Below are 115,343 nucleotides of genomic sequence, written 5' to 3' on the forward strand. Positions count from 1 at the left end.
GTGACAGGCGCAACCGGAACAGGAACAACTGGAGCCACAGGTGCAACGGGGCCTACTGGTGTAACTGGTGTGACAGGTGCAACGGGAACAGGAACGACTGGAGCTACCGGAGCAACAGGACTTACGGGTGAAACAGGTGCGACAGGAGCCACGGGAACGGGAACAACGGGAACAACCGGCGCCACAGGATTTACTGGTGTAACCGGAGTGACAGGTGCAACGGGAACAGGTATAACCGGATCCACTGGCGCGACAGGATCTACTGGGGTAACAGGTGTGACGGGCGCAACCGGAACCGGAGCCACTGGCGCGACGGGTTCAACGGGTGTAACGAGTGCAACTGGTGCGACAGGAGCAACGGGAACGGGAACAACAGGCGCAACTGGGGCTACCGGGGCTACTGGAGTTACTGGATCCACGGGAGCCACAGGGGCTACGGGTGCATCAGGGCCCAATCTAGCTGCACAAGGATTTTCTGCATTTTTGGCTAACCTATCAACAACAACCAGTGCACAGTTAACCAACTGGAGTACAGCAAGTCCTTACTATGGTAATGCAAATTTTAATGCAACTACAGGCAATTACACGGCGCCGAATACGGGGACCTACTCGATTGTGGCAACAATCAATTTTTCTACAACTGCCGCAATCGCCATCTCATTGGGTGCTGGGGTCAATCCAGCGTTTCTGGTGCAAAGAACCTCCCCCACTACGACTACATTGGTCAATGGACTATTGCCAATCCTGAATATCAGCGTAACGCTACTTACGTTGCGGGCAGTTCTTGGTAGTGGAGCCGTAACGCTAGCGGCGCAGGTTACGCTGAATGCAGGCGATGTGATTGGGTTGTTTTACGCAGCGAATGGATTAACGATTACTCTGAACTTGGGGATTGGAGCAACGAACGGTATTGTATGGTCAGTACACGAATTGACATGAGGTATTAATTCTTCAGCACCCCACCTATTTAAAAATAAGACAACACGAAAACAGATCCGGGTTGAATCTATCGTTAATATCCAACCTGATCTGTTTTTTTACATACAGGACGAAGTCGTTAAAATTTGGTTTCGTTATGGTTAACAAGCATGTTAGATATTTTTAGGTCTGATGACAAGAAATCTGTCGTGATATTCAAAAAAATGACCCTAACTCATATAATAATCCTAATGAAAATGATGTAAGGGATTGAGACGGAATCGACGTCCTTATCCATATGGTAAAGGAATTAGGCTGCTTTGAACTTACAGAATATCCATCCACAAAACAAATTATTACACAAACATAACATTAAACGAGCGGTTCGTAGCAGCATACGAGTGGACGTTGAAAGGGTTGATGAATGATGAGCCTTGAAACATTAAACCAACGAGTACAAGATGATCTGGCTTATCTCGCATATGGAGGTGCGGATTGGATTCGCCCACGCGAACATGACGAAGGCCATATCTATGATGTCGTTATTGTAGGTGGTGGGCAGAGCGGTTTGGGGGCTGCTTTTGGATTCCTGCGTGAGCGGATATCCAACATCCTGGTCATTGATGAAAATGCCGCAGGGTTGGAGGGACCTTGGGAAACTTACGCGCGTATGGTCACGTTACGTACACCAAAACACCTGACTTCCATTGATCTCGGTATTCCTTCGCTGACGTTTCGAGCATGGTGGGAGGCTCAATCAGGCTCCTCCGGATGGGATGCGGTTGATAAAATTCCGCGCAGCGAATGGATGAACTATCTGCGCTGGTACAGGCAAGTGCTTAATCTGCCTGTCATGAATGAAGTAAAACTGAGACTGATTGAACCTGCAGATGGAGGCTTACACCGGCTGCACATTACGGGTGCAGGGGCTCCAAGTAATATGTTGCTGGCACGAAAGGTTGTCTTGGCTACGGGCATCCAGGGTGGTGGAGAGTGGCATGTACCACCGATGATCGCTGAGAAAGTACCTAGGCATCTTTACGCTCATACGTCGGAGCTGATTGATTTTGAACGGTTACGAGGAAAAAGGATTGCCATACTTGGCGGCGGAGCTTCAGCCTTTGATAATGCCAACTTTGCACTAGCCACAGGTGTGGCTGAGGCCCACGTATTTGTGCGGCGGGAACAATTGCCGAGCATTAACCCGATACGTCAGATGGAACAATCCGGTATGATCGAACGGTTTCACGTTTTGTCGGACGAGGATAAGTATGCGACCATTTCCCATTTTTTCAAATACAATCAGCCACCAACCAACGATACCTTCAACCGAGCCGCTGCATGGCCAGGCTTCCAATTACATCTTCAAGCACCTTGGCTGGATATACAGATGAAGGATGGGAAAGCGGTAGTGACTACGCCACAGGGACAGCACTCCTTTGATTTTCTGGTCATAAGTACGGGGATGGTGAGTAATCCGTCACTGCGTCCCGAGCTCAGAATGGTGGAGGCACATATTGCACGCTGGGCAGACCGTTTTCAAGCTCCGACGGTACAGAGGAATGCACTGCTTGACGCACATCCCTACCTTAGTCCCGGGTTTGCAATGACCGGCAGAGACGAGGAGGGGCAGGATAAGCTGCGTGGGTTGTTTGTCTTTAACTACTCTGCACTTGCAAGTTGCGGCCTGTCCGCCTCAGCAATATCGGGGACAAAGAATGCTGTGCCAAAGTTGGTTTCAGCTGTAGCCGACCAGCTTTTCCTAGATGACCGGGAACAGATCTTGGAGCAATTTTTTAAGTATAACGAACAGGAATTTACTGCGAGTTGGGTGAAGAGTGAAGTTGGAATCTGAGTATTCAAAATAACCGTACAGCGGGGTAAGATGCTGTACGGTTTTCCTTTTTCTAAAGTTACATTTACGGGTGCTTATATAATGCTGTAAAATATCGAATTATACAGCGTTAAGGCAGGCGATAGATTATTGTGAGAATCATGGATTATGAGGGGTTCAGAACCCATTTGAAGAAAGCGTCACGCAAACGAAATGAACCCTTGATCAAAATTGTAGCTTTTCAGGAAAAGTATATGAAGATTGAAGAGATCCAATATTATGATGTAGAGCAGAACTATATGAGTGTTCAGGCGTGTAATACGCTGTGGATGAACTTGAAAGATAAATCGTTCCGCAATCTGGTGTCCCATGATCTGAAGTATTTCCAAACCATGGATAACCTCGGCCGTCATTCATTGGAGAATCTAATTAAAGAACTGTACGACATGGCTGTTCCAATCCTGCTGGATTATGATCCAAGTGATTTTTATAGTTTGCAGCAGTTGTCTGAAATTCTGGTACTGGATGAGATGAAGCTAGTAGAGAAATTGGAGATGGGGCGTTTCAAGGGTGCATTTATTAATGAAGAAGGAAATTGGGTAAAACCCAAACCTGACAGGGCTGAGCTATTTCTATAATTGAAAAAAGAGACTCGTGTCAATTCCATAATGACCGAATATCCATTCTGCAATGGTACGCCGAATACGGCACATTGCAGTTTTTTTCATTAACGAACTGTCTACGAAGAAGTCTCAGCCGTTTCGTTTCACGACAAAAGAGTCTCCGCTTGGTCCCGGTGTTCCTGGAATGGAAACAACCTGTTTTTGCTGAATCATGATGCCTTTCTCTTTGACGATGAAGCCGGGGCAGCGACCGTTCAGGCGACAACACTTGAAGGTGACAGGCGTGATTTTTGCCATCCGGGAGATGGTGTTTCCCAATGATGGAGCTTCTACAATCCATTCCGCGGATGATTGCTGGCCTGCATATTGCTGAACGGTGCGGAAAGTCCAATTTTGGGTCAGGTTATGAAGTGTGATACACCAGCGAGTTCGATTGATTCTGTAAATGGCCGCTCTCATCCGATCTCCCGGTGATACAGGAAAAGGGATGATCGTTTCAACGTCCGGAAGAATTTCCCACCAGGCATAATAACTAGCTTGGCCGTTAACCCAATCATGGCCTGTTCCAGTCTGAATGAGATTGGAATTCTCGTATCCATCAATTCCGATCCAGGCTGAGGAGTATGAGGACTTGGACGATGGTAAAACAAAGGGCACGTTCCATTCAGCCGAGATACGTCTGAATTCAGCTTTGTCACCCGCTCGGGCATAACCACTCCAGTTGGAGGAAATCCACCCGAAGCGTAGTGAAGAATTTGTTTTGCCTGTATGAGGTATACAGGGTTTTCGGCGTTTGTTTCGATTATTCGCCATACGGCCACCTCCCATGTGAAAATAGAGACGAAATCATTCGTTCGATATTATCAAATGCATGGAAGACGAAAGAGGACATGGACAATCTGAGAAAGAAATAAGGTTTGAATGATTTTGAACGATATTTAGGGTTGAATGCGATGTTTGATGTCTATAAAATGTCGAATGTTGATGGTTTTTGAATGTTTTTAAATTAATTTGAATGAAAATGATTGTTTTTTGAGGATTTTATGTTACTATAAAAGCAGTTGGAGGAATGAAAATGCTAACTGAAGAACGATATGCTGCAATTATAGAGCGCTTACACGAAAGAGGCATTGTGAAACTACAAGAGCTCGTCGATGTGCTGGGTGCTTCTGAGTCAACGATACGGCGCGATTTGATTGATCTGGAGAGTCGTCAGATGCTGAAACGCATACATGGTGGTGCTGCTCTAGTGAATGAAAAGACGCCGGAACCCGGTATGGAAGAAAAAACGTTCAAAAACATTCAACAGAAAACGGCGATTGCTCGTTTAGCTGCGCAGGAAATCAACAATGGTGAATGTATCTATCTGGATGCAGGGACGACGACATTAGCCATGATTGCCTATATTGAGGCCAAGGACGTTACGGTAGTGACGAACGGACTTTCTCATGTAGAAGCGCTGGTAAGTAAACGAATACGCAGCTATCTGCTTGGCGGAATGATGAAAATCCACACCAAAGCCGTGATTGGCAGTATCGCATTACAGAACATGGACAACTTCCGTTTTGATAAATGTTTTATCGGAACCAACGGAGTGGATGCCGAAATGGGGTATACAACTCCCGATCCGGAGGAAGCCTTGATTAAAAGACGTGCACATCAATTGTCCGGGAAATCTTACGTGCTGGCTGATTCCAGCAAAATTGGGGAAATTACTTTTGCCAAACTGTTTGACCTTGAGGAGGCAGACTTGATCACAGAACGTATGCCGGAACACTGGCGCTCTGTAATCGCCCAGAAAACTAAAATAATTGAGGGATAGCCATGATATATACCGTAACACTTAATCCTTCCATTGATTACATCGTGGAAGTGGATGATCTGAAGCTTGGTGATTTGAATCGTATGAATCGGGACCTGAAACTTCCTGGAGGCAAAGGCATTAACGTATCGCGAGTGCTTAATCAACTGGGAGCCAAAAACACTGCACTCGGATTTCTGGGCGGGTTCACAGGCCGTTTCATTAATGACAAATTGCAGGAAGACAAGATTCTGACGGACTTCGTTACCATCGCAGATGATACCCGAATTAACATCAAGCTGAAGCATGGGGAAGAGACAGAGATTAACGGACTGGGACCAGCCATTCGACCAGAGGAAGCAGCGGGGTTGCTTAACAAGTTATCCGCATTGCAAAAAGGAGATATCGTCATTCTTTCGGGAAGTGTACCACCTTCACTGGGAGCTGAGTTCTACGATCGTCTGATCAACGTGTGCAAACAAACGAGTGCCGAATTTGTAATCGACACGACAGGACCCGCTTTAATGGATGCTTTGGTACATGAACCGCTGCTGGTGAAGCCGAACCATTACGAACTAGCTGAACTTTTCGGAGTAACCATCGACACTCAAGAGGAACTGGTGACCTATGGTCGCAAGCTTTTGGAAGCAGGTGCCAAACATGTGTTGATCTCCATGGCAGGAGAAGGAGCGCTGTTGATTACCAAAACAGATGTCTACCATGCGAGTGTTCCAAAAGGTGTCGTGAAAAACTCGGTTGGTGCTGGAGATTCCATGATCGGTGGATTCGTAGGTACATTTGGATTAAACGAAGACCTGCTTGAAGCGTTCCGAACGGGTGTGGCTTCGGGTAGTGCAACGGCTTTCTCAGATGATCTGGCGACACGTGAACTCATCGAAGAGCTGCGTACTCAAGTCACCATAACCAAAATATAGTCCGTACAAAATGAATGGAATACAGGCCCCTTTTTAGAATAGGGGATTCAGTTAATAGCAGATAACAGCGTAAGAAGTACAATTATAAGTCGGTCTGTATCACGCAGGCTGACTGAATTTAAGGGAGTGTACCAAATGAGAATAACAGACCTGATGATCCAGGAAACGATGATCATGGACCTGCAAGCCACGACGAAAGAAGAGGCTATTGATGAACTCATTGCAAGTATAAACCGTAGCGGACGTATTAATGATCCGGTTCTGTTTAAGGAAATGATTTATAAACGCGAAGCGGAATCCAGCACGGGGATTGGTGGCGGTATTGCCATGCCTCATGCCAAAACAACAGCAGTAAATGAACCAACAGTTGTATTTGCCAAGAGTCGGAAAGGACTTGATTTTGAAGCGCTTGATGATGAACCGGCTCATATATTCTTCATGATTGCAGCTCCAGAGGGGGCGGCCAATACACATCTTCGTACACTTGCGGCTCTTTCCAGGCTGTTGATTGATAGCGATTTCATCTCGCAGCTAATGAGCACGGACACTCCTGAAGAAGTGACTGCATTATTCGATGCCAAACAGGCGGAAGAAGCGGAGAAAAAAGCTGCCAAAGAAAAAGCCGAAGCGGAGAAAGCAGCAAATGCTGCAAATGGAACAAACGCTGTATCTGGCGCGGGCAATGCGAATGGACAGGAGCAGAATACATCAGGCCTTATTGTTGGTGATGCGGCATCTGAAGATTTTGTCGTTGCAGTAACCGCTTGCCCAACAGGTATTGCTCACACGTTCATGGCTGAAGACGCTCTCAAAAAGAAAGCACAGGAAATGGGCATTAATATCCGAGTAGAGACCAACGGTTCCGAAGGAGCACAGAACGTACTGACAGCTGATGAAATCGCTCGTGCCAAAGGGGTTATCATTGCGGCAGATAAAAATGTGGAAATGGCCCGCTTTGATGGCAAACCGGTATTACAAAGACCCGTAAGCGATGGCATTCGCAAATCCGAAGAACTGATTCGCAAAGCAGTTAACGGGGACGCTCCGATCTACCGAAGCCAAGGCGGCAACGGTGGGAAGGGTGAAGGAGAAAGCCAAGGCAAATTGAGCATGGGCAGCAAGATTTATAAAGATTTGATGAATGGGATCTCGCATATGCTTCCATTTGTTGTAGGTGGCGGGATTTTGCTCGCCATATCCTTCTTGTTTGAACAAATTGCGAGTCCGGACAATCCTATTGTGCAATTGTTGCAGACCATTGGTGGCGGGACCGGTGCGTTCCACTTCCTGATTCCTGTCCTTGCCGGATTTATTGCGATGAGTATTGGTGATCGTCCGGCCCTGATGCCTGGTATGGTCGGTGGATTGATGGCTGTGAATTCGAACGCTGGTTTCCTTGGTGGTCTGGCTGCCGGTTTCCTGGCAGGTTACGTTGTAATTGGTCTGCGCAAACTGTTTAAAGGACTGCCTAAAGCAATTGACGGATTGAAACCAATCCTGCTGTATCCTGTGTTCGGATTGCTTATCGTTGGTGCAATAAGTTTCTATGTCTTTGATCCAATCTTCGGTTCTCTTAACACATGGCTTGTAGATGCACTTGGAAACCTGGGTACTGGAAATGCTGTATTGCTTGGCTTGCTGCTTGGCGGCATGATGTCCATCGATATGGGTGGACCGTTTAACAAAGCGGCTTATACATTTGCTATCGGTGTATTCACATCCAGCGGAAATACAGATGGTGCTTGGATGGCAGCTGTTATGGCAGGCGGTATGGTACCGCCGCTGGCGATTGCACTCGCTACAACGTTCTTCAAATCCAAATTTACGGAGCAAGAACGCAAATCAGGTTTGACGAATTACGTGCTCGGATTTTCCTTCATCACGGAAGGCGCCATTCCATTTGCTGCGGCTGACCCGCTGCGTGTTCTGACTTCCTGTATTCTCGGTTCTGCTGTTGCAGGTGGACTGACTCAACTGTGGAGCATTAACGTACCTGCTCCGCATGGCGGAATCTTCGTTGCGGCACTGGCGAATCACGCATTACTCTTCCTGCTTGCTGTAGCAATCGGTGCAGTAATCTCCGGTCTGATTCTCGGACTGTGGAAAAAATCGCCGACCGTTGTGAAATAAGTCAAAGGGTAAAGTTTCCCTAAAAGTTATAAACAATCTCTATCTCATAGATTATTTAAAATAAGATGGCATCTCCTCAGTGAAATTCACTGGGGAGATGCTTTTTTATTTCGCTGCAGGTCATTCTGTGATAAGATAAATATTATCTAATTAATGAAACAACGTTTCATCTAATGAAACTATAAGGAGGGAACAGCATGTCTAATGATCAGATTAAAGGACAGGTACGCAAACAATTTGCGAAAAATGCGGAGAAATATGTGACTAGTGCCGGTCATGCCAAAGGGGATGATCTGGCATTGCTTGTGGCTTCATCTCAAGCAAGCTTGGATATGAAGGTGCTGGATATTGCCACTGGCGGAGGACATGTTGCCAATGCATTAGCTCCGCTTGTGGAGCAGGTTATCGCATTGGATTTAACGGATGAGATGTTACAAGTGGCTGAACATTTTATCCGGGGAAATGGGCACCAGAATGTGGATTTTGTTGCAGGAGATGCTGAACACGTCCCTTTCGATGATGATTTCTTTGACCTTGTGACCTGTCGCATTGCTGCACACCATTTTCCAGACGTACCTTCCTTTGTATCAGAGGCGCTTCGAGTAATGAAACCTGGTGGCAGACTGTTATTAATTGATAATGTGGCACCTGAACATGATGAGAATGACCAATTTTACAATGAAATCGAGAAGTGGCGTGATGGAAGTCATGTTCGGGCATGGCGTAAGACGGAATGGATACGGATGTTGGAGCTTGCCGGATTTCGAATGGAAACGATGGTTTCCTTTGAGAAACACTTTATATTTGAAGACTGGTGCAACAGGGCTGGACTTCCGGAGCCGGAAAGTAGAGAGCTTGAAGCAAGCATGCTGAGCGCGCCATCTGTAATTAAGAAGTATTTCAATTTTGAAGTGGCACAGCCTGGCAGACTCGTCAGCTTCAAAGGAGAGAGTGTATATATTCAGGCGGTAAAAGGAAAATAAGGTTTCGCCATCATTAATTAATTCGTTTAAGTGGGCAAAAGCAAAATCAAAAAAGGCAGAGGGCCCGCATAAGGGACATCTGCCTTTTTAGATCGTCGTCACATAATCAAGGTTTCAGTATAACTTTGGTACACTCGTCTTCGTGTTCGTAGAAAATCCGGTAAGCTTCCTTCGCATTCTCCAGCGCAATGCGGTGAGAGATGATCTCGGTAGGGTCGAATTCGCCAGCCGTGATTTTGCGGAAAAGCTCCGGCATATAGTGAATAACAGGGGCTTGTCCCATTCTCAGGTTGATGTTTCGTTCAAACAGATTGCCTAGGGGGAACATGTTATAGGTCGAGCCATAAACACCCGTCAGTTGCATCGTCCCGAATTTGCGCACAGCCTTGATACCGATCTCAATTGCACTTAATGTACCGCCTTGAATTTTCAGCTTCTGTCCAATTTCCTCCAAAGTGGATTTCTTGCCATCCATGCCTACACAGTCGATGACAACATCCGCTCCGCCTTGGGTTATTTCGCGAATATGTTCACCCATATCATCGTAATCTTCAAAATTAAATACTTCGGAATTATTCATTCGTTTGGCTTTGTCCAGTCGATACGGAAGACGATCCACAGCAATGACTCGCTTGGCACCTTTCATCCAGGCGAATTTTTGTGCCATCAGGCCAATCGGCCCGCTGCCAAGCACAGTTACAGTGTCTCCCGGCTTCACGCCGGCGTTCTCAACACTCCAGTACGCAGTAGGGAGCACATCGGACAAGAATAACAGGGCTTCATCCTCGAGCTCACATGATTCGGGAATCACAAAGGGCATGAAATTCCCATAAGGAACACGCAAAAATTCAGCCTGACCGCCCGGATAATTTCCGTATCGTTCCGTGAAGCCAAAATAACCTCCGGTATGAACCTCCGGATTGCGGTTTGAGTTATCGCACTGGCTCTCCATGTCGTGATTGCAATAAAAGCATTCGCCGCAGGAGATGTTAAAAGGCAACACCACACGATCTCCTTTTTTTACTCGCGTCACTTCAGGTCCTACTTCCTCAACAATGCCCATCGGCTCATGGCCGATGACATAATCCTTCTGGGCTGGCAGAGCTCCCTGATAAATATGAAGATCTGATCCACATATGGCTGTAGAAGTAATACGCACGATGATGTCATCCTTTTGCTGCAATCGTGGATCTTCCACCTCTTTGACTTGAATATCCTTGGTTCCTTGAAAAGTAACAGCTTTCATCTTCATATTCCTCCTAGATGTATTCCTATTAAACAACAGGCCACTTTTCTTTACGCAACGAATGGAGCAGTTCGGGGGAAGCGTTCAGGTTGTCATGCACTAGCTCTTCCGGGGTTAATGCCATCCATTGATTCAGGGAGATATCCTCAAAGCGGTCACTTCTAAACATCTCCAAAAACCATAACGTATCGGTGCCCGTATTCTGAATATAATGCCCCATGGCTACAGGAACGTATCCAACATCTCCAGCCCGATAGTCGAATGTGCGTGCAATGCCATTCCCTCCAAAAACCGTCATTCTTCCTTGCCCGGTCAAATAGTATTGCCATTCATCCGCATTGGGATGCCAGTGAAGTTCGCGCATACCTCCAGGCTTGATTTCCACGAGTGCTGCGGCAACGGTTGTTGAGATCGGAAAGTTAGTGGAGTCCACAATGCGCACACTGCCTCCCGGTGTAACGATCGGTTTCTGAGCTAATAGCCGATGTTTGAAGGAGAGCGGAACCGTGCCATAGGGGGACTGCACTTCCTGGCTTGAGAGGGAACCAGGGACCTGATCCTGAAAAATGTAAACCTGTTCTGTTGGCATGGATTGGAACGCGGATTCGGGTATGCCAAAATTGACGGACAACACTTCCGGTGGCGTATGCGCAAACCAATCAGAGATGGATAATGTATTCAGATCGGAGAAGGACCCATCATCAAATACAAGCAAAAACTCACATCCATCGGCCAAGCCCTGAATGGAATGGGGCAGACCTTTTGGGAAAAACCACAGATCTCCCGGCCCCACATCTGCAATAAAATTACGACCTTGCTGATCCACGGACGTAATTCGTGCCGTACCCCAGATCATATACGCCCATTCCGATTGCTGATGCCAGTGTAACTCCCGTACACCTCCAGGTGTAAGGCTCATATTCACACCAGCTAGTGTCGTAGCGATGGGCAGATCCCGTACCGTAATTTCGCGGGACCAGCCGCCATGGTTCAACTGCATATGTGTATCGGAAAAAGACATTCTCAGGTTGGGTAATAAGCCGTTGTCGGTTACCGGAGGTATCAGCATATCCGGATTTTGTAGATCTCTCATCACATCCCGAGGCCCCAGATCCGGACCTCCGGCACCGTCTTTTCGTATCGGCTGCGGTATAATTAATGGCTTGCCATTGTTGTTGTTTTCATTTTTCATATGCAGATTCCTCCAGTTCATCACTTCGTCCCATGACAGATGTCGGTATAGTGAAGATTATGAACCAGAGCCTGGCAATTATGAGGGACGGGAATAATCTGCGTTGGCGAAGTGGAAAATAACGTGAAAATTCACGATAGGTGGTGAGAGGAATGCGTAAACGTTTCAGGTTATTGCTTTACATCTGTTTCATTGTTGGGACTGTCGCTTCTTCAATCGCTGCGAGGCCACTGGAGGTTCTGGCCAGTCCGGATGACATAAGGAAAGACAATGTAGCTTCTTCACAGGAACAGTTGGCTTATTCGCTTGGGGTTCAGGCTTACATATACGGCTATCCGCTGGTAGTTATGGAACAAACGAGACAGATGGCTCTGAAAACAAGAGCCCCACTCAATCAGTTTTATTACTCCGGCATGCTGGCTTCTCCGCAATATCACGATATTGTAACTCCTAATAGCAATACACTTTATTTTAGTGCCTGGCTGGATCTCTCCAAAGGCCCGGTGATACTGAACGTTCCGGCTAACACGGATGACCGTTATTACACCGTTCAAATGCTCGATGCGTATACCAATACGTTCAGGAATGTGTCCAATCGTACGACAGAAAACAAGGCATGGCAGTTCACCATCGTTGGACCCGGTAGAAGCAGTGATATCAACAAAGCGTCCATCCATGCCCCAACGCCAATCGTTTGGCTGCTCGGACGTGTGCAAGTGAATGGTAAAGAGGATCTGAATCGTGCAGTTGCTTTCGAGAAACAATTCACCCTGTCAACGCCAACCAGTAATCCTTCCAGTGGTATAACAGACGGTTCGTCTTCGAATCAGATGTCTTCCATGAAGAACGATCCGTTCGTTTTCTATAAAATCATGACGGAACAGATTCGGCAAAATCCTCCGCCCGCCTGTGATGCAGTTCTGCTGGATCAGTTCAAGCTAATCGGCATTGATCCTGCCAAGGGATTTGAACCAGCTGATCTGAATGCTGCCACGAAAGCCGGACTGTTGCGTGCCGCAAAGGATGCGCAACGTATTATTGCAAATTCAGTCAAGTCGATTCCGACCACCAATGGATGGTATATCGGCCATGATATTGGAACCTATGGTACCCAATTTCTGCTGCGAGCTGTCGTTGCGTATTCCGGTTTGGGCGCCAATGTCCCGGAGGAAGAGCTATATGCACGTGCATTTGTAGATCAAAATGGGGAAAAGCTACATGGCAAGCAACGTTATGTGTTGCATTTTAACAAGAATGATCTTCCGCAGGTGACCGGATTTTGGTCTCTCACCCTGTATGGTTCGAATTTTTATCTGGTCGATAATGCCATTGGCAGATATTCGATTGGGGATTTGACGAAAGGTTTGCTGTACAATCCTGATGGTTCACTGGACCTTTATATTCAGCAGTCTGCTCCTGAAGGGAAGGAATCGAATTGGCTTCCTGCACCACCAGGAGACTTCAATTTGGTGCTAAGGATGTTTGCTCCGAAACCATCCATGCTGGAAGGGGAATATGAAGTACCTCCGGTCGCTCGGATACAATAAGAAGCCTGGATACCATACATGTAAGGAGTAAAATGAATCCAAAGGAACAACAAAAAGACGTGACCGATACGCTCGGTCCCGTCTTTTTGAAGAAAGCTCAGACACTTTTTTTGCTTACGGGATCGGTCTTGGAGTCAAGCTGCAAAAATTCATGCTCATAAATTTCATGTACTCTGTTCAAAATTGCCGAGCCTTGATCCGTAAAACGAAGATGGGCGGGTTTGTTTTTCATCAGGAACGTACCGGATGTAAGTTTGGTTTGCGCAATGGCAGCATTATAAAGCAGAGAAGCTCCGTGACTTGGATGTGGGAAGAACAGCTTCATGATTGGTTTGATATAAAAGGGCAGTCCAGATGTTTTATTACCTCTAAGTGTATTGTTGCCCCCGGGGTCCACACTGAGTAACCGAATTCCTTTAGCCGCAGGGGTAGAAGCAGCTTCGCGTGTCCATAAAGACAGTGCGAGCTTTGAAGTCGCATAAGGACCGAACAGTTTTTTGAACTCGGCTGGATGTTCCAGGATGTCCAGGTTAAACTGTTTAACCATATTGAACGCACTGGTGGATGTATTAATAACGGTTTTCAAGGTGCTTTTGTGAAGAAGATCCTGTAGTTCCATGTAAATGATGTACGGCACCACGGTCTGTAATTCAAAGTGCATTTCATGTCCCTGATCGGACAAACGAAGATCGTAACCGCTGCCCCCGGCATTATTGAACAACACATCGATGGTATCCGTTTCGGATTTAATTTGATTCAGTGCTTTTCTCAGATTATCGTACTGAGTAAGATTAGCTTGAACCCAACGGAGCTGACCGGAGCGCAATCCGTCCTGAATGTCACTGTCTTCCTTCGGAAAAGCGGAACGGTTAAGGCCGATAACTTGCCAGCCTTCCGCTAACAAGGTGCCGGTCAGTTCAAGACCGATTCCCGAAGTTGATCCTGTAATTAGGGCTGTACGACGTGTATGGTTTGAATTCATATAAATACCTCCTGAGTGAATGGTGTGACAGGGCCAATCTGTCTAATGCGCTCATTCTACAATTTGGAGTCGACTCCAAGTCAAGCGTGCTGTTGGTTTATATTTTAATTTTTTGGATGCGGTATCTATAAACGCATAACAACCTTGACTTGGAGCTGACTCCAAGTTGTAAGATAGAGATCAATGAAGGCGGAGGAGGTCGACGATGATGAATGATACTGAAGTGTTCTCCATTAAAGAGACGTCAGAACAGGCCGGGCTATCGGAAGACACCATTCGTTATTATGAGAAGATTGGACTTCTTCCCCGGGCTGAACGCAAGGCCAATCGCCATCGGGTATACCGTCCGGAGGACATCCAGACAATGAAGCTTATTACTTGTTTGAAAAAAACAGGCATGTCTCTGGAGGAGATGAAGCCTTATCTACAGATGTCGATGGATTCGGACCTTGAAGATTTCCCGGATGAGCGTGAAATGCTGCTGAACCATCGGAAAAAGATTGAAGCCCAGATTGCATCCTTGCAGCAGATCGTTGATTTTATCGATGAGAAGATGGAGAAGCGTAGCATGTTTCCGGATGAGTGCCCGATTACCGGGGAGAATCAGATGTCTGTATTTGAAAAGAAGAACATCTTCTCCTGAGCGCTGCTAGCCAGCGGAACAAAAAAACCACGTCATTATGACGTGGTTTTTTGGCTTATATTTAGCAGTCGATATGGAGTGTATGGCGAAGGCGCTTGATATCACTTTTGGGAGGAAGACCATACATGCGAGCGTACTCCCGACTGAATTGGGAAGGACTCTCGTACCCAACCTGGAATGCAGCATCGGCTGCATCGGTTGAACCTGCAAGCAGCATTCGCCGTGCCTCCTGCAATCGAATCTGTTTTTGATATTGCAGTGGGCTCATGGCGGTAATGGCTTTGAAATGATAATGCAATGAGGACGTACTCATGTTAATCGTGGAAGCCAATTGTTCGATTCGCAGTGGATGGGCGTATTCTGATTGGATCAAATCAATGACTTGAGCGATGTGCTGTGCATGACTGTTCTGAACTGAAAACTGCCTGATGGAGTGTCCATGTTCATCCTGAATCAGTCGATATAGAACCTCGCGGATCATAAGCGGTGCAAGTACGGGAATGTCTTCAGGTGTATCCAGCAGTCGAACCAATCGGATTACGGCTTCCAGAAGCGGAAGTTTGGTTGAACTTACAAACAATCCACGACGTGTTGAATTGTCGGGTTTGGTTTGTGTAGAGGGAGAATCCTGAATAAAATCAAAAATCTGACCTGAATCAAAATCAAGTCGCAGACAGAGATAGGGATGTTCTGTCGTAGCCTGTACAACTTGCCCTGAAATAGGCAAGTTTATGGAAGCAACCAAATACTGTGAAGAGTCATAGGTGTAGCTCTCTTGTCCGAGAATAACCAGTTTGGACCCTTGGGCCACAATGCACAGGGCGGGTTCGTGTACGGCATGAATGGGTTCTGAAACCTGGGAAGCACGGATCAAAGCAAGCGAAGAAATTGTTGTTAGATGAATCCCGTCTTCGTGGGTGAAACGGCCGATTAAGCGAGCCAATTCCTGCTGCTGCTGAATAATAGCTGTATCCTGTTCCATTTTTGAAAGCATGGATTGCTGGCCCTCCTTTCCTCGTACTCGTTTAACTATTTTAGAATGTGCTGGAGGAATAGGCAAGAATACTGTGGGATTCTTCTATCGCACATAGACTGATCCCTTACATAATGAAGGCAAACAATTGAATCTGTTGGCAATAGAAAGGAGTGTCGTGGAAATATGGTAGGCAATAGATCAGGAGATAGACAAGAAGTGAAGCACCCATATGTTGGGATGTGGGTGACGAAGGATGGGTACATCAGGCATGAGCTTCTCCCTGACGGTCGCTATGATGAAGCACGGGGAAATAGGCAAAGTGCATATCAAGGACGATATGTAGTCGATGGAGACCATATTGAATATGTCGATGATACTGGCTTTACCGCAGATGGAGACTTTAAGGACGGCGTGCTTTATCATGCGGGCATGATTTTGTACAGAGAAAATGCACAATAAATTATCTAATAGGGAGAGAAATCAACATGTCTAATGTAAAAGGGAAAGTCGTTGTGATCACTGGTGCAAGCAGCGGAATTGGGGAGGCAACGGCGTATGCGGGAGTCATGCCGCTATCACCCCTTGAAGCACTAAAAGTGGACGAGTGGAATCGTATGATTGATGTTAACATTCGCGGTGTTCTACACGGCATTGCAGTTGGGCTGCCTGTTATGAAAGAACAGGGTTCCGGCCAGTTTATTAATATCGCCTCCATCGGAGCTTATGCCGTGACACCAACAGCCGCGGTATATTGTGCAACCAAATACGCAGTCCGTGCGATCTCGGAGGGTCTGCGCCAGGAGGTAGGCGCAGATGTCCGCGTGACCCTTGTATCGCCAGGTGTGACTGAATCCGAACTTGCCGAATCCATCTCTGATGATGAAGCACGCGAGCTTATGAAAGATTATCGGCGCATATCCATTCCGGCCACGGCTATTGCTCAGAGTATTCTGTACGCGATCAACCAGCCGGCTGTGGTGGATGTGAATGAAATCGTGGTGAGACCCACAGCAAGCATGGCTTAAATCTCGCAGTAAGACACTAAAGATGTCCACAACCATATGTACGGGTTGGGGGCGTCTTTTTATACCCTGAAAGAGAGCTCGTCTGGGTTGCAATATGGTATAGTATGATCAAGTAACGCACCAGAGAGAGGGGAATAATACATTGACGCTGCAACAGCTAAAATATGTGATTGAAGTCGCCACGCGTGGCTCGATGAATGAAGCCGCCAAGCGGCTGTTTATTTCCCAGCCCAGCCTGTCGAATGCCATCCGGGATCTGGAGCAGGAGCTGCGAATTACCATTTTTGAACGCACGAATAAAGGGATAACCTTGTCCAAAGAAGGCGTGGAATTTCTAAGTTATGCACGCCAGGTAGTGGAGCAGGCGGAATTACTGGAGAATCGTTATTTGAACGCGAAGCCGTCTCCGCAACATTTTTCCGTCTCCACACAGCACTATGCGTTTGCAGTAAATGCCTTCGTGAAGCTGGTGCAGCAGTATGGACAGGATGAATATGAACTGGCTCTGCGGGAAACGAAAACGTATGAGATTATCCAGGATGTAAAAAGCCTGCGCAGCGAAATTGGCATACTATATCTGAATGAATTCAATTCCAAGGTAATTAACAAATTGCTTAAGGATGCGGGGCTGGTGTTCAACAGTCTGTTTGTTGCCAAGCCGCATATTTTTATCAGTGTGCAAAATCCGCTGGCGAAGCAGGAATCGGTTGCGATTGAACAGCTTCAGGATTATCCTTACCTGTCCTTTGACCAGGGGGAGTATAACTCCTTCCATTTTTCAGAGGAGATCCTGAGCACGCTTTCTCATCCCAAAAGCATACAGGTTAACGACCGAGCCACGCTGTTTAATCTGCTGATCGGTTTGAACGGATACACCATCTCAACAGGTGTGCTTAGTGCCGACCTGAATGGGAATGAGATTATCCCCGTCCCGCTGGAGTGTGAAGAGACCATTAATGTTGGCTGGATCAGCCATAAGAATGCTTCGCTTTCCAATCTGGGCGTGGAGTATGTCCAGGCTCTGCATGAGGCGATTCAATCCTAAATGGTCATGGGAAAACCGTTTCCGTTCCAGCGGAGTCGGTTTTTTTTTAGAAACACACTTATACTTATAATCATTGCGTAAAAGTACGAAGGGAGAACGGTCAGTGCGAGTTTTATACCGAAATAAGAGTGAACAGCATGAGTTGACGATATATGATACATCCAAGCTTTATGGAGATAAGGGCCGATTTCGTGTGCTAGAATTCTCCAATGCAGCAGTTCAGGGGGCAATGGATCTGGACGAGCCATCCCGAATGGTGCTGGAGTATCCAAGGGCGATGGTTCACCTGATTGAACGAAATAATCCCGATTATGAATCGGTTTTTATAATTGGACACGGCATCGGAACCCTATCAAGCTACTTGTCTAACCGTCAACTAAAAGTCGCTGAACTCGATGCGGAAGTCATTGAGCTCAGCAGAACTTTCTTTGGATATCGTGGAGATCATGTGTTGGTTGGTGACGGTCGTGAACTATTGGAGCAGGAGGCATCAGGCTCATACCATTATATTATTGTAGATGCTTTTACGGCTGCGGGAACACCTGCACAGTTTACTTCAAGCTCATTTTTCACGATGCTAAAAGACAAATTGCATTCTGGTGGTATCGTATTGCTGAATGTATTTGGGCGTGCGGGGTATGACAGACTGGTGAATGCGATTCATACCACGTTACAGGAACACTTCGCTTATACGCGCTCATTTGCATTGCCAGCTGAAACAACGGATGAAGTCCAAAATCGTATTTTGGTCGGTTGTGACGGACCGATTTCATTTCAAACGCGTCATATGGCTGGGTTTGTAGAACAGCAGCCTGGCGAGGGATATGTTATTGTGGATTCAAATGAATCTTAATCTCAAATACAGTTACAGATGATTTCGAAGAAAAGTGTCATATCATGTTATCAATTGTCATTAAATCGTCAATCTTACTATGTAATTATTCGAACTTCACAAACTATTTATTTCTTCTTAACAACTTTCATATAAGATAGAAGGAATATGCCTTTTCATGAAAAACCGGGGGAAGCAATAATGATCGCAAAGAATAAAACATCCAGATTAAGAAGAAAAGTAAGGGAGATCAAAAAAATCAGCCTTACCGCTCTGTTGAGTGGATTGGTCACCATTGCCGTTTTGATGACATTGACCATTATGTTTATTTCGTCTTATACATCCCAGAAGCAATCGCTGATTGATAATACGCTCTCACTTAATTATTCGAGTGCCGTGCAGATGAGCCAAACACTGGACTCGTTGTTTCAATCCATGCAGGGCAGTTTGAAGTATTCAGCCAACTATTTTCCGGATATAGACTATGCAGACGCCAAAAAACTAGATCCCACACTGGATTTGATTCGAAACAGCAGTAATTATTTCAATTCGGTTTCTCTGATAGATGAATCGGGAATAATCCGGGGTTCATCTCCTTATTTGGAAAAAAGCCTCGGACAGCCTATAACTTCTAATGCAGCGAAAAATGCGTTTAAATCGAGGTCTTCCTATATATCCGAAGCGTATCGTGCACCTTATTCGGAACGCAGAGTCGTTTTTGTGAGTGAACCGATCTTCAGTCCATCAGGTGAATTCAAAGGTTTAATTAGTGGGAGCATCTATCTACAGGAAAATAACATTTTGAATCTGTCATTTGGCAGCCAACTGAGGACCAGTAATGGCTCTTATTTTTATATTGTGGATGCCAACGGAACGTTGTTGTTTCACCCGGATACGGAAAGAATCGGTGAAAATCTAAGCAAAAATCAAGTGGTGCAGAAATTGCTTAACGACCAGACGGGCAAAGAACAATATAAGAATCTGGCGGGTGTAGATTCACTCGCAGGTTATTATAAGGTCCCGACAACAGATTGGGGAGTTGTCGTTGTATCTCCAACCCAGATGGTATACGATCAGCTGAATCAACATATTCGCATGTTGCTGCTGTACACTTCAATTCCGTTTATCATTCTGACACTTATCGTTATTCGTGTAGCGCGCAAGCTGGCCAGTCCATTTGTTTATCTTGCAGACCTGGTTAACCAGGTGGATCAGGGTAAAGTAGATCTGCCTGTAATGAAGCCGCATTGGAACAGGGAAGCGGATTTGTTAACACGAACCGTGCTGACTGCATTGGCGAATTTTCGCAAGCAGAAGGATCAACTTACTTATGATGCCAGAACGGATGTATTAACCGGAATGACCAATCGTAGAACATTTGAAGAAGTCATTCAGCAGTGGATTGATGAAGAAGTTCCGTTCTCCATTGTGGTACTGGATATTGATCGCTTCAAATCCATAAACGATACGTATGGGCATCATGCGGGGGATCAGGTTCTGAAGCATATCGCGAATATCATTAAACTGTCAGTTCGGACGCAGGATATATGTTCCCGGTTTGGCGGGGAGGAGTTTGTTGTGTTATTGCGACATACGGATTCCAAAACAGCGTATCAGATTGCCGAGCATATCCGTGTATCGGTGGAACAAAGTATATTACCCATTGATCGTTCTGTGACCATTTCGGCAGGCATTGCCGAATATCCACTGCATTCCACAACGGCGACAGAGTTGTTCCATTTGGCGGATAATGCGTTATATCAAGCCAAGGAAGAGGGACGTAATCGGACCATTACCATTCAAACGGTCATAAAATAAGGTTTACTCATCTTTCATTTCGAAATCAAAAGAAGCTAATCCCATCTAAGAGAGGGATAGCTTCTTTTGTCTTTTGTTTAGACATCTTGTGATCTGGCCTGGACTTCATTTGTATACTGTTCTCCCCAGTCTCGCATGCTGTAAATAATCGGCTGGAGCGTTTCTCCAAACGGTGTAAGCGAATATTCCACTTTGGGTGGAACCTGAGGATAGATTTCCCTGTGAACAATTCCGCTGCTTTCCAGCTCTCTTAATTGGAGAGTTAACATCCGCTGAGTAATATCAGGGAATAACTTTCTAATCTCGTTGAATCTTAACGAGCCGGAGAATAGGTGATATAGAATCGCACCTTTCCATTTGCCTCCAATGACGCTCAGCGTGACTTCGACGGAACAGCCATAAGGCGAGGGGCACCCATCGGCCGGGTTTTTTCTCATTATAATTGCACCTCCAGTTCGTGGTGGTTATTTATAGTATCAATTTTAGTACTACAGCACATAAATGTACATATCACTCATCTATGAGCATATCACTTCTCCCTTGGATTATAAACCCCATCCCATACATCTGCATGAAGATAAAACAACAAAGAACCCCGGTTTCCTATCACGAAACACCGAGGTTCTCAGGAATGAAAGGCTTGATTAGAATAAAGTGTCCAGGGAGTAAGCTCCTGCACCCGCAAGTGCAACACCGATCAGTGATCCGAGCATAACCAGATTGTACTCGAATCCTCCGTTCAGATTCCAAAGTCCTTTACCTGCATGAACTTTTGCTATGGCAACAACCATAGGGATGATGAGCAAAATGACAGCAAAACCAGTCCACAGACCTGCTCCAAACAGGAATCCGCCGATCAACTCAATAAGGCCTCCACAGACAGCCATAACTCTTGCGGGCCTCAGACCAATCGCCCCGAAAAATTCGGCTGTTCCTGATATGCCTTCTCCACCAAACCAGCCAAACAGTTTCTTGCATGCATGACCCATCATAATGAAACCAATAACAAGTCGAATGATAAGTAATCCGGCGTCTAACATGTGCTTCTTTCCTCTTCTCTAGTTGTATAAAATGATTGGTCTTATATCGTATGAATGTCAGATCAACGACGCCAGAATGGTATCACATAACGCCATGGTTTCAATATTATCCTTACCACTGGAATGTGGATCAGATTTGTTCTGACAGCATTCCATAAAATGAGCCATCTCCCCTACAAATCCTCGTAAGTAGAGGTCGCGATAAGCGCCTGACATAGGAGAGCCGGAGGGAGTGAAAACAGTATCCTGCTCCTCAAGGGATTTCCAGGGAAGGTTATCCCCTGTACGAGATTGATGAACCGTAAGTGTATTAATCTCATCTGCTAACGCAAATCCGTAGTCAAAGGTGACTAGTACACTTTCGCTTTCGCGTGACCATGCACTCATGCCAACAAAGTAGGCACTGCCTACCACACCATGATCAAATTTCAGGGAAATGCTCTGGTTAATATGTTCTCCGTCCTTAACCGTTATGCCTGTTACCTGTATGGCTTCCCCGAACAGAAAACGCATCAGATCGACCATATGAATGGCAGCGAGCTTTATGAATTGTTCCTCATCCTTGCAGAATGGTGTGCTGTCTACAGCGAATTTCATTTGGAAAGAACGTGCTCTGCCCAATGATCCACCATCAATCAGTTCCTTGAGTTTCATGTAGACCGGAGCATATCGTTTCATAAATCCAACCATGACAACCACACCTGCCTTTTGGGCAGCTTCAGCCACAGCAGCAGCTTCGACAGCATTCCATCCGAGGGGTTTATCCACGTATACATTTTTGCCAGCCCGGATGCATTCAAGGGCAAGTGCTGTCTGATCCTCTGGTTGCGCCACAACAACGACGCCGTCACAGTCTTCATTCTGCAGCATCAGCTGAGTATTGTCATAGGCTTTCCCGCTGCTCCCAAAACGAAGGAGAGCCGCCTCGGACCGTTCAATACTGCGAGTGGCGATGGCCTGAATGTCTGCTCCTGCTTCAATAGCAGAAGGATATATATTCGTGGATGCATGGAATCCTGCACCGATAAAACAAAGTTTCGCTTTTTTCATGTGAACCTCTCCTTTAAATGCAGATCACCAATCACACTGATTAGATTTTGTAGCTTAAATGCTTCAGCATCTGTCCGGCAATGGTGTTGTTAACGCTATGAGGAACCGGCTGTGGTCCGAGGGTGAGATGCTGGCGTTGCTGTACAAGATATAGGAGGGAGGCGGCTTGTAGGGACAAGCCTAGATCCATCGTTTCGGCAGGGTTGCCGCTGCCACCAGCCAGGTTCAGCATCTCGCCTTGAGTAAGTAGCATGAGTCGGCGTCCGTTGGTTAATGTAAATTGTTCGATATCCGCTGTCAGTTGTTCCGTATGCTCCGCCTCCTGACGGAGACTTTCCAGATCCATCTCCCAAGAAAAATGTCCGGCATTGGCGAGGATCGTTCCATCATTCATTTGATTAAAATGTTCCTTCAAAATGGCGTTAGGACGGCCAGTGACAGTAATGTACACTTGGGCAAATGCAAATGTATCCTCCAATCGTGCCACTCTGAACCCATCCAGCGCCGCTTCCAGTCCAGCAATCGGATCGGTTTCAACAACGACGACCTGACTGCCCAGATTCCGCAAATATCTGGCGATGCCTCGTCCACAGGTTCCATAACCTACGATGACGAAACGACGTGTAGGCAGAATCAGGTTTGTAGTACGCATGAAACCTTCAATAATGGTCTGTCCAACACCATGTTCATTTTCCATGATTCTTTTGAGTGGACTATCATTAATAACAATGATGGGGAAAGGAATGTTCTCACCCGTCTCTTCACGCAGCAGATTGGCCCCGGTCGTTGTCTCCTCCGTACCACCAATAAGAGAGTTAGTATCATACTGTTGAATGAAGGTACGCGCCAGATCAGCTCCATTATCCATGAGGAGATGGGGTTGGTGACCAAGTACACTTTGGATATTTTGCAGGTGCTCATTGCGCCTGTCCGCACGTTGACCATATACCGTGATGCCTTCTTCTTGCAGAGCTGCTGCGACGGCGTCTTTGGTTGTACCCGGGCTGCCAGTCAATACAACGTTGGCTCCACCTGCTTGGAGTGTGCGGCATAATACAGCTGTTTTAGGTTCTACATGAATACATATACCGATGGTTAAACCAGCAAAAGGCAGCTCTTTGGCAAAATGGGATTTCAATTCCCCGAGCAGGGGCATATGCATTTCCGTCCAGTGAATGCTGCGTTTTCCTTCTTCAATACGTTCATGTGTTGTGTTCTTGATCGTCATGCAAAACTCCCCTTTTCTATGCAAGGTATAGCGTGTCCAACAGGACACTTGATCTGCTTAATGTCTACGATAGGGAGTTTGATGGGGTTAAAAAAGGACATATGTCCTATTCATTGCAGCTTGGAAAAAAGGTATTGCAAACTTATTTCAGAGCATGTATACTCTTAATTACGGTAAAACAAGAAATTGCTTGACCGGAGTACTTTTCATCCATGATGAGAAGATACATATTATGCGGTCGTGGCGGAATTGGCAGACGCGCACGGTTCAGGTCCGTGTGGGCTAACCCCCGTGGAGGTTCGAGTCCTCTCGACCGCATCGAAGAAAAAAGCTCGCAAAATTGCTCTAAAGGCAATTCGCGAGCTTTTTTTGTTTTTTTTATTTATTGAAAATGAATTGTTGCACACATAGGCCTGCAATCGCTCCAGTAATACCAAAGAGCGCAACACTTGCCATCACCTCATATGCCTGGAAGCGAAACAAAAAGGCGATGCCGCTGCCAAATGTCGTTCCTGCGAGAAATCCGAGAGAAATTCCTATTTCTTTGGTTAATTTCATAGGTTCACCTGCTTGGGAATGTGAGTTTGGGGTTTGCAAATTTTTAATACAGGAAGTAAAGTGTGATCAGGAAAATACTCACATTTTATTTCCTTTTTTCATTTTGTGGTTTTAACCATGTAATTATGCATGATATTTCTTAAGGGAGGTTAAAAACGGATGAATATGAACAAGCGAATTGCCGTATGGAACGAAGAAGCGCAAAATTGTACTTGTGGGCATGATCATCGGTTGGTGCAAATGCAGGTCTATCTGGAGCATGGAGCTATTCAGCGGTTACCTGGCTATTTGTCCGAGCAAGGGTACAGACATGTAACAGTGGTATATGATCGATTTACAGGTCCGGCAGCGGGACACGAGGTGGTAAAGAACATCCGAGAAGCGGGCGTTCATGTGGATGAGATATGCATGCCAGAGAACAAAGCAGGCGACGTGATCGCCGATGAGGGTGGGATTGTGCAGGTACTGCTCGGTGTGAAACAAGAAAGTCAGGCGATCATTGCTGCTGGTTCAGGGACCATTCATGATCTGGTGCGATTTGTTTGCTCCAAAATGAACAAGCCCTTTCTGTCAGTGCCTACAGCAGCTTCGGTTGACGGATTTACCTCAGCGGGTGCACCTCTTATTGTAAGCGGCGTCAAACAGACGTTCCAGGCGGTACCGCCTAAAGCTATTTTTGCGGACATCGATATTTTGGAGCAAGCCCCCCAAGAGATGAATGCAGCCGGATTCGGAGATATGCTTGGTAAATATACATCACTGGCGGACTGGGTGGTTTCCAGGGATCTGGGTGGAGAACCGTTCTGCCCCGTAGCTTATCGCATGACAGAAGAAGCACTAACTTCCTGTGTGGAGCATGTACAAGGGATCGCTGAAGGACGGGCCGATGGTGTGAGTGTATTGATGGATGCGCTGATTGCTTCCGGCATTTCCATGCTAATCATTGATCATTCTCGTCCGGCATCCGGTGGAGAACATCATCTGTCTCATCGGTGGGAGATGGATCTGATGGAGTCAGGGCACAAGCCTGTTTTGCATGGTGCCAAGGTGGGAGTGGCCTGTGCACTGCTTACCATAAAATACAAAGATCTTGCACAAAAATCCGACGAGCCGGTATTCCAGGTATACAATAATCTGCCGGATGCATCTCAGCTTATAGCTTGGCTTGAGCAAGTTGGGGGACCTACAACGACTGAACAACTAGGTGTATCCATGGAGATGGTGGAACATGCTTTCAACACAGCTCATTTGCTTCGTGATCGTTATACGGGACTGAAATATATCAACGAGATTCTAAACGTGGGTTCGAAATAAGGATGGGAAAAATAATATGAACAAGTGTTATCTTATGCATTTGGTTGTACGTACAAATTATGAGTGGATCCTGTAATGTACGAGACAAGGAAGTGTTGTTGTTTGCGCTAGAGGTGCTTGTGCTTAATTCGATAGCAACAAATCACATGAATTTTTGGGAAACACAGTCATACAGCGAATAAGGATAGATCGAACCAAACGTTATACGAGCTGAATTAGAGTTTGAATTAAGCCTACTCCCTTAAGGGACAGGCTTTTTTTATACTTTATATAAAGTGTTGGGTTAAATTGTTCGTACAAATATATTATGAAAATGAAGCTAACGACGAAGTTATATTTCTTTAAATGATCCATAATTTAATGGACTGGTTGGTTATCATCAATGAGGTACATATGGGTATAAGTCGTCACGCATTTCGACAATGGGATTTTCGCCTCGTTCAGAGAGCACGCTGTACCGGCCCAGGTTAAGGAGTGACTGGGAATGAAGGAATGATGCATCCAAAGCTGTTTGGAGGGCAGGAGGGCCGCTTATCGCCCCTGAGAGACGATGCTGAGTACACCCGACTGGAGAAATGGTAACCTAATAAAATTTGTACGATGAAAGTGGTATTTTAAAAAGGCTCTGTCTTTCCCAATGGGGAGAGGACAGAGCCTTTTGGTAGTTCGCTAATTTAGTTATTGTGGCGATCTTTCAAGATGACATCTGCGAACAAAATAGTTTTCGGGATGCGGAAAAATTGTTCCGCTTGTTCCTGAAACGCAGCAGAAGGCAGCGTTCCCTGATGCAGCCATTTGCGGAAAGTGCCGGGGTGAACCCCGATCCAGTGGCTGACATCTGTCACCGACAAATCATGGACCATACACAAGCCTGTTAGAATACGGTTGCTAACCGGAGAACGGGTCACCGTACGCTTCATGAAGCGGGAAGGCTCGGGCTGACAAATGACAGGGCTTTTGCGTACCACTTCTTCATTAAAAAGAATGTGGCGCGGGTAGCCGAGCAATTGGCATGCCTTGTCCAAATTGGTACTGCCGGGTATCCGTCCTTCATACACCCACGCGCTGACGCTGCGTGAAGAGATGGATAGATCTTCGGCGAGCTGAGACAACTTGATATCATTGGCCATCAGCACGGCAAGAAGAACACGGTTGCGGATTTGACAGCGTGTCGGTTTTCGGAATCGTTTAACACGGACGCCTTTTCCCAAATATTTACGGTTGATCAGAGACCACGCCTGGATGGAATGTTGTTCTGGTTGATTAGGCATATTTCCTCCGATTTTTTTAACCAAATACTACAATAAGTACGGGGGTACTTTCAAGTGCCGGGTGCACCTGTTTCAAAAGAGTGGATGCGCGAATCCGCTACAAAGGAGGAATTATGAACTAGACCAGACGCAATTCACATCCTAGTATATTCCTAGATTACAATGTTTCACTAAATTTAAGGGATCAAATAGATAATGAATAAAAATAAAATGAGTCTAATTACCTACTAGTGAGACTTTAGTACTTTTATCTATTTTTTGTTGATATGATGCGGTTTATTTCCCTGATTTACCCATAAATATTCGATTCCCGTTAAAGGAACCCATTTCCAATGTGCACAAATCTGAAATTAGAAATCCGCGTGACCAGCAAGGCATGTGGACTGTCAAAATCTCTTATTCTTACATATCTTGTATGGAGATCAAGTGAGAGGGAGAGGTGAGAAACGTGAGTCCATCCGTAAGTACCTTTGCTGCCATTTCAGGGGCGTTCATGACGTTTGCTTTTGGTGGATGGGATCAGCTGCTTAGCTTGCTGGCGGTTGCAATGGCTGTGGATTATATTACGGGTCTCGCTGCGGCAGTAAGAACGGGAAAAGGATTGAATAGTAATGTTGGATTCTGGGGACTCGCGCGCAAAGGTCTCATGCTGACGGTTATTCTGCTTGCCCACCGAATTGACATGCTCATGGGAACTGACATCATTAAAGGGGGAGCCATCTACTTTTATCTGGTGAATGAGCTGATATCCATTACCGAAAATTATGCCCGCATTGGGCTTCCATTGCCTGACAAGCTCAGACAGGCTATAGCGGTGCTGAAAAAACAGGAGGGATTGTCTGACAAGGAGTGGCCTCAACCACAGCCAAACGTGGAGAATAAGGAGACAAAAGAACAAGCAGCAGAAGTCGTACCGGAAAAACAGACAAACCAAAGTGAACAGACGGATAATATGTCTCAGGAGAAATCCAAGGCGAATGAAAGCAACCCCGATTAGATAGTCTTTGAAGAGAACGTTTCCAAGTATCCTTTCGTAATAGAGGACGTTATGATATATTTTGGATACAAGAAAATTCATTCATACCAATTATTATACTTAAATGAGGTGCTTGTCTGATGATTAAACATATTGTTCTGTTTAAAATGAAAGATCGTTCTCCTGAAAGTATCGAAGCGGCTGCGAATGTTCTTCGCAATCTGCAAGGGAAAATTGATGTTCTGATCTCGCTTGAAGTGGGTATTGACGTGCTTCGTTCGGACAGATCTTTTGACATCTCACTTACGGCAGAATTTGCATCACTGGAAGATCTTCAGGCATATCAGGTGCATCCGCTGCATCAGGAAGTCATCAAGTATATGAACGAGGTCAGAGAGCAGTCGATTGCAGTGGACTACGAAATCTAATCTGTTATTCATTCTATTTTGGATAAAGGGGACTCTGCATGAGCGATTTAAGAGACGTTATGGAATTTTTATATATTTTTGTCGTGTTTCTGATCGCTTGTCCTGTGATGTTATTTTGGCTGAAGCGAAGAGGAAAAAGGAACCGATAATTCACTGAACGGGAAGTGAACACATTGTATTACGTAAACAGAGAACAGATTGCCCGCCGGCTTGCTGCCGTACCGGAGGTGGCTGAAGGTCTTCGTCGCGCGTCACAAGCTTGGGATGGCAGTCTCATGCTGGGTCTGGTACAGGAACGCTGTCTTCATCTGGCGATTGAAATCGTTACGGATGTTGGGAGTTATCTCATTGATGGCTTCATCATGCGTGATGCGAGCAGTTATGACGATATTATTGAAATTAACCACGAAGAGAAAGTTTTTGATCATGCAACCTATGAGGTGCTTAGTCGCCTCGTATCGTTGCGCAAGCCGCTCGTTCAGGACTATTACAGCTGGGAGCGGTCTGAACTGCATCCGCTGAGCAGTGACTTGCCGGGCGTGCTTGAACATTTTTCCCATCAGGTCAATACCTATGTGGAAAAAGAACTCGGACCTTTCCAGACTGCACAGGCCGAGGGACAGAGCAAGGAATGAGGGGAAACAGCATGACGAACGAACGGAAAGAAGCTCGAGAAGTAAATAATGAAACGAATGACATACCTTCCGGGTTTCATCCGGTATATATGATTGAGCTGTTATTTCAGGAACGTCCCGTTATAGATCAGGGGCGTTTGCAGGATGCACTGAGCCGTCATACCGGACAAGTCCGGCTTGATGTGAAGCAGGGTAATGAGGAGCATAATCCTGAGATGCTGGTTTTCTACCACCTGGACCATAAGGTTTCTTTTCAGGAAGGTAATATTCCAGCACAGACTTGCATGCTCCCCATTACTGAAATTGTAGATCGTGCCCGCTTTGGAGGGGCTTTACAGCAAGCCTGGCATTGGCCAGAAGCAGGACAAACTATGGAAACGATCCAATATTCTATCCGACTTCATGATATGTTCACTGCTGCTATGCCGCGCAAACAACGACTCGAATTGTTCCAAAAGACGATTCAGGCTGTCATGGAAGTGTTGCCTTGTGAGGCGTTATACTGGTACGGCAGTGACAAATTAGTTGAACCAGAAGCTTATGTGCTGTCACAGGAGCGTGAGGAGCATCTCTACGCTGCGATGAATGTGCGCATGTATCAGGCTGGGGGCACGGAGGAACAGCGTCAGCTGGTTATGGACACGGTAGGTTTGTCGGCACTTGGTGTGCCTGATGTACAGTGTCATTTTATTGGACTCGATCCGGATACGGTAGCCCAGACATTACTGGGTGCCGCCTATTACATATTTGATCAGGGAGATGTTCTACAGGATGGACAGACGCTGGGATCTTCCGGCGGACGACGCTGGCGTTGTGAGCATCAGGCGGCGTTGATTGCACCAGGACGATATGTAATTGATCTGGACCCGGGTGATGAACATGCTGCTGCTCCGCTTGAGCCGGCGCGGCAGACCTGAGACATATCTCGATAACGTCAGAAGGTGCGAAGACGACATCCAGAATTTTTTTTGGTATCCGAGTGTCAGGTCAAGCCCTTGCTGCTTATACTGCATCAACAGAGTAGGCATTCGCCCGGATTGACGAGCAACAGGCCGTTGCTTAGTTATTCGGTACTTCATTTAAGGTAAAGGGAGAGATGAGACGTGAAGGATTCTAACAAAAGTTTGTTGTGGGGAGCATTAATCGGCTCGGTTGTAGGTTCAGTGACAGCTTTGCTGCTGGCGCCAAAATCCGGACGCGAACTTCGTCAAGATATTTCGGAAGGTGCACGTCAGGTGAGTGAGAAGGGTCAGGAACTGGCTAGCAAGGTAGGAGAACAAAGCGCACAGATCGTATCCAAAGTAAAAGAGACGGCAGATGTCGTTATCCAGGATATCCAATCGTGGCGCAATTGCGCTGAAGGTAAAGAAGTGCGCGTATCCGCCGTCATTACTGATTCCGATTCTTCCATCGATGCAGATGCAGCAAATGAGTCGGGCATTGAAGTCATTGCGAAGCTTCCTGCCGACGACTCCAAAGATAACATCTAAAGCTAAGCTTGAACGCGAGCAGGCTTTCCTCCATCTGGAGGGGAGCCTGCTTTGTTGTGCGTGGTCGTGTAGGAGTTGTACGATACGGCATTTTGTTTGAACCCTGCGATGAAATCGGGTAAGATGTAGGTACCTTTTTGCCTGAAAATTCATACGGTAGGAAGAAAGCTCTGGGAACCAATATGTTAACAGAACCAATTCAATGAAGAAGGAAGCGGTGTGTTCGTGCAGCAAGCAATCGCTATATTAGACTCCGGTGTAGGGGGATTGACGGTCGCCAAGGAAGTGATGCGTCAGCTCCCACGGGAAAAGATCATATATTTTGGAGATACTGCCCGGACACCGTACGGACCCCGTTCGTCCGAACAAGTTAAACAATTCACGGAACAAATCGTTGATTTCTTGATCCAGTTCGATCCGAAGGTTATCGTTATCGCCTGTAATACGGCTACGGCAGCAGCGCTCGACTATATTCGAGCCAAGGTGAATGTGCCTGTCATTGGTGTCATTCATCCTGGAGCACGAGCAGCCATCACAGCGACACGCACAGGACGCATCGGTGTCATTGGCACCGTGGGGACCATTGGAAGTGGTGCATATACGTCTGCACTCAAACAGTTGTCTCCCTATATTGATGTGGTCAGTCAGGCTTGTCCGGCACTTGTGCCACTGGTGGAGCAAGGCGAATTCCGTTCCAAGCAAACGACAAGTACGGTGGAGCAATCTCTAGGCCAGATTAAACAACAGCCGATTGATTGTCTTATTCTGGGTTGTACGCACTATCCTTTTCTCATGGATACCATTCAGGAGGTTATGGGGCAGGAAGTGAAGCTGATTAGTTCGGCAGATGAAACGGCAAGGGAAATCAGTACGATTTTGTATGATAAACGAAAGCTGGCCAGTGGGGATGAGACGCCGGTCCATCAGTTTTTTTGCACAGGGGACCCCCGCATGTTCCAGAATATTACCCGCCAATGGCTCGGAGAGCAGATCTCCAAAACGCCAGTTGTGTGGCAGGTTACCCAATTACCATAACTTTTTTTGATTTCAATGCTTATAAGAATCCCGGAACACTAAGTGTTCCGGGATTCTTTTGTTTATATCCGAAAGTATAAGAAGCTCAGATGTATCATCACGTTTTTCTTATGTTGGAGGGATTTACGCGATTCATGTCACATGACGGACAACCAGACCCGCATACATATTACATACAGTAAGGACACAGGCGAGAAAAGGACGGGAGATTACACAATTTCCTAAGGGAAAGGAGATCGACATGGAGCTGCAATGGATTATTGTTCAACAGGGAGATACCTTGTCGCGTATTGCGGCAGCGAACCATATGACGAAGGAGTTACTGGCTGCTCTCAACCCTGAAGCAGCGTCCCAGCCCTATTTGCTAACAGGACAGATGCTGCGCATTACGCCGGGAATGGGACGCAGGTATGCAGTGCAACCAGGGGAGAAAGTGGCTGTGATTGCATTACGTTTTGGAATGAATGAAGAAGAATTGCGCGAGGCCAACCCAGAAATAGCGAACATTCCGGACTGGTGCGGACGATGTATTCATATTCCAGATTCAAATGGAAAAACTATCGTCAAGTTGCAGGGAGAGTATGGTTATCGTGAAATGAGCCGTGATATCGGTTTGCTCGAAAAGAAGTATCCATTTATCGAGATTGGCTCCATTGGCAGCAGTGTCATGGGCAAGGATTTGCCTTATCTGCGTTTGGGTCAAGGCCCCAGACATATTCATGTCAACGCATCAGTTCATGCAAATGAGTGGCTGACAACGGCGGTTCTGATGCGGTTCATTGAAGAATATGCGAAGGCCTACAGTACACATACACCATGGCATCAATTCCAGACGGAACGCTGGATGCAGGAAACTACGCTGTGGGGTGTGCCCATGGTCAACCCGGATGGAGTTGAATTGGTGCAAGAGGGCGTGGTCAATGATCATCCCCATGCAGAAGAATTGTTGGCATGGAATGCTGGACGCTCCCATTTTACGCATTGGAAGTCTAATATCAGGGGAGTAGACCTTAACGATCAATTCCCGGCTTATTGGGAGGAAGAAGCAGCTAGAAGAGGGATAACGACACCAGGGCCCAGAGATTATGCAGGAACCGCTCCCTTATCGGAACCGGAGGCATGGGCACTTGCACAGTGGACCGAGCAGCATCATTTCGATGCTGTCGTTTCGCTGCACAGTCAGGGACAAGAAATTTATTGGAACTACCGAGATTTGGAGCCAAAGGAGAGTGCCCCGCTTTCACGCAGACTGGCAAGGGCTTCGGGATACAAGGCAGTTAAGCTGGGTGGAAGTGATGCAGGGTACAAAGACTGGTTCATTCAGAAGTTTCGAAAGCCCGGCTTCACGGTAGAAGTGGGACTTGGGGTCAACCCGCTGCCCATGGATCAGTTCGATGACATCTGCGTAGAGGTTGGCATGCTGTTGGCTGAATTATTAACAGATCGAGAGCACTAACAGGGAAGACCGGGAATCCATGAAATCTGACTTCACATAATCTGGATGGGAAGACATGAAACTTAAAGGTTCTCCACTCGTATAACAGGAACGGGCGCTGTGACCGGCGTTCGTTTTTTTAATCTGCATATTGCATCATTCGTTCCGGATCGCTCTGGAACGGGTAATGATGGGTGTGACTATAACGTGTTCTGTTTTATTTCAGTGCAATAATCATACGGAGGGGTTCATATGAAGTGGAGAAGACTGCTGTCATTCAAACGATGGACACAAGTATTCAAACGGCTGCCGCGTCTGTTGCGGGCTCCTCAGATCCCTTTGGGTGAGAAGCTGCTGTTCATCATCCCGGCGCTGCTCTACTGGGTGCTTCCTGACGTGATGCCGTTTATGCCTATAGATGATATCGGGGTTACGTTGTTGCTGATGAACTGGTTTGTAAGTCGTGCGGAGCGCAAATATCCGGTACTTACAGCGGGTGCGTCGTCTTAATCCGACACAAAATGGGTGGTTTTAACATCGATTTTGCATCAATGTTATTGCGAAGCGCAGTAATTTTCTTTACAATAGATGCTGGAGTTTAGAAATACTGAAAAATTGTTGGAACCAGCAATTACGATATAGGAGATGAATGAAATGAACTGCAAAATTACACGTAATGCCGCGAAAGTATTAAAACTTGAACTGGACAAGCCTGAGAACGAAGGTAAATTGCTGCGCGTTGTGATCACACATGCACATGGAGATCATGCCCACTACGGACTCGATATCGATACGCCAAAAGAAAATGATACGGTTGTATCTACTGATAAAGAGATCGACGTTATTCTTGAGAATGATCAGCCTTTGCTGGATGGCGTTAAAATTGATTACCTTTACTTCCCTGAAGAAGGCTTCGTTATTACGAATCCATCCCAAGGCAACCACGGCGACCACTAAGGGAGCGAAGAAGGGGAACTCATGGCTAACGATATCCGCGTATGCGAAAAATGTAATCATATCAGACTAAAATCGATTGTAGCCAAGTTGGAGAAAATGGCTCCGGATACGGAGATCAAAATTGGTTGCAAATCGTATTGCGGTCCCTGCGCGAAGCGTGCTTTTGTTTTCATCAACGGTAGGTACATCAGTGCTCCGTCAGAAGAAGAAGTGCTTGCAAAAGTAGCGAAATTCGTAAAGTAATTGTATGAATTTACATTGGGCAAACTTGTCCACGAAAGGAAAGAGAGGCCGCGGCCTCTCTTTTTTAGTTGTGATTAGGAACGGTACAGGGTTAGAACGTAAAGCCCTGCATCATTTCAAAAATCTTAAAGGTATCCTCTTGAATCTCAATGGCGATGATAGTATCGCTTTTTTTAAAATAATGAACATTCCCCATTCGCTCTTCTTCCACTTCAACCCATCCGGCTTCGGATAACTTCTCGAAATAATCGGAGGGTACATATAATCCCTGTTCTCCCCCGATATGTTTCAATTCATATTTAATGCCCGTTTTAATGTTTGGATTGTCTGAATATGTCGTTACGTTCAGCTGCTTTGCATTCACGGGGACCGGAATCTCGTTATTAATAGAGGAGCCTGTATATCCCGTTATTTCATACGTCGAAGGTGTACAGCCGCTGATGAGCAGCAATAAAGATAGCAGTATGAACATAATCCCAAAGTTCTTCAAACACACGCCTCCTTGTGAAAAGGTACTTATCAAATAAACGCAGTCAGACCGGAAAAGGTTATACACATCATGATATTTATCACTAATCGTTTAAGGGGAACAGTGAAGCGATCCGTCATTGTTTAGCAAAAGAAGAATAAGGAAGGCCGATGTCAACCATCCTAATGGGGTAACAGGAACATGATCCCAAGGAGGAATACTCATGCCGAAGCGTTATGATTCCAGTTTGCAAGCCGATACGACCGTATCCCAGGCGCAGAATGCAGTGAACAAACTTCATTATGCCGTTTCACAGGCAATGTCACATCCAACAGAACAGACCATTGAACAGGCAGAACGCCGTTTGGCGCATACCGAGCAGGCTATGCTTCAAGCTGAACGTTCGCTTGCAGGTCAGGGCGTTGAGCTGGCAGAAGAGATGTTCATTGAGGAGAAGAGAAGATTGAACTCGATCCAGAGTCAGAATGGGCAAGGGGATCTATAGGCGTTCCTGTCACACCAGAAACCCGCAGAGCAGCAGTGCTTTGCGGGTTATTCATGTCTCTTTTGAATGACCCCAAGAAGTGGATCTCAGTCAAACTGTGTGTAACGTGCCGCTTAAAATTTGGTGAGAAGGTTAATAGACCAAGAGCAGGCAAATTTCACACAGGAGGTACAGAATGACAAAACATATTACAGATTGTACGATTCTGAACAACGGAGTGACGATGCCATGGCTGGGATTTGGGACTTATCGAGCAAAAGGCAAGGAAGTACAGCAAGCAGTGGAGACTGCATTGGAAGTCGGATATCGGAGTATTGATACGGCGTCCGTTTATGGAAATGAAGAAGAAGTGGGACAAGCCATTGCGAGCAGCGGTATTACTCGGAATGAGCTGTTTGTGACAACCAAGCTGTGGAATGAGGATCAAGGGTTTGATTCGACCTTGAGAGCATTTGAGGCCAGCCAGAAGGCGCTTGGATTAAATGTCATTGATCTATACTTAATTCACTGGCCTGGTAGAGACCAGTATAAGGAGACGTGGAGAGCATTCGAACGTCTATATAGCGAAGGAAGTGTACGTGCCATTGGTGTAAGTAATTTCGAAGTACACCATTTGCGCGATATCATAGATGAAGGTGGAACGGTACCTGCGGTGAATCAGGTGGAACTGCATCCAGGTCTGATTCAACAGGAACTGCAGGATTTCTGCGGGGAGCAGGGCATTCAACTGGAGGCATGGAGCCCCATTATGAGAGGTAAACTGAACAAGGAATCGGCTTTAAAAAGTCTGGCCCAGAAATACGGAAAAACACCAGCGCAAGTTATTCTGCGTTGGGATATTCAGAACCAGATCGTGACGATTCCGAAGTCGGTTACCCCGGAGCGAATTCGCGAGAATGCGGACATCTTTGATTTTGAATTGACTCCTGATGAGCTGAAACTGATTGATGCGCTGGATTCGGATAAACGGACGGGACCACATCCGGATCAGCTGTTTTGGGATTGAGCGTGTAGCTCAATTCCAAAATGAGTGTTTAATGATCTGCTTGTGGATGTTCCGGTGACGGATCGTTCTTCGTGATATAAAATGAAAGCATAATCCTTTACAGTAGGCCACTACGTGTGCAGAACAATCTTTCGATCGCCGTTATCCCCGGATTTTTGGAATTCCCTATCTTCAAAGGGTAAAATCCAGTGATAAATGCGAAGTATATGCTTCCGTTGCAGCTTTCTTTCAGAAAGATTTTAGCGCCGCTTCTCCAGATTTGTTCTGCCCTCTCCGTTATAGTGTAAATTATGAGTTCATCTTAAGTGGATGGATTTAAAAGGGAAAAGTGAAAAAAGCAGCAGGTTCAGGGGATAACCCTTGATCCTGCTGCTTTTGTGTTATTTGGATTGGTCCGGTTGCGGAACCTCGCAGCCGTCTTCGGTGCATACTCCACTGCCATCTGCGTCAGTGGTGTTGGACTCTACCATGGTGAAGGGGGAACGCTCGTCCCATGCTTTCTGGATAGCGTCAAGGAACACCTCATCCGGTTGAGCGCCAGATACAGCGAACTTGCGATCAAATACGAAGAACGGCACACCCCGGATACCTAACTGTTCGCCTTCTGCCTGGTCGGCACGCACTTGGTCTGCGAATTGATTACTGGACAACACTTCTGCTGCTGTATTGCGATCCAGACCTACTTCTTCAGCCAACTCGATCAGTACATCGGAATTGCCGACATGTTTACCTTCAATGAAGATCGCTTGAAATAGTCGTTCGCTCAACTCAAGCATTTTTCCTTGTGTTTCTGCCCAATGCGTCAGACGGTGAGCAGAGAAGGAGTTGGTAGGGATCATCTCATCAATGTTGTATTCCAGTCCAGCCGTACGAGCATTGGCATTCATTTGGGCATTCATGCCGCGTGCCTGCTCCACACTCATATTGTATTTGGCAGCCAGATATTCTGCGTTGGTTTTGCCACTATTCAATTCAGCATTTGGATCGAGCTCAAAACTTTTGAACTGTAATTTCACATCATCGCGGTGGGGGAATTGTGCGAGTACATTCTCAAGACGACGTTTGCCAATATAACAGAAAGGACACATAAAGTCGGACCATATTTCAATATTCATTCATTAAAACCTCCATCATCTATAAATGAAACCAATACAGTTACAATTATATAGCGACTTTCCATCATTCGCAAGGTTGTGGTTATTACCAGCCTCGAAAAAAGAAGTGCCGAAGCATGCAACGGATTGCAGCCTCAACACTTATAATTTAACTTCTTACTTATCCCGGTATGCCTTGGTCCAATGATAAGGCTGAATTTCGTCCAACCTCTTGTAAATTAAAGCTCCATCCGGATCGTACACGGCAGCCTTCACGTCTTCTCCCCAGAAAAACAATCGTTCCTGGCACACACCACAAGGGGTGAGGACCTTGAATTCCGAGTGCTCATCGTCCCGTGCTACACAGATCGAGTGGGTGACCCGCTCGTTTAATTTGTGGGCTTCCAGATAGGCGCCTGTTTCCATACACAGATGCGTGGCGTCGTTAATCACTTCTGGAGCTACGCTGATTAACAGCGATCCAGCTTCGGTATAAACAGCAGCAGCGCCGCCCCACCCTTGAGGGTAGCGATGTTTGACAAAGTTTGCAGCTTCTTCGAACAGCTTTTGTTCGATATTGAATTGGTCAGGATGTGACGTCATGGTCATGCACTAGCTCCATTTCATTGTAGTATCGGGTTAACTTTAAACAAATGAATTATACAGTTCCGTCAGCTACCGTTCCATATCTGTTAGGATTCGGACGCAGGCGCTTGCTCCTCGCGAAAACGCGAGATCAGGTCAAACGTATTAACCGTATCTGACACATGCAGTCGCTTTGTTGCTTCATCATGACCAGATCGGCAAGCATTAATATCCGTTTTGGTACCAGTAGACAGATCGTAACAGGAGCCGCTGTCATAGATGTAATCATCCGAAGGGATATAGAACAAGGAGCCATCTGTAAATGCACCACTGCGCAATACCACCATACGGGAGGAACCGTCGTACACATCGTTGCCCATGTGGTAGTAGGATTGATCTGAAATACCGAGCAGATGCAGTACTGAAGGTGTAACATCCAGTTGTCCGGCAGGCTCGTCAATCGTTCCCGCTGCGGCTCCGTCAGGCAGATGCACCAGCAAAGGCACTTCGTTCATAATCTGCTCCATATCCAGATCAGTTAGTGAACGTCCGAGAAATTTCTCGTATTGTGGCTGCTCCTTAATGGAACTATCGTGATCCCCATAGAACATGAAGATCGTTTTGTCCCATAATCCCCGATTTTTCAGGTCTTCCACCATGTTACCGAGCGCAGAATCCACGTAATGAACGGATTGCAGATAGTTGCCAAACATCGTTCCTGTGAACTCACCCACATCCAGCTGCTGTTTATCTTGGGGTAACGCGTATGGATGATGACTGCTGAGTGTAATGAGGAATGAGTAGAAGGGCTCTGTAACCTCACTGCTCATTTTTTCAACCGATTGGCGGAAAAAGGACTCATCCGACAGCGACCAGCCAAGCGGGTCATCCTGTTCAAAATCATTTTTACTGTAAAACTTGTCATACTTCATATTCTGATACATCGTATAACGATTCCAAAATCCGCTCTCATAGGCATGAAATACATTCGTACTATAACCATGATCCTTCAAGATAGAAGGCAGAGAATCATAACTGTGGTCTGCGTAACGGACAAACGCGGATCCAACCGACAGTGGATGCAATGAAATATTGGCCCCAAAGTCAGCATCCGATGTTCGCCCCTGACCTGTCTGGTGATAAAAGTGACTGTAGTACTGGCTTTCCTTCATCAGCTCGTTAAAATGAGGCGTAATTTCCTGTCCGCCAATGCTCTGACCAATCATGAAATTCATGAAGGCTTCACCTTGGACAATGATCACATTGCTGTCTTTGTACTTGCCAAACATCTCATCCTTCAGTGGATCAGCCTGCTGTCTGCTGGCGAAATAAGCTTCCGCCTGTTCGAGATCGGCAGGATCGACCTCCGGTCCAGAGCCGAGCTGGTTTTTGGCATAGTTGTACAGATCATAGCCATGAAAAGCAAGAAGTCCGGTAACATTGTACATGGATACGTTCCACCAGTTGTTATCGAACAACCCTTTTGCCCAGGTTTTACTATAAAAATATATCGGACCAACCGCGAGCCCCAGACCCAATACCAGAGCAATGCTGCCTGCGGTGAGTCGACGACGCACACTTGATTTGCCTGAATTTGACGAGTAGGAGTTCAACCCGTTCGAATATGCGCTGGAACGTCCACGACGGTTACGTTTGCTGAACAACAGGATCGCTGCGTATGGGATAATCACAAGCCAATCGACGAAGAACCACAGATCACTGGCGTAAATAAGCGTAGCAATACTATCTCCCAAAGCGTCGACCTGTCTGGCTTGCATCAGCACAGGGATTGTTAGGAAATCCTGAAAATAGCGATAATAAACCATATCCGCATAGATCAGTGCAGTGAGCAGCAGATTGAGTATAACGAGTGATATAATCATACCCCGGCGAGGCAGCCACCAGGTCCAGAAGGATAGAAGCAGCAACGAACCGATGGCAATCACTTTGTCCAGAAGACCCATCGTAATGTTGTAAGCGTGCAGATTGTGGTGGAGCCACATTAATTTGAGCAGCATGAGTACAAGAAAAATAAGATATAACGTAAGTGGATGATTCAGAAGCCCACGCGGCGTAAGGCTGCGTGTTGGCTTAGTGACAAACATATATGTCTCCTCCCTGATGAATGGTTTTGTTAACGGAATGTAAAATAGGACTTTATCCATTATAGCGTGGTGTCATGGCTTTTCAACTATGCCCAGGGGAGAAAATCTTCATGCGGAAGCAATGTTAACAAGATCATCCATAAGTATCCCGAAATACATACAAAAAAACGCCCCAGCCGTGAACGGCAGGAGCGCTTGATCATTCCAATATTATTATTGTTGTGGTGTTTTATTACGTGGAGGCAGTGGGCCCAAATACTGATAATATTGGGTTTCAATGCGTCCGTTGAACAACTTACGGCGCTTGTCTGCCTTGTGTCCAAAGTCTTCCTCGAAAGATTTGGTCGACGTGATGGCAAAAAAGGACCATGTCGGTAAATCGAGGTAACTGCGCCCTAAAGAACGTAGCAGCTTCTGCACTTCTTTCTCTTCACTCAAACGTTCACCATATGGAGGGTTGGTAATAATGACACCATATTCGCCCTGTGGTCTTGCACGATGAGCGGGCAGGACGCTGACTTCAATATCTTTGGCGAAGCCGGCACTCTTGATTGCTGCCTGTGCTACTTCAATAGCTTCCGGATCGATGTCGCTGCCCGAAATTTGCAATGGAATATCGTCGCGAACCGCGTCAAATGCTTCTTCGCGCGCCTGTTCCCACAATTCTTCAGGAATGACAGCCCAGTTCTCGGAGTTGAAGGTTCGACGAAGTCCAGGTGCAATGTTCCAGCCGATCATGGCGGCTTCAATCAGCATGGTGCCTGAACCGCAACATGGATCATAGAATGGACGGGAAACATTCCAGCGGCTGAGCTGAATAAGTGCCGCAGCAAGCGTTTCTTTGAGTGGTGCTTCGGTTACGAGTTTACGATAACCCCGTTTATGCAGACCTGGTCCCGTCGTATCTAAAGTAAGCAGGGCGCGATCGTTCAGCAGAATGACCTCAATCACATAACGAGACCCATCCTCTGGGAACCACTCCGTGTCATAAGTCAGCTTCAGTTTCTCTACGATTGCTTTCTTCACGATCCCTTGTGATGCAGGCACACTGCTCAACTGAGATTTTTGGGAGCGACCTTCAACCGGAAATTCGCCATCGGCTGGAATCCATTCCTCCCAAGGTAATGCTTTGGTACCTTCAAATAATTCATCGAAAGTTGTCGCCGGGAATTCACCCATTTTGACCAACACCCGGTCGGAACTTCTCAGCCACAGATTACACCGGCAAATATCAATATAATCTCCAGTGAAGAAAACCCGGCCATTGTCGATCGTAACATCCTCATACCCCAGTTGCTTCAGTTCCCGGGCGACAACAGCCTCGAGTCCCATCGCCGAGGTCGCAATCAATTGCAATTGAGCCATGTGATTCATTTCAACTCCATTTCAAGCTGGGGAAGGAATATCCTTCTCTCAGCTGTATAGTGACGGTGCGGCCTTGCCGCTTTCCGTGAAAAAACTTACAATGAGAAATGCGGTGAGCTAATGCACTCATCTTTCGAGCCGATGCAGCAGTTCAACCGCCTGTGTTTGACAACAAACATTTATTATAGAACATTGGCATCCATATGGAAAGCAGTCCAAGTGTCCAAGGAGGATTTTAGCGGTGAATCTGACCCCTGACGAATATGTAAATCAATTATTTCAAGAGGATGATCTCTTGTTAAAGGTAAAAGAAGCCATCCGATCGAACGGCATGCCGGAAGTTTCGGTTGCAGCGGCTTATGGCCGTTTGCTCACTTTTCTCGCGAAGACATCGAAAGCGGAGGCTGTACTCGAAATTGGCGTGCTGGGCGGATACAGCGGAATTTGTCTTGCTCGCGGTTTAAGTGACGGGGGGACCCTGACTTCGCTTGAACTAAAAGAGCAATACGCAGCGATGGCTCGTGGTCATCTGGAGGAAGCAGGCTTTGGGGATAAAGTCGAATATCGAATTGGCCCCGCAGCTGACAGTCTGGAGCAGCTGGCACAGGAAGGACGTACCTTCGATTTCTTCTTCATTGATGCAGACAAGGAGAATTATCCCGTATACCTCGATTACGCCATTAAGCTCGCGCGGCCCGGGGCGGTCATTGTGGGAGATAACTGTTTCCTGCGCGGCCGTACGCTGAATTCAGACAAGCAGGGTCCGGCTGTCCTCGCGGTTCGACGCTTCAACGAGCAGATGGCCAGTGACCCGCGCCTCGTAACAACGATGCTGCCGGATTATGATGGTCTGGCTCTGGCCTGGGTGAAGTAAGAAAAGATGCAGATCCGTTAAAACGGATGGAATGCGCATTCAATTCGAAAAGAAAGAGACGATAACACTCCTGAATCTCAGAGTATTATCGTCTCTTTCTGCTTATTGGAGTGAAGTGATGAGAGCCTTATTAAACTTCCGGCGTTCCGTAAGTCTCGAACCATTTTTGGATCGTGTCAAAATCGTCGCTAAAGGACAGGCCGAGCATCAACAAAATGCGTGCTTGCTGAGGACTAAGGTTGTCACCGGCAATAACGCCTTTCCCACCGCCATATACACTGCCTGAACCTGTCCGAGTGGTCGTTACGAAGATTACTCCATCCTCGACCGCTTTGGTACGTGCTTGTCCCATCGCTCTGGAGATACCGCCAGCTCCGGTACCGGACGTTACGATCCCCTTGGCGCCGCCCTTCACAAATCCTTCAATAGCTTCGCCGCCAGCTTCCTGATAGGAAATCGCAATTTCCACCTTGGCGAGATCTGCCTTCGTGATTTTGCTCAGGTCGAATGCCGGTTTCAATGTACCTTCAGGCTTCAAGGCACGTGCAGGAGCACGGTAAATTCGAATGTTTTCTTCATCAATGTAACCTACTGCACCAAGCATCGGAGTTTCGAACGTGTCTGTTCGATAATCATTCGTTTTGGTCACGCCGCGTGCCAATTGAATGGTATCGTTCAACATTAGCACGGTCCCAAATGAAGTGGTGCGCCCGCTGCCTGCGAGCTTGATGGCGTTGTACAGATTGGCTTGTGCATCTGAGCCGATAACTGTCCAAGGGCGCATGGACCCTGTAATGATGACGGGTTTATCACTTTGTACGGTCATGTCAAGGAAGTAGGCGATTTCCTCCATGGTATCTGTACCGGTGGTAACTACAACGCTGTCATACTGAGCCAGAGCCTTGTCTACGGTTTGAGATAAGTCATAGAGATCAGCCATGGTATAAGAACCTGAACCTGAATTTCCGAATTGGAGTGTGCTAACATCTGCAATCTTCTGTTTGTCCGGTAAGGCGTCGACCATTTCTCCAATCGGGAGTGTGCCAGCTTTATAGTTCTGGAAGCTGGTTGCATCCTCGGATTGACCTGCAATCGTACCACCCGTTCCAATGACCAGAACATTAGGCAGAGCGGATTGTTTGAACGAATCTGATAGAGCAGGGATGGTCGTATTGCGAGCCGGAGTGGATGATGCGGCCTGAACCGCACTAGTTGTACCGCTCACTTCTACCGTAGCCGCCTGAGCCGCATAGGTCCCGATGGGGGACAGGGAAATGGTCAGAGCTGTCAAAGCGGCTGTGCTCCATACAGCCCAAGGACGAAGATTTGAAGTTTTTTTCATGAATAGCACTCTCCTTCAGGTTAGTTTCGTGTGATGTTTGTTGAGGTTGATATGTATATGAATTCAAATTGATTGTATTTCATGTTAAATAATATGACAATTGTAGATATAGATAGAGTAATCGGTTACATTGATAGAAATGTAGAGTATATAGCGTATTTATGAGGTTTTATGGATAAATATGAGAAGGTAAAAAAGAGAATGAGGAATATGAAATCATAATAAATAAACTTTTGTGTCATATTTTATTACATTTGAGTCTTTTGACCTGATAGATTTAGAAGGAAACTTTGGGGAAAGTGTTGCAGTATCGTCCATAGCTGAAGTGATCTTATCCAAAACGAATAGCGGGGGTATTAGTTAGCAAGTCTTGACGATTTTTGTAATACGTTCTAGGAAAAGAGGCTCAATTATTGCCAAATATTTGTATGCCCGCAGTGTTGAGTCTATAATATATGGTGATTTCAATATGTAAATAAATATATATTAATGATTGGAGGAGAAACGATGAACCGAGCACCCAGAAAGTATGCCAATTACATTCCGATCCGGGAGCTGGAGGCGGTGGAGCAGCAATTATTTCCCTTCCAGGTGTACGCTGAACTTCGTGACAATACTCCAGTCCGCTATGACAACCATCGAGAATGCTGGGATGTTTTCCGTTATGAAGATGTGCAATATGTGTTAAAAAATCCTAAACTGTTCTCTTCTGAACGTGATCGCGCAAACGCCAGCATGCTTACTACAGATCCGCCGAAGCACAAACAACTACGGGATCTGGTTAATCAGGCGTTCACACCTAGAGCGATCGAAGCGTTAGCTCCGCGTATTCAGGAAATCGCTGATGAATTATTGACTCCGCATTTTTCAGAAGGTCGTATGCGTCTTATCGATGATCTTGCTACTCCACTTCCAGTTATCGTGATCGCTGAATTGATTGGAGTCCCTGCAACGGATCGCCAGAAGTTCAAAGACTGGTCTGATGCACTCGTGAAGGGGGCGCGGGATGACAGTGACGAAGCTTTCCAGGAATTGATGGAAGAAAAGAAACGGAACCAGCAGGAGTTGGCGAGCTACTTCACGGCCATAATGGAAGAAAGACGTCAGCGACCAGAGGATGATCTGATCTCTATACTGCTTGCTGCAGAGATTGAAGGGGAGAAGCTAACGGCAGAGGAAGTGGTCGGATTTTGCATCTTGTTACTTGCTGCCGGTAATGAAACCACAACCAATCTGATTACCAATGCCGTTCGTATTCTGTTAGAGCAGCCTGAGCTTCAACAGCAGCTGCGAGAACATCCTGAACTTATCCCCACTGCGGTAGAGGAAACGTTGCGTTATTATCCGCCAATTGTGGCTATAGGGCGTATTGCCAAAGAAAACGTAGAATTGAACGGACAAACGATTCAGGCGGGGGAACAGGTGATATCCTGGGTAGGATCGGCCAACCGGGATAGCGCTCAATTCGATCAGGCAGAGAAGTTCGTGCCCGACCGCAAGCCGAACAGACATATGGGTTTTGGTTTTGGTATTCATTTCTGTCTCGGTGCGCCGCTTGCACGACTTGAGGCGAGGGTTGTACTTCAGACGATGCTTCGGCAAATGGAAGACATTCAGCTTGTGCCGGAAACCGTTCTGCAGCCGATTCAAAGTGCTTTTGTATTTGGAGTTAAAGAATACCCGATTCAATTCACAAGCCATCTGACTTAATGACTCAATGAATCAATTTTAAGGTTTGAACAAATGAATGCCAAAAGCCGCTTTCATGCCTAATAGGCGCTGAAAGCGGCTTTTTATAAGAACAAATAACATTGAATCCAAGCGTCAGGATTCTCTGATCAGAGGGGGCTTTTTGTACAGCTTGAGTCTTACCCACACCATGTTGAGCAGCAGCAGCCCACCAGAGACGATGAACAGTCCTTCGATGCCAATGAACCCGGCCATAAAGCCACCGATTACGGCTCCAAGCATGTTACCGAGCGCGAGTGTACTCGTATTAAAGCTGAAGGCCCGACTAATCATGCTATCTGGCGTATAGGAGCGAATGAGCGCGTTGACACTCGGAAGCAGGCCGCCCATGAACACACCCATCATGAAACGGACGATGATGAGCTGCCATACCGTCTGCACGAAAGCTTGAGGTATAAGCATGAGCCCTGTTCCTATGAGAGAGAAGGTAAGTACCTTGTGTGAACCTACCCTGTCACTGAGTTTCCCGAGTATCGGGGACATGGCCATGTTAGATAGTCCCGTGACTGCACCGACAAGCCCTGCCCAGAAGGCGACGTTGACATCCGAACCGTGTAACTTCTGTACATACAGCGGCAAGAGTGACATCGGGCTGATCATGGCAAATTGCAATAGGAATGTTACAGCGAATAGCGCAGGTAACTGGGGAGACTTGTTCAGTTCCTTCAGACCGGACAATACGGATTGTTCCGGCAGTTTGGCCGCTTCCTTGCGGTCAAACTTCTCTCTGACCAGGAACATGGCGAGCATGGAAGCCGCAAAGATCAGTCCGCCAGTAATATAGAAGATAGGGCGGAAGCCCACTGCATCAGCAAGCAAACCGCCGATCAGCGGACCTAGAATCGTACCGGCCACTTGGCCGGATTGGCTGATGCCCATGGCAAAACCCATGCGATCCTTCGGCGTTGTACCCGAGATCAATGCAACTGCTGCCGGGTTGAATCCGGAGATCGTACCGTTGAGCAGTCGTAATAAAAGGAGCTGCCATGGGTTCTGTGCAAAACCCATCAAGGCAATAACAATCGCCATCCCGAATCCGGAACGCAGCAACATAATTTTCCGTCCGTACTTGTCAGACAATTTGCCCCACAAGGGCTGGAACAAAAATGAGGTGAGGAAGTTGGCAGCAAATATAAATCCCGCCCATATGCCAATTTCATGCTCACCAACCACGCCAAGATCCCTGGCGAGATAAAGGGACAAAAACGGGGTAATCATGGTCATGCCCGAGTTGACCAGAAATTGTCCAAACCAAAGCACAATGAGGTTTACTTTCCACGTTTTCAAAGTGCTTTCACTTCCTTTCCGATCGTTTCTGCAACGTTTCAAAAAAACACGATTCTTTCATTATAACATAATTTGCATATAGATGAGGGGATGTAAGGAATGTCATAGTATTGTCATCGGAACAGATCGACACGTGGTTGTTACCGCTCTTTAAAAAGGGCATAATGTTATTTATGAGTCCAAAAACTATTGGAGGCTTCTTACATGAGTTATAATGATCGTCTGATTCAGGCCAGTTTCAAACAGCAGGTGGACCGTGTTCCCGTGTGGTACATGCGTCAGGCTGGGCGTTATGATCCCGAATATCGCAAGATTAAGGAAAAGTATTCTTTGCTCGAAATTTGCCGTCAACCTGAGCTAGCAGCTGAAGTTACACTCATGCCGGTACGTAAACTCGGTGTGGATGCGGCTATTTTGTATTCCGATATTATGAATCCGGTTGCTTCCCTCGGTATAGATTTTGATATTGTTAAAAATATTGGACCTGTTATAGACAATCCAATCCGCACGGCGGCAGATGTGGATCGTTTGCGTCCCATTGATGTTGAAGGAGATCTGTCTCATATTCTGGAGACGATTCGAATTCTGGACAAGGAACTGGATGTACCCCTGATTACGTTTGCCGGTGCACCGTTTACCATTGCCAGCTATTTGATTGAAGGCCGACCTTCCAAAGGGTACATACGGACCAAAACGATGATGTACAGTGAACCGGAAGTGTGGCATAAATTGATGCAAAAACTGGGCGATATGGTGATTACATATGTCCGTGCTCACATTGCGAACGGCGGCAAGGCATTCCAACTGTTCGACAGCTGGGTGGGCGCACTTTCGCCAAACGACTTTAGAACGTATGTGTTGCCGACGATTACTCGTATCTTTACCGAATTATCGGATTTGAATGTACCGAAAATTTATTTCCCGGGTGTGGCTTCTGGTGAATTGCTGCCAACCCTGCATGATCTGCAAGCTGATGTGATTGGGCTGGATTGGAGAGTATCGATCTCCGAGGGACGTAAACGACTGGGCGGAAAATTTGCTGTGCAAGGTAACTTGGACCCTTATGTGCTGACTGCACCGATGGATCTGATCAAGCAGCATGCCAAATTGATTATTGACGAAGGTATCAAGGAGCCAGGGTATATTTTCAATCTGGGGCACGGACTATTTCCTGAAGCGTCTTTGGATAAATTAAGAGAACTCACGGCGTATATTCATGAATATTCCGCTGAAGCATTGAAGACTGGGGTGACGGTTACTAATGACTAATACGGTAGGTGTACTGGTGATGTCGTATGGCACACCTGAGAATATGGAAAGTATCGAAGCGTACTACACACATATCCGGAGAGGACGTCCGCCTGAACCGGAACAACTGAAGGAATTAACCGACCGTTATGAAGCGATCGTTGGGGGTGTATTCCCTCTTCGAGAAAACACGGATAATCAGGTTAAGGCCCTCCAGGAGACGTTAAACAAGGATGACCGTTCCAATGAGGTTGAATTCCGTTGTTATCAAGGGTTGAAGCATGCGTATCCGTTCATTGAGGATGGCGTGGAACAGATGGCGAAGGACGGAATTCAGACTGCAATAGGCATCGTACTGGCACCACATTTCTCCACGATGAGTGTAGGGAGCTACATCAAGCGTGCTCGTGAGAAAGCGGAAGAACTCGGTATCCAGATGTCATTCATTGAGAGTTATCATCTGCATCCGAAATTGATTCAGGCTCTCTCCACACGTGTTAGCGCCAAATTGGATGCTTTTGAGGAAGCGGGGGCCAAGCGCGGGGATGTACGAGTGCTGTTCAGTGCACACAGTCTGCCTGCGCGAATTGTAGATATCGGTGATCCATATCCGCAGCAACTGCTGGAGACTTCGGAAGTCATTGCTTCCCGTTTAGGAATTACGAACTGGCAGTTCACGTGGCAAAGTGCGGGGCGGACGGCGGAGCCGTGGCTGGGCCCTGATATTCTGGACACACTTCAGGATCTTGCTCGTGAACAGGTGGAAGATGTGCTTGTAGCACCGATTGGATTCGTATCGGACCATCTGGAAGTGCTCTATGATCTTGATATTGAAGCTAAAGCGATTGCCAAAGAGATCGACATGCGCCTTATGCGTATCGATTCTCTCAATAGTGACCCACTTTACATGGAAACGTTAAGTGACGTCATTATTAGCAAGTGGCAGCAAGGAACGGATGAGTAATGGAAGACCATAAACGTCGTGTCGTTGTTGTCGGCGGAGGTCTGACCGGCCTAAGCGCGGCATTTTATATTCGGAAGCATTACCGGGAAGCAGGGGTTGAACCTGTCATCACCTTGGTTGAGAAGAGTTCTTCCATGGGTGGCATGATTGAAACGCTGCACCGGGATGGGTTCGTCATTGAGAAGGGACCAGATTCTTTCCTTGCCCGCAAAACGGCGATGATTGATTTGGCTAAAGAGCTGGAAATTGACCATGAACTGGTCAGCCAAAATCCGGAATCCAAAAAAACGTACATCATGCAGCGTGGCAAGCTGCATCCTATGCCGGCAGGACTCATTCTCGGTATTCCGACGGAGTTGAGACCTTTTCTGAGAAGTGGTCTTGTATCTCCGGCAGGCAAGCTGCGCGCATTAATGGATTTTGTCATCCCTCCCCGTCGTACAACAGAGGATGAATCGCTTGGTTATATGATTGAGCGCCGCCTTGGAGCGGAAGTGCTGGAAAACCTGACTGAACCGTTGCTCGCAGGCATCTATGCAGGTGATATGCGGCGATTGAGTCTTCAGGCAACCTTTCCGCAATTCGGTGAAGTGGAGCGGGATTATGGTAGTTTGATCCGAGGAATGATGACGGGCCGCAAACCGACAGAGACCCATACGGGAACGAAGAAAAGTGCTTTTCTGAACTTCCGTCAGGGCTTGCAGAGCCTGGTTCATGCGCTTGTACATGAGTTGCAGGACGTGGATCAACGGCTGAACACTTCCGTGAAATCTCTGGAGGTTCAGACTGGAGATGCGGCCAAGTATAGCATTCAACTGGATAACGGAGAACGTCTTGAAGCAGATGATGTAGTCATTACCGTGCCTACGTATGTTGCATCTGAACTGCTGCAACCACATGTGGATACAGCGGCTCTGGATGCAATCAATTACGTATCGGTAGCGAATGTGGTGCTGGCTTTTGAGAAAAAGGATATCGAACATGTATTTGATGGGTCTGGTTTCCTCGTTCCGCGTAAGGAAGGTCGAAATATTACAGCATGTACTTGGACATCAACCAAGTGGCTGCACACCAGCCCAGATGACAAAGTACTGCTTCGCTGTTATGTTGGCCGTTCCGGAGACGAACAGAATGTGGAGCTCCCGGATGATGCACTAACAGATCTGGTACTCAAGGACTTGCGTGAAACAATGGGCGTTGAGGCCGTTCCGATCTTCTCGGAAATTACTCGGCTCCGCAAATCCATGCCACAGTATCCGGTAGGTCATCTGCAGCAGATTGCAGCACTGCGCGAACAACTTGGCAGCAAATTGCCGGGGGTATACATTGCCGGCGCTGGTTATGAAGGGGTAGGCTTGCCTGACTGTATCAAACAGGCTAAGGAAATGTCAGTTCAAGCTACGCAATTGATTGCTGCAAAGTAATTAACGTATTTGGCTGTCTCGAACGTAGATTTTTTCTACAGGGAGACGGCCTTTTTTGCACCATAAAGCGAAAAGGGGAGAGGTCTGAACTCTATCAATATTTGCAGTTCCAAGGAATGATGGAAATCCAGAATATGCCTGATATAATATGATAAGGATTGCTGTGAAGAAGAGGAGCTGCCTATGTATCCCCCAAGATCAAAACGAAGTGTACAAAAGAAAAAAGTGAAACGTGCCCGAAAACGCCGGATTTGGATCATTAATCTGGTATTGATTGCTGCAATTGGACTCGTCGGCATCTATTACGCAGTAGGCATGCAGGAGCAGCAAATAGACCCGGCGGTGACAGAAACGGCTGTGAATCAGGAACCTGTGAATGAAGAAAGCCCTCAGGGCGGTGATCAGGTGAATTCACCTGACACGGATTCGGAGGCAAGTAATACCCCGGATGAAGAATCGGAGGATTCTGATAAACAGGTAACTGAAAATTCCGGCGCTACGTCGGGTGAGAAAAAGCCTGATGCTACAGGCTCCGAGGCAAATGGAAAGACGGATACAGGAACGGAAAAACCGACGGATACTCCCGCTTCTTCCGGCTCAAAGGGAAGCGAAGGTGCCGGAACTGGGGCGACACAGCCATCTCATTCGGCGAAGGATGTAACCATTAACTTTGTTGGGGATATTCAGTTTTCCGGCAAAGTGGCTGAATTGTTGGAGAAGAACGGTTATGACTATCCCTTTGCAAAGCTTGGCAACTTGTTCAAGGAAGATGATTTGACCATTGGAAACCTTGAAACTCCCGTAACCCTTGGTGGAACTGGTGCTGTAGACAAAACCTATGTATACAAGTCTTCGCCAAAAGCGCTCGAAGCAATGGCTTCAGCAGGATTTGATGCTGTGAATTTGGCCAACAATCATATTTTGGATCAAGGTGTAGAAGGTTTGGTCGATACGTTAACTTACCTTGAGCAATATGGTATAGCGCATACAGGAGCCGGTATGAACAGGGATGAGGCTTATGCACCTGCATATCTGGAACGCAAAGGCATGAAGATTGCACTGCTTGGATTCAGCCGGGTTGTACCTGAAACAAGCTGGAAAGCGGAAGGGAATCGGGCCGGTGTTGCCGAAGCTTACGATTCTACAGGTGCAGTAAAGGCGATTCAGGAAGCCCGTGAAAAAGCTGATCTGGTTATCGTTGTTGCACATTGGGGAGAGGAACGGGTCAGCACTCCAAATAATGATCAGACTCGACTGTCTCATGAATTTGTAGATGCCGGAGCGGATCTGGTCATAGGTGGGCATCCCCATGTCTTGCAAGGGGTAGAGTACTACAAAGGCAAATGGATTGCATATAGTACAGGCAACTTTATTTTCTCGAAATCAACGACAGAGGAAACGTGGAAAACAGCGGTTTTTCAGGCGAGCTGTAGTAAGGATGCCAAATGCAGCATGAAGGTTATCCCTTATGAAGCGGGGTTGGGTCAGGCCATTCCGATGGTGGATCAAGCCAACAAATTGTTACTGGAGCAGATGGCCCAGCTCTCGCCAGGTATTCGTTTTGATGCGAACGGATTCGCATCGCCAAATTAAGATGCATTTTTTTGAGGAGGGGATGGAATGAACAACCTTTGTGTAGCGCACCGTGGATTTTCGTCCATTGCACCAGAAAATACGATGGCTGCATTTCTGCTTGCCATGGAACAGCCAGAGGTTCAGTGGATGGAACTGGATGTACAGTTATCACGTGATGGTGTGCCGGTTGTTATTCATGATTTTACGTTAAATCGGACCACGAACGGTGAAGGCTTCGTACGAGAGACGGACTGGGCGGATATACAGCAGCTTGATGCGGGATCATGGAAAGGAAAAGCCTATAAAGGGGAACGTGTTCCTGCGCTTAGTGAAGTGCTGGACCGCACCTGTGGCAAAGTGAGATTGAATATCGAATTGAAAACGCAAGGTAATATGTATCCCGGTCTGCCGGCAGCGGTTATTCATGAGGTGAGGAAGAGACATATGCAGCATGATGTGGTCATCACTTCGTTTGAACCTGCGGCTCTGGTTGAAGTGAAGAAACTGGCCCCTGAGTTCAAAACAGGTTTGATTATTGATGCACGGCCAGGGGATCTGGCAGCAGTGCTGCGGCAGATGAATTGCAGTTTTCTTTCCATCGGGTACACCAATGTGGACAAATCGCTGATGCGTGAGATGCGTATGGAAGGCATTCAGGTAATGGCTTGGACAGTGGACGACAAAATCATCATGAAGCGGCTTGCGGCGATTGATCCGGAGCTGATGTTATGTACAAACCGGCCTGATGTGTGGGAACAGGCTTTTCAGGAAACGAGCAGCCGATTTTTCAGACCATAAACTCCAATTTTTTGAATAGCGAAAATATGATATGTACTTATATAATAAAAAGATGAACATGATCCATATACGCTAATGAATCCGATAAAGGTGGTCGTAAACCCATGCTGACAAACATTCGAAATGTATACTGTGTAGGACGAAATTATAAACTTCATGCAGAAGAATTGGGTAACGCGGTTCCGGATGAACCGATGATCTTTATGAAGCCTTCCCATGCGGTTGTGGCCTTGAATAGTGAAACGCTGCAATTGCCTGCGACAAAGGGCGAAGTTCATTATGAGGCTGAACTAGTAATCCAAATCGGGCGGAGTTATGAGCCGGGTATGGCAGTGGATGAATTGGTTGACTCGTATGCGTTTGGCATTGATTTTACATTACGTGACGTACAGACGGTTATTAAAAAAAAGGGCCATCCGTGGACAGCGGCCAAAGGGTTCAAGAACTCGGCTCCGGTTACTGCATTCCAGCCATTTCCGGGGGCCCAGGCTCTTCTTGAGAAAGACTTTACACTCACCAAGAACGGTGCCGAGGTCCAACGTGGCAATATTCGTAACATGATCTTCAGTCTACAGGACATTGTGGATTATGTAGGTCATCATTACGGCCTGGGACCTGGAGATGTCATCTTTACAGGTACACCAGAAGGGGTTGGACCAACGGCAGCAGGAGATGTGCTTGAACTGGCCTGGGACGGCGAATCCTTGGGTAAATGCACGATTGCAGCAGCAGTTCAGTAAGTATCATGCATCATCAATCTGCTTACTTAGAGTAAATATGAAACAGATAAAAGGGGCGCTTCGACGCTCCTTTTTGCCATGCCCTCATTCTCTGCCATAGCACATGGGAGACTTTTCATTTACGCCAAGTTGTAGGCTGTATTGGCACTCTCCGTGACCAACTCCTCCAGTTCACTGCTTTGCACTGCGTGTTGCTCCGCGCTAATACTTCCACTTGCAAGTCGTTGATCTAATTGCTCCTTGAGCTGCCTTATTTGCAATGCGACAACCTCGGTGAAATCAGCATCATTTTCATCTGCAATCATCCTCAGCGATTTACCCGCGCACAGATCCTGAACCAAGTCATCTTCCGACTGTTGATTCAGAGCACTCAGCAACTCATCTCCGCTCTCGTCTTTGGTATCGATGTTAACGATGGACCATTTCGTCAAAGGTATTGGGGATATCGCTGATCTGCCCCAGGCTGTTCCGGCGAAGGACATGGTAACAATCATTGTTCCGACAATGATTACGCGCTTCATATTCATATGTGTTATCCTCATTTCTATGGTTAAGTACGAACTGAATCGTAGCTGGTTTGATGTAACGCTCTGAGGATAGTGTAACCGGGAAAGCTGAAGTGAAACTTAAAACCGGATAAGTTATCTAAATATGAGGGACATCTGGCTACGAAAAAACAAATTTAAATTCATACTTGACAGGTTGGGTTAGTGGGTTATATGATGAACTCAATTATTTTAACACTAATTAAATGAACAGTGAAATAATTTGAACTGAAGCGAGCTGATTGGACCACCAAAGGCTCCCGGGACTACTCCACTATGGAATGTCCGCGGGAGCCTTTTTTCGTATTTGCTGTCGTTTCAGTTAGACAGGAGGATGAAATGAGCAATAACGACTGGGAAGCGTTGGAGAAGACAGATTGGTTGTTTCGTAAAATGGTCAGACGATTCGTGAAAGAACGAGATCGTATATCGGTAGAGGGGGTCAGTTTACCGGGCATGCTCATCCTGCACAAAATCATTCGTGAAGGGGAACAGCGGTTAGGGGATTTGGCTGAACAACTGGACTTCACTTCAGGTGCCATTACAGCTTTAACAGACAAGTTGGAGAAAAAGGGACTTACGATCCGCAGGCGCAAGGAAGATGACCGTCGGACGGTATTGCTCGATATTACTTCCAGTGGGCGGGAGATGTTTGCACGGAACAGCAATATCGGTGCCCGATGTATCACGCTTCTGTTTGAGGGCTTTACGACGGAGGAACTGGAGCAGCAAAGCCAATTTTATGAGCGGGTGATAGCGAATCTGGAGGGGTTCTCGGATACGCTGCTGGAATTGGCAGAGAACAACGGGAAGCAGGAACACGATCCGTCCATCAAAAGTGACCCTGAACAGAAGCAGAGGGAGAATACCGGAAAGAGCAATTATCTCAGTTATTAACGTTTGATCCGATGTGAAAACAAACAAACCAAGGGAGAGATGATCAATGGGGCATTCAACAATTTATCCAACCGGGGCAACCGTATATAACCCTGATAAGGCTTGGGGCGGTTATACCGTCTATCAGGCAGGCGAGGAAGGTGTTGTACTGATTGATATGAATGGTAAGGAGGTTCACCTGTGGAAGGGGCTGCTGGGCTTTCCGGCCAAAGTTTTCCCTGGTGGCTTCGTATTGGGCAGCACGGGGCGGAGAGATCCGAAGTTTGGTATCCAGGACAACGTCGATTTGGTTCAGGTGGATTGGGAAGGCAATATTGTATGGAAATACAACAGCTACGAACACATTGAAGATCCAGGATATGAACCATTGTGGTACGCACGTCAGCACCATGATTTCCAACGTGAAGGCAATCCTGTCGGATATTACGCCCCCGGGCTTGCACCAAAGACACAGAGCGGGAAGACTTTGATTCTTGCTCATAAAAATGTGAACAACCCGTCCATTTCGGATAAGCCTTTGCTCGATGATGCGATTATAGAAGTGGATTGGGAGGGCAATGTATTATGGGAATGGCTGCCGAACGAGCACTTTGAGGAACTTGGATTCGATGAGGCCGCCCGTAATGTTCTGTTCCGTGACCCGAACACACGCTCATTTGGACATCTCGGTGGTGGGGTGGGGGATTGGCTACATATTAATTCAGCTTCTTATGTTGGTCCAAACCATTTCTATGAACATGGAGACGAGCGGTTCCATCCCGACAATATTATCTGGGATGCCAGAGAAGCAAATATTATCGCAATAACCGACAGACAGAGTGGAAAGATCGTATGGAGACTAGGGCCGGATTACTCTTTGCCTGAAGTAAAGCATATTGGCACCATTATTGGACAGCACCATGCACATATCATCCCTAAAGGTTTGCCTGGGGAGGGGAATCTGCTGGTATTCGACAATGGCGGCTGGGCTGGTTATGGCCTGCCCAATCCGGCTTCTCCATACGGCTTGAAACACGCCGTTCGCGATCATTCACGCGTACTGGAGATCAATCCGGTGACGCTGGAGATCGTTTGGCAATATACATCCGCAGAAGCCGGATTTTCCGTTCCGACAGATTCCTATAAATTTTATAGTCCGTATATCAGCTCCGCTCAGCGCCTGCCTAATGGTAACACGCTAATTACGGAAGGCTCCAATGGCAGATTGTTCGAGGTTACATCCGAGTATGAGCTGGTTTGGGAATATATTTCCCCTTATAAGGATGGACGGAACACCAATATGGTCTATCGTTCGTATCGCGTGCCTTATCACTGGGTACCACAGCTGGAGAAGCCCCAAGAGGTTGCTATTGAAGCCATTGATGTTTCCGCCTACAGAGTGCCGGGAGCAGCGCCCAAAGGTTCTTCATCCGTTGTAAGTGTTGAAGTAACACTGCCGTTTGTTGAAGGTGCAGCCTGTGTGGCAACGTCAGGTGAAGGCAAGTAAGGTGGCGAAGAGCGATGAACAATGATTAGAACGAATGGGGTGCATATTGTGAGAAAACCATCCACCTTAACTGGTGCGTTATTAATGCTCTTATCCATGTTATTGATATTATCGGGATGTTCTGCAAACGAATCGGTATCCGAAGCAAAGGGTGCCTCCGGCACAGAGGCCCAAAAAGTGAAAGTCCGGATCGCAGATACAAGTACGAACCCAACATTCAGGGTAGCCATTGCCAAAGGTTTCTTTGCAAACCACGGCATTGATGCAGAGAGCATTACGTTTGGTTCGCCAGCGGAAGGTGTAAATGCACTGTTTATCAAGCAGGTGGATATTGCGTACGGAGCTGACTTTCCTGTATTGAATGCTTTGGCAAAAGGGGATTACTCTGTCATTGCTTCCGCAGGTCAGGCTACGAATGAAGCGGCAGCTGCGTGGAAGTTGTATGCCAAGAATGATATACAGAGTGGAGCCGATCTGAAAGGTAAAAAAGTAAGTTTCATCCGCGGTACGTTTATTCCTTATCTGTGGGATGAATATTTGAAGGACCAGGGACTGGAACTAACTGATGTAACCCAGGTGGGTCAGGGAGCATTTGACGAAGCCTACATTGCACTAAAGCAGGGCGATCTAGATGCAACCTGGGTCATTGGTTCCGCCTTGACTGATAAATTCGATGCGCTTGAAGGTGTGCATCAGCTCACCGATATGTCCCAAACCCCTGTACGTCTTGGGATGGGGCTCGTAGCAAGCAATGAATTCATCCAGGGGAGCCCTGAAACGGTGAGTGGTTTTCTAGCGGCGCTGAATGAAGCCTCCGTGTATGCCCAGGCACATCCTGAAGAGGTTGCAGACCTGATGTATAAGGAAACCAAGCAGCCTAAGGAGGCCACATTGAAGGATCTGCCAATCAATCCATGGGAAGTTGGATTTACCCAGGCAGCTTATGACAGTCTGGCAGGGCAGAAGCAATATATGGTGGATAACGGGATCATCGAACACGATTTCGATCTCGATAACAAACTGAACCTGGAGCTCCTGAAGCGGGCACTGCCAGATAAAGTGACTTATAGCAAATAACTCGCAAATTGCATTGGAGGTGTTCTCATGTCCTTACCTGCAGATCAGCATACGATTCGTATCGAGCAGCTTCGTAAAACATACAATGCCCCCACCCATGGGGATGTACACTATATTATCAAGGATGTCGATCTGGTCATCAAGGGAGGGGAATTCTTTGTCCTGCTCGGTCCCAGCGGATGTGGCAAGTCCACGCTTCTAAATATGATTGCAGGCTTTATCTCTAAGTCGGGCGGTCAGCTCAAGGTGGATAATAAGGAGATTGATAGGCCAGGCAAGGATCGGGCCATGGTATTCCAGCAGGCGGATTCTTCTCTTTTCCCGTGGCTTACCGTAAGGGAGAATGTGGAGTTTGGACTTCGGATGTCCAAGGTGCCAAAATCTCAGCGGCGTACGATATCAGACCGATACATCGAGCTTGTTGGACTGGGTAGTCATGAAGCCAAATTTCCGAAGGAGCTGTCAGGTGGCATGAAGCAGCGGGTGCAATTGGCCCGGGTGCTAGCCAACGATTCGGCCATCCTGTTGATGGATGAACCCTTTGGAGCATTGGATGCAATGACTCGGCGTACGATGCAGAAAGAGCTGGTCAATATTTGGCAGGAAACCCACAAGACCGTTATTTTTGTCACTCATGATATTCAGGAGGCGCTCTTGCTGGGTCAGCGGATAGGAATTATGTCAGTAGGGCCTTCTTCCAAGATAACGGATATTTACGACAATACTCTGTCTTATCCAAGGAACATTGCCTCATCTGAGTTCAACACGCTATATGATCAGATTCAAAGCCATTTTGAAGAATAATTGAGGTGATAGCAAGATGAGATGGTTGGAGAAGAAGTGGGTGTCTATCCCTCTATTGTGGGTGACGGTTATTCTGATTTGGCAGCTTGGAGCCATGCTCTATGGACCCGACGTGATTCCCGGTCCTTGGGATACGATTCTTGGTGCTCGCGAACTGATTGCTGACGGTACACTGATGCAGTATATCGGAATTAGCTTTACACGTGTGCTTGCGGGTTGGGTACTTGGCAGTGTGATAGCGATCCCGGTAGGGCTGATTATCGGCAAGGTTCATATGATCCGGCTGTTTGCCGAACCTTTCCTTAATTTTATCCGCTTTATTCCGCCGATTGCATTCATTACTCTATTCCTGGTCTGGTTCGGAATCGGGGAGCAATCGAAGATTGCACTCATCATGTATGCAACGTTCTTCATCGTTGTGTTAAACACGCTGACAGGTGTACTCTCCATTGAAGAAGACAAGGTCCGGTCAGCCCGCAGTATGGGAGCCAACGAATGGCAGATTTTGCTGCATGTCGTTGTTCCGGCGACGACTCCGTATATCTTCACGGGGGTACGACTGGCAATGGGCACTTCCTATATGGCTATTATCGGCGCAGAGATGATTGCTGCGAATGAAGGCGTGGGTTATCTGATCTGGAATTCCCGATTATTCTTTCGCACAGATTGGATCTTTGTCGGCCTGATTTCTCTGGGCTTTATGGGCTTCCTCACCGATCGGTTGTTCAATTGGTTTGGTCGCAGCGTGCTCTACCGTTATGGTGTAATTGGTGGGACGAAGCGGGTCTGAACTGGAACTTGAGGTGATGTAATCCTCGAATTCTTGGTCAAACGGAAGAAGGATCACTCATCTCAGTTTTATCGCAATATCATAGACCTGATTTGGTAGCTTTCAAAGCTGCTGAATCAGGTTTTTTGTATGCGGGGCTAGGGAGTTTCGGCATTGGGATCAAACCGTGGTATAATTGAATTTCAAAAATATAAAACGTCATGTGGGCCATGGATGCTGCCACATGCAGGAGAACTTATGGACTGGATTATTGGCGCCGTATGCGCTTTTATTGTGGCGGGTGCTGCCTACGCGAAGAAGTCGCTAACCCTGTCCGGCTGCCTCGCGGCTGTGATCATGGGTACGATATATTACGGAGCGGGCAACCTGTTCTGGTTTGGAACACTGCTGTTGTTTTTTATTACCTCAACGCTGTTCTCCAAATTTCGCAAGGATCGCAAGCAGGAGCTTGAGAAATCGTATGCCAAGACGGGTAATCGTGATGCTGGACAGGTTATGGCTAACGGTGGAATCGGCATGTTTCTTGTTCTGGGGAACTGGGTCCTCCCACACCCAGCCTGGATGTATGCTTTTATCGGTGTCATGGCTACCGTTACTTCAGATACATGGGCAACCGAGTGGGGAAGTCTCAGCCGTAAGCCACCACGCTCTGTCGTGACGTGGAAGGTGCTGACTCCAGGTACCTCTGGAGGTGTTTCATTACTTGGGACACTAGCTGCTGCCATAGGCGGAGCTCTAATTGGGGCAGGAGCGTTCTTCTTTTCCTCGATTGCCGGGATCGAAGGCTTGAGTCTGCTTAGCTGGACGTGTGTCGGCCTTATCGGCGGATTGGCTGGAGCTTTTGCCGATTCCTATCTGGGCGCAACGGTTCAGTATATGTATCGTTGTACTGTGTGCGGCCGTGAGGTCGAGGTAAGTGAGCATTGTGGACACAAAACCGTTCGATCGCGTGGCTGGTCTTGGATGAGTAATGATCTGGTAAACGTGCTCAGTTCATTGATCGGCGGATGTTTGGCGATCGGTTTGGGTATCATTTTGGCGTCGTAGGGAGGGAGTGCGTTTGAGCACTGTGCAAGGAGACAAATCGGAGGCTATTCTGGATGCAGCTTACGGTATTTTCGGTTCAAAAGGATTCTATGAGACGAAAATGTCCGATATTGCGGACGAAGCGGGCATCGCGAAAGGCACCATTTATTTATATTTTAAAAATAAGGAACAATTATTTGTTGCTGTATCCAAGCGTGACTGCGACAATTTTATCAGTCGCCTGGTTTATGCGTTAAACTCACATCAGAGTACGGGGGATAAGCTCGGTGCGATAGCCAAGACTCACCTGACGTATTATTATGAGCGTCGCAATCATACCAAGATGTTTTTCATGGCGCCCAATAATGATCCGGATCTGATGAAATTCATGAAGGCATTTATGAATGAATATATGAGCATGGTGCGTGAGGTGTTAGAGAATGCTGGCGTACCTGAGCCTGTGCTGCTTGCAGAAGCTTATATCGGGATTCTCGATCGGCTAAAGATGGATATTATGCTGAATCCAGAGTTTAACGAGGAACATCTGAACAAACGAATTGCCTTTGCAGCAGCTCTGTTTCTGGACGGATGTCGTTCCTTTTTGCAAGTATAGCGTGAGTGAGCGTAGTTGCATTGCATCTTAAGTGCAGCTTCATATTGAATTTATTTTACAGAGAAGTAGGTTACGACCAATGAACATAATGACGGTAGAGCAAGTTGCGAAAAGCTATGGCGAGAAAATATTGTTTAAAGACGCCTCATTCGGTATGGGCGATCAGGACAAGATTGGTGTCGTTGGTGTCAATGGAACCGGGAAGTCCACATTCTTGCGTGTCATTGCAGGTATGGAGCCAGCGGATGAGGGACAGATCTCGATTGGTAATGACGTGCGTATACAGTTCCTGGCACAGAATCCGCAGTTTAACCCGGATAATACGGTCTTGCAACAAGTATTCGAGGGCGACAGCCCGGAGATGAAAACGGTACGTGAGTATACAGAAACAATGGAGCTACTGGAACTTAATCCTTCCGATCCGGCGCTGCAAGAGCGTTTGCTGCGCTTGAACCAGGAGATGGAGCAGCTTCAGGTCTGGCAGATGGAAAGTGAAGCGAAGAGCATTCTGTCCAAACTGGGCATTCGTCAATTCGATGCGCTGATGGGTACGTTGTCTGGTGGACAGCGCAAACGGGTAGCGCTTGCCTCTGCACTGATTCATCCCTGCGAACTGCTCATTCTGGATGAGCCTACGAACCATATTGATAATGATTCCGTAGTTTGGCTGGAACAGTATTTGCAAAAACGGCGTGGCGCCCTGCTCATGATCACGCATGATCGGTATTTCCTGGATCGTGTAGCAAATGTGATGCTGGAGCTGGATCATGGACGTTTATTCCGATATGAGGCCAACTATACTCGCTACCTGGAACTGAAGGCTGAGCGTGAAGAGCGTGAATCCGCATCTGAACAAAAGCGGCAAAATCTGCTGCGTACGGAGCTCGCCTGGATTCGTCGCGGTGCAAAAGCACGGACCACGAAACAAAAAGCGAGAATTGATCGTTTCGAAGAGTTAAAGGATCAACAAGGACCAAATCGGTCAGGCTCTTTGGAGGTATCGGTGGGTTCCACTCGTTTGGGTAAAAAAATACTGGAGATCGAGCATCTGTGCAAATCGGCAGATGGCCGCAAATTGATTGAAGATCTCAGTTACATTGCGGTACCTGGTGACCGGGTAGGTATTGTCGGTCCGAATGGCAGTGGTAAATCAACCTTACTGCAAATGATCTCCGGCAAGCTTGAACCTGATGCCGGGGAGGTTGTTGTGGGCCCGACGGTTAATCTGGGCTACTTCACTCAGGAGCATCAGGAGATGAATGAATCTCTGCGGGTTATTGAGTACATCAAGGAAGTGGCTGAGAATGTGAAAACGGCCGATGGATCTCTCATTACTGCAGCTCAGATGCTGGAACGTTTCCTCTTCACCCCTGCGTCACAGTGGACACCAATCTCCCGTCTGTCTGGCGGAGAAAAGCGCCGTCTATACCTGCTGCGTGTACTGATGGCTGCACCGAATGTTCTGCTACTGGATGAGCCGACGAACGACCTGGACATTCAGACACTCGCTGTACTCGAAGATTACCTGGATGATTTCCCGGGTGTTGTATTTGTCGTATCCCATGACCGGTACTTCCTGGATCGGACGGTGGATAAAGTACTGTCTTTTGAAGGTGGCGGTGCTGTGCGTGTACATGTCGGGGACTATAGTGAATATGCAGAATGGATGCTGAAAAATGCCCCTGGATCTTCTCAGGAAAGTGCGACGGGAACAGCAGCTAAAGTGAAACCGGCTACGGTGGAAAGTAAACCTGCTGCCTCGGCGGCGAAACCTAAGCTGAAGTTCAGCTTCAAGGAACAGCGTGAATATGACCAGATTGATGAGAATATCGAGAAGGCTGAAGCCAATCTCGCCCGAATTAATAAAGAGATGGAAGAATCGTTCAGCAATTCAGCTCGTCTGCAGGAGTTAATGGCAGAGCAGGCGGAGGCGGAGCGTCATTTGGATGAACTGATGGAACGCTGGACAGTTCTGAATGAGCTTGCGGAACAGATTGAAAACAGCAAGTCTTAAAGTATATTTTATTGAATCGTCCTCTCTTCAAAAGCGACTTGCAGTTGTCTTTTGGGGGAGGGCGATTTTTTTTGAATTGATGTAAATGAATTTATATGAAACGTTAACCATATTCAAACCGTTTATTAAATAAAGAATTCCATAGAAGGGGGAGAACTCCACATCCATGTACAGAGAACTGAATGAACAATTGGCAGTGATCAAGGAAAAGGGAAGAATGTACGAGAAATGGAATGATCGGCTGGAGAAGCTGAATCAGGAGGAAGCGGAATGGAAAACGAAAGTACAGCAGCGTCTGGAGCACCTACAGAAGGAACAAAACGATGTTGATCGACTCAACAGCATGACTTTATCAGCATTCTTTTATCATTTAATCGGCAAAAAAGAGGATCGACTGGAGAAAGAAGAACTGGAGTTGATGGAAAGTAAGGCAGAGTACGATACAGCAAGCCAGATGTTAACGGATATCCAGGAGCAGCGTTCGCGTGTGCAACAGGAGCTGGACGGACAGCGGCAATATCAATTCTGGCAAAGTGATTACAAGGTGTTATGGGGCAAAAAGGAAAACGATCTGCTGGAGAAAGATGCAGAATTGCAGCAAATGGCTGAGGATCGGGAACATCTCTCAGGAGAGCTTCAGGAGCTGAATGAGGCGGATCGAGAGGGGCAGTATCTGCTCGATGCACTTGAACGCGCTGAAAAGGCTTTGTCCTCTGCGGGAAATTGGGGAGTATACGACATGATGGGTGGGGGTATGATCTCGACTCATATTAAGCGCAGTAGAATGGATGATGCTCAGGTTGCCATTATGGATGCCGGAAGACGTCTTCGCCGATTTCAGAAGGAGCTAGAGGATGTGAAGATGGCTGTAAACACGGAATTACACCTTGGAGGCCTGCTTTCATTCGCAGACTATTTCTTCGATAATCTCTTTGTAGACTGGATGGTTCAAGACAAAATTCGCAAAGCAGAAACACAGGTGAAGGATGGACTGAGTGCAGTGCGAAGCACGATGCGTGTACTGAAGAATCAGATTCGGGAGCACAAGGTGATGTTGGAACTTCTGGAACGTAGGTATTGCGAACATATTGAACGAGCGAATTAAGCCATCTCAAAGAAGAAGGACACTTCCAGCTTGCCTCTAAACGGAGAAGCTGAAGTGTCCTTTTTTATATGATATAGGTGAATTATAGATGATCCATGTCGGCATGCCCAACAAAATCGAGATCACAACTCTGATCATTTATTCAAATGCTGTATTGCCATTCTACTTGTCCATGTGTGTGTTCACAATTTATTTGGTTGTAATATATGCAGCCAGTAGTCTCGCTGTATTCAGGACAGCGTCTTTATGCGTACGTTCCATGGAGTGAGAAGCGTGAACGCCCGGCCCAATCAATGCGGCGCGAATGTTATTTCCTCCACGTAATGCTGCGCTGCCATCGGAGCCGTATTGTGGATAAATATCAACAACATAATCAAGGTTTGCTTGTTTGGCAAGTTCGATCAGTCGAGTGGTCATATCGTAGTCATATGGTCCGGACGAATCCTTGGCACAGATGGATACATCCGTCTCTTTGCAGCTAAGGTCGTCACCCATTGCGCCCATGTCTACAGCAATCAATTCGCTGATTTCGGCAGGAATATAAGATGCTCCGTGTCCAACTTCTTCGTAGTTCGAGATAAGTAGCGAAACGTTATGTATTGGTTTCCAGTTTTCTCGATGTGCAGATTCCAGGATACCGAACAAGGCAGCTACGCTGGCTTTATCATCAAGGTGACGCGATTTGATATATCCGCTGGGCGTAATGACCGCACGGGCATCGAAGGAAATAAAGTCCCCTACAGAGATACCCAATGCTAGAACATCTTCCTTGGAAGAGACCACTTCATCAATACGCACTTCCATATGGCTCTCGCTTCGCTCAAACGTGCGTGCATCTGGATAGACGTGTACAGATGGGTGCAGGGAGAGGATGGTGCCTGTATAGGTCTTTCCATCACGTGTGTGGATGGTGCAATACTCATTCTCGATACTGTTCATGGTAAACCCACCGACAGAAGTGAGCTTCAGTGTGCCGTAGGAAGTGATGGAACGCACCATGGCTCCCAATGTATCCACATGTGCGCTCAGTCCGATCGTTCTGGAAGAATCCTGCCCAGGCAATGTGAGCACAGCTCCGCCTTTGTTGTTCAATTCAAAAACGATATTAAGTGATTCAGCTTCCTTGCGGATCATCTCAATAATATCGTGGGTATAGCCACTAGGGCTGGGAGTATCGAGTAACTTTTTCAGAAAAGATAGGACATAGGATTCGTCAATGGTAAAACTCATATAGAAATTTCCTCCTCGTTAATAAATATGCAGAAAGTTGTTCTAAAAAGAGAATACAGCCTGTCTGGCAGAATGTACAATTCCATTCTCGATAGCCAGCAGGCTGCCTCTGATGTGTTACAGCGTACCCGAAGGATTTCCTTTTCGTTGACTCTGAATGGAATCGGACTCCACAGAAGCGTTGTCCGAATCGGTCGTTCCGAATGTATCCATCGATTTAAACGAATCCAGAGAGGAGGAAGAGCTGCTTGCTGCGGAGCTTTCCAATTCGGATACACGCAGCTTCAATTGCTTGTTCTCGCGTTGCAGTCGATATTGGCGGAAGATGCCATAAGACCCTACAATGATTCCACCGATTAGGGTGCATCCAAGAATGAGCAGAATCAGCGGGATTTGAACCGTGTTAAATAGCAGGTTGACTTGAACGGAATCCACATTAATGACCGCAAAAATTCCGGTAAGTAATGCAAAAACGAGACCTGCGATGAGTGCCCATTGCATTTTCATGGTGGTGCCTCCTTGTTGAACAATTCAGAACTATGTAAGCAATTACCCTAATTCATGGAGCTTGCATCTTGCTTGATTATAAAATCCCTTGCCCATTTGGGCAAGGGATCAGGTCACATGGACGAGAAAGCAACCTTATTTCGTTAGTTGTTCCATTTGCTCAATCAGTTCCTTGAACACACTCATAGCTTCGCGAATCGGCTCTGGCGTAGACATATCCACTCCTGCTTTTTTCAGGATGTTGATGGAATAGTCACTGCCACCGCTCTTGAGGAATCCAAGATAACGGTCCACGGCAGGTTGGCCTTCTTCCAGAATTTGCTTGGAGAAACTGGTCGCTGCTGAGAAGCCGGTCGCATATTTGTACACGTAGAAGCTGTTATAGAAGTGGGGAATTCGAGCCCATTCCATCTCAATATCTTTGTCCACAACCATGCTGTTTCCATGGTATTTGACGTTAAGGTCATAATAAATTTCCGAAAGCAACTGAGGTGTAAGAGCTTCACCCTGTTCAGCACGCTCGTGAATAATTTTTTCGAATTCTGCAAACATGGTTTGACGGAATACGGTGGTACGGAACTGATCTGCATAATACGTCAGCAAGTACAGCTTTTCCTTCGGATCCGTCGATTTATTGAGCAGATAATCCATCAACAAGGCTTCATTCGTTGTGGATGCAACCTCAGCCAGGAAAATGGTGTACTGTGCATCACGATACGGAAGTGTAGTGTCTGAATAGTGGGAATGCAGTGCGTGGCCCATTTCATGTGCCAATGTAAACATGCTATTCAGGTTATCTTTGTGATTCAACAAGACGTAAGGGTGGGTGCCGTAGGCTCCCCAACTGTATGCGCCTGAACGTTTATTCTCATTTTCGTATACATCAATCCAGCGATCATCATAGCCGGCCTGTAATGCGTCTGCATAATCCTTGCCAAGCGGCTTCAAGCCATCTTTAACCGTTTGTTTTGCTTCCTCGTAGGTAATGTCCATTTTGTATTCATCCACCAATGGGGCGAAAAGGTCATACATATGCAACTTATCTACGCCGAGCAATTTTTTGCGAAGGTCCATATAACGGTGTAACAGCGGAAGGCTCTCATGAATCGTATCCACAAGATTGGTATAGACATCCTTCGGAATGTTGTCGCCGTAAAGGGACATTTCCATGACGGAAGGGTATTTCCGAACATCGGCATAAAACATGTTTTTAGTTACGTTAGCGTTCAGAGCTGCAGCAATGGTGTTCTTTTGCTTAGCATAGGTTTCATACACCGCTTTGAAGGCACGTTCGCGAACTTCCCGATTCGGATTTTCCAAGAACTGAATATAGCTGCCATGAGTCAGTTCCACTTCGTTTCCATGCTCATCCTTGATTTTCGGGAACTTGAGATCTGCGTTGTTCAACATGCTAAAGATGGTCTGTGGTGCCTGGGACAGGTTACCCACCTGTGCGAGCAATGCTTCCTCGGCTTGGCTCAGTACATGAGCCTTTTCACGTTTCATCTCTTCCAATGTGAACTTATAGGCAGAGAGTTTCTCGTTGGAGATGAGGGCATCCAACTGATCATCCGGAAGGGACAAGATTTCGGGTGTAACATAAGATAGTGCTTCACCAACCTGCACGCTTAACTTTTGTGCTTTTTGGGACAGGTTTTGATATGTAGGGTTAGCTGTGTCTTCATCTTGATGCATCCGTGCATACACAAAGAGGCGTTCGGTTTTGAGACTGATCTCATCTTCGAGTTCAAAACAGCTTTTGAGTGTCTCAGGTTTGTTCAGTTTGCCCTTGAATTCGGAGGCTTTCTTGGTCAAAGACGATACTTCTTCATATTCCTGATCCCAAGCTTTCTGATCGGCAAATAGATCTTCCAGTTTCCATGTTTGTTCAGTAGGTACCTCGGAACGTTTCAATAGTTGACTCATGGGAATCCTCCTTTGATGAAGTGAAGAATATATAGACGAAGCTGCCTTCGTCCCACTCGCTTGTGCGGAGAGAGACGAAGGAATCAGACTAAGTACCAGCAGAATGAACAGCGATTTGCGGTATTTCAACGGCCTTCCTCCTCACTATACGAATAATCCCGTATAGTATGACCTGAGGGGCATTGAAATATTTGAAGAAGCTAGGCTCCCATATTGACCAAAAAGTAAACGATCAGGAAAAATGCGAAACAAATCAGCAGGGTGGCAATCAGAGCCATGCCCCGTCTTAAACGATCCGGGATGGAGTTGCGTCCCAGAATCAGCACGATTCCTAGGGAAAAAGCAAGAATAATAAAGATGACAACATTGCTTGAGTCAAGCTGCATGGGCTAGACCCCTTTGAAGGCAGCCATCAGTTGACGCCATTCGTCCTCGCGGTTCTCAAAATCTTCTTTTGGGAAGCGACGTTCAGCCCAGTGCATCAACGCAGGACGGCTGAGGAATGTATGGCATTCTTCTCCCCATTCTTCCGAGATTTCACGAAGCACCAGATATTTGCCTTGAACTTCTACGGTCATCATATTCCACTTGTCTGTTTTGTATATTTCATGTTTTTTTATCATAGGTAGTCTCCAAACTAACGGTTTTGGTAAAATGATACCGTACCCTTGGATTCAAAGCAAATTTTTTCGACTTTTATGGAAAAGATAAATTGCAATGTAGAAGGTCATACAGTATAATAAGGGTATTCGCCATAGATGGCGATATTTTTAGGAGGTTTTTCATTTGAAAGGTACAGTTAAATGGTTTAACGCAGAAAAAGGCTATGGCTTTATTTCAGTTGAAGGCGGCGAGGACGTATTCGTACATTTCTCCGCAATCCAAGGCGACGGCTTTAAAACATTGGAAGAAGGTCAAGCGGTAGAATTCGAAATTACTGATGGAAACCGTGGTCCTCAAGCAGCTAACGTAAACAAATTGTAAGAATATTTCCGGTTAAACGGATTTCTTATAAATGATTGGCTTCTAGCTGAATATATGAACCCAAGCGCAGTCCCCCCCATGGGAGGCTGTGCTTTTTTTGATATGTTTTGATATGTTGAGATCCATAAGGGAAATCCTTGTTGGATGCTTATGTGCGGCTAGTCATGCTTGACCAAAGCTTCATGGAAAATCCAACAAGTGCGGCCAGGGAAAACGCCATCGCAGTGAGATAGAAGGTGTTTCTGTTGGTATGCTCCAGCAGCAATCCTCCCAGTGTTCCGCTGAGCAGACCGGAAGCGCTGGACCACACAATGGTGAACAGGGCCATACCAGTGGCGCGATAGCCATCCGGAACAAGGCGGGTAATATAACGGACTGCAGTCACGTAGAAGATGCCAAAGGTCACGCTATGCATCGTCTGAATAGCAACGACTGCCGCGGGTGTATCTGAGATGGACATCAGAAATAAGCGAATCGTATACATCAGTGCAGCGATCGTGAGCAAAGGAAGTTCTTTGTAGCGTTTGCCGTATCTGCTTAGCAGCAAAAACACTGGAATCTCACTGACCGAAGAGATCAACAGGGACCAGCCGATCAGCCCTTCACTGGCACCTAGATCTTTCAGCGTAATGGTAAGAAAGGCTTCATTCATCCGGTGACCCAGAGCGAGCAGGAAAACGCAACCGAAAAAGGTGAGGACATCCCTTCGTTTCAAGATGGACCACAGACCCGAAAGATCCATTTTAGTGCTGCTGCCCGAAGGCTGCTCTTTTAATCGAAAACCGATCAGAAGAGTAGTCGCGGCCAGGGCGATACATACCCACATCGTCCATCCCGGTCCGAAAGATCCGAGAAAATATCCAATGCTTAACGCAAAGAACGCATATCCGATCGAGCCAAATACACGAATGGAAGTGAAATTACGTCCATACTTGCTCGCGGTTGTAATCGCCATCGTATCGGAAAGTGGATAAACCGGGTAGTAGAAAAAGTAAAACAGGGCCACCAGTACAAACACCTGACCAAAGGTTGTGGCATTGGCAAGCATGACACCTGTGATCAGTTGCCCGGCAAGCAAGATGATCATCACTTTGCGTACAGTTTTGTAGCGGTCACTGGCCATACTCCAGAACATGTTGGAGAATACGGAGACTAGAGGACCGATTCCGTAGAGGTAACCGATTTCGGCCCGACTGAATCCCAGATGACTGAAGTAAAGCTGGAAATACGATACCACCAGTACAGTGGAACCGAAGATGGTGAACATAAGTGCCCGCAGCCAGTTTTGATCTGGCCGGGCGGTATGACTTGATTTCATGATGAAAGCTCCATTCTTGATTACAGTTCAAATTTATTATCCCTTGAGGGAAGATGATTTTCCGGATGAGGGTACAGACATGGTAGGTTCCTTCTGTGTACGCCGGATGACAAGCCAGACAATGACAAGCTCGGCAAGCAGTCCGAGGGATTGAGCCACTGCACCGATCATGCCGTTCCACGCAGGGAATATACTGACCAGAATGAGCAGGACGATCACCGTACATATGGCATTGGCCGTCTGGGAGCGGAACATCGTTTTGGTCTGTCCGCGCAGCAGAATCAAACCATTGCTGAAGTCGAGAAAAGGTGAAATCAGCGGAAACAGTACAAACGCACGCAGCGTCCACAAACTTTGCTGTAGCAGATTGCCCTGAACGCTCATTACATTTTCCAATACCCACGGTCCAATCGGGGTGTAAGCAATCGATACGGTCATGGCAAAAGGAACAAATCCGGTGACCAGTGCGAACTTCTTCACCAGTTTGGCATCAACAAGATAGAAATTCAGCACGATTTGGTGAATGTATGTAAAAAAGCTTAGCATCAGCTGCATCAGGCTACTCGCAACGGCAAAGGAAGAGATGGCCAGAGCAATCCCGGTCGTTTTGCCAAGAACGATATTAATAACGGGTCCGATAAACAGGGCCACGAAACTGGATAATAATAGCGGCTTGTAAAAGCGAAAGACGTCTGCCTTGTTTTCAACGGGATGATCCTCCAACTTGGCTGGCATCTTGCGTTTGATGCTGTTACCTTCAAGAAAACTGACCAAAGCCTCAATCATCATACCCGCGGCAAAAATGATAGCGCCTACACGTCCACTGTCAATGCTGTCTGTATATATGAAATACAAGGACAGGCCATACATGCCGGCAAGACGGAATAACATGCCGATCGTCAGCCATTTTGTACGGTTATTCGTAATAATGATGCCCTGATAGATATTGCGGATGACCGAAAAGATGCTGACATACATGAGAATCTCGTAGACGTCGATCACTTTGGATAACAGATCCGGGCTTACGCCAAACAGATATTTGAATACACCTGTTCCAATGGGAGAATATACGATGAGAAATCCGATGAGAAGTACACAAGCGAGAAATATTTTGGTCACAAACGTGAGGGCCTGAAAGGAAAGGCGATCCCGAACCAGCGCCGAACAGGTTTGACGCAGCAGGGTTGAAGGGCGCTCGGTGAGAGTTAGCAGGCTACCGGCGATAGCGTAGCTGGCAATGACCGTCTCGGGATGAGCAGAACGTGCGAGTGTGCTGTTAATGATTACGTGCGAGATGGTAACGAGAGAGGCGGATATGCCCAGCGGCACAAAAAATGCAAATAACCGTCTCCACGAAAGTGGTTCACTTGACGTCATGTCAACGACTCCTTTGATGGATGAAATATGCCTAGTATATCACAAAGCCTTGGAAGCGGATGCGATTTTTTGTGCGGAATATGCGGGAGATCATTTGTACAATTAAGGGGATCATATTATAATAGGATTGGTTAAAAATCGCTCTAATACGTATTCAACCAAGTGGAGGCACATTTATTTTGAGCCAATCAAATCGAAATCGTCATCAATATCCGCGTGGACCGTTGGCATTGATGAGAGGGGTGTACAAATACACCATTCCGGAAACGCGGAAGGAATTGGATGGATGGCGTGCCCAGGCTGAGAAAATTCCGAATGAGGAATTGCGCAATCAGGCACTGTCCAGTCTCAGGGACAAGCAGTTCCACTGTGAAGGCGGGACCGTTTATGCTTTACCTGATTTGCCGAACAGGCACATTCTGATTCCACTGATCGTTTCATATCAGACTATTAGTGATTATTTGGACAATCTGTGTGATCGCAGTACATCGATGGACCCGAATGACTTTCGGCTTCTCCATCAATCAATGCTTGATGCGGTAGATCCCGAAGCAACCCCTGTCAATTATTACGCGCTCCGTGAGGAGCAGGATGATGGTGGATACCTAAGGAATCTGGTGACCTCATGTCAGGAGCTGACCCGTCAGCTGCCAGGCTATGCATCCGCCAAGCCTCAAATTCAGGATCTGGCAGGCCTATACACGGACCTGCAGGTATATAAGCACATCAAGCCGGAACTGAGAGAAACGGCATTGCTGGAATGGTGGTCGGAACATCGTCACCGCACACCTCAGTTCCGTTGGAACGAATTTGCCGCCGCTACCGGCTCTACGCTGGGCGTATTCATGCTGTTTCTGGCTGCGAGTGATGATCAGCTGACAGAAGAGCAGGCGGCTTCGATCCACACTGCCTATTTTCCTCATGTATGCGCATTGCACATTATGCTCGATTATTTAATCGATCAGGATGAAGATCGCATCGGAGGAGATCTCAACTTCTGCAATTATTATGAGAATGTGGAGACAATGCTGGACCGAATTGCTTTTATTGTGGAGATGGCCCGCAGTGATGTGCAGAAGATTCCGGGAAGTGCGTTTCACCGGATGATTATCGAAGGACTGCTTGCCATTTACCTGTCTGATCCCAAAGTCAGCGAACAACAGGAAGTTCGCGTCGTTTCCAAGCGTTTGATGAAGAATAGTCCGATGACAAGAGTATTTTTCTTTATCTTTAGCCGCTGGATTCGTAAGCATATGTAAGTCAGGCGTATTGTGGTGGGAGCCTGAAGTGAAACTAGAGGAGGAAGAAACATCATGACAGCAGTAAAGAAAATCGCAGTTTTAACGAGCGGTGGTGATTCACAAGGGATGAACGCGGCTGTTCGTGCGGTTGTTCGCAGCGGACTGTTTCACGGTCTCGAAGTGTACGGGGTTCAACGTGGATACCAGGGTCTTTTGAATAACGATATTTTCCCAATGGACTTGCGGAGTGTAGGGGATATCATCCAGCGTGGGGGAACGGTTCTGCAATCGGCACGCTGCAAGGAATTCTATACCGCTGAAGGTCAGCAAAAAGGTGCGGACATTCTGCGTGCACGCGGCATTGACGGGCTGGTTGTTATTGGTGGGGACGGTTCATACAACGGCGCCAACAAACTGAGCAAGCTGGGCATCAACACGATGGGTCTTCCGGGAACGATTGATAATGACGTTTCTTTCACCGATTACACGATCGGATTCGATACAGCAGTAAGCGTAGTAGTAGATGCAGTTAACAAATTGCGCGATACCATGTCTTCACACGAACGTTCTTCCATCGTTGAAGTAATGGGTCGTCACTGTGGCGATATCGCTTTACATGCAGGACTCGCATCGGGTGCAGAAACGATTCTTGTACCGGAAGTTCCGTTTGACATGGACGAAGTGGCAGATCGCATGAAAGCCAACTTTGCACATGGCAAACGCCACAGTATCATCATCGTTGCTGAAGGCGTGGGCAAAGGTGAGGATGTAGCAAAAGAACTGATGGAACGCTGCCCAACATATGAGCCACGTGTAACTGTTTTGGGTCACATTCAGCGTGGAGGTACGCCAACTCCGTTTGACCGTAACCTTGCCAGTCGTCTTGGAGATTTCGCTGTTCGCAGTCTGATTGCAGGTGAGACAGACAAAGGTTGCGGTATTATCAAGGGAGAACTGACCCTGACCGATATTGATAAAGTTGTTAATACGAAAAAAGACTTCGATATGGTGACTTACGAGCTTGCACAGCGTTTGTCCCAATAATCCAGTTATCATCAAAAGTTCAAAACAAAAAGAGCACAGTCCCGATTTACAGCGGGCTGTGCTCTTTTTGTTATATTTCCATTATTTATTTTCAGCCATACGAACCGAGGCTTGCTTCTGCACAAGGAACAATCTCCAGAGAAGCGCCGTTGCTCCAACGGCGAGGCCGGCAATGAGTCCAACCCAGTATCCAAAGGCACCGAGTGAAGTATACGTAGCCGTGATGTAGCCGACAGGTAGACCGATGATCCAGTACGCGACAAACGTTATGATCAATGCAGGATTCACGTCCTTGTAGCCCCGAAGTGCTCCCTGCGTTGGGGTGGCAATGGCATCAGAGATTTGAAAGAAGATGGCGTAAATCAGGAAATGCTGTGTCAAAGCAATAACCTCGTGATCATTCGAGTACACGCCTGCAATTTGTTCCCCGAATACCAGTAATACCACAGCTGTTAACAGAGAGAGCCCAATGGCACCTCCGATACCCAGGAGACTATATTGCTTTGCGTCTCTCACACGCCCTGCACCCGCCTCATAGCCCACAAGAATTGTAAGGGCCATACATATACTCACAGGCAGCATATACAGCGTAGAAGCGAAATTCAGGGCTGCCTGGTGGGCAGCAATCGTAATAGTGTCGAACCGGCTCATTAATAATGTGACTGCTGCAAAGATGGAAGTTTCAAAAAAAGTAGCGAAACCGATGGGAACGCCGATCTTGAGCAGCTCTTTCCATTTGGTCAATGAAATTTTGGGCATTTTCCGAAAGATACCATATTGGGCAAAGGGCTCAATCCGGTGTACGAAAAAGAGGCTGAGGAGAAAAATGAGCCAATATGTACTTGCTGTAGCCACACCTGCTCCAACACCTCCCAGTTGTGGGAAGCCCCAACGTCCGAAGATAAGTAAATAGTTCAGGAAGATGTTTACTGGCAGCGAAACCAGCGTAATCATCATGGTGATCCGTGTCTGTCCCAGTGCATCCATAAAACTCCGCAGCACAGTGTAGCCGAAAAGGGGGATAACCCCAAAAGCCAAAGCACACAGGAAATAGAAGGCGACTTGGGCAACTCGGGGCTCCAAAGGCATTCCGTTTAGAATCGGACTGAGCAGCAATGTGCCTGCTGCAAGAACGACGATTCCGACCGCCACACCGAGATATAAGGCTTGAATGACGCTATGACCAATCTTGTCATTACGCTTCGAACCGAGCAGGTGGGAGACGACAGGTGTAATGCCAATCAGAATACCACTTAGTCCTGTCTGCACCGGCAACCACAGACTTGTGCCAATGGCGACACCCGCGAGATCAGCAGGGGAGAACTTGCCTGACATATTGGTATCGAAAAACGACATGGCAGAGAGGGCGATTTGTGTGGTGAAGATGGGTAGAAATATAATCAGGAATTGCTTTACTTTTTGAGAAAAGCTGGTGGTGGTCATGTTCACTGGCAGTGCCTCACTTCTTAAGAGTTATCACTAAACTGTCATGTACGGACAGCTATTTATTGTAGTAGATTTTGCCCGATTTGAATAGGGAGGGGAACGTGGTTGTGTGGAAGGTAAGGTTGAGAGCATAGTAAAAAACCTCGTTCCAGAGAATATGGAACGAGGTTATTGGAGTAAAGTGAACAAAAAAGAGTGTATTATTTATAGTTTACATCTGGTGTATATCGATTGGAGGCATTCCAGAGCAGGTACTCATCCACATCCATGTCTTTCATCGCGCGAATTTGGTCCTCTACCTGTTTTTTGCCGTATTTGATGTAATGTCCACTGCCTAACCAGCTCGCTGTAAAGTCCTGAATCCATGGGCGGATAACGGGTTTCAGCTCCTTGGTTGGATCCAGTTTCTTATGTGTATCTTTCATGGAGCCTTTGATGGTTGTATAGGGATCTTTGTCAGGGTCCTTCACACCGTACCAGCCGGTGGAGTAGTGACTTGGGTAAACCATCGGCGAGATGACATCCACGTTTTCAGATATCTTCACAAAATCCTGTCCAATACCCTCGGCTGCTGGAACAGAGGCGGCGTAACCGAATATATCAACCGAGACTCGAACACCCAGCGGTGCGAGCTCCTTGCGTGCATACTGCACGAATTCGGCTACAATGTCGACCCGGGACTTTTCAGACTTGGTGTATTTCAATGCGTCTGCACGCGTTTCAAAACCTTCCGGAAAACGAACATAGTCGAACTGGATTTCCTTAAATCCCAATTTAGCAGCTTCCTTGGCAATCTCTATATTGTAATCCCATACTTCCTTGCTGTAGGGATTCACGAAGCTGTCGCCTTTACCATTGGCCCATACAGAACCGTCCTTATTGCGGAAAGAGAGCTCCGGATTTTTCTTGGCGAGAATCGTATCCTTAAATACTACCACTCGTGCGATCGGGTAAACATCATGTTTTTGCAGACGTTTCATCAAGGCATCAATATCACGGATAAAAGGCTGAGATTTGCCCATTTCCTGTAACGTCTTGTTCTCCGTAGGGTAAGTTATGTATCCGAGATCGTCCTTGATATCAATGACCATGGAATTGAGCTCTGTGTTATCCATTAGATCGAGTAATGATGTCATCCGTGCACCACCGGCGCTGTAAGCCGTCACATAGATGCCTTTGACAACGGGTGCATCGGGTTGTGGGTCAATTTTGGCAGGTGGTTTATCCGCATCAATAACGACTTGATCTTTTTGAGATTGAATGATGGCGGTGTTGAAACTGTTTGTTAATGATTGAAAGGGTTGATTCCCTTGATCAGCTGTAGCTGGTGTACCACTGAAGGTTCCCCAGGCCATAGCCAGTAAAGCCCAAAACATGTTCATTCATTTCCACTCCCCTATGTGCATTCCATGTTTGAATTATACAATAAAGCCTCTGGGCTTTTAACCATATTATTCAAGTGATGAAACACATGGGGAAAATGAAAACCGCTTCCTGTTGAGGGGTAACCCCCACAAGAAGCGGCGTGATCAATCTAAAAAAATTATTGAATGTAGATCTCATTTTGATGCTCACAAATACTGTACTGAATGATTTCCATTGCGTCTCCCTGTTCCAGGATGCCCAGCCCATCCCGGAGAACAATCAGTGAGTCGAGCTCATTCGGTTTTAAGAAAGGGAGCATTTCCGGGCACCATTTGTTGACGATTTCAAACAGTTTTACCGTTTCCATATCCACAATAATCACCCTTCCCTACTCGAATTCCAAAATGGTAAGTCATTCGGCGCGATTCGGAAAAGCACATGGTTCTGTGAAATTGAAGGGCACATTCTGCTATACAACATATTTAGGAGCCGTACAACGTTATTATACCACAATGTTTAGAATTGTTAACCGTACATCTGTCTCAACTTCGGCGGAAAGAGCCCATAACTCCAACCGTTTCCACAATATTAACAAAGGCGTTCGGATCCGTTTCCTTGATAATTCGTTTGATTTCAACGAGTTCGTAGCGAGTAGTCACTGTCATTAACATGTCCTTTTCGATGTCTGTATATGCTCCCTGGGTTTTGATTTTGGTGACCCCACGAGGGCGAACAAGCAATTTTTTCAACATCGCTTCGGTTTCATTGGTAATAATGTACAATGTGACTTTGACATGGCTGATATGAATCAGATCCAGCACTTTACCTGTGATATAAATCGATACCATGGAGGCAAGCGCGATGTTCCAGTCATCATTCAGATATCCTGCCAGCATAATAATGGCTCCGTTCATGCCAGCCATTACCGTACCAATCGGGAAATCACGATTACGGGTGAAAATGGAACCAACAATGTCCAGCCCGCCCGTCGAGCCGCCGACTCGGAAAGAAACTCCGGTACCTAGTCCCACTAACACGCCGCCAAATACACAGCTCAGAAGGGGGTCTGTTGCCACAGCAAAAACAGGCAGAAGCGCGATGAACCATGAAGTGGCTGCTACCGAAACAATACTTAATGTAATGAAGCGTCGTCCAAGAATAAACCAACCTGCAATGAGCAGAGGGATGTTCAGAACAAAATACATTATACTAAGATTCAAATTCGTAAAATAGCCGAGAAGCATGGAAATACCGGATACCCCGCCGCTAAGAAGCTGATGGGGAACCAAAAACCAGTTGAAGCCGCAGGCAATAGCTGCAGCACCCAATACGATCACTAAAAAGTGCCAAATCATTTTGGGCAATTTAATCACCTCATTTATATTTAAAGCCAGATTGCTGGTAATCTTGAATTGTTTTGTGATATAATAATTTGTGGATATTCTTGAGTAGGAAACTTTTCCTAAATGGAGCAATAAAATTTTGAAATGTTTCAAACACATGTATGTAGTTTTAGTCTTATGTTTGGGACCCATTCATGGAATTATATTCGTTCGTGAAAATAATTTGGCTTGATGGGATACCCTATAAATATTAACGCTACTTAAGAATACAGACAACAAAGTGGATTGTCCACCATGTCCACCATATAAAAGGAGCATGAATAATTTTGACAAATTTAAATTTCACAGATTTCAATCTTGAACCACTGGTGCTGCAAGCCATCACTGAGCTCGGGTTTGAAGAAGCAACACCGATCCAATCCAAAGCGATTCCTTTGGCACTCGAAGGCAGAGATTTGATTGGTCAAGCACAAACAGGTACGGGTAAAACAGCTGCATTCGGTATTCCGTTGATCAGCAAAATCACTAAAAGTGACGAGAAAATCCGCGCCCTCATTATGGCACCTACACGTGAACTTGCAATCCAAGTTGCTGAAGAAATCGAAAAACTCACTCGCTTCAAAGGTCTGCGCTCCCTGCCAATCTACGGCGGACAAGATATCGTTCGTCAGATTCGTGCATTGAAAAGAAAACCACAGATTATTATTGGTACACCTGGACGTCTCCTTGACCACATCAACCGCAAAACAATCAAACTTGATGATGTACAAACTGTTGTATTGGATGAAGCAGATGAAATGCTCGACATGGGTTTCATGGAGGATATTCAATCCATCCTGAAACAAGTTCCAGACGAGCGCCAAACAATGCTGTTCTCAGCAACAATGCCTCCTAACATTCAAAAATTGGCACAACAATTCTTGAACAATCCTGAGCACATTTCTGTGATCCCGAAACATGTTAGTGCACCATTGATTGACCAATCTTATATCGAAGTACCTGAGCGTCAAAAATTCGAAGCACTTAGCCGTTTGTTGGATATGGAATCTCCTGAGCTGGCGATCGTATTCGGACGTACAAAACGTCGTGTTGACGAATTGGCTGAAGCTTTGCAAAAACGTGGATATTCTGCAGACGGTCTTCATGGTGACTTGTCCCAGAATCAACGTGATGCGGTAATGCGTAAGTTCCGTGACGGCAGCATTGACGTTCTCGTTGCAACAGACGTGGCTGCACGTGGTCTCGATGTATCCGGCGTAACTCACGTTGTGAACTTTGACCTTCCGCAAGATCCGGAGAGCTATGTTCACCGTATCGGCCGTACAGGTCGTGCGGGTAAAGAGGGTGCTGCATGGTCTTTCGTTACTCCGCGTGAGATCGACCACCTGCACTTTATCGAGCGTGTAACACGTCACCGTATTCCGCGCAAACCACTGCCAACAATGGCTGAGGCTGTAGAAGGAAAACAACGTTTGACAGCTGAGCGTTTGCTCGAAATCGTACAATCTGGCGAACTGAACGAATACAAAGGTATCGCGATTCAAATGCTTGAGCAATATGATTCTGTTCAACTGTTGTCAGCTGCTCTGAAGCTCCTGACAGGTGACAAAAAAGATGCTCAAGTTGATCTGACTCCTGAAGATCCGATCCGTGCAAAACGTCGTAAACCGGATGTTCGCTCTGGCGGACGCAAACCATCTGGTTACAGCGGCAACCGCAGCAGCAGTGGTGGTGGCGGTAGTTACAACCGTGATCGCAACAGCAGTGGCGGCGGACGTGGTGGATACAACCGCGATCGTAACAGCAGTGGAACTGGAAGTGGAAGTGGAAGCAGAGAAGGTGGTTACAACCGTGACCGCAAACCGCGTCCAAGCAACAACGAAGGACGTCGTCCTGCCAAAGATTCTTCTTTCGAATAATATACAAGTGTGAACTGGAAAATGGGGCAGGGCGACTGCTCCATTTTTTTATGTGCAGATTATGCCAAACCAGTGAGCCGTCGATCTCTTTTCGGGAAGGGCTGGCTTTTCCTATCTATAATAAGGTATATTAATATTATTAGAATTAAGGCTAGACGCAAGGCTGCGGAGGAGGAGAATTGTTTGGAATTTAAAGGAGCTATGGGTGGGATCTACCGACTTACAGAGTGGATTACGAGACTTGCCGCAACCAATCTGTTGTGGGCTATTTGTTCGTCTCCGTTCTTGTTTTTCTTGTTTATGAAACTGCTCGTGATGCAGCAGAACCTGGCTAACGAATCACTACAAATGAACTGGGCTATAGCCATTGTGGCACCGCTTACACTATTTCCGGCAACGTCGGCGCTGTTTACGGTTGTTCGTAAATGGAATATGGGTGATACGGACGTGCCGATCTTCCGTACTTTCTTTGTAGGTTACAAAGAGAACTACAAGCAGAGTTTAATCGGAGGCATCTTCTATACATTGCTGTTTGCCATCATGTATCTGGATTACACAGTATACATGACACAATTCAAGAATATGCAGCTGGTTGGAATTATTATGCTCGTACTGTTGCTGCTGCTCTTTGTTTCTCTCTTTAACTTCTTCTCGATGGTTGTACATTACCACATGTCCATCGGATTGATTATCAAAAATGCGGTTCTATTGACGCTGATTAGACCATTCCGTGTATTTTCCACGTTGTTGGGAAGTGGATTGTTGTTCTATATCGGTTTTCGTTATCCGGTCTTGTTCATCTTCTTCATTATTAGTATTGTTGCCTGGTTTGCTTTCTTCAACTTCTACGCAACGTTTAATAAGATGCAGGAGCAGATGGAGAAGATGCAGCTGAAGAAAGAAGAAGAGGAAGCTGCACAAGCCGCTGAACAGGCAGGGGAGTCAGTTGAGACGATAGAGACGGCTGAACCATCTGAGCTTAAATCATCTGACGAAAAACACGATAATCTCCAAAAATAAAACATGAGCTGTCACCATTTACTTTTTACACAGTTAGGGATATAATAATTGTACATCCTGCGATGTACGTTTCGGTTATTCGTTGTTTTGAACCAATGATGATGTCTTCGGGAGATCAATACAGAATGTTGCTGAAACGCCCTGTCTATATGACATGGGGACTTCAAAAAACATTTTTGCGGCCACCCACCTGCCAAGCAGGTTCATAAGACAATGTAGCCGGACGGCATAGGCGGGTTCCTATTTTATCATGTACAGCACCCTGACTCTTTCCTCTAATCGAGGAATTTCAGGGTGCTTTTTATTTGAGCTTATTTTGTTGAATAGGCTGTATTTTGTTAAAAGTGTCGCTTGCCCTTTTGTTACTACATGAACAATGTTACACTAGTATACATAAATGGAACGGTTACATTCAAAGGAGGAAGGGTCTTGACCTTAAAGAGAACGCTCGTCGGTATCATCCGCAGCATGGAGGGAACCAGCGATCGAGCCAAGGATCCCAAATTAAAAACACGGTATTATAACTTATCCAAAGACAGAGCCTGGGAAGAGGTTTCTTCGACACTCAAAAAAATTCCGGGTTATAAAGTGCTGCATGAAGTGCCTTCTGTAGGAGAGGTCATACTGGAGAAGCGGACTACCTTTGGACGGACGATGGATATTACGGTTTCCATTATATCGGTAAGTCCTGTACGCAGTGCGGTCGATATGTATTCGGCTTCACGTGGTTCACTTGGAGATCTGGGTTCTAATTATCGCACGATCATGAACTTGTTCTCCGTATTGGATAAGAAGCTAAGTAAGTATAAGTCAAATGATTGAAATAGATGGGTGAATAACAAAAAGCGAGAGAAGGTTAACCTTCCTCGCTTTTGTTCTGAACGTGAACTACCTTTTACAGCAAGGCTTTTACAGCGGAAATCGCTTGCTCGAAGTTAGGGGAGTCTGTCATTTCAGGCAGATATTCCACATATGTAATTCGGTCTTCAGCATCCAGCACGAAGATGGAGCGCATGTCCAATTGGAATTCTTTGATCAGAACACCGTAGTCTTCACCGAATGAACGTGTTTTGTAATCAGACAGTGTTACGACGCGATCAACTCCGGCTGCTCCACACCAGCGTGCTTGTGCAAATGGGAGGTCAACGCTTACTGTCAATACGACAACATTGTCTCCAAGATCTCCTGCTTCAACGTTGAAGCGACGGGTTTGGGCATCGCATACGCCAGTATCCAGTGAAGGAACAACGCTGATTAATTTGATTTTACCTGCGAAGTCTTTCAAGGATGCATCTTCAACCAGGTTTTTACTCAGTGTAAAATCGGGTGCTTGATCGCCCACTTTCAATTCGGGTCCGATCAATGTAATAGGGTTGCCTTTAAAGGTGGCTGCGCCTGTACGTTCTTGTGCCATAATAATGTTCCTCCTTATAAGTTGGTGATCCGTGCCAAAATCCATTATAATCTTTTATGAAAGGCATTGTCCAATTCGGACGAAGGATCATTAGAATGGGTCAGACTTACAGGCCGATCTGAACAGGGTGGAGTGAAAGCAGAAACTTATGATATTTATAAGGTATGAGAACTGGAAAAGTTATTTGAAATTTTTTCCTTTGACGTCGATTCTTTTAATTGCCAATGTTGTTATGTTTATTGTATTGAGTTTGAACGGTGGTTCCACAAACAGTATGACGTTGCTTAAGTTTGGAGCGCTTGTTAACCACGAGTTATTTGCAGCAGATTGGTGGCGTTACATTACGTCCATGTTCTTGCATGCTGGTTTCAGTCATTTGTTGTTTAACAGCTTTGCTCTCATCGTATTTGCACCACCAATGGAACGGCTGCTTGGGTCGGTAAGATATGGTGTGTTGTACTTGGGTGGAGGCATTCTGGGCAACATTCTGGCTGTTGCGTGGTATAACTCGGTTGGAGCGACGACAATCTCGGTGGGTGCTTCAGGAGCAATCTATGCAATCTATGGTGCGTTTCTGTATGTAGCTTTGTTCCAGCGGACAATGATGGACGAGACCTCACGTAAAACGTTGTATACACTGCTTGTATTCGGAATTATTTTTTCCTTTGCCATGACAGGCATTAACTGGATGGCGCATTTGGGTGGGTTGTTAGGTGGATTCTTCATTTATGGACTTCTCATCCGCTTGTGGAAACCCCGCAGCTTTAAGCAGTAGTCGGATTGATCTGAAGACGGAATGCAATCAAGGATAAGTAGGGTATAGCAGATTGGAGAGATCAGTGGCAGTGGAATTAAGACAGTTGCATTACTTTTTGAAAGTGGCACAGAAGGAGCATGTTACGCAGGCGGCGGAGGAATTGCACGTAGCGCAGTCTGCGGTGAGTCGTCAGATTCATCAGCTGGAGGAAGAACTGGGAGTAGACCTCTTTATGCAAAAAGGGCGAAATCTGCAGTTGACCGCCGTTGGGCAGCTCTTTTGCAAACGGGTTGAAGGTATATTGAAAGATCTGGACAAAGCGGTCGGGGAGGTTCATGAGTTTCTCGACCCGGAGCATGGTGAAATTCGTATCGGTTTTCCTCATAGTCTCGGTATTCACTTGATTCCTTCGGTTGTAGCAGCGTTCCGTCAGCGTTATCCTAACGTCAAATTCAGATTCAAGCAAGGCATGTTCCCAACGCTCATTCGTGATGTGTTATCGGCTGAAGTGGACTTGGCATTTATATCTCCATTTCCGGAAAAGCACGACCAGGTAGATGGTGACATTGTGCTTACGGAAGAACTGCATGCAATCCTTCCGCCCAATCATCCATTGGCTGGTGAAGAGAGCATTGCGTTAGAGCAACTTAAAGATGATAAGTTTGTATTATTCAGTAAAGGGTATTCTCTGCGTCCGATTGTTTGGCACGCATGTCTTGAAGCAGGGTTTACGCCCAAGATTGCTTTTGAGGGTGAAGAGACGGATACCATTCGTGGGCTGGTTGCTGCTGGTATGGGAGTGAGTTTACTGCCAGAAATGGCGCTTTTCCAGACGAATCCGCTGCAACCGGCACATGTAGCCATTTCTCATCCCAAAGTCACGCGTACGATTGGGTTGATCCATCGAGCGGATGACAAGCTTCCGCTTGTTGCGCAGTCATTTCGTTCATTCTTGCTTAATTATTTCGGTTTACAGCAAAACAATACCCCATCCGATTAACGGTGGGGTATTGTTTTTTTGTTTTTGTATTGAATTAGTCGCGGCTATTGAAAATTCCGATGTAACGAACCAGTTCCAGCAATGAGATTAACGCTGCAGCGACGTAAGTTAATGCTGCGGCATTCAATACTTTGGCGACGCCTCTTTCTTCTTCGTTCCGGATATAACCTTCCGATACCATAATCTCTCTTGCGCGATTACTAGCATTAAACTCAACCGGCAACGTAATGAGTTGGAACGCAACGGTTACGGAGAAGAAAATAATACCAATACCGACAAGGTTCATTGCATTAAAGATGAATCCGGCAATGAGCAAGAAGGGCGCAAGTCCGGATGCAAAGTTGACGATCGGGAAAATCCGGTGACGTAGTGCCAACATCGGATAACTTTCCTTGTGCTGGATCGCATGGCCAACTTCGTGACACGCAACGGAGACAGCTGAGATTGAATTTTCATAATATACAGGCTCAGACAACCTTACGACACGATTGATTGGATCGTAGTGATCGGAGAGTGCTCCACGCACGGGTTCAATAGGGACGTCGTGTAGGCCATTGGAATCAAGCATGTGACGGGCAGCATCGTAACCGGTCATTCCATTCAGGTTTTTAACATTAGACCAACGATTGAATGTACTCTTAACGCGAAATTGCGCCCATAAGGAGAGCAAAAAGGCGATAATGATCAAAACGAACATACCGTTATTAAAACTCATATTCATTCCTCCGCTTTCTAAATAATAAGCTACATCATGGTGTTCTCAAGCAAGATTTTCAAAGCTTCCATCGTACCAGCACTTTTGGTGAGCAGTCCGGCCATCATCTTGCGTGCTTGTACAGGTTTCATCTCGCCTAGCAGCGGTTTAAGCTCATTCACCTCTCGCTCCAGCTGTTGCACGTGGAGCTCCAATGTTGTCAGTTTGCTGGCAACCTGTTCTTCCGTGCTCACCAGACTCCACTTCTCAAGAGATTGTTTAATCTCGTCGAGACTATATTTCTCTTGTTTCATGTGTACAATACGTTCGAGCCTGGTTAAAGTTTCATTACTATAAAGACGATAGTTTTTTTCTGTGCGCTCTTCAGGAGCGATGAGACCGAGCTTTGTGTAATAATCAATCGTCCGTTCGCTCACACCTGCAGTTTTGGCAAGTTCGCCAATCCGAAACAATTTCATATCCCCAATGATATTCACCTCGCTTGCAAGTTCAAATGTAGGGAATTGTAGATTCCAGTTGCGGCTTTGCATAACCCGCCCAATTTTTTTCTTACTATTAGTTATGATACATGATCTTTAACCATACAGTCAAACGTTACGCTTTGGCGGCTGTCAAGCTGCGTTTCTATATCTATGTACTCATGGGACATGATTATGTACTTAAGTGCAAGAAAAAGACGTATGACTTTATTCCCAGAAATATTTTTCAATTTTGCTGAAAATACTCTTGTCAAATTTCCTGTCTTCTGCTTATAATGGCATTAAGAGTTTCACGATATGTGAAGAAACTTAACATAAGAGGGAGTGGGGTATATGAGAAAGAAATGGTTGGTTTCGGTGTTAATAATGCTTACTTTATTGGCTTTCCCGGTCAGCGCATTTGCAGCTGCGGAGGGGCCGACTAACATCGAACTTCAAAGCGGTCTGAACTCAGCCTTTACGTTTCTGGCTGTTGTGCTGGTTTTCCTGATGCAAGGGGGATTTGCTTTACTTGAAGCGGGTTCAACTCGAATGAAAAACGCAGGACACATTGCGGGTAAAACAATCCTGACATTGGGAATTTCAGTTATTGCCTTCTGGGCTCTAGGCTTCGGTCTTGGTTTCGGTAATGGTAACAGTTTCTTCGGAACAACCGGATTTTTCCTGAGTGGGGACGGAATGGCTGCTTCGTTCGAATCACTGGCCTTCTCTGATGTTCCGCTAACAATCAAGTTTGTATTCCATCTTGCCTTTGCAGCAGTATCCCTGGCCATTGCCTGCGGTGGTATGGCTGAACGTGCAAAGATGAGTGTATATATCGTTTTCGGTACGCTGTACACCATTATCATGTATCCGGTTGTTGCTCACTGGGTATGGGGCGGCGGCTGGTTGGCTGAGCTTGGTATGCAAGACTTTGCAGGTTCGACGGTTGTCCACTTGACAGGTGCAACTGCCGCACTGGTAGCTACCATCTTGTTGAAGCCGCGTATCGGCAAATATAACAAAGATGGTAAACCTAACATCATTCCAGGTCATAACCAAGTTTATTCGGTACTCGGTGTAATTATCCTTTGGATCGGTTGGTTCGGTTTCAACCCAGGTAGTACATTATCTGCCATGGGTGATGGATTCTTCGGTTATGTAGCATTGACTACAAACGTAGCTGCGGCTGCTGGTGGTGTTGCAGCACTGTTGATCTCATGGGCTGTATTGGGTAAATCTGATATTCCTAGCATGCTGAACGGGGTGCTTGCGGCACTCGTTGCCATCACAGGTGCTTGTGCTTTCGTTGAACCATGGGCAGCGCTGGTTATTGGTGCTCTGGCAGGTATTATCACATTCTTCACTGCTCAATTCTTTGAGCGTAAAGGAATTGATGATCCAATCTACGCCTTCTCTGTACACGGTATTGCCGGTATGTGGGGAGCGATCTCCACAGGTTTGTTTGCAACACCAGAACTTGCTGAGAATGCAGGCGTAGGTCAAGCGGGTCTGTTCTATGGTGGCGGTTTCCACCAACTGGGCGTTCAGCTTCTGGGTCTGGCAGGCGCATTTGCCTTCGTACTGATTATGTCCTTCATTATTCTCGGTGGTATGAAAGCTATCATGGGAATCCGTGTAACGGAAGAAGAAGAAACGATGGGTCTGGATTTAAGTGAGCATGGTACTTACGGGTACCCTGAACAAATGAAAAATGTAGAAACTAAATCCAATGGCGGTACGTTCAGCTCCTAAGAGGAATGATTGCTGAATCATGCTTCAAGGAGGCTGGACATGATGGAACCCATCCCGTATATAAATCAATCCTGGTCCTATCAGGGAATAGATGGTGCGGCATCTTCTCAAGAACTGCGCCAGGCACGTGTGATATTGCAGAATGAGCTCCAGGAACTGTTGTCCGCTTCCTTGTCGCCGATTGAATGGTACCAGACGGTAAATGAACTGCATGACAGGGTTGCTCGGCGGGCAGTAGAGTTATGCATCCAGGGGATGGTAGAGGAAGGCTTAGGCCGACCTCCCGTCCCCTATGCCTTTATCGTATTTGGCAGTTCCGGCAGGCAAGAAGCGACGTTATGGAGTGATCAGGATAATGGCATGATTATCAGCGATACCCCGGATGAGGGGAAAGAGGTATATTTTGCCGAACTTGGACTTCGAATGACCGATATGTTGGAGGCACTTGGCTACGCCAAATGTGAAGGCAAAGTGATGTGCTCGGAGCCTTTATGGAGGAAAACGCTGGAGTCATGGAAGGAACAACTGAAAGCATGGGGATCGGACCTGTCATGGGAGCCGGTTCGCAATCTGATTATCGCTTCAGACATGCGTTTTGTTGCAGGTGAGCCACAGCTTGCGGAGGAATGGATTTCTGCATTTTACGAAGGATTCAGATCGGTTCCTGAGCTTTCTGATGCTGTGCTGCGCAATACCGTTAAACATAAGGCAACACTGAACATCCTCGGAAGGGTAGTGACCGAACGATTCGGTGAACATGCAGGTGGATTCGATGTGAAATACGGCTTGTATATTCCGCTGGTGAACAGTGCGCGTTTTCTGGCTTTACAGCACGGTATCAAAGAAACGTCCACGCTCAAGCGGATTCAGAGATTGGTATCACTCGAAGCAGTTCCGCTTACTTTGCTGGATTCAGCTCAGCGAGCCTTTATGACGGCTTTGAAACTGCGACGCAGTACACCCGTTGTGATGAAACAGGGGTTACAGCATAGCGGTGGTTTCCTAAATGAGAGACAGTTGAAGGAAAAACAAATGCTTTATGAACTCCGGGATACGTTAGGGTTGGTGCGGCGAGTACATCGTGCGCTGCAAAGACAACTTCGTTTTGCAGAAAGGAGACGTCCATGAGAGAGCCGGCAAGGGGCAATACTGGATTCTGGAATTCGCTGCGCCAGGGAGGGGTTCCTTCCGCCATCGCTTCCATAATGGGAGCCCCTACGGCGCAACATATGGCGTTCATCCGTTCGATGATGAGAGAACAGCGCAGACCCGAGGTACTGCACACACCCTTGAACGAATTGAATGCTGTCGTATTCGATCTAGAAACGACGGGCTTCTCTCCTCAGCATGGGGATGAGATCCTTTCCTTTGGGGCGGTGCGTATTAATGGCGGTGTGATGTTGGAGAATGAGCAGTTCTATACGTTGGTTCAGTCCAAAGTCTCCGTTCCGGAACATATTACTGAACTGACGGGAATTACTCAGGAAATGACGATGCATGCTCCGTCGTTGCTAGAAGGCTTGCATGACTTCATGTCTTTTGTTGGCGGAAGTGTACTGGTTGCCCATGCAAGCGCGCATGATCGGGCTTTTCTGAATGCGGCCTTGTGGCGGACATCCAAAGTAAGGTTAACGCACCGGCTCATCGATACGATGATGCTGGCACGTTGGCTAGAACCAAACAGGCCGGGCTATGGTCTGGATGAATTGCTGGAATCCAAAAGCATTCCGATCTATGGACGCCACCATGCTTTGGAGGACGCTAAAATGACTGCACAGTTATGGTCCTGTTACCTGGAGGATATGTCTCGCAAAAATGTAGAAACATTGGGTGATCTGTACACCCAGTTAAGTCACGCATAGCTGGGCGGGCTGTAAGTTGTATGATTGGTCATAGCTCATTCCAATGCTTGAATCAACATTTGAATGAATTTGATAACCATTTAGAAGCATCTTTGATTGTGTACCAGTTGTCTGATCAGGCGAGCCTATAAAATATACCTGGAGTAGTCTGGCGAAAATCGGTAGGTTACGCAGATCCTCATTGGAAGGTACGGGAGTGGTTCGGGGGTGGGAGTGAAAGAGTCCGATAAGTTGTGGCTCATTGAACACACACCGGATCCATTCTGCATCATCCAATGCAAAATGGTGCAGCGGGTCAGGCGCTACGTTACGAATGGGCTGAAACCGACTGATTCGTATGCCGCCCGCTGCGGCTTCACCCAGCACAACCCCGCAGGTTTCCTGTGGCAGTGAAGCGAACATGTACTTAGACATCTCCTGTTCTACGGAGGAAGGGATGTATAAGGTGTTTTGCTGCCCGTGAAGTGCTGCCATTTGTATTCACCCCTCTCTCTTTGGCTCCTGCTTCGGCAGGAGTCCTTTTTTATTTTATTTTGTGTGACTCCGATTGTAAAATTTTAAAGGAAAAGGGTACAATATGATAGAGATCTTGAAATATCTCACATGTTAGAAGAGCGTGAATCTCAATATGTTTGATTATACAAAAGGGTGGCTGGTCATGAAACGAAATATATACATACTGCTGGGTGTTGTTTTGCTTGTGGGCATTGCTTTGGCCCAAAATGCAGATAACGGAATCGCAGCCGTGTTTAAGCAAGAGGAGCCAATGCCGACGGAGACGGGGCCTAAAGCGGGTTTACTGGCACCAGCATTCTCTTTGAAAGCCATGGATGGGAAAACCTACGCTGTAGGTGGAGCCAAGGAAAAGGCCATCTTCGTCAGTTTCTGGGCATCCTGGTGTGAACCGTGCAAGCAGGAAGCTCCTGCGCTCAATACATTGGCAGCGAAATACAAGGAGAAACTGGATCTCTACGGTGTGAATGTAACTTCGTACGATAAAATCAGGGATGCCAAAGCTTTTGTAGATGAATACAAACTGACGTTCCCTATTCTGCTCGATGAAGACGGAACAGCATATGCCAAATATAACGGTTTAGCTTTTCCAACGAATGTACTGATTGATTCCCGAGGAGTCGTTCAGGAAATTATCTTGGGGATTTTGCCTGAGAAAGAGTTGGAGCGCAAAATCAAGGAGTTAATTGAGGATTAACCAAGCAAGAAGCTAGTCAAGCGAGAAGCAAAAGCGCCTGTCTTCCAATGTTTTTTGGAGACAGACGCTTCTTTTATTTTCCGGGAAATATGCATTAATGGTTGCTTAGTCCGTGAGCAGGGATGTTGACTACGCCAGGCTCGTCCTGCAATTTTTCTTGAAGAAGGGCATAACGGAAACTGTGTACGAGGGCTTCCCAGCTCGCTTCAATCACGTTCTCGGATACACCGACTGTATTCCACGTGTTTTCCGTGTTTTTAGATTCAATTAATACACGAACCTTTGCGGCAGTAGCATCTTTCTCATCCAGAACACGTACTTTATAGTCGGACAGATGCATGTTGGCAAGGGAAGGGAAATACTGCACAAGTGCTTTCCGAAGTGCGTTATCCAGTGCATTAACCGGACCGTTGCCTTCAGCTGCGGTATACGCACTTGTTCCGCCTACGTTAAGTTTAACAAAGGCTTCCGAAACAACAGACTTGCCAGCCACTTTTTCAACAAGCATCTTGAACGATTCAAAGGTAAACAATTCTTTCATGTCACCGTTGGCTTCACGAATCAACAATTCAAGAGAGGCATCGGCGCCTTCGAACTGATAGCCCTGATGTTCCAGATCTTTGATTTTCTCAATGATCTGACGTGAGTTGGCACTGCTTGGATCGAATTCAAGACCCAGTTCCTGTGCTTTGGACACAATGTTACTTTGTCCTGCCAGTTCGGAAACGAGCACACGCTGTTTATTACCAACCAACTCAGGAACGATGTGTTCGTAAGTTCGGGAATCACGCAAGATGGCAGAGACGTGAATACCGCCCTTGTGAGCGAAAGCAGCATTTCCGACATAAGGCTGGTTGATTGGCATATTTACGTTGGCAATCTCACTGACATAACGGGCAACATTCGTGAGCTGTCTCATTGAATCCTCAGAAACGCACTCATATCCAAGCTTCAGTTGCAGGTTAGGGATAATGGAAGCCAGATTAGCATTACCACATCTCTCTCCATAACCGTTCATCGTACCTTGCACCTGTCTGGCACCAGCTTGTACAGCGCTTAAGGTGTTGGCTACAGCAAGTTCACAGTCATTATGTGTATGAATGCCCAGATGGGCTTGCGGAAGTCGTCCAGCGAGAGTGGACACGATCTCGTACACTTCATGCGGCATCGTTCCACCGTTGGTGTCACACATTACAAGCCAGTCCGCTCCAGCTTCATGGGCTTTGGTCAATACAGCCTGTGCATATTCTGGATTGTTCTTAAATCCATCGAAGAAATGCTCTGCATCAAAAATGACTTCCATATCGTTTTGTTTCAGATAGGCAATGGAGTCGTAGATCATCGACAGATTTTCTTCCAAAGTGGTCTGCAAAGCAGTGTGTACGTGGAAATCCCACGACTTGCCTACCAGAGTCGCTGCCTGAGCACCGGATTCAATCATGCGCTTCAAGTTGGCGTCTTCACTGGCGATGCTACCTTTACGACGCGTACTGCCAAAAGCGACAACCTTCGCGTTCAGGTTCAGTTCCTTGACTCTTTTGAAAAACTCAATGTCCTTGGTGTTGCTGCCTGGAATTCCGCCTTCAATATAATGAGCACCCAGGTCATCGAGCTTCTTGGCAATTTTGAGCTTGTCATCTGCCGATAAGCTGACTCCCTCCCCTTGTGTGCCGTCACGTAAAGTCGTATCGAAGATGGAGATGGCCTTTGACATGAAGATCCTCCTTTAAGATGAAGCGCTTTTTTTAGAAAGTTTAATGGTGTGTTTAAAAAACATATGGGCATGTTGGTGACGAATCCTTCGATTCTGTACCGCTACACTGTATTAAATTCAAAGTGTAGATTTGTCCTAAAATCGTGAATTTGTATAATTAATTATTATAGCACCATTATCGCCAAATGCTACATCGAATTCACCATTTGGTGTAACAAATGATGGATTGTAGAGTTAAGTGAGCTGTAAACGTAGTCTTGTAATATGTTATGCTTCATCTAAATACAAGTATTCCAGGATTGCATAGGGATTCAAATCCTGTCTTTATAAATGGAGGGAAGAGGATGCATTTTGTGTGGGAGAATACAATTATTTCATTCATTATAATTGCTATTATCGTCGTTGCCGTGTGGGGTATCATTCGATCGATCGTTAAATCTCGCCGATAACAAGGGGATATAAATGATTTTTACATAAGGGAATTTGATATAATAGAGTAGAGATTGCATGTAACGGAATTGTGTATACGAAAGGGCGGTGGGGATCATGTCTTCAGACCAAACGCATAACAACATTAATGTAGATCGATATTATCCTACCGCCGGACGAGTGATTTTGCATGTCGATATGAATGCTTTTTATTGCTCTGTACATGAAGCCGAGGAACCGGAATTATATAGAGGAAAAGCGACGGCCGTTGCTGGCAGTAGTGAAGTGCGCAAAGGTGTCATTGTAACTTGTTCTTACACGGCACGAAGCAGGGGTATTTCCACAGGTATGGTCGTTCATCAAGCATTGAAGAAATGTCCTGACTTAATTGTGATTCGTCCGGATTTTCATTTATATCGTAGGTATTCGAAAGAATTCATGAAAATAGCTTACAGTTATACACCATTGCTTGAAGCGACCTCAATCGATGAGTGTTACCTCGATATTACGGGGTCCAGACAGTTTGGTACACCGCTGGAGATTGCGGAAAGTATTCAGACCAGAATCCGGGATGAGCTGGGGATGCCCTGTTCGATCGGAATTGCACCCAACAAGCTGCTTGCCAAGATGGCCTCTGATTTGAAAAAGCCTAATGGCATTTCGATTTTGCGGATGAGGGATGTACCTCAGATTTTGTGGCATAGACCTTGTAACGAGATGTTTGGGATCGGGAAAAAGACAGCGGAAAAGCTGAAGAAGCTGGGCATTGAAACCATAGGCCAGCTGGCCAAATCAGACGAGCGGATGTTAACCGATGTGTTTGGAATTAATGGTTCTTGGTTAAAAAATTCAGCAAACGGCATTAATCATTCGGCAGTTCAGGCTGAACGTGAAGCGAACAAATCGATCGGACATACAACAACGCTGCCTGCGGATATATCTGAAATGGATGATGTACATCGGGTTTTGTTGAATATAAGTGACCAGGTTGCCAGACGGTTGCGCAAGCACGAAATGCTCAGTCAGGGCATTCAGATTACGATTCGTACACCGGATATGAAGACGATTACGAGATCACGGATGATGGAAGTGCCTACTGAAGATGCTTCGATCATATACCGGGAGGCCTGTGCTTTATTTGCGAAACATTGGCGCGGCGGGAAGCCTGTTCGTATGTTGGGTGTGACCCTCCAAACGCTGATTCCACGTGAGGAGTCCGCGATACAGCTTGATCTGTTTGAATATGAGCAGAAACCGAAGAAGGAAAACCTGATTCGCATTATGGATCAGTTACGTGACAAATTTGGTGAGAATGCTGTCGTTACAGCTGGCATGCTGGGGGATGATCCTTCCGTATTACTGCGCAATCATAAAGTCCGGGGAACATCGCTGCAAAAAGATAATTTGCAAAGTCTCGATTAAATAGGGCATAATGGAGTCTTGAGGCTGTTAAAATTATTTGTAATAACTCTTACTTTGTATTAATATGTTTCTAGATAAAAATACTGTACGTTTTTGAATAATAGGAGGAGAGATTGGTAATGAGTAAATTTACTTGGGTAGAAAAAGATACATGTATTGCGTGCGGAGCGTGCGGAGCAACGGCGCCAGACATTTATGACTATGATGATGAAGGTTTGGCAGAAGTGATCTTCGATGGAGATGCCAACAAAGGGATCAAAGCAATTCCGGATGACTTGTTCGACGACATGCAGGATGCTTGCGACGGCTGCCCTACGGACTCCATTAAAGTTGCGGATGAACCTTTCAACAAAGAAGGTTAATTCCTTTCATATGAACATACAAGAGTACATTCTTCTGTCATTGGGACAGTCGAATGTGCTTTTTTTGTCGAATGTTGAGGCTTAGATCCGGGTACTCAAGTCCTATGGATTTCTTGTCATCATTTGCCGATATATATAGAAACGGAAAAAGGCGAAATGATGGAGGATCGGATGCAAAATACTCATCTACGAACATATGTAAAGAAACATCCAGATAATAAAATGGCCTGGTATTTACTCGGTAAGGAATATTTGGGTGAAGGGCAGGAAGCCAAGGCGAACTATTGTTTTCAACAGGCGGGTGAAGTCTACGAGGCTTTCGAACGAAGCAAGGCACCGGCAGATATATGGGTGGATTATCAGGAGAAGCTGGTTGAGATGGCTGAGCAAAAGGAGAAAAAACATCGTGTTCGCAAGATGTGGCTTACCCTGCTTATGCTGCTTGTACTGGCAGGATTACCACCTGCAGACGCTCCTGGTTTCAATCGGGATGCAGCCGAGGCTTTGGCTTCAGCGTTGGAATCGACGGACGATTCCATGGATAGCGAATCAGGGAATAACCCGATGGAAGACTTGGCTCTTGTTGCAAAATCCAATGTGTTTACAGCTGGAGCATTCGGTGGAGGGGACCAGGGTGAGGCTGCACTTGCAGCTGCATGGTCAGGCTCTGGTGCGAAAGTACAGACATCGGCTGTGCTTGGAATGCAGGTCGCAGGTAACTGGACATTATGGAAGCGAAATATGGCGGTGAAATACATCGTTCAGACAAACAGCAGTGGCAAATTAACGGCACAGAGTTATGATGCCAAACAGTGTAACTGTGAACCGCCGGAAGTATCACCGGAGATCAAGCGTCTGGCACAAGCCTGGACAGCCAAACAGGAATCCGCTGCAGCTCTGTCGAGTGCAATGATTACATATAAAAAACAAAACGGTAGCTGGCCGAAAAGTGTGGCGCAACTTGCCCAGCCGTTTCCAAATAATATTCTGGGCGATACTGCACCTGGCATGACCCGGATGTTTTCGGCACTACTTGCCATGCATCAACAAGGGCAAATGGGAAAAGGGAAAAACACAGGTGAGGGAACACGTGAAGGTTCAGATTTGCCGCAAGGCAAAAACGCTGCATTTGTGGATACGTTAGGCGGAAAGCCTTTTTTACAGGATCGGCTTGAAATCATCGTGGACAAGAGCAGACATAAGCTTGCGCTGATTAGTGGCGACACCATTATTCGTAATTACGAGGTGGGGCTCGGAGGAGATCGCACTCCAGAGGGTTCGTTTGTCATTTCAGACAAGGTTGTAAATCCAAATGGTCGCTCTAATGGCGAATTTGGAAGTAGGGGCATGCAGCTATCGGAGACGAATTATGCCATCCATGGGACCAACGAGCCAAACAGTATCGGGCTGGATGAATCCCTTGGATGTGTGAGAATGAGTACTGAAGATGTGGAAGAGCTATTTGCTCTTGCTCCTCAGGGAACTCCGGTACGCATCGGGAAAGATCTGCTGCCAGAGACAGCTATGGTTCCAGAAGCGAAGGATCGCTACCGGTACACACTTGTTCCCAAGCAAAATAATCCGAATAAGACGTATCATTGGTTGAATTAAACGATAAACCAAGTGATTCAGACCGAAGAAAACGTAAAATCCATGCTGGATTGGTATGTAGATGCAGAAACAGTCGGTTGAAGCATTTACAGGTTGGCGATAATAATAAGCGCACCAATGATAATGATCAGTCCACCGACGCTGGCTGCGGTCCAGATAATGGCTTTCCGGTTGACCTCATCTTTCTTTTGCTGCAAAGTAGGTGGTTTGCGTTTGGGAGCCATGGGCTGTTCCTCCTTCATGGAATAAGGCTATATAGATGTAGCCATGCTCCCATTGTAAAGAATTCAACTCGCCATTTCCAGTAGGCGGGTGGATTTCTTGTGAGCATTTTGCATAATACGATTCCTTCTGTCTATGCTCAAACTACTTTCCTTTTGAAGAAGAAACGGATAGACTTGTGTATAGAGTGTTTTTTTACATATGAAAAAGACGGAAAGCAGTTTTTTCAGCGTACCAGACCAGAACGGAGTGAGTGATTTGTTATACAGAAGTCTTGCTAAACCCTTGTTGTTCAAAATGGACCCTGAGCAGGCCCATCATCTAATTATCGGCGGCCTCAGTGGAATGGGGAGTATTCGCCCGGTTCCTTCCGGTTTGCGTGTCATGTATGGCGTGCGTGAAACATCGGATCTGGCTGTGGATATGTTTGGATGTCATTTTCCTACACCTGTAGGACTTGCGGCTGGTTTGGACAAAAACGGACAGGCTGTAACGGGCTTTTCTTCCATCGGGTTTGGCTTCATGGAAGTGGGCACAGTCACACCGCTTGCACAGCCAGGTAACGACCAGCCACGGTTATTCCGCCTGCCTCCCGATGAGGCATTGGTGAACCGGATGGGATTCAATAACCTTGGAGCCGAAGCGATGGCGGGTGAATTGGCACGCCTCACGGAGCGCCGTATTCCAGTGGCCGTAAATATAGGTAAAAATAAGGCGACATCGAATGAAGAAGCACATTTGGATTATGCAAAATGCATTCGAGCGCTATACGATTATGCGGACCTGTTTGTGGTGAATATCAGTTCACCAAATACACCGGATTTGCGTAATCTGCAACATGGGAATGAACTGAAGGAATTGCTTGCCGCTGTGATGAATGAGATGGAGACGCAGCGCAAGAGAGCGGGCGGTTCCGTTAAAACGGTACTGGTCAAAATCGCACCTGATGTGAATGACCAGGAGCTTCAATATATGGTAAGTACCATTGCAGATAGTGGAGTTGCCGGTATCATCGCAACGAATACAACGATCAGCCGCGAGGGTCTGTCTCATCAGCATGCTAAAGAGACAGGTGGACTAAGTGGCAAGCCGCTGCGTGATCGTTCCACGGAAATCATTCGCCAAATCTATCGCCAGACAGAAGGCAAACTGCCAATCATCGGATCGGGGGGCATTTTCACAAGCGAAGATGCTTACGAAAAGATTAAAGCAGGGGCCAGCCTGGTGGAAATATATACGGCATTGATCTATGAAGGACCTGAAGTGAACCGGCGCATTCATGCCGGACTGCGTGAATTGCTGCGCAAAGACGGTTACAGTCATATTTCGGAAGCTGTCGGTGCAGAGCATCGTTAAGCAATGTTTCGGAGTTCCCCGGATTGGAAATTAGAAGCGTGGAAGAGGGTAATGTCGTACGGGACTCTTCCCCCCGCTTAACATCATGTATAATGGATAAGAACAGGGGAAGCTATAGAGACAGGAGGCATAAGCATGGACGGTAGAGACTGGGGTACATTTTTACTTCCTTATGAACAAGCGGTAGAGGAATTGAAAGTTAAGTTTAAAACGATGCGGGCGGAGCTTAAGAAAAGGGAAGAATACGCCCCGATCGAATTCGTTACCGGTCGTGTCAAAAAAATATCCAGCATTCTGGAGAAATCCAGACGCCTGAATGTGCCGCTTGATCAGGTGGAAACAGGCATTGAGGATATTGCAGGTATCCGCATTATGTGCCAGTTTGTGGATGATATTCGGCGGGTAGCCGAGTATATACGTGGACGTAAGGATTTGACGGTATTAATCGAGAAAGATTATATCACCAATTTCAAAGAAAGCGGCTACCGCAGTTTCCATATGATTATTGAGTATCCTGTTCAGACGGCTCTCGGGCAGAAGAATGTACTGGCCGAGATTCAGATTCGGACGCTGGCGATGAACTTCTGGGCCACGATCGAGCACTCCCTTAGTTACAAGTTTCGGGAGAGTCTGCCGGATGATATGCGCGCACGATTGAAAAAGACGGCGGAAGCCGCTTTTGTACTCGATAATGAGATGTCGGCGATCCGTCTGCAAATTCTGGAGGCGCAAAAGGCCTTTGAAGATGACTCCAATATTGTATCAAGAACGCTGAGCATCATACATCAATTGTATTTCTACCACCTCGTGAACGAAGCGATAGAGGCACAAAAGCGCTTCAATGACTGCTGGGAGCGTCATGATATGGAAGGGTTAAAAGACCTTCTGGATGATGTAAAAGCACTTCTGAATGCGGCTAGAAAGGGCGAAAACCCGGATGAGCAGCTATGAGCCGCTGTATGTTGACTATCTGATCTACTTCAATCGCGATCGGGACTACTTTGAATGCCATGAGGTATTGGAAGAACTGTGGCTTGAACGGGATCGAGATTCTCTGTACAAAGGATTGCTACAGATTGCAGTGGGGCTGTATCATTTCAGGAATGATAACCTTCGCGGAGGACGCATGATGTTACAGAGTTCGGTAGATCTGTTAAAGTCATATCCGGAAACTTCGCGAGGTATTGCCCTTGGACCGTTGGTGCAGGAAGTACAGGAGCTGGTTCATGGACTTTCGGGTCCTGAGCCGCAGAAGTTTCCTTACAGAGACTTGCATATTCAGATTCAGGATGAGGTACTGGTGCAGGAGGTTCGAGAACGAGCTCTTGAACTGAAGCCTAATATTCCCCAACGCCGGAGTCCTACACGTGGACGAATCTATGAAGAGAAGATGAAAGCATTGCAGCAGGAGCAGAACTTGCAGAGCGAGTAAGCTTGTAATACAAAGACATCATTCACTTTATCATTAACATGTTCTCAGACATATGATCTATAAAAAACACCCCGACCGTTCCTCTAGAGGAGTTGGCCGGGGTGTTCGATATTAAAGGACATCATTAAAGGTTGGAATGATTCCAGAGCTTGTCCATGAAAAGGACAATATAATCCATGCGGGTCCATCAAATCCACGAAGGGAATATACGATTAGCTTGCCGATGGAGTGGCACTGCCTTTATATTTCTCGAAAAATTGCTTGTAGTCATCCAGTGTATAACCGTTGGCACTGCCATTTTCCTGCAGCCCGCCAACCATGCGGTCTTTCTCAACACCATCCTGATAATATACCAGAGTTGGTGTGTACTCAATGTTATAATCGGTCCAACCGGAATCGAATTCACGCAGATTGAACTGTGGTAGTTGAATGCCTTCCTCATCGACCAGTGGCATCAACTGAGGTGTTGTCGCACGGCAGTGTGAGCAGTCGGAGGCAAAGAAATAGACAAAGAAGCTGTCTTTGTTATCAATTCTAGCTTTCAGATCGTCAGGCAAAATAATTTGTTGGTAGTTCGGATCGTCCAGCAATTCGCGTGTTGCAGGATTAAGCTTGGAAGCGGCGATGCCATAAGCATTCCCCACAGCGTCCATTTGTTTCTTGGATTGCTGGTTCACCAGGACAAGTGCTGCAATCAAAACGACGAAAATACCCAGGAAAATAAGGATCGCAGCGCTTTTCTTTTTCTTCTTGGATTTCATTAAGACATCCCCCATCGATCATATCGAAATATAGTTTTGGCAAAAATACGGGATGGGATAATATGCATAAACACCCGAATTTTTGCACATCAATCAATCTACTTGCCATTATACTACATTACACGCTGTAGTGGAATATGTATGAAGCAATAGGAAAGCATTGCCCGGATATGATAACATAGAACTATATGCAATTTTAACAAGACAGGATGAGTGGGATTATGGCTGTACAGCTGCCTTCGATATTTGCCGAGCGAATGAAAAGCTTGTTAGGCGATGAATTTGAACAATTTATGAAATCTTATGAGCAGTCGCCACATGCGGGGCTGAGAGTGAATACGTTAAAAATATCGCTGGAACAATTCAAGGAAATTGCTCCATTTGATATGCGACCCATTCCGTGGTGCGGAACGGGTTTTTATGTGCCTCATGGAGTTAAGCCGGGGTTACACCCTTATTATCATGCGGGTTTGTATTATATCCAGGAACCAAGCGCCATGGCCCCAGTTGAATTATTGGATGTGAAACCCGGGGAACGTGTGCTGGATCTATGTGCGGCTCCTGGCGGAAAAACAACCCAGATCGCTGCCAAGCTTCAGGGGAAAGGTGTGCTCGTTACGAATGATATCCATGCGGAACGTACGAAAGCCCTCGCCAAAAACGTGGAATTGTATGGAATACGCAATGCCGTTGTATTGAATGAATCACCGGAACGGATTGCGAATGCATTTTCTCATTATTTTGATAAAGTGTTAATCGATGCGCCTTGTTCGGGTGAGGGTATGTTCCGTAAAGATGAGGACATGGTGAAATCCTGGGAAAATCATTCGGTGGAAAAATGTGTGCTGATGCAGCGCGATATTCTGGAGACTGCGGCCAAACTGCTTGCTCCAGGGGGTACCATCGTATATTCCACATGTACATTTGCACCAGAGGAAAATGAAGCGATGATAGCGGAATTCCTGAACATCAATCCTGATTTTGTGGTGAATGACATCCCGGAAAGTGCAGGATTTGCGCCAGGACGTGCGGAATGGGTGCGGCAGATGTTGCCCGAAAAAGCAGAAGAGACGGAATCTGTGCTGGACCAAACGCGCGGCACTGCGAGGTTGTGGCCTCATCTCTTGGAGGGGGAGGGACATTATGTTGCTGTATTGCAGCATCGTGCGGAATCTCTTATCGAAGAAGACGGAAATCAAGAAGAGTGCAGCGTTTTACAAAATGGACAGGCAGTGGGCGCAGATTTCACCGAACCAAGTGAATTGGTAGAACCATTTATCCGTGTATCTGCACCAATCAGTAAAGAAGAGCGGAAACGGGAACGTCTAATGAGAACCGAATCTAGAGAACGCGATAATAAGCATACCCGTGGTGGCAAGGCTCAGGGAAAACAGGGCAAAGGAAACGAACGTGGTGGTCGTAAAAACGAACGGGCTCAGGGGCGAGGAACCGACCAGGCAAATGTCGATCTAGGAACGGTGTATGCTCAATTTGTACAAGAAAATCTGGAAATCGAGCTTGCTGGAGAAACGGTGTATTATGGCGATCGAGTGTATCAATCTTCTGTGGGTGCTGCCCGTCTGGAAGGGCTCAAGGTTATTCGACCAGGGTGGTTTATGGGTACCGTAAAGAATGGGCGATTTGTGCCCTCTCATCCGCTTGCATGCGCTTTGAATGCAGCCGAAGCCCAGAGATCCGTTAACCTATCTTCCGCAGACGGTGAAGCAGTAAGGTATCTCAAAGGAGAGACGTTGAACATCGAAGAATCACGAGTTGAACGTCAAGCAGATACGGCGGCCAAAGGTTATGTGTTGGTGTGTGTGGACGGATTTGCGGCTGGCTGGGGGAAATGGCTGGATGGTGTACTGAAAAATGAATATCCGGCAGGCTGGAGGTGGACATCGGTATGAGTGGAAAAGGCAAACAAACGCTGCGTCTGGATAAAATATTGAGTCATATGGGCGTGGGGTCACGAAGTGAGCTCAAAAAGATGGTAAAACAGGGCAGAATCCGTGTGGACGGTAAACCGGTGAAAGACAGCGGTGTGCAGGTTAATCCAGACGTAAACGTAATTGAAGCTGACGGAGAGCGGATTGTGTATCGTGAAATGATCTACCTGATGCTTCACAAACCACCTGGCGTGGTGTCGGCAACCGAAGATAATCGGGATAAAACGGTGATTGATCTGCTGCGTAAAGAGGAGCGTGTCTTCGATCCGTTCCCTGTGGGACGACTCGACAAAGATACCGAGGGCCTGCTCATTCTAACGAATGATGGGCCACTTGCCCATGATCTGTTGTCCCCGCGCAAACATGTGCCCAAGACGTATGAAGCCCGTGTGCTGGGAAATGTTGAAGAAGAAGATATTGAAAAATTCAAAGCCGGCATTCAGCTGGATGATGGATATGAGACGTTGCCTGCGGAACTGACTGTGCTGGATCGTGAGGAAACGGAAGAGGGCGTGTTTTCTTCCATTTCATTGATCATTCATGAGGGCAAGTTCCACCAGGTGAAGAGAATGTTCCAGGCTGTTGGCAAACGTGTGGTTTATCTGAAACGTGTTGCCATGGGTGACCTGGAGCTGGATGCCAATCTTGAAATTGGCAGTTATCGCGAATTAACCGCTGACGAGTTAGAACGTTTGCGGAAGTAATAGTTCCCTACTTCGCGAAGCGAAGCAAGGAGTCTGGGCAGTGTACGAAGCCTTGCCCACCGTGCCAAAGGTGCGTCAGCTCCCGTCCTTCGCGAAGCGGAGCAGGGAGCCGGGCAGAAGGCGAAGCCCTGCCCGTAATGGTCCCGCTTGAGCTTGGGCGGGGCCGCCGCTGTCAAGCGGCAGACCCGGCAACCAAGCGCTCCCACACCGACCGTCACATAGCAAGATCGAAACCGCCGCCGGTAAACGAGACGGGAGTCCAGAGGGCAGAGCCCTCTGGGGCCCTCCCTCGGAAGGGAGGGTTTGGGTGGGTGCGACTCTTTTACAGATAAGGAATGAAGACAATGACAATTAAATTAATCGCACTGGATGTCGATGGAACGCTGCTTAATGATCATCATGAACTTACCGAATTGACGCAAGAGACCTTAATTCGTGCTTCCCGTCAGGGAGCTGAGATTGTTCTGTGTTCAGGCAGAGGTCCTGCGAACACGATCCCGTTTATGGAGCAGATGGGACTTGACGGATATGTCATTACACATAATGGGGCAGTAACTGCACAGGTTCAGACTCGTGAAGTGGTGCACCATTTTGCCATGGATGGACAGGGGCTGGAGCCTTTTATATCTTACTGCCGTGCGCAAGGTGTACATTTTGACATCAACACGGCGTTTGGACTCTATGTGGATCAGCCCGAAGGTTTGGAGTTACAGGTACGCGAAATGTATCAAAACTTCATGGCAGAGCCATTAAAGCTGCCGCAATGGGCGGATATGACAGAGCCGCTTGCGAAATTCACAGCGTTTGGACCCATCGAGCAGATGAATGCGGTGCAACAGGAGTGGTCGACCTGGAATCTTCCATATTATATGACGCGTAGCGGTGATTTTTTCATTGATCTTATGCATCCAGAAGCCTCCAAAGGTGCAGCTCTAAAAAGACTGGCCGAAGCAAAAGGAATTCTTCCTTCCGAGATCATGGCGGTAGGTAACTACTACAATGACATCACCATGTTGACCTTTGCAGGCAAAGGGGTTGCGATGGACAATTCCCCGGAAGAAGTCAAGGCAGCTGCGGATGAGGTTACACTTTCGAACAACGATCAGGGTGTGGCCCACGCTATCCAAAAATATGTGTTGTCCGTCTAATAGTTCGCTCTTAAAATCTGAATAGCGTTGTATCTTATAAACTGTCGCTCTCAAGGGTAACCTAATAGAATAACGTTAGGAACCGAGGAGGACAGGTGCATGGAACTGAAAGTAGAGCTGATTCCTGATCTTCGAACATCAGGTGGCGAAGTACAGGATATTATGGTGGGCGGTCAATATATGGGTTCGCTGCTGCTTGTGTTCAGGGAAGGAGATCGGGTATCCGGCAGCCTTCAGATTGAGCAGAATTCGCTACCTGACGAGACAGAACAATATATTGTGGAGCAGGTGCACGAATATATTCGTTCTCTCGCGGATGCGGTAAGTGCTGCTGAGTATGAAGTGCTTGTAAGCTGCGGTACATTGTATTCTGTGTTACAGAAGCCAGAGTCTCAAACGGATATGTTCAATCAGTCGTCACGGTCTGAAGATAGCTACAGTCACGATGGACAGAATGATCGGGCTGGTGTAAATGAAGTACACGTAATTCCTGGCTCACAAGCCGAATCATTTACATATGAAGACCCGGAACATTTGCTTGAAATGGAGCTGGTAAGCGCCGGACGCAGCATATCTACCTATGTATTTAATGACGCCAATGGACAGGAACTGGCTGAAGCCTCTCTGAAACAATATGGCGCTGATGTGCAGGGTGAGATCCATTGGTATGATGAACCGGCAGAGAATTATCAGGATGCGGCTGCCGAGCTGCTGGTACGAGAGCTGGATGAAGAAATCATCGATACAATTACGATCCGCATGTGGCATCAAGGGCAGGAGATGGAATCGGCGGAATGGGTGCACCGGGATTTTGCGGATGAGGATGAGATAGAGTCTGAAGAAGATCTCGAAGAGATTGAAGCAGCTGAAGAAGCCTGTTATGTAATGTTGGTGCGCAAAGATCGGGAGTTTCGGGTATATGAACTGTTTCTACAAGAACGCGGAGGGTTACCTGTAGGTACAGCAACGATTGATACCTCAGAAGCGGATTTGTCAGGCTATATTGATTATCAGGTACCCGGCACAAGTGTTCAGCGAAAGAGTCTGGTTGAAGTTCTGATGCGAGAGCTGGACAAAGAGCTTGAGTTTGATACATTACATCTCACGATGTTATACCGAAATCAAATTATTGATGAAGCGAAGATTGAAGGGTAAGAGGCACAGCCTCTTGCCTTTTTTGTTTTCTTTTTGACGAACAAGCCATTTCCCGGTATAGTACCGTTAGTTTAAGAGAGACCTGGAAGTGGAGGAGAATCATGAAGCACTCATTCAGTATCACAACAGACTACATTAATGATGAATTTAAGGCATTGCAGGCTCAGCCGGAAGACACGGAGGATGTGATGTCCCTGCTCATGGAAACAGCCGAGTGGTTGCGGAGCCAGGGCTCTTCTCAATGGAATGCGTTGTTAAAAGGTGAGGATTCTCATAATACGGCGGAGGCCATTCAGCGTGGCGACGTATTTGTATTTAAAAAGGGTTCTGACGTAGCTGGCATGGTTATTTTGATGAGCCAGCCAAGTGCATGGGATGTGCATTTATGGGGAAGCAAAGCGCATGCCGGGGATGGTGCACTTTATCTGCACCGATTAGCCATCCGCAGAAAGTACGCCCAGAGTGGATTGGGAAGGGCGATTTTGCAATGGTCCAGCAGCGGGATACAGTTTGAGGACAAACATATTGTCCGATTGGATTGCGGAGCCGAGAACGCGACATTGAACGCATTCTATGGGCGTAACGACTATACCTTTGTGGGAGAGACAGACGGCTTCAGTACGTACGAGAAGGCGGTCACACACTTGTCTGTATAAACGCTGTATTCAAACATAAGAAGTACATTCAAAAAGCCGGGGGCTACCATTGCTCACTGGCTTTCATTTGTATGTCGGCAAAAGAGGCTTAACTTTCAAAATCATACATCCGCTTCTTAGCCGAGCATCTTCTGAATATGTTGTATATACGACTCCGAAGTGAGGGCGTACGCTCAAACAAGATGAATAAGATAACGTATAGTAGAATAAAGGCAGACAGAGAGCGATGATTTCCATTGGAATTGCCCCCAGTACCTAACAGTACTCGTAATATCGTCAGCGTCAGATGCAACATGGTACAATTGATATTGAAATGAATTCTATTATTCGGCTGTAAATGAGCGAGTGATAAGAAATCTCATTTTGTACCTTTACTGAACATATGTTCTGATATATCATGATTGAAGATGTAATGAAAAGATTTATGCTAGAAAGGGGGAAACTAACGGTGAGATTGCTGCAGGCGCTTTTCTTTCCTCCGGAGCAGCCCGGAGGTGTATCCTCTATGATTCCGTATATGCAAGAGAGGTTTACAACCCCGAGGTGGGAGATGGATCTGTTCTCGTTGCCTAAGCGAATTCGCAACAAGGGCAGGGAAGATATCCAGTTTGAGACGTTCGATTGGACCCAATATCAGGATAGTCCTATCGTGCAAAAATATATGCAAACCTACCGGGATTATTTGTGGTGGACCAAGCTGCGTATTCAGAAGCCTTACGATCTGATTCATGCCCATCATCCTATTGCGGGGCTTGCAATGAAGAAGGTTTTCCCGGATGTTCCTCTCATTCAAACGATCCACTCCAGTTATGAGCGAGAGCTGATACTGAATGGAAGAATTGAGCCGAACGGACCGGAGCATCAATTCCTGCTGGCCATCTATGGTGAGCTGGAGCACCAGACGGAGCGGTTGTTAACGGTATCGGATTCTTTCCGTCGTTATCTGGCGCCTTATGTACAGCATCCCGATGTTATCGGTGTGATTCCGAATGGTTTTGATGAGAAAAGGTTTAAGCCAATTCCCCATGAGAACGCGATACCACAGCTGGTCACCGTATGCCGTCTGGTTCCGGCGAAAGGGCTGGATATTCTGTTCAAAGCCTGCGCCGAACTGAAAGCCCGGGGACATGATTATGTGCTTCATATTATTGGGGACGGACCGATCCGTCCAGACTTGGAAGAATTGGCCCAGCGGCTGGGCATTTATAATGAGACTATTTTTTATGGTTACACGCTGCACCCTGAGGAATTCATGCCATTTTTTGATATCTTTGTACTTCCTTCGCGGGCGGAGGCGTTCGGGTCTGTTTTCGCGGAAGCAGCGCTTAGCTGTCTTGCCCTTGTAGGTACAGATGTTGGCGGCATACCCGAACAGATCGAGAACGGCAGTAACGGCTTGCTGGTGCCTTCAGAAGATCCGTCTGCACTGGCAGAAGCGCTGGAGAAGGTGATGGTTGACCCGGCGTACCGTTATGAGCTCGCTCGTTCGGCATGCGAGAAGGCCAAAACCCATTACTCTTTGGGCAGATCGGTCAATGAACTGAAAAAAATGTATTTGCAATTCTCGAGCCAGTTTTAACTTCTGGAAAGGGAAAAGAAGGAAGCCGCTGTGTGAACAGCGGCTTTTTTTATGTTTAGGGAAATGATACTTCGCAACAAAAATACGTTGTTATAGGTGTTTGTTACGACCTCGAAAGCTTCCCCATCGATCCATTACTAATTTTGCACCCCAGACCAGTGCCAAACTGCCGAAAATGGGGTAAAGGATAGAGAGCAGGGAGCTGAACCCAAACTGGCTAAGCGAATAACATAGCAGCATGATGGCCAGTATGATTAGTTTGGGATGTACGTGGACATGCTGTCTGAGTTGGAGGGTCATTCCATAAATATCGGCTACAAATGTACTGAAGATTTCCATAAAAATCAGGGATACATAGATAGACTGGACTACCCATCCAAGTTGAAAGGCAATGCTGCCCATTGGAATTTCAAATTGCGTGATGCCAGGCATCTGGGCTGACATGGCGAAGTGGGCTGCCATAAGCATGAATCCTACACCAATCCCGCCCAGAACGCCGCCCCATTTCAGTACCTTTCGGCTGCGAATCTGATTCCCCACCGGAACAAGAACAGCTTGGGCAAGTGCCAGGTTGAATGAAGTATACAACAGAGGAGATAACCAGACCTGGATTGGATTGCTGTCCGTGGTTAATGTAATAAATCGGTTTGCGCCGGGATGATGTATGGTGCTGGTGATCATAAGCAGAGAGAGCAGGAGCATCATTGGCACTACGATACTGTTCATTTGCAGAATAGCCTGAATGCCCCGTCCAAGCAGCAGATATGTACCGATAAGGGTAACAATCAGTCCGGTCTGGTAATGAAGCCCCAGATGCTCTACAAAGACCGACCCTGCTCCGGCCAGCATGACACTGTTTACTCCGATGAGAATAAGAAGGGTAACCCAGGTAATCCAGTTTCCTGCTTTATGACCGAATAGATGCTTGTTGAGATCTTCGTATGAGCGCGAGCCGGTATCATGGGCAATCAGCATCATTTTTGTACCTAACCAGACAAAGAGCATGGTCGATAAGCCAATGGTAATGGTGGCCCATTTGCCATACTGGGTAAAAAACTGCAATATCTCCTGTCCTGTTGCAAAGCCGGCTCCTACTACCGTTCCAATGTATGTAAATGCGATCTGCAGCACCCGAAATGCCTGTTTCATGCGTTTCCCCTCTCAGGCCCCTGAATAGTTTGGACATGCGGGTGCCATGGTACAAGGTATGCTTGACCCATCAAAGTCATGACAATTGAAGTGTGACATAGGGTCATTTCTATGCTCTGGACAAGAGCAAAGGCAATTTCGCTTGAACTGATAGCCGGATCTATGATACTTTTACGTCATAGGATAGGCTTGGGAGGTCAAATTATGGAAGTATTGAAACAACGAATTTTACAAGAAGGTGTAGTCATGTCAGATCAGGTGCTGAAGCTGGATGGTCTGCTGAATCACCAGATTGATCCTGCATTGACGATGGAAATGGGACGTGAATTTGCCGCTCGTTTTCGTGAAAGTGGTGTAACTCGGGTCATTACAGTGGAGTCTTCCGGGATTCCGGTCGCCTTTGCTGCCGCACATGAACTGGGTGTTCCTCTGGTATTTGCCCGTCGCAAAAAAACACTTTTGGCTGACCCCGACGCCTACTGTGAAAGAGTACCTTCTTTTACCAAAGGGATCGTAACAGATATTATGGTGTCCCGCGAATATATTCATGAGAATGACCGTATTTTGTTTATTGACGATATCATTGCGAATGGCGATGCCGCTCGTGGTGTCATCAAAATTATCGAACGTTCGGGAGCGGAACTGGTTGGATTCGGTGTCGTGGTCGAAAAATGTTTTCAGGCCGGAGCGCGCACTATTCGTGAGCAGGGCATCCCGGTTGAAGCGTTGGTGCGCATTCGTTCACTGAACGATGGCACCGTGCAATTTGACGATAACGAATTGTGACTTTTTAAAGGAAAAAGTGCCTATTTTTATAACAATGCCTTTGCATGACCGCTGATTTCATTTATAATGGGGTTATGTTAGGGAGAGGAGGCAACACCATGGGTAACCAACCGGCAACAGAACAATTTTTTATTGATAAGCTGGCGGAATCGAAAGTACATTTTGAGCGTGCCCTGGATTGTAAACATACGGAATTCGATGACCTTTATCCCTATATGATTGAACATCCTCAATTTTTCTGGTACAAACGCTACGTTGCCTGGTCAGAATTGCTGACGATTGTAGGCTTGTGCGAAGAGTTGTCCTTCTCTTGGAAAGAACAATTTACACCGCATCAAGTGGAGTACCTTGAAGAACGTGTGATGTCCGCCAAAGTGCTTGATTTTTGGTTTGAGAAGAACGACAGCAAAGAGCACGCGCAGCGGTAACTTTCAGTCGGGACATACTTTCGAATGACATGACAGTCCAATACAGTCACGTGAGACCTAAATGACTTTTCATTTAGGTCTCTTTTTGTAAATAATTTTTTTGGGAAAGTAGGCGCCATAAATATGATCAGTGATGCACAATTGGATGCACTGCGTTTATCGGGTGAAAAAGTAAGGGTAGTACGGGACGAGATTCAGTCCAATGATGTGACAGGTATTGTAGTGGCTTGGGACGGGGAGCAGGTACTCATTCGCCGTCAGAATCGTCGTGTGGTCAAGCTTGATCGGAATTACCGATATCAATTGTTCAGCGAACCACGCGAGAGCCTGCTCGAAGAATAGGACATGCCTATTTAGGTTCATTTACCATGGATGTTTTGGCATAATTACACCTCTCCGGAGAGAAGATAGGTACAGTGAGAGCTTGTAACATATCAGCCGAGAGGATGTGCGGTAACCATGACACTGATGAATGATAAGGTTCATGCCTATAAAGATCAGATTGGTGAATTAAGCGATGTGCTGCCAGCTGTGGTGAAGTCTTATCATGAGTTCACTGGAGAATGCTTTCAGGCAGGGGCGATTGATGCCAAGACCAAACAGCTGATTGCGCTGGGTATTGGACTGTTTGCGAACAATGAGGTATGTACGTTTTACCATGTGGAAGAGGCACGTGCCAAAGGAGCGACCGATCAGGAGATTATGGAGACGGTTGCTGTGGCTGGAGCGGTAGGTGGAGGCCATGCGCTGTCTCAGGGTGCAATGAGAGTACAGAAGGCTTTACATTAAGTATAGAAGTCTACAGCACACCGGATTTGTAAACAAAAGCCCCAAACAAAGAGGAGGTCCCGGATTCACCCGGAGCCTCCTCTTTGCACTATATCAAATCAAACTTATATTTTGCCCAGCATTTTGTTATACATAAATTGTCCTGTTACCCGGCGTGCTGTTACGTAACGATCATTGAAGTAAGGATTGGATAATTGTGTGATGCTGACACCCTTGCTGCTTGAAGCATGAGCGAACTGTCCGCCCCCGATATATACACCTGTATGTGAAATGCCATTGCCCATCGTATTAAAGAATACCATGTCACCAGTACGCAGATTAGCTTTGGATACCGGAGTTCCGGCCTTAGCTTGTTGCTGGGAAGTGCGTGGTAATTCAATGCTATATTTGTTGAAAATATATCTCATAAATCCAGAGCAATCAAATCCGGCCATTGTTGTGCCGCCCCATTTGTAAGGTATGCCTGTCATGTTGTTAACGACGGTGTTGATACTGCTTGCCTCTGTGCTTGCTGCACCGGATGTAAATAGAACTGCTGCTCCAAAAATGGAGATGATAAGCTTTTTCAAAATTTTTGTTCTCCCTTCGATGCCTACGGAGTTAGCTAAGGGTTCGGTAGAAGGTTCCCTATATTTCCTATGTATAAGAATAATTCACCCAAAATGGTTCCCCCGTTTTCAAACATGAAACTCGGCAAATGAATAATTAAGTTTTTGTAACCTTTTGAAACTATATTGCATAAATGCGAAAATGTCAAACCGATTTTGAACACTTCTTATCATCTCAATGTTAACGGAATTATCGCTATTTATGTAGAAATAACTCGAATATTGGGTTTTAATAGATGACAAAAAAGTAACTACTGTTTCAAATGGAGAAAAATTGGATGATTTATTGGCTTTCTCACATTTCGATTAGACGATACCTATAGGTTAAGATAAAGAATTTGTTACATATTGTTGCAATTATTGACAAAATTTATTGTTTTGCATAGAATTCTTTTTGTATAATCCACTTATTGGATGAAAAGAAATAGTTTGAGTTTAAAAACAAATATAAGGAGGGGAGACGCTCAAGGAAAACAGTTTGCAGAAAATGAATTGGGGAGTGTTCTAAACGATGTTGAAGGCACAAGCAAGGTTTGCATCTTTGGTAATGGCATGTACAATGATTTTCTCTGTTGTCGGAATGGTATTTCAGCCTGCTGCTAAGGTATCTGCTGCAGACGCATCTGGAACGACAGCAAGTATCTCAGATATTTTGAAGAATCAACGTCCTGACGGGGGATGGAAGAAGGATTACAAAAAACAAGTGGTGAGTGGGCCAAATCTACAATTGATAATAAAGCTACATACTCAGAAATTAGAAGATTAGCCAAGGAATTTAAAAAGACAAATGATCCGCGATATTCGGCTGCTGCCATCAAAGGAATCAACTTTTTGTTAAATATGCAGTACTCCAATGGAGGATGGCCACAAGTATACCAGAGCTCAGGCTATCACAAACACATTACCTTCAACGACGATGCCATGATTAATGTCATGTACATGCTGGATGAAGTAGGTGCACGTAAAGGTGATTTCTCATTCATCGACAGCTCTCTTGCGGATCGCAGTAAAAAATCAGTTGCCAAAGGTGTAGATGCTATTCTCAATACACAGGTTGTAGCAAATGGTAAACTGACTGCATGGGGACAGCAGCATGATTCCAGCTCCCTAAAACCTGCAGGAGCAAGGATTTATGAAGTGCCTTCTCTAAGTGCTGGAGAGAGCAGTACGATTGTAAAGTTTTTGAAAACAAGACCGTCGAACTCGAAAATTAAGGCTTCCATTCAAGCGGCAGAAGCCTGGTTCAACAACGTGAAAATTACAGGATACAAGTATGTCAGAGAAAACGGAGATAGCAAACTCGTAGCTGATTCAGGTGCATCGCCAATTTGGGCACGTTTTTACGAAATTGGAACGGATAAACCGATCTTCGTAGGACGTGATGGGGTTGTGAAATACAAACTCAGCGATATCGATAAGGAAAGAAGAGGCGGGTATGCCTGGTATGGCAACTGGCCTTCAAAGATATAATTTATAAAAAGCTTTATCATTGAGGCGAAATTATATTTTTTTTGTTGACACTAATTACCTGCACATGATATATTATCTCTTGTCGCCGCGATATAATTTCTCGGAGATAAGACATACGCGGTCGTGGCGGAATTGGCAGACGCGCACGGTTCAGGTCCGTGTGGGCTAACCCCCGTGGAGGTTCGAGTCCTCTCGACCGCATCATATGTAACACGAAAAAGGTTCCGAGAATGGCATTGCTGCCACTCTCGGGACCTTTTTTATTTGTTTACAGATTTTGATCTTTGCTTTTCCTGATTCTTTTCAACCCATTCCCTCGGCTTGAGCAAAGATGAAGCTTCCATTTGTTTATTTATCCATTAATGGAAATATGTTTGTTCTGCGACGGTTTGCCCCTATATTTCAGGTTAATTGTACGTAAAATACCGAATTGTACCTATCTTGGGAATGCCTCATCCACTATTCTCTTCTCGTGTGGAAGCGCTATCAACAGGAATTTGAATGACCAAATTCAGAGGGGGTAGGGATAATTTGAAACGAATCGGAAAAAGGATGGCAATGTGTTTCATGGTATTTATGATTGCGGCGGTGCAGTTCGGGATTATGGGAACGACAGGTAATGTGGCACAAGCAGCAGATAAGAGTCTGGCCCAAAAGCCGTATATGGGTTGGAGCAGTTACAGCATGCAGGTATATGACGGGCCGGGTAACTGGACATCGGCCGAGAGTATAAAGAAGCAATCGGACGCCATGCGTGAGAAGCTTCAAGCCCATGGATATGAATACATTAATATTGATGCTGGCTGGAACGGTGACGAAGATGAATACGGCCGTCCTATTCCGAGTACTGTTCTTTATCCAAATGGATTTCAGGAGGTCATTGATTACGTCCATAATAACGGACAGAAGATCGGAATCTATCTGATTCCGGGATTATCAATCACCGCCTATGATAAAAATCTTGAGGTTTATGGGTCGGGCGGGGCATGTCGTATGCAAGATATTGCAGTAAAACCGCTCGTTGTTATGGATGCTTGGGATTCGTACACGTACAAAATTGATTTTTCGAACCCTTGCTCACAGAAGTACATTGACTCCATCGCGGATCTTCTTGGCGAGTGGGGTATCAACTTTGTCAAATTCGACAGTGTGACGCCAGGATCGGGAATCAATAATCTGAGCCGGGATGCACGTGGTGATGTGGAGGCATGGTCCAAAGCCCTGGACAGAAATAACATCTGGTTTGAGCTTTCCTGGGCGCTTGATCACAATTACGTGGACTTCTGGAAAAAGTATGCAAACGGCTGGAGGATCGACTGGGACGTTGAAGCTTACGACAGCAGTAAGGGATTGACCGAATGGTCGAGTATTTCCCGCTTGTTCCCCATCGCTGCCCTCTGGTGGCGGGATGCAGGTCCCGGAGGCTGGAACGACTTCGATTCACTGAATGTCGGGAATGGCTCGATGGATGGTCTGACCAAGGTTGAGCGGCAAACGGCCACGACCTTCTGGTCTATCTCTTCAGCACCGCTTTATACAGGTGATGATTTAACAAGGCTGGACAGCTATGGATTGGAATTGCTTACGAATGACGAAGTCATTGCCGTCAATCAGGCTGGACGTCCAGGCCATCCGGTTTCCATGGAGACCAAGCAGCAGGTTTGGTATGCCAATAACGGAGATGGTACTTACAGTGTAGCCTTGTTCAATTTGGGCGACCAGAGTGCGGAGGTAAAAGTCAAATGGAGCGATCTTGGCCTCAACGGTCCGGCTTCTGTCCGTGATCTCTGGAGCCATTCCGAGCTGGGGAATTTTAATCATGAATTCAGTGGCGGCGTGCTAGAACCCCATGCTTCCCGGATGCTTAAAGTAACCGCACTGAACGGCACATCAGCCGTCAATGACGATGATACAGGCATGCTCTATAGCGGGGATTGGCAGCGCAACGGGGGCAAGGAGCAGACAGATGGGAGACAGGATCTGAGCATAGCGATTACGGATTCCTCTGGCACTGGTCCAGCGAATAGCAGTCAAGGGGGTGCCTTGGACGCTGAAGCTGACAATGCTGTAAATTCAATCTCTGTGGAAGATGCCACTGTTACCAATGAGGTCTACATTAATGATGATGACAGCAGTATTAAATACACGGGCTCATGGAACTCCAATACCGGCAGAAGTTACGGTGATTACAATGGCGATGTGCATTTTACTGAAAAAGACGGCGATTATTTTGAGTATAGTTTCACGGGCACAGGCATTGAACTGCTGACGGAGAAGGATAAAGACCAAGGAGACATGATTGTCACCCTCGATAATGGAGCATCTGAAACTGTAAACGCCTATACCAGTGGAGAAAGGGAAGTCCAGCAGGTTTTGTACAGCAAACTTGATTTGGACAACGGCCCACATACCTTGAAGGTGGTCAAGGGCTCGGGCCAGTATATGTTGCTGGATGCGCTTAGAGTAACCATGGAAATTCCTCCTGGAGGGCAGAACAGCACCATTAGTCCGACCTCTGCAAACTTTGACAAGGAGACGGAACAACAGAAGGATGTCACCGTGAGGCTGTCCTTGAACGGCAATATGCTGACCGGCGTTGAAAATGATGGGGTGCTGCTCAGTGATGACGACTACACGGTGGTCAATGACAAGCTGACTATCAGGAAGCAGTACCTCACGCAGCTGCCTAAAGGGACAACGAGTCTAAACGTAATCTTTAGCGCGGGTGATCCCCAGTCTTTGGCAATAAGGATCAGCGATACTACGGGCATTCGATTTATAATGATCAATAACGACGATCCGGCAATCAAGTACAACGGCTCCTGGTCACGAAGCACTGGCAGAGGTTTGGGTGACTATAAGGACGATGTGCAGTATACCGAAAAAAACGATGATTCTTTTGAATACACCTTCAAGGGAACGGGGATCCAGTTATTTACGGAGGTTGACCAGTCACAGGGAGACATGGATATCTATGTTGACGACCAATTCAAGGAAACAGTCAGCGCCCATCGTAACGGTCGGCTGGCACAGCAGAACCTGTACAGCATATCGGGGCTGCCGGATGGGCAGCACACGCTCAAGGCAGTGAAGAAATCGGGGGAGTATATGCTGCTCGATATGCTCAAAGTTGAGCTTCCGAATCTAATTAATCCGGTAACCGCGGATTTCGACAAGTCAGCTTCCGCTCAGACAGACATTGATGTGACGCTGCTGCAACAGGTGGAAAGCTTCAGTGGTATTACTAACGGATCACTTGATCTGGTTCCGGGGTCCGATTATACAGTTGCAGGGAACCGAGTTACACTGAAAAAATCGTATCTTGCTGCGCAGTCAGTGGGGACGCTGAACCTCAGCTTTGCCTTCGGCGGTGATTATCTCAATGATGTGCATTCCACGGTGGTGGACGGGGATTCTTTCGAATACACCTTCAAGGGCACTGGAATAAGTATGATTACACCGACTGGACCAGAACAGGGCGAAGTGGACATTTATGTAGACGGACAGCTGGTGCAGACCGTGAACGCCTACAGTCCAAGCCGGCAGATTCAGCAGGAGATTTACAGCATTTCAGGACTGGCAAAAGGCCAGCATACACTCAAAGCTGTGAAGAAATCCGGTGAGCTCATGCTGGCCGATCAACTGAAATTTACTGTCCCTACTGGAAACGGTGAACCAACGAATCCGTCGAATCCAGGTGGTCCATCCAATCCAAGTGGACCATCGACTCCAGTCGTCCAGCCTTCAGACACTTCTGTGCCTGCGCCGGCTCCTGAATCCGGAACTACAGACAAGACAACAGAAACGGAGGGTGGTCAGGATATTCCGTATAAAAAGTATATTCAAGGTTATCCGGGCGGGTTGTTCAAGCCGGATAACAAACTCACCCGTGCAGAAATGGCAACCATACTCGCAATGGTATCTGAGAAAGAAGGCACAGGATCTGCTATTGCATTCAGTGACGTTAAATCTGAATATTGGGGAGCCGACGCCATTGCTAAGGTAAGCAAGATAGGGCTGATGAGTGGTTATAAGGATGGAACGT

The 115,343-nt window shown here is 46.6% G+C and carries 112 protein-coding genes, 2 tRNA genes, 1 other RNA gene, 2 pseudogenes and 1 riboswitch (1 of these 118 running past the window's edge); of the genes and pseudogenes, 78 read left to right on the plus strand and 39 right to left on the minus strand.

The genetic code is table 11. The annotated features are described in order from the left end of the window. From BUA17_RS30730 to BUA17_RS00020, 3 genes and pseudogenes are all read left to right on the plus strand, one after another. Positions 1 to 939, plus strand: a pseudogene (locus BUA17_RS30730) (collagen-like protein); the annotation flags it as partial. A gap of 406 nt (positions 940 to 1,345) precedes the next feature. Beyond that, positions 1,346 to 2,773: an FAD/NAD(P)-binding protein gene (locus BUA17_RS00015; RefSeq protein ID WP_072732275.1), complete on the plus strand. Its 1,428-nt coding sequence runs from the start codon at positions 1,346 to 1,348 to the stop codon at positions 2,771 to 2,773. 167 nt (positions 2,774 to 2,940) lie between these two features. Beyond that, positions 2,941 to 3,390 carry a hypothetical protein gene (locus BUA17_RS00020; protein WP_079694886.1) on the plus strand — a complete coding sequence of 150 codons (450 nt, stop codon included), beginning with the start codon at positions 2,941 to 2,943 and terminating at the stop codon, positions 3,388 to 3,390. 114 nt (positions 3,391 to 3,504) lie between these two features. Here the strand turns inward: BUA17_RS00020 and BUA17_RS00025 are convergent, their stop codons facing one another. Then, the gene (locus tag BUA17_RS00025) at positions 3,505 to 4,188 is read right to left on the minus strand and encodes a G1 family glutamic endopeptidase (protein ID WP_063564924.1); all 684 of its coding nucleotides are present in this window, start codon (positions 4,186 to 4,188) and stop codon (positions 3,505 to 3,507) included. A gap of 262 nt (positions 4,189 to 4,450) precedes the next feature. Here BUA17_RS00025 and BUA17_RS00030 point away from each other — a divergent pair, with 262 nt between their 5' ends. From BUA17_RS00030 to BUA17_RS00045, 4 genes are all read left to right on the plus strand, one after another. Further along, positions 4,451 to 5,197, plus strand: a complete 747-nt coding sequence (locus tag BUA17_RS00030; RefSeq protein ID WP_063564923.1) for a DeoR/GlpR family DNA-binding transcription regulator — start codon at positions 4,451 to 4,453, stop codon at positions 5,195 to 5,197. Positions 5,198 to 5,199: 2 nt separating this feature from the next. Beyond that, positions 5,200 to 6,111: a 1-phosphofructokinase gene (gene pfkB / locus BUA17_RS00035; RefSeq protein ID WP_072732276.1), complete on the plus strand. Its 912-nt coding sequence runs from the start codon at positions 5,200 to 5,202 to the stop codon at positions 6,109 to 6,111. A gap of 135 nt (positions 6,112 to 6,246) precedes the next feature. Further along, entirely contained in the window at positions 6,247 to 8,241 is a 1,995-nt protein-coding gene (locus BUA17_RS00040; RefSeq protein ID WP_072732277.1) for a PTS fructose transporter subunit IIABC, read from the plus strand. 197 nt (positions 8,242 to 8,438) lie between these two features. Next, the gene (locus BUA17_RS00045) at positions 8,439 to 9,224 is read left to right on the plus strand and encodes a class I SAM-dependent methyltransferase (protein ID WP_072732278.1); all 786 of its coding nucleotides are present in this window, start codon (positions 8,439 to 8,441) and stop codon (positions 9,222 to 9,224) included. Positions 9,225 to 9,330: 106 nt separating this feature from the next. Here BUA17_RS00045 and BUA17_RS00050 read toward each other — a convergent pair whose 3' ends face one another. Both BUA17_RS00050 and BUA17_RS00055 read right to left on the minus strand, forming a co-directional pair. Then, a complete protein-coding gene (locus tag BUA17_RS00050) occupies positions 9,331 to 10,470 on the minus strand; it encodes a zinc-dependent alcohol dehydrogenase (protein ID WP_072732279.1) in 1,140 nt (379 codons plus the stop codon). Positions 10,471 to 10,498: 28 nt separating this feature from the next. Continuing rightward, on the minus strand, positions 10,499 to 11,662 hold the full coding sequence (locus BUA17_RS00055; protein ID WP_072732280.1) for an oxalate decarboxylase family bicupin: 1,164 nt from the start codon (positions 11,660 to 11,662) through the stop codon (positions 10,499 to 10,501). Between the two features lie 152 nt (positions 11,663 to 11,814). Between BUA17_RS00055 and BUA17_RS00060 the strand changes: the two genes are divergently transcribed. Then, positions 11,815 to 13,209 carry a DUF1254 domain-containing protein gene (locus BUA17_RS00060; RefSeq protein ID WP_083584527.1) on the plus strand — a complete coding sequence of 465 codons (1,395 nt, stop codon included), beginning with the start codon at positions 11,815 to 11,817 and terminating at the stop codon, positions 13,207 to 13,209. 97 nt (positions 13,210 to 13,306) lie between these two features. Here the strand turns inward: BUA17_RS00060 and BUA17_RS00065 are convergent, their stop codons facing one another. Next, positions 13,307 to 14,191, minus strand: a complete 885-nt coding sequence (locus tag BUA17_RS00065; protein ID WP_072732281.1) for an SDR family NAD(P)-dependent oxidoreductase — start codon at positions 14,189 to 14,191, stop codon at positions 13,307 to 13,309. Between the two features lie 205 nt (positions 14,192 to 14,396). On the opposite strand from BUA17_RS00065, the gene BUA17_RS00070 reads away from it, so the two are divergent. Next, on the plus strand, positions 14,397 to 14,834 hold the full coding sequence (locus tag BUA17_RS00070; protein WP_072732282.1) for a MerR family transcriptional regulator: 438 nt from the start codon (positions 14,397 to 14,399) through the stop codon (positions 14,832 to 14,834). A 61-nt stretch (positions 14,835 to 14,895) separates the two neighbouring features. Here BUA17_RS00070 and BUA17_RS00075 read toward each other — a convergent pair whose 3' ends face one another. Beyond that, positions 14,896 to 15,828: an AraC family transcriptional regulator gene (locus BUA17_RS00075; RefSeq protein WP_139295593.1), complete on the minus strand. Its 933-nt coding sequence runs from the start codon at positions 15,826 to 15,828 to the stop codon at positions 14,896 to 14,898. 165 nt (positions 15,829 to 15,993) lie between these two features. Here BUA17_RS00075 and BUA17_RS00080 point away from each other — a divergent pair, with 165 nt between their 5' ends. From BUA17_RS00080 to BUA17_RS00100, 5 genes are all read left to right on the plus strand, one after another. Beyond that, entirely contained in the window at positions 15,994 to 16,269 is a 276-nt protein-coding gene (locus BUA17_RS00080; protein WP_063564916.1) for an Atu4866 domain-containing protein, read from the plus strand. A gap of 26 nt (positions 16,270 to 16,295) precedes the next feature. Then, complete coding sequence (locus tag BUA17_RS00085) at positions 16,296 to 16,835, plus strand: SDR family oxidoreductase (protein WP_072732283.1); 540 nt, start codon at positions 16,296 to 16,298, stop codon at positions 16,833 to 16,835. A 142-nt stretch (positions 16,836 to 16,977) separates the two neighbouring features. After that, a complete protein-coding gene (locus BUA17_RS00090) occupies positions 16,978 to 17,880 on the plus strand; it encodes a LysR family transcriptional regulator (protein WP_053783582.1) in 903 nt (300 codons plus the stop codon). A 103-nt stretch (positions 17,881 to 17,983) separates the two neighbouring features. Then, positions 17,984 to 18,733 carry a spermidine synthase gene (locus BUA17_RS00095; RefSeq protein ID WP_072732284.1) on the plus strand — a complete coding sequence of 250 codons (750 nt, stop codon included), beginning with the start codon at positions 17,984 to 17,986 and terminating at the stop codon, positions 18,731 to 18,733. Positions 18,734 to 18,913: 180 nt separating this feature from the next. Further along, complete coding sequence (locus BUA17_RS00100; protein WP_063564913.1) at positions 18,914 to 20,530, plus strand: sensor domain-containing diguanylate cyclase; 1,617 nt, start codon at positions 18,914 to 18,916, stop codon at positions 20,528 to 20,530. 77 nt (positions 20,531 to 20,607) lie between these two features. On the opposite strand, the gene BUA17_RS00105 is transcribed toward BUA17_RS00100, so the two are convergent. The 4 genes from BUA17_RS00105 to BUA17_RS00120 form a co-directional block, all read right to left on the minus strand. Then, entirely contained in the window at positions 20,608 to 20,967 is a 360-nt protein-coding gene (locus tag BUA17_RS00105) for a winged helix-turn-helix transcriptional regulator (RefSeq protein ID WP_063564912.1), read from the minus strand. A gap of 207 nt (positions 20,968 to 21,174) precedes the next feature. Next, entirely contained in the window at positions 21,175 to 21,570 is a 396-nt protein-coding gene (locus tag BUA17_RS00110; protein WP_063564911.1) for a DoxX family protein, read from the minus strand. 57 nt (positions 21,571 to 21,627) lie between these two features. After that, positions 21,628 to 22,620, minus strand: a complete 993-nt coding sequence (locus tag BUA17_RS00115) for a Gfo/Idh/MocA family protein (protein WP_072732285.1) — start codon at positions 22,618 to 22,620, stop codon at positions 21,628 to 21,630. A 40-nt stretch (positions 22,621 to 22,660) separates the two neighbouring features. Then, complete coding sequence (locus BUA17_RS00120; protein WP_083584528.1) at positions 22,661 to 23,848, minus strand: adenosylhomocysteinase; 1,188 nt, start codon at positions 23,846 to 23,848, stop codon at positions 22,661 to 22,663. 234 nt (positions 23,849 to 24,082) lie between these two features. On the opposite strand from BUA17_RS00120, the gene BUA17_RS00125 reads away from it, so the two are divergent. After that, a tRNA-Leu gene (locus tag BUA17_RS00125) sits at positions 24,083 to 24,166 on the plus strand. Positions 24,167 to 24,226: 60 nt separating this feature from the next. Here the strand turns inward: BUA17_RS00125 and BUA17_RS00130 are convergent. Then, positions 24,227 to 24,406 (minus strand): hypothetical protein, encoded by a 180-nt coding sequence (locus BUA17_RS00130; RefSeq protein ID WP_072732286.1) that lies wholly within the window; start codon positions 24,404 to 24,406, stop codon positions 24,227 to 24,229. Between the two features lie 159 nt (positions 24,407 to 24,565). Here BUA17_RS00130 and BUA17_RS00135 point away from each other — a divergent pair, with 159 nt between their 5' ends. Beyond that, positions 24,566 to 25,720 carry a sn-glycerol-1-phosphate dehydrogenase gene (locus tag BUA17_RS00135; RefSeq protein ID WP_072732287.1) on the plus strand — a complete coding sequence of 385 codons (1,155 nt, stop codon included), beginning with the start codon at positions 24,566 to 24,568 and terminating at the stop codon, positions 25,718 to 25,720. Positions 25,721 to 26,394: 674 nt separating this feature from the next. Here the strand turns inward: BUA17_RS00135 and BUA17_RS00140 are convergent. Continuing rightward, positions 26,395 to 26,991, minus strand: coding sequence for a helix-turn-helix domain-containing protein (locus BUA17_RS00140; protein ID WP_024629188.1), 597 nt, complete (start codon positions 26,989 to 26,991; stop codon positions 26,395 to 26,397). Positions 26,992 to 27,439: 448 nt separating this feature from the next. Between BUA17_RS00140 and BUA17_RS00145 the strand changes: the two are divergent. From BUA17_RS00145 to BUA17_RS00190, 10 genes and pseudogenes are all read left to right on the plus strand, one after another. After that, a pseudogene (locus BUA17_RS00145) lies at positions 27,440 to 27,841 on the plus strand (phage holin family protein); the annotation flags it as partial. A gap of 266 nt (positions 27,842 to 28,107) precedes the next feature. Further along, positions 28,108 to 28,395 carry a Dabb family protein gene (locus BUA17_RS00150; RefSeq protein ID WP_064639229.1) on the plus strand — a complete coding sequence of 96 codons (288 nt, stop codon included), beginning with the start codon at positions 28,108 to 28,110 and terminating at the stop codon, positions 28,393 to 28,395. A 173-nt stretch (positions 28,396 to 28,568) separates the two neighbouring features. Further along, the gene (locus tag BUA17_RS00155) at positions 28,569 to 29,030 is read left to right on the plus strand and encodes a DUF86 domain-containing protein (protein WP_063564905.1); all 462 of its coding nucleotides are present in this window, start codon (positions 28,569 to 28,571) and stop codon (positions 29,028 to 29,030) included. 11 nt (positions 29,031 to 29,041) lie between these two features. Continuing rightward, positions 29,042 to 29,947, plus strand: a complete 906-nt coding sequence (locus BUA17_RS00160) for a DUF4261 domain-containing protein (RefSeq protein ID WP_072732289.1) — start codon at positions 29,042 to 29,044, stop codon at positions 29,945 to 29,947. 186 nt (positions 29,948 to 30,133) lie between these two features. Then, positions 30,134 to 30,520, plus strand: a complete 387-nt coding sequence (locus BUA17_RS00165) for a YtxH domain-containing protein (protein ID WP_063564903.1) — start codon at positions 30,134 to 30,136, stop codon at positions 30,518 to 30,520. A gap of 225 nt (positions 30,521 to 30,745) precedes the next feature. Beyond that, positions 30,746 to 31,555, plus strand: coding sequence for a glutamate racemase (gene racE / locus BUA17_RS00170; protein WP_072733426.1), 810 nt, complete (start codon positions 30,746 to 30,748; stop codon positions 31,553 to 31,555). A gap of 247 nt (positions 31,556 to 31,802) precedes the next feature. Continuing rightward, a complete protein-coding gene (locus BUA17_RS00175; RefSeq protein ID WP_072733427.1) occupies positions 31,803 to 33,011 on the plus strand; it encodes a M14 family metallopeptidase in 1,209 nt (402 codons plus the stop codon). Between the two features lie 231 nt (positions 33,012 to 33,242). Then, positions 33,243 to 33,500, plus strand: a complete 258-nt coding sequence (locus tag BUA17_RS00180) for a hypothetical protein (protein WP_062322197.1) — start codon at positions 33,243 to 33,245, stop codon at positions 33,498 to 33,500. Between the two features lie 144 nt (positions 33,501 to 33,644). Further along, positions 33,645 to 33,947 carry a hypothetical protein gene (locus BUA17_RS00185; protein ID WP_063564902.1) on the plus strand — a complete coding sequence of 101 codons (303 nt, stop codon included), beginning with the start codon at positions 33,645 to 33,647 and terminating at the stop codon, positions 33,945 to 33,947. 21 nt (positions 33,948 to 33,968) lie between these two features. After that, positions 33,969 to 34,190: a YuzB family protein gene (locus tag BUA17_RS00190; protein ID WP_024629198.1), complete on the plus strand. Its 222-nt coding sequence runs from the start codon at positions 33,969 to 33,971 to the stop codon at positions 34,188 to 34,190. 91 nt (positions 34,191 to 34,281) lie between these two features. Here the strand turns inward: BUA17_RS00190 and BUA17_RS00195 are convergent, their stop codons facing one another. Beyond that, entirely contained in the window at positions 34,282 to 34,680 is a 399-nt protein-coding gene (locus BUA17_RS00195; RefSeq protein WP_063564901.1) for a hypothetical protein, read from the minus strand. 202 nt (positions 34,681 to 34,882) lie between these two features. Between BUA17_RS00195 and BUA17_RS00200 the strand changes: the two genes are divergently transcribed. Together BUA17_RS00200 and BUA17_RS00205 are read left to right on the plus strand one after the other, a co-directional pair. Then, the gene (locus tag BUA17_RS00200; RefSeq protein WP_072732290.1) at positions 34,883 to 35,164 is read left to right on the plus strand and encodes a hypothetical protein; all 282 of its coding nucleotides are present in this window, start codon (positions 34,883 to 34,885) and stop codon (positions 35,162 to 35,164) included. Between the two features lie 175 nt (positions 35,165 to 35,339). Beyond that, complete coding sequence (locus BUA17_RS00205) at positions 35,340 to 36,170, plus strand: aldo/keto reductase (RefSeq protein WP_072732291.1); 831 nt, start codon at positions 35,340 to 35,342, stop codon at positions 36,168 to 36,170. 380 nt (positions 36,171 to 36,550) lie between these two features. Here BUA17_RS00205 and BUA17_RS00210 read toward each other — a convergent pair whose 3' ends face one another. From BUA17_RS00210 to BUA17_RS00225, 4 genes are all read right to left on the minus strand, one after another. After that, positions 36,551 to 37,285: a DsbA family oxidoreductase gene (locus tag BUA17_RS00210; protein ID WP_072732292.1), complete on the minus strand. Its 735-nt coding sequence runs from the start codon at positions 37,283 to 37,285 to the stop codon at positions 36,551 to 36,553. A 156-nt stretch (positions 37,286 to 37,441) separates the two neighbouring features. Further along, positions 37,442 to 37,867, minus strand: a complete 426-nt coding sequence (locus tag BUA17_RS00215; protein WP_063564955.1) for a cytidine deaminase — start codon at positions 37,865 to 37,867, stop codon at positions 37,442 to 37,444. Positions 37,868 to 37,956: 89 nt separating this feature from the next. After that, complete coding sequence (locus BUA17_RS00220) at positions 37,957 to 39,954, minus strand: LTA synthase family protein (protein WP_072732293.1); 1,998 nt, start codon at positions 39,952 to 39,954, stop codon at positions 37,957 to 37,959. 213 nt (positions 39,955 to 40,167) lie between these two features. Next, complete coding sequence (locus tag BUA17_RS00225) at positions 40,168 to 41,319, minus strand: THUMP domain-containing class I SAM-dependent RNA methyltransferase (RefSeq protein WP_063564896.1); 1,152 nt, start codon at positions 41,317 to 41,319, stop codon at positions 40,168 to 40,170. 241 nt (positions 41,320 to 41,560) lie between these two features. Here BUA17_RS00225 and BUA17_RS00230 point away from each other — a divergent pair, with 241 nt between their 5' ends. Further along, on the plus strand, positions 41,561 to 42,193 hold the full coding sequence (locus tag BUA17_RS00230; RefSeq protein WP_063564895.1) for an O-methyltransferase: 633 nt from the start codon (positions 41,561 to 41,563) through the stop codon (positions 42,191 to 42,193). 130 nt (positions 42,194 to 42,323) lie between these two features. Here BUA17_RS00230 and BUA17_RS00235 read toward each other — a convergent pair whose 3' ends face one another. Further along, positions 42,324 to 43,535, minus strand: a complete 1,212-nt coding sequence (locus tag BUA17_RS00235) for an asparaginase (RefSeq protein WP_063564894.1) — start codon at positions 43,533 to 43,535, stop codon at positions 42,324 to 42,326. Between the two features lie 507 nt (positions 43,536 to 44,042). Here BUA17_RS00235 and BUA17_RS00240 point away from each other — a divergent pair. Beyond that, complete coding sequence (locus BUA17_RS00240) at positions 44,043 to 45,245, plus strand: cytochrome P450 (protein WP_063564893.1); 1,203 nt, start codon at positions 44,043 to 44,045, stop codon at positions 45,243 to 45,245. A 114-nt stretch (positions 45,246 to 45,359) separates the two neighbouring features. Here the strand turns inward: BUA17_RS00240 and BUA17_RS00245 are convergent, their stop codons facing one another. Continuing rightward, the gene (locus BUA17_RS00245; protein WP_063564892.1) at positions 45,360 to 46,571 is read right to left on the minus strand and encodes an MFS transporter; all 1,212 of its coding nucleotides are present in this window, start codon (positions 46,569 to 46,571) and stop codon (positions 45,360 to 45,362) included. A gap of 204 nt (positions 46,572 to 46,775) precedes the next feature. Here BUA17_RS00245 and hemE point away from each other — a divergent pair, with 204 nt between their 5' ends. The 6 genes from hemE to BUA17_RS00275 all read left to right on the plus strand — a co-directional run bounded on the left by hemE (position 46,776) and on the right by BUA17_RS00275 (position 53,320). Then, complete coding sequence (gene hemE / locus BUA17_RS00250; RefSeq protein ID WP_063564891.1) at positions 46,776 to 47,840, plus strand: uroporphyrinogen decarboxylase; 1,065 nt, start codon at positions 46,776 to 46,778, stop codon at positions 47,838 to 47,840. Next, the gene (gene hemH, locus BUA17_RS00255; protein WP_063564890.1) at positions 47,833 to 48,783 is read left to right on the plus strand and encodes a ferrochelatase; all 951 of its coding nucleotides are present in this window, start codon (positions 47,833 to 47,835) and stop codon (positions 48,781 to 48,783) included. Before hemE ends, hemH begins: the two co-directional genes overlap by 8 nt. Next, the gene (gene hemY / locus BUA17_RS00260) at positions 48,783 to 50,207 is read left to right on the plus strand and encodes a protoporphyrinogen oxidase (RefSeq protein ID WP_063564889.1); all 1,425 of its coding nucleotides are present in this window, start codon (positions 48,783 to 48,785) and stop codon (positions 50,205 to 50,207) included. The genes hemH and hemY overlap by 1 nt, the downstream gene beginning before the upstream one ends. 183 nt (positions 50,208 to 50,390) lie before the next feature. After that, positions 50,391 to 51,800 (plus strand): CapA family protein, encoded by a 1,410-nt coding sequence (locus BUA17_RS00265; RefSeq protein WP_072732294.1) that lies wholly within the window; start codon positions 50,391 to 50,393, stop codon positions 51,798 to 51,800. A gap of 27 nt (positions 51,801 to 51,827) precedes the next feature. Then, the gene (locus tag BUA17_RS00270; protein WP_063564887.1) at positions 51,828 to 52,580 is read left to right on the plus strand and encodes a glycerophosphodiester phosphodiesterase; all 753 of its coding nucleotides are present in this window, start codon (positions 51,828 to 51,830) and stop codon (positions 52,578 to 52,580) included. A 104-nt stretch (positions 52,581 to 52,684) separates the two neighbouring features. Next, complete coding sequence (locus BUA17_RS00275; RefSeq protein WP_072732295.1) at positions 52,685 to 53,320, plus strand: fumarylacetoacetate hydrolase family protein; 636 nt, start codon at positions 52,685 to 52,687, stop codon at positions 53,318 to 53,320. Between the two features lie 119 nt (positions 53,321 to 53,439). Here the strand turns inward: BUA17_RS00275 and BUA17_RS00280 are convergent, their stop codons facing one another. Next, positions 53,440 to 53,847, minus strand: a complete 408-nt coding sequence (locus tag BUA17_RS00280) for a hypothetical protein (protein WP_072732296.1) — start codon at positions 53,845 to 53,847, stop codon at positions 53,440 to 53,442. A gap of 357 nt (positions 53,848 to 54,204) precedes the next feature. On the opposite strand from BUA17_RS00280, the gene BUA17_RS00285 reads away from it, so the two are divergent. From BUA17_RS00285 to BUA17_RS00325, 9 genes are all read left to right on the plus strand, one after another. Continuing rightward, positions 54,205 to 54,762, plus strand: a complete 558-nt coding sequence (locus BUA17_RS00285; protein WP_072732297.1) for a MarR family winged helix-turn-helix transcriptional regulator — start codon at positions 54,205 to 54,207, stop codon at positions 54,760 to 54,762. A 46-nt stretch (positions 54,763 to 54,808) separates the two neighbouring features. After that, positions 54,809 to 56,248 (plus strand): aryl-sulfate sulfotransferase, encoded by a 1,440-nt coding sequence (locus BUA17_RS00290; protein WP_072732298.1) that lies wholly within the window; start codon positions 54,809 to 54,811, stop codon positions 56,246 to 56,248. 21 nt (positions 56,249 to 56,269) lie between these two features. After that, positions 56,270 to 57,325, plus strand: coding sequence for an ABC transporter substrate-binding protein (locus BUA17_RS00295; protein ID WP_139295594.1), 1,056 nt, complete (start codon positions 56,270 to 56,272; stop codon positions 57,323 to 57,325). 27 nt (positions 57,326 to 57,352) lie between these two features. Continuing rightward, positions 57,353 to 58,129 carry an ABC transporter ATP-binding protein gene (locus tag BUA17_RS00300; protein ID WP_064639210.1) on the plus strand — a complete coding sequence of 259 codons (777 nt, stop codon included), beginning with the start codon at positions 57,353 to 57,355 and terminating at the stop codon, positions 58,127 to 58,129. 16 nt (positions 58,130 to 58,145) lie between these two features. Further along, positions 58,146 to 58,919: an ABC transporter permease gene (locus BUA17_RS00305; RefSeq protein WP_063564881.1), complete on the plus strand. Its 774-nt coding sequence runs from the start codon at positions 58,146 to 58,148 to the stop codon at positions 58,917 to 58,919. Positions 58,920 to 59,156: 237 nt separating this feature from the next. Next, on the plus strand, positions 59,157 to 59,966 hold the full coding sequence (locus BUA17_RS00310; RefSeq protein ID WP_063564953.1) for a DUF92 domain-containing protein: 810 nt from the start codon (positions 59,157 to 59,159) through the stop codon (positions 59,964 to 59,966). A 13-nt stretch (positions 59,967 to 59,979) separates the two neighbouring features. Further along, on the plus strand, positions 59,980 to 60,558 hold the full coding sequence (locus BUA17_RS00315) for a TetR/AcrR family transcriptional regulator (protein WP_063564880.1): 579 nt from the start codon (positions 59,980 to 59,982) through the stop codon (positions 60,556 to 60,558). A 79-nt stretch (positions 60,559 to 60,637) separates the two neighbouring features. Further along, a complete protein-coding gene (locus BUA17_RS00320) occupies positions 60,638 to 62,572 on the plus strand; it encodes an ABC-F family ATP-binding cassette domain-containing protein (protein ID WP_072732299.1) in 1,935 nt (644 codons plus the stop codon). Positions 62,573 to 62,738: 166 nt separating this feature from the next. Further along, positions 62,739 to 63,677: a hypothetical protein gene (locus tag BUA17_RS00325; RefSeq protein ID WP_072732300.1), complete on the plus strand. Its 939-nt coding sequence runs from the start codon at positions 62,739 to 62,741 to the stop codon at positions 63,675 to 63,677. Positions 63,678 to 63,866: 189 nt separating this feature from the next. Here BUA17_RS00325 and BUA17_RS00330 read toward each other — a convergent pair whose 3' ends face one another. From BUA17_RS00330 to BUA17_RS00350, 5 genes are all read right to left on the minus strand, one after another. Further along, positions 63,867 to 64,907: a M42 family metallopeptidase gene (locus BUA17_RS00330; protein WP_072732301.1), complete on the minus strand. Its 1,041-nt coding sequence runs from the start codon at positions 64,905 to 64,907 to the stop codon at positions 63,867 to 63,869. A 117-nt stretch (positions 64,908 to 65,024) separates the two neighbouring features. After that, positions 65,025 to 65,414, minus strand: a complete 390-nt coding sequence (locus tag BUA17_RS00335) for a LapA family protein (protein WP_063564876.1) — start codon at positions 65,412 to 65,414, stop codon at positions 65,025 to 65,027. 135 nt (positions 65,415 to 65,549) lie between these two features. Further along, positions 65,550 to 67,340: an oligoendopeptidase F gene (pepF, locus tag BUA17_RS00340; RefSeq protein ID WP_063564875.1), complete on the minus strand. Its 1,791-nt coding sequence runs from the start codon at positions 67,338 to 67,340 to the stop codon at positions 65,550 to 65,552. Positions 67,341 to 67,540: 200 nt separating this feature from the next. Next, entirely contained in the window at positions 67,541 to 67,726 is a 186-nt protein-coding gene (locus BUA17_RS00345; protein WP_024629224.1) for a hypothetical protein, read from the minus strand. A gap of 3 nt (positions 67,727 to 67,729) precedes the next feature. Beyond that, positions 67,730 to 67,963: a hypothetical protein gene (locus BUA17_RS00350; RefSeq protein ID WP_024629225.1), complete on the minus strand. Its 234-nt coding sequence runs from the start codon at positions 67,961 to 67,963 to the stop codon at positions 67,730 to 67,732. A 163-nt stretch (positions 67,964 to 68,126) separates the two neighbouring features. Here BUA17_RS00350 and BUA17_RS00355 point away from each other — a divergent pair, with 163 nt between their 5' ends. Then, positions 68,127 to 68,324, plus strand: a complete 198-nt coding sequence (locus tag BUA17_RS00355) for a cold shock domain-containing protein (protein WP_017689394.1) — start codon at positions 68,127 to 68,129, stop codon at positions 68,322 to 68,324. A 148-nt stretch (positions 68,325 to 68,472) separates the two neighbouring features. On the opposite strand, the gene BUA17_RS00360 is transcribed toward BUA17_RS00355, so the two are convergent. Both BUA17_RS00360 and BUA17_RS00365 read right to left on the minus strand, forming a co-directional pair. Then, positions 68,473 to 69,642, minus strand: a complete 1,170-nt coding sequence (locus tag BUA17_RS00360) for an MFS transporter (protein ID WP_072732302.1) — start codon at positions 69,640 to 69,642, stop codon at positions 68,473 to 68,475. Positions 69,643 to 69,678: 36 nt separating this feature from the next. Beyond that, positions 69,679 to 71,019 (minus strand): hypothetical protein, encoded by a 1,341-nt coding sequence (locus BUA17_RS00365; RefSeq protein ID WP_063564873.1) that lies wholly within the window; start codon positions 71,017 to 71,019, stop codon positions 69,679 to 69,681. A 179-nt stretch (positions 71,020 to 71,198) separates the two neighbouring features. Between BUA17_RS00365 and BUA17_RS00370 the strand changes: the two genes are divergently transcribed. Both BUA17_RS00370 and pfkA read left to right on the plus strand, forming a co-directional pair. Further along, a complete protein-coding gene (locus tag BUA17_RS00370) occupies positions 71,199 to 72,278 on the plus strand; it encodes a tetraprenyl-beta-curcumene synthase family protein (RefSeq protein ID WP_170867762.1) in 1,080 nt (359 codons plus the stop codon). A 54-nt stretch (positions 72,279 to 72,332) separates the two neighbouring features. After that, the gene (pfkA, locus tag BUA17_RS00375) at positions 72,333 to 73,304 is read left to right on the plus strand and encodes a 6-phosphofructokinase (protein WP_053783630.1); all 972 of its coding nucleotides are present in this window, start codon (positions 72,333 to 72,335) and stop codon (positions 73,302 to 73,304) included. A gap of 81 nt (positions 73,305 to 73,385) precedes the next feature. On the opposite strand, the gene BUA17_RS00380 is transcribed toward pfkA, so the two are convergent. The 4 genes from BUA17_RS00380 to BUA17_RS00395 all read right to left on the minus strand — a co-directional run bounded on the left by BUA17_RS00380 (position 73,386) and on the right by BUA17_RS00395 (position 77,479). Continuing rightward, positions 73,386 to 74,747 carry an MATE family efflux transporter gene (locus tag BUA17_RS00380; RefSeq protein ID WP_063564945.1) on the minus strand — a complete coding sequence of 454 codons (1,362 nt, stop codon included), beginning with the start codon at positions 74,745 to 74,747 and terminating at the stop codon, positions 73,386 to 73,388. 203 nt (positions 74,748 to 74,950) lie between these two features. Further along, positions 74,951 to 76,132: a putative glycoside hydrolase gene (locus tag BUA17_RS00385; protein WP_072732303.1), complete on the minus strand. Its 1,182-nt coding sequence runs from the start codon at positions 76,130 to 76,132 to the stop codon at positions 74,951 to 74,953. A 161-nt stretch (positions 76,133 to 76,293) separates the two neighbouring features. Next, entirely contained in the window at positions 76,294 to 76,482 is a 189-nt protein-coding gene (locus tag BUA17_RS00390; RefSeq protein ID WP_170867818.1) for a hypothetical protein, read from the minus strand. Between the two features lie 175 nt (positions 76,483 to 76,657). Further along, positions 76,658 to 77,479, minus strand: coding sequence for a YitT family protein (locus tag BUA17_RS00395; RefSeq protein WP_063564800.1), 822 nt, complete (start codon positions 77,477 to 77,479; stop codon positions 76,658 to 76,660). A gap of 305 nt (positions 77,480 to 77,784) precedes the next feature. On the opposite strand from BUA17_RS00395, the gene BUA17_RS00400 reads away from it, so the two are divergent. The 4 genes from BUA17_RS00400 to BUA17_RS00415 all read left to right on the plus strand — a co-directional run bounded on the left by BUA17_RS00400 (position 77,785) and on the right by BUA17_RS00415 (position 81,219). After that, entirely contained in the window at positions 77,785 to 79,377 is a 1,593-nt protein-coding gene (locus BUA17_RS00400) for a degradosome RNA helicase CshA (RefSeq protein ID WP_063564799.1), read from the plus strand. Positions 79,378 to 79,560: 183 nt separating this feature from the next. Further along, positions 79,561 to 80,397, plus strand: a complete 837-nt coding sequence (locus BUA17_RS00405; RefSeq protein WP_063564798.1) for a YesL family protein — start codon at positions 79,561 to 79,563, stop codon at positions 80,395 to 80,397. Between the two features lie 51 nt (positions 80,398 to 80,448). Beyond that, positions 80,449 to 80,640, plus strand: a non-coding RNA gene (ssrS, locus tag BUA17_RS00410) — 6S RNA. Positions 80,641 to 80,826: 186 nt separating this feature from the next. After that, positions 80,827 to 81,219: a DUF1499 domain-containing protein gene (locus tag BUA17_RS00415; protein WP_024629239.1), complete on the plus strand. Its 393-nt coding sequence runs from the start codon at positions 80,827 to 80,829 to the stop codon at positions 81,217 to 81,219. A 73-nt stretch (positions 81,220 to 81,292) separates the two neighbouring features. Here BUA17_RS00415 and tpx read toward each other — a convergent pair whose 3' ends face one another. Then, positions 81,293 to 81,811: a thiol peroxidase gene (tpx, locus tag BUA17_RS00420; RefSeq protein WP_063564797.1), complete on the minus strand. Its 519-nt coding sequence runs from the start codon at positions 81,809 to 81,811 to the stop codon at positions 81,293 to 81,295. Positions 81,812 to 81,959: 148 nt separating this feature from the next. Here tpx and BUA17_RS00425 point away from each other — a divergent pair, with 148 nt between their 5' ends. Beyond that, positions 81,960 to 82,586, plus strand: coding sequence for a rhomboid family intramembrane serine protease (locus BUA17_RS00425; protein WP_063564796.1), 627 nt, complete (start codon positions 81,960 to 81,962; stop codon positions 82,584 to 82,586). Between the two features lie 70 nt (positions 82,587 to 82,656). Next, positions 82,657 to 83,568 (plus strand): glutamate biosynthesis transcriptional regulator GltC, encoded by a 912-nt coding sequence (locus tag BUA17_RS00430; protein WP_024629242.1) that lies wholly within the window; start codon positions 82,657 to 82,659, stop codon positions 83,566 to 83,568. Between the two features lie 34 nt (positions 83,569 to 83,602). Here BUA17_RS00430 and BUA17_RS00435 read toward each other — a convergent pair whose 3' ends face one another. Continuing rightward, complete coding sequence (locus BUA17_RS00435) at positions 83,603 to 84,283, minus strand: zinc metallopeptidase (protein ID WP_063564795.1); 681 nt, start codon at positions 84,281 to 84,283, stop codon at positions 83,603 to 83,605. Positions 84,284 to 84,312: 29 nt separating this feature from the next. Next, the gene (locus tag BUA17_RS00440) at positions 84,313 to 84,741 is read right to left on the minus strand and encodes a MerR family transcriptional regulator (protein ID WP_063564944.1); all 429 of its coding nucleotides are present in this window, start codon (positions 84,739 to 84,741) and stop codon (positions 84,313 to 84,315) included. A 354-nt stretch (positions 84,742 to 85,095) separates the two neighbouring features. On the opposite strand from BUA17_RS00440, the gene BUA17_RS00445 reads away from it, so the two are divergent. The 3 genes from BUA17_RS00445 to BUA17_RS00455 are packed head-to-tail and all read left to right on the plus strand — an operon-like array spanning position 85,096 to position 88,358. After that, on the plus strand, positions 85,096 to 86,496 hold the full coding sequence (locus BUA17_RS00445; RefSeq protein WP_063564794.1) for an ammonium transporter: 1,401 nt from the start codon (positions 85,096 to 85,098) through the stop codon (positions 86,494 to 86,496). Between the two features lie 42 nt (positions 86,497 to 86,538). Next, entirely contained in the window at positions 86,539 to 87,624 is a 1,086-nt protein-coding gene (locus tag BUA17_RS00450) for a DUF294 nucleotidyltransferase-like domain-containing protein (RefSeq protein WP_072732304.1), read from the plus strand. Continuing rightward, on the plus strand, positions 87,621 to 88,358 hold the full coding sequence (locus BUA17_RS00455) for an exonuclease domain-containing protein (protein ID WP_063564793.1): 738 nt from the start codon (positions 87,621 to 87,623) through the stop codon (positions 88,356 to 88,358). The genes BUA17_RS00450 and BUA17_RS00455 overlap by 4 nt, the downstream gene beginning before the upstream one ends. On the opposite strand, the gene BUA17_RS00460 is transcribed toward BUA17_RS00455, so the two are convergent. Then, positions 88,344 to 88,832: a M67 family metallopeptidase gene (locus BUA17_RS00460; RefSeq protein WP_072732305.1), complete on the minus strand. Its 489-nt coding sequence runs from the start codon at positions 88,830 to 88,832 to the stop codon at positions 88,344 to 88,346. The two genes, BUA17_RS00455 and BUA17_RS00460, sit on opposite strands and share 15 nt — an antisense overlap. A 184-nt stretch (positions 88,833 to 89,016) precedes the next feature. Between BUA17_RS00460 and BUA17_RS00465 the strand changes: the two genes are divergently transcribed. Beyond that, positions 89,017 to 89,568, plus strand: coding sequence for a TlpA family protein disulfide reductase (locus BUA17_RS00465; RefSeq protein WP_072733430.1), 552 nt, complete (start codon positions 89,017 to 89,019; stop codon positions 89,566 to 89,568). A gap of 94 nt (positions 89,569 to 89,662) precedes the next feature. Here the strand turns inward: BUA17_RS00465 and cimA are convergent, their stop codons facing one another. Next, entirely contained in the window at positions 89,663 to 91,282 is a 1,620-nt protein-coding gene (gene cimA / locus BUA17_RS00470; protein WP_072732306.1) for a citramalate synthase, read from the minus strand. 546 nt (positions 91,283 to 91,828) lie between these two features. Here cimA and BUA17_RS00475 point away from each other — a divergent pair. The 3 genes from BUA17_RS00475 (at position 91,829) to BUA17_RS00485 (ending at position 95,106) form a co-directional block, all read left to right on the plus strand. Further along, positions 91,829 to 93,133: a DNA polymerase IV gene (locus tag BUA17_RS00475; RefSeq protein WP_072732307.1), complete on the plus strand. Its 1,305-nt coding sequence runs from the start codon at positions 91,829 to 91,831 to the stop codon at positions 93,131 to 93,133. A gap of 119 nt (positions 93,134 to 93,252) precedes the next feature. Then, the gene (locus tag BUA17_RS00480; RefSeq protein WP_024629252.1) at positions 93,253 to 93,495 is read left to right on the plus strand and encodes a ferredoxin; all 243 of its coding nucleotides are present in this window, start codon (positions 93,253 to 93,255) and stop codon (positions 93,493 to 93,495) included. Between the two features lie 171 nt (positions 93,496 to 93,666). Continuing rightward, a complete protein-coding gene (locus BUA17_RS00485; RefSeq protein WP_072732308.1) occupies positions 93,667 to 95,106 on the plus strand; it encodes a L,D-transpeptidase family protein in 1,440 nt (479 codons plus the stop codon). 86 nt (positions 95,107 to 95,192) lie between these two features. Here the strand turns inward: BUA17_RS00485 and BUA17_RS31045 are convergent, their stop codons facing one another. Continuing rightward, the gene (locus BUA17_RS31045) at positions 95,193 to 95,330 is read right to left on the minus strand and encodes a hypothetical protein (RefSeq protein ID WP_162842436.1); all 138 of its coding nucleotides are present in this window, start codon (positions 95,328 to 95,330) and stop codon (positions 95,193 to 95,195) included. A 256-nt stretch (positions 95,331 to 95,586) separates the two neighbouring features. Here BUA17_RS31045 and BUA17_RS00490 point away from each other — a divergent pair, with 256 nt between their 5' ends. The 3 genes from BUA17_RS00490 (at position 95,587) to BUA17_RS00500 (ending at position 98,116) form a co-directional block, all read left to right on the plus strand. Beyond that, positions 95,587 to 96,684: a quinone-dependent dihydroorotate dehydrogenase gene (locus BUA17_RS00490; RefSeq protein ID WP_072733431.1), complete on the plus strand. Its 1,098-nt coding sequence runs from the start codon at positions 95,587 to 95,589 to the stop codon at positions 96,682 to 96,684. 135 nt (positions 96,685 to 96,819) lie between these two features. Continuing rightward, positions 96,820 to 97,635 (plus strand): GTP diphosphokinase, encoded by an 816-nt coding sequence (locus BUA17_RS00495; protein ID WP_063564788.1) that lies wholly within the window; start codon positions 96,820 to 96,822, stop codon positions 97,633 to 97,635. Next, positions 97,622 to 98,116, plus strand: a complete 495-nt coding sequence (locus BUA17_RS00500) for a DUF309 domain-containing protein (protein ID WP_063564787.1) — start codon at positions 97,622 to 97,624, stop codon at positions 98,114 to 98,116. The genes BUA17_RS00495 and BUA17_RS00500 overlap by 14 nt, the downstream gene beginning before the upstream one ends. 212 nt (positions 98,117 to 98,328) lie before the next feature. On the opposite strand, the gene BUA17_RS00505 is transcribed toward BUA17_RS00500, so the two are convergent. Then, a complete protein-coding gene (locus BUA17_RS00505) occupies positions 98,329 to 98,877 on the minus strand; it encodes a thioredoxin family protein (protein ID WP_064639191.1) in 549 nt (182 codons plus the stop codon). A gap of 221 nt (positions 98,878 to 99,098) precedes the next feature. Here BUA17_RS00505 and BUA17_RS00510 point away from each other — a divergent pair, with 221 nt between their 5' ends. The 6 genes from BUA17_RS00510 to BUA17_RS00535 all read left to right on the plus strand — a co-directional run bounded on the left by BUA17_RS00510 (position 99,099) and on the right by BUA17_RS00535 (position 106,068). Next, a complete protein-coding gene (locus BUA17_RS00510) occupies positions 99,099 to 100,787 on the plus strand; it encodes an RsmB/NOP family class I SAM-dependent RNA methyltransferase (RefSeq protein WP_072732309.1) in 1,689 nt (562 codons plus the stop codon). Next, on the plus strand, positions 100,784 to 101,530 hold the full coding sequence (locus tag BUA17_RS00515) for a pseudouridine synthase (RefSeq protein WP_063564784.1): 747 nt from the start codon (positions 100,784 to 100,786) through the stop codon (positions 101,528 to 101,530). Before BUA17_RS00510 ends, BUA17_RS00515 begins: the two co-directional genes overlap by 4 nt. Before the next feature lie 344 nt (positions 101,531 to 101,874). Next, a complete protein-coding gene (locus tag BUA17_RS00520; RefSeq protein ID WP_063564783.1) occupies positions 101,875 to 102,678 on the plus strand; it encodes a Cof-type HAD-IIB family hydrolase in 804 nt (267 codons plus the stop codon). A 99-nt stretch (positions 102,679 to 102,777) separates the two neighbouring features. Next, positions 102,778 to 103,833 (plus strand): hypothetical protein, encoded by a 1,056-nt coding sequence (locus BUA17_RS00525; protein WP_063564782.1) that lies wholly within the window; start codon positions 102,778 to 102,780, stop codon positions 103,831 to 103,833. A gap of 101 nt (positions 103,834 to 103,934) precedes the next feature. After that, the gene (locus tag BUA17_RS00530) at positions 103,935 to 104,489 is read left to right on the plus strand and encodes a GNAT family N-acetyltransferase (protein ID WP_072732310.1); all 555 of its coding nucleotides are present in this window, start codon (positions 103,935 to 103,937) and stop codon (positions 104,487 to 104,489) included. Positions 104,490 to 104,937: 448 nt separating this feature from the next. Next, positions 104,938 to 106,068 carry a glycosyltransferase family 4 protein gene (locus tag BUA17_RS00535; RefSeq protein WP_072732311.1) on the plus strand — a complete coding sequence of 377 codons (1,131 nt, stop codon included), beginning with the start codon at positions 104,938 to 104,940 and terminating at the stop codon, positions 106,066 to 106,068. Between the two features lie 90 nt (positions 106,069 to 106,158). Here the strand turns inward: BUA17_RS00535 and BUA17_RS00540 are convergent, their stop codons facing one another. Next, positions 106,159 to 107,217, minus strand: coding sequence for a YkvI family membrane protein (locus BUA17_RS00540; RefSeq protein ID WP_063564779.1), 1,059 nt, complete (start codon positions 107,215 to 107,217; stop codon positions 106,159 to 106,161). A 204-nt stretch (positions 107,218 to 107,421) separates the two neighbouring features. Between BUA17_RS00540 and BUA17_RS00545 the strand changes: the two genes are divergently transcribed. The 4 genes from BUA17_RS00545 (at position 107,422) to BUA17_RS00560 (ending at position 109,220) form a co-directional block, all read left to right on the plus strand. Next, entirely contained in the window at positions 107,422 to 108,003 is a 582-nt protein-coding gene (locus BUA17_RS00545) for a xanthine phosphoribosyltransferase (RefSeq protein WP_063564778.1), read from the plus strand. A gap of 98 nt (positions 108,004 to 108,101) precedes the next feature. Continuing rightward, complete coding sequence (locus tag BUA17_RS00550; RefSeq protein WP_024629266.1) at positions 108,102 to 108,431, plus strand: hypothetical protein; 330 nt, start codon at positions 108,102 to 108,104, stop codon at positions 108,429 to 108,431. A gap of 123 nt (positions 108,432 to 108,554) precedes the next feature. After that, positions 108,555 to 108,773: a hypothetical protein gene (locus BUA17_RS00555; protein ID WP_063564777.1), complete on the plus strand. Its 219-nt coding sequence runs from the start codon at positions 108,555 to 108,557 to the stop codon at positions 108,771 to 108,773. Between the two features lie 117 nt (positions 108,774 to 108,890). After that, positions 108,891 to 109,220, plus strand: coding sequence for a carboxymuconolactone decarboxylase family protein (locus BUA17_RS00560; protein ID WP_062322073.1), 330 nt, complete (start codon positions 108,891 to 108,893; stop codon positions 109,218 to 109,220). A gap of 104 nt (positions 109,221 to 109,324) precedes the next feature. On the opposite strand, the gene BUA17_RS00565 is transcribed toward BUA17_RS00560, so the two are convergent. Continuing rightward, the gene (locus tag BUA17_RS00565) at positions 109,325 to 109,789 is read right to left on the minus strand and encodes a C40 family peptidase (RefSeq protein WP_064639184.1); all 465 of its coding nucleotides are present in this window, start codon (positions 109,787 to 109,789) and stop codon (positions 109,325 to 109,327) included. 5 nt (positions 109,790 to 109,794) lie between these two features. After that, positions 109,795 to 109,926: riboswitch (cyclic di-AMP (ydaO/yuaA leader) on the minus strand. A 413-nt stretch (positions 109,927 to 110,339) separates the two neighbouring features. On the opposite strand from BUA17_RS00565, the gene BUA17_RS31495 reads away from it, so the two are divergent. The 4 genes from BUA17_RS31495 to BUA17_RS00580 form a co-directional block, all read left to right on the plus strand. Beyond that, on the plus strand, positions 110,340 to 110,594 hold the full coding sequence (locus BUA17_RS31495; RefSeq protein WP_244552120.1) for a hypothetical protein: 255 nt from the start codon (positions 110,340 to 110,342) through the stop codon (positions 110,592 to 110,594). Then, positions 110,507 to 111,298: a pectate lyase gene (gene pelA, locus BUA17_RS00570; RefSeq protein ID WP_244552046.1), complete on the plus strand. Its 792-nt coding sequence runs from the start codon at positions 110,507 to 110,509 to the stop codon at positions 111,296 to 111,298. The genes BUA17_RS31495 and pelA overlap by 88 nt, the downstream gene beginning before the upstream one ends. Positions 111,299 to 111,415: 117 nt before the next feature. Beyond that, positions 111,416 to 111,499 (plus strand) — tRNA-Leu (locus BUA17_RS00575). 366 nt (positions 111,500 to 111,865) lie between these two features. Continuing rightward, on the plus strand, positions 111,866 to 115,343 hold the 5' portion of the coding sequence (locus BUA17_RS00580) for a X2-like carbohydrate binding domain-containing protein (RefSeq protein WP_244552047.1). Its footprint extends 377 nt past the window's final position; the window shows 3,478 of its 3,855 coding nt (coding positions 1–3,478); the start codon lies at positions 111,866 to 111,868; the stop codon falls past the right edge of the window.

It is taken from the genome of Paenibacillus sp. ov031 (genome assembly GCF_900143165.1).
GTDB classification, from domain to species: Bacteria; Bacillota; Bacilli; order Paenibacillales; family Paenibacillaceae; genus Paenibacillus; species Paenibacillus marchantiae.

What these genes read in the sequence shown, in the direction of transcription:
- BUA17_RS00015 (WP_072732275.1), top strand. Translation starts at nt 1,346, where the DNA reads ATGAGCCTTGAAACATTAAACCAACGAGTACAAGATGATCTGGCTTAT.
- BUA17_RS00025 (WP_063564924.1), bottom strand. Translation starts at nt 4,188, where the DNA reads ATGGCGAATAATCGAAACAAACGCCGAAAACCCTGTATACCTCATACA.
- BUA17_RS00030 (WP_063564923.1), top strand. Translation starts at nt 4,451, where the DNA reads ATGCTAACTGAAGAACGATATGCTGCAATTATAGAGCGCTTACACGAA.
- pfkB (WP_072732276.1), top strand. Translation starts at nt 5,200, where the DNA reads ATGATATATACCGTAACACTTAATCCTTCCATTGATTACATCGTGGAA.
- BUA17_RS00040 (WP_072732277.1), top strand. Translation starts at nt 6,247, where the DNA reads ATGAGAATAACAGACCTGATGATCCAGGAAACGATGATCATGGACCTG.
- BUA17_RS00045 (WP_072732278.1), top strand. Translation starts at nt 8,439, where the DNA reads ATGTCTAATGATCAGATTAAAGGACAGGTACGCAAACAATTTGCGAAA.
- BUA17_RS00050 (WP_072732279.1), bottom strand. Translation starts at nt 10,470, where the DNA reads ATGAAAGCTGTTACTTTTCAAGGAACCAAGGATATTCAAGTCAAAGAG.
- BUA17_RS00055 (WP_072732280.1), bottom strand. Translation starts at nt 11,662, where the DNA reads ATGAAAAATGAAAACAACAACAATGGCAAGCCATTAATTATACCGCAG.
- BUA17_RS00060 (WP_083584527.1), top strand. Translation starts at nt 11,815, where the DNA reads ATGCGTAAACGTTTCAGGTTATTGCTTTACATCTGTTTCATTGTTGGG.
- BUA17_RS00065 (WP_072732281.1), bottom strand. Translation starts at nt 14,191, where the DNA reads ATGAATTCAAACCATACACGTCGTACAGCCCTAATTACAGGATCAACT.
- BUA17_RS00070 (WP_072732282.1), top strand. Translation starts at nt 14,397, where the DNA reads ATGATGAATGATACTGAAGTGTTCTCCATTAAAGAGACGTCAGAACAG.
- BUA17_RS00075 (WP_139295593.1), bottom strand. Translation starts at nt 15,828, where the DNA reads ATGCTTTCAAAAATGGAACAGGATACAGCTATTATTCAGCAGCAGCAG.
- BUA17_RS00080 (WP_063564916.1), top strand. Translation starts at nt 15,994, where the DNA reads ATGGTAGGCAATAGATCAGGAGATAGACAAGAAGTGAAGCACCCATAT.
- BUA17_RS00085 (WP_072732283.1), top strand. Translation starts at nt 16,296, where the DNA reads ATGTCTAATGTAAAAGGGAAAGTCGTTGTGATCACTGGTGCAAGCAGC.
- BUA17_RS00100 (WP_063564913.1), top strand. Translation starts at nt 18,914, where the DNA reads ATGATCGCAAAGAATAAAACATCCAGATTAAGAAGAAAAGTAAGGGAG.
- BUA17_RS00105 (WP_063564912.1), bottom strand. Translation starts at nt 20,967, where the DNA reads ATGAGAAAAAACCCGGCCGATGGGTGCCCCTCGCCTTATGGCTGTTCC.
- BUA17_RS00110 (WP_063564911.1), bottom strand. Translation starts at nt 21,570, where the DNA reads ATGTTAGACGCCGGATTACTTATCATTCGACTTGTTATTGGTTTCATT.
- BUA17_RS00115 (WP_072732285.1), bottom strand. Translation starts at nt 22,620, where the DNA reads ATGAAAAAAGCGAAACTTTGTTTTATCGGTGCAGGATTCCATGCATCC.
- BUA17_RS00120 (WP_083584528.1), bottom strand. Translation starts at nt 23,848, where the DNA reads ATGACGATCAAGAACACAACACATGAACGTATTGAAGAAGGAAAACGC.
- BUA17_RS00130 (WP_072732286.1), bottom strand. Translation starts at nt 24,406, where the DNA reads ATGAAATTAACCAAAGAAATAGGAATTTCTCTCGGATTTCTCGCAGGA.
- BUA17_RS00135 (WP_072732287.1), top strand. Translation starts at nt 24,566, where the DNA reads ATGAATATGAACAAGCGAATTGCCGTATGGAACGAAGAAGCGCAAAAT.
- BUA17_RS00140 (WP_024629188.1), bottom strand. Translation starts at nt 26,991, where the DNA reads ATGCCTAATCAACCAGAACAACATTCCATCCAGGCGTGGTCTCTGATC.
- BUA17_RS00150 (WP_064639229.1), top strand. Translation starts at nt 28,108, where the DNA reads ATGATTAAACATATTGTTCTGTTTAAAATGAAAGATCGTTCTCCTGAA.
- BUA17_RS00160 (WP_072732289.1), top strand. Translation starts at nt 29,042, where the DNA reads ATGACGAACGAACGGAAAGAAGCTCGAGAAGTAAATAATGAAACGAAT.
- BUA17_RS00180 (WP_062322197.1), top strand. Translation starts at nt 33,243, where the DNA reads ATGAAGTGGAGAAGACTGCTGTCATTCAAACGATGGACACAAGTATTC.
- BUA17_RS00185 (WP_063564902.1), top strand. Translation starts at nt 33,645, where the DNA reads ATGAACTGCAAAATTACACGTAATGCCGCGAAAGTATTAAAACTTGAA.
- BUA17_RS00190 (WP_024629198.1), top strand. Translation starts at nt 33,969, where the DNA reads ATGGCTAACGATATCCGCGTATGCGAAAAATGTAATCATATCAGACTA.
- BUA17_RS00200 (WP_072732290.1), top strand. Translation starts at nt 34,883, where the DNA reads ATGCCGAAGCGTTATGATTCCAGTTTGCAAGCCGATACGACCGTATCC.
- BUA17_RS00205 (WP_072732291.1), top strand. Translation starts at nt 35,340, where the DNA reads ATGACAAAACATATTACAGATTGTACGATTCTGAACAACGGAGTGACG.
- BUA17_RS00210 (WP_072732292.1), bottom strand. Translation starts at nt 37,285, where the DNA reads ATGAATATTGAAATATGGTCCGACTTTATGTGTCCTTTCTGTTATATT.
- BUA17_RS00215 (WP_063564955.1), bottom strand. Translation starts at nt 37,867, where the DNA reads ATGACGTCACATCCTGACCAATTCAATATCGAACAAAAGCTGTTCGAA.
- BUA17_RS00220 (WP_072732293.1), bottom strand. Translation starts at nt 39,954, where the DNA reads ATGTTTGTCACTAAGCCAACACGCAGCCTTACGCCGCGTGGGCTTCTG.
- BUA17_RS00225 (WP_063564896.1), bottom strand. Translation starts at nt 41,319, where the DNA reads ATGGCTCAATTGCAATTGATTGCGACCTCGGCGATGGGACTCGAGGCT.
- BUA17_RS00235 (WP_063564894.1), bottom strand. Translation starts at nt 43,535, where the DNA reads ATGAAAAAAACTTCAAATCTTCGTCCTTGGGCTGTATGGAGCACAGCC.
- BUA17_RS00240 (WP_063564893.1), top strand. Translation starts at nt 44,043, where the DNA reads ATGAACCGAGCACCCAGAAAGTATGCCAATTACATTCCGATCCGGGAG.
- hemE (WP_063564891.1), top strand. Translation starts at nt 46,776, where the DNA reads ATGAGTTATAATGATCGTCTGATTCAGGCCAGTTTCAAACAGCAGGTG.
- hemH (WP_063564890.1), top strand. Translation starts at nt 47,833, where the DNA reads ATGACTAATACGGTAGGTGTACTGGTGATGTCGTATGGCACACCTGAG.
- hemY (WP_063564889.1), top strand. Translation starts at nt 48,783, where the DNA reads ATGGAAGACCATAAACGTCGTGTCGTTGTTGTCGGCGGAGGTCTGACC.
- BUA17_RS00265 (WP_072732294.1), top strand. Translation starts at nt 50,391, where the DNA reads ATGTATCCCCCAAGATCAAAACGAAGTGTACAAAAGAAAAAAGTGAAA.
- BUA17_RS00270 (WP_063564887.1), top strand. Translation starts at nt 51,828, where the DNA reads ATGAACAACCTTTGTGTAGCGCACCGTGGATTTTCGTCCATTGCACCA.
- BUA17_RS00275 (WP_072732295.1), top strand. Translation starts at nt 52,685, where the DNA reads ATGCTGACAAACATTCGAAATGTATACTGTGTAGGACGAAATTATAAA.
- BUA17_RS00280 (WP_072732296.1), bottom strand. Translation starts at nt 53,847, where the DNA reads ATGAATATGAAGCGCGTAATCATTGTCGGAACAATGATTGTTACCATG.
- BUA17_RS00285 (WP_072732297.1), top strand. Translation starts at nt 54,205, where the DNA reads ATGAGCAATAACGACTGGGAAGCGTTGGAGAAGACAGATTGGTTGTTT.
- BUA17_RS00290 (WP_072732298.1), top strand. Translation starts at nt 54,809, where the DNA reads ATGGGGCATTCAACAATTTATCCAACCGGGGCAACCGTATATAACCCT.
- BUA17_RS00295 (WP_139295594.1), top strand. Translation starts at nt 56,270, where the DNA reads ATGATTAGAACGAATGGGGTGCATATTGTGAGAAAACCATCCACCTTA.
- BUA17_RS00300 (WP_064639210.1), top strand. Translation starts at nt 57,353, where the DNA reads ATGTCCTTACCTGCAGATCAGCATACGATTCGTATCGAGCAGCTTCGT.
- BUA17_RS00305 (WP_063564881.1), top strand. Translation starts at nt 58,146, where the DNA reads ATGAGATGGTTGGAGAAGAAGTGGGTGTCTATCCCTCTATTGTGGGTG.
- BUA17_RS00310 (WP_063564953.1), top strand. Translation starts at nt 59,157, where the DNA reads ATGGACTGGATTATTGGCGCCGTATGCGCTTTTATTGTGGCGGGTGCT.
- BUA17_RS00320 (WP_072732299.1), top strand. Translation starts at nt 60,638, where the DNA reads ATGAACATAATGACGGTAGAGCAAGTTGCGAAAAGCTATGGCGAGAAA.
- BUA17_RS00325 (WP_072732300.1), top strand. Translation starts at nt 62,739, where the DNA reads ATGTACAGAGAACTGAATGAACAATTGGCAGTGATCAAGGAAAAGGGA.
- BUA17_RS00330 (WP_072732301.1), bottom strand. Translation starts at nt 64,907, where the DNA reads ATGAGTTTTACCATTGACGAATCCTATGTCCTATCTTTTCTGAAAAAG.
- BUA17_RS00335 (WP_063564876.1), bottom strand. Translation starts at nt 65,414, where the DNA reads ATGAAAATGCAATGGGCACTCATCGCAGGTCTCGTTTTTGCATTACTT.
- pepF (WP_063564875.1), bottom strand. Translation starts at nt 67,340, where the DNA reads ATGAGTCAACTATTGAAACGTTCCGAGGTACCTACTGAACAAACATGG.
- BUA17_RS00345 (WP_024629224.1), bottom strand. Translation starts at nt 67,726, where the DNA reads ATGCAGCTTGACTCAAGCAATGTTGTCATCTTTATTATTCTTGCTTTT.
- BUA17_RS00350 (WP_024629225.1), bottom strand. Translation starts at nt 67,963, where the DNA reads ATGATAAAAAAACATGAAATATACAAAACAGACAAGTGGAATATGATG.
- BUA17_RS00360 (WP_072732302.1), bottom strand. Translation starts at nt 69,642, where the DNA reads ATGAAATCAAGTCATACCGCCCGGCCAGATCAAAACTGGCTGCGGGCA.
- BUA17_RS00365 (WP_063564873.1), bottom strand. Translation starts at nt 71,019, where the DNA reads ATGACGTCAAGTGAACCACTTTCGTGGAGACGGTTATTTGCATTTTTT.
- pfkA (WP_053783630.1), top strand. Translation starts at nt 72,333, where the DNA reads ATGACAGCAGTAAAGAAAATCGCAGTTTTAACGAGCGGTGGTGATTCA.
- BUA17_RS00380 (WP_063564945.1), bottom strand. Translation starts at nt 74,747, where the DNA reads ATGACCACCACCAGCTTTTCTCAAAAAGTAAAGCAATTCCTGATTATA.
- BUA17_RS00385 (WP_072732303.1), bottom strand. Translation starts at nt 76,132, where the DNA reads ATGAACATGTTTTGGGCTTTACTGGCTATGGCCTGGGGAACCTTCAGT.
- BUA17_RS00390 (WP_170867818.1), bottom strand. Translation starts at nt 76,482, where the DNA reads ATGGAAACGGTAAAACTGTTTGAAATCGTCAACAAATGGTGCCCGGAA.
- tpx (WP_063564797.1), bottom strand. Translation starts at nt 81,811, where the DNA reads ATGGCACAAGAACGTACAGGCGCAGCCACCTTTAAAGGCAACCCTATT.
- BUA17_RS00425 (WP_063564796.1), top strand. Translation starts at nt 81,960, where the DNA reads ATGATATTTATAAGGTATGAGAACTGGAAAAGTTATTTGAAATTTTTT.
- BUA17_RS00435 (WP_063564795.1), bottom strand. Translation starts at nt 84,283, where the DNA reads ATGAGTTTTAATAACGGTATGTTCGTTTTGATCATTATCGCCTTTTTG.
- BUA17_RS00440 (WP_063564944.1), bottom strand. Translation starts at nt 84,741, where the DNA reads ATGAAATTGTTTCGGATTGGCGAACTTGCCAAAACTGCAGGTGTGAGC.
- BUA17_RS00445 (WP_063564794.1), top strand. Translation starts at nt 85,096, where the DNA reads ATGAGAAAGAAATGGTTGGTTTCGGTGTTAATAATGCTTACTTTATTG.
- BUA17_RS00450 (WP_072732304.1), top strand. Translation starts at nt 86,539, where the DNA reads ATGGAACCCATCCCGTATATAAATCAATCCTGGTCCTATCAGGGAATA.
- BUA17_RS00455 (WP_063564793.1), top strand. Translation starts at nt 87,621, where the DNA reads ATGAGAGAGCCGGCAAGGGGCAATACTGGATTCTGGAATTCGCTGCGC.
- BUA17_RS00460 (WP_072732305.1), bottom strand. Translation starts at nt 88,832, where the DNA reads ATGGCAGCACTTCACGGGCAGCAAAACACCTTATACATCCCTTCCTCC.
- BUA17_RS00465 (WP_072733430.1), top strand. Translation starts at nt 89,017, where the DNA reads ATGAAACGAAATATATACATACTGCTGGGTGTTGTTTTGCTTGTGGGC.
- cimA (WP_072732306.1), bottom strand. Translation starts at nt 91,282, where the DNA reads ATGTCAAAGGCCATCTCCATCTTCGATACGACTTTACGTGACGGCACA.
- BUA17_RS00475 (WP_072732307.1), top strand. Translation starts at nt 91,829, where the DNA reads ATGTCTTCAGACCAAACGCATAACAACATTAATGTAGATCGATATTAT.
- BUA17_RS00480 (WP_024629252.1), top strand. Translation starts at nt 93,253, where the DNA reads ATGAGTAAATTTACTTGGGTAGAAAAAGATACATGTATTGCGTGCGGA.
- BUA17_RS00485 (WP_072732308.1), top strand. Translation starts at nt 93,667, where the DNA reads ATGCAAAATACTCATCTACGAACATATGTAAAGAAACATCCAGATAAT.
- BUA17_RS31045 (WP_162842436.1), bottom strand. Translation starts at nt 95,330, where the DNA reads ATGGCTCCCAAACGCAAACCACCTACTTTGCAGCAAAAGAAAGATGAG.
- BUA17_RS00495 (WP_063564788.1), top strand. Translation starts at nt 96,820, where the DNA reads ATGGACGGTAGAGACTGGGGTACATTTTTACTTCCTTATGAACAAGCG.
- BUA17_RS00500 (WP_063564787.1), top strand. Translation starts at nt 97,622, where the DNA reads ATGAGCAGCTATGAGCCGCTGTATGTTGACTATCTGATCTACTTCAAT.
- BUA17_RS00505 (WP_064639191.1), bottom strand. Translation starts at nt 98,877, where the DNA reads ATGAAATCCAAGAAGAAAAAGAAAAGCGCTGCGATCCTTATTTTCCTG.
- BUA17_RS00510 (WP_072732309.1), top strand. Translation starts at nt 99,099, where the DNA reads ATGGCTGTACAGCTGCCTTCGATATTTGCCGAGCGAATGAAAAGCTTG.
- BUA17_RS00515 (WP_063564784.1), top strand. Translation starts at nt 100,784, where the DNA reads ATGAGTGGAAAAGGCAAACAAACGCTGCGTCTGGATAAAATATTGAGT.
- BUA17_RS00520 (WP_063564783.1), top strand. Translation starts at nt 101,875, where the DNA reads ATGACAATTAAATTAATCGCACTGGATGTCGATGGAACGCTGCTTAAT.
- BUA17_RS00525 (WP_063564782.1), top strand. Translation starts at nt 102,778, where the DNA reads ATGGAACTGAAAGTAGAGCTGATTCCTGATCTTCGAACATCAGGTGGC.
- BUA17_RS00530 (WP_072732310.1), top strand. Translation starts at nt 103,935, where the DNA reads ATGAAGCACTCATTCAGTATCACAACAGACTACATTAATGATGAATTT.
- BUA17_RS00540 (WP_063564779.1), bottom strand. Translation starts at nt 107,217, where the DNA reads ATGAAACAGGCATTTCGGGTGCTGCAGATCGCATTTACATACATTGGA.
- BUA17_RS00545 (WP_063564778.1), top strand. Translation starts at nt 107,422, where the DNA reads ATGGAAGTATTGAAACAACGAATTTTACAAGAAGGTGTAGTCATGTCA.
- BUA17_RS00550 (WP_024629266.1), top strand. Translation starts at nt 108,102, where the DNA reads ATGGGTAACCAACCGGCAACAGAACAATTTTTTATTGATAAGCTGGCG.
- BUA17_RS00555 (WP_063564777.1), top strand. Translation starts at nt 108,555, where the DNA reads ATGATCAGTGATGCACAATTGGATGCACTGCGTTTATCGGGTGAAAAA.
- BUA17_RS00560 (WP_062322073.1), top strand. Translation starts at nt 108,891, where the DNA reads ATGACACTGATGAATGATAAGGTTCATGCCTATAAAGATCAGATTGGT.
- BUA17_RS31495 (WP_244552120.1), top strand. Translation starts at nt 110,340, where the DNA reads ATGTTGAAGGCACAAGCAAGGTTTGCATCTTTGGTAATGGCATGTACA.
- pelA (WP_244552046.1), top strand. Translation starts at nt 110,507, where the DNA reads ATGGAAGAAGGATTACAAAAAACAAGTGGTGAGTGGGCCAAATCTACA.